This is a genomic window from Microcoleus sp. FACHB-672 (assembly GCF_014695725.1).
Classification (GTDB): Bacteria; Cyanobacteriota; Cyanobacteriia; order Cyanobacteriales; family Oscillatoriaceae; genus FACHB-68.
Genome location: NZ_JACJOU010000016.1, coordinates 1 through 115,343 on the forward strand (window position 1 = coordinate 1; position 115,343 = coordinate 115,343).

A 115,343-nucleotide genomic window follows, 5' to 3' on the forward strand; every position below is an offset into this window, starting at 1 on the left:
CCGACTAAGGCTGGGTAGTTGTTGTTGCCCTCTGCGTTAAACTCGCCCCCATTAAAGCCGATGCGGTTAGCGGTTGTGGCGGTGAACGCTGCGGGCACGTTTAATGATGCGTTTGGGCCAAATACGATGCCGGCTGGGTTGATTAAAAATAAGTTTGAGTGGCCGCCGGTTATTTGTATTAATCCGTTAATGATTGATGCATCTCCGCCAGTAACTCTACCTAAAATATTTAGAATGGCTGGGTTTGATTGAAAGTTGGCAATTTGACCGGCACTGAGGCCAAATTGGGTAAAGCTGTGGAAAAGATTAGTTCCATCTTTAGATAGATTGCCACCAGTGATATTAAACCCATTGCCTTGGGGCGTTACCACCGTACCTGTGCCATCGGATGCCGGCACAACCTGTTGTGCAGCTATAGGGTATGGGAAAAATAAAAAGTAAGAACTAAGAACTAAGAAAAGTTTATCTTTTGCCTGTTGACAGGTTTTTTTTAAAATAACTGATTTCATAAGATGTTACCTCCCAGATGTCGCTAGCTGCGGTATATGCAACCCTACTCTGTCTGCTTTCCCTCACATTGCTAGCTCTCTCACCAAGATTAACCTTGTCAGCAAGCAATGTGATTTTTTTTACAGCTTTTTTCTACACCCGTCGGCTTTTCAGCTCATTTTAGTTTAACTAACGAAGACCCTAAAGTTCCCTCTTCCGAAGGAGTGATATCAAGGTTGTTCGGCAAAAGTTTACAATCAAGAATTCTGAGCTTTTTCTACAAAATTATTAAAAATATACAACAATTATTCTTGTTATAATCTAAAATTTGTTTTTTGAAATATTTCATGGGTTAAAATTTCAATCAAAAAGCTATGCACTAAAATAAGGTTTAGTATGTTTTGAAAGAAATTTTTAATTAAAAACTTGATAAATTTTTAATATAATTAACAAATAAAGTTTACACCTGTTAAAATAGATAAATTGAGGAATTTTCAGGTAATATAAGTAGCTGCAATTAGTCAAAATATTTAAGAGTGAAAACCTAAGCAATAAAATGAAATGAAAGCAGAAAGTTGAATAAAATTTGTAATTTTAATGTTTAAAGTTATCCCAGAACAGCTTAAATGACTCTCTCTTCAGGAAGAGTGATTTGTGACAAAAGAACACCGGACAACGTTCCCCTCGAAGTGGTAAACACATGACCCAGGGTAGATGCACTAAACAATAGAGGTGTTACGCTTACCTAAGCCTCAGGACTTAATTTCAAGGTGAGTGAAAATTTTAGGGTGCTTTTGATCGTCCGGCTGAGGTGAAACCGGCCTGAAGTCAAATGGATAGGTTAAGACTGGATGTGCGACCCTAGGTACGTTACTCTAAAACCTAGGACTTCTGCGGCGCTTGCTAACCGTAGCCTTAGGTTGATCGCCCAATCTACCTAAAGGTAGGAGCTTTCCTGCGCTGCTTCTATCCCATTCTCGATAACCCGACTCATGTCATCAACTTCTCCGCCGGATTCAGCAGTAGCTTGGCACACCCTGGAAATTGATAAATCTCTGGAAAGACTCCAGAGCAATCGAGACGCTGGCTTAACGTCACAAGAAGCGTCACAACGATTGCAGCGCTATGGACCCAACGAACTACAAGAAACTGCCGGTCGCAGCCCGCTGGCCATCTTTATAGATCAGTTCAAAAACATCATGCTGTTGATGCTGATCGCTGTGGCAATCGTCTCTGCAATTCTGGATGTGCGTGCACAGCGGTTTCCCAAAGATGCGGTCGCGATTGTTGCAATTGTTGTTCTCAACGGCATCCTAGGCTATCTCCAAGAAAGCCGCGCCGAAAAAGCCTTGGCAGCCCTAAAACGTCTCGCTTCGCCCCTAGTACGCGTGATGCGCGACGGCAAGGTATTTGAAGTCGCAGCCAAGGAGTTGGTGCCTGGGGATGTGATGTTGCTAGAAGCCGGCGTGCAGATAGCAGCGGACGGACGCCTGATCGAAGAGTCTAACTTGCAAGTGCGTGAGTCGGCTCTCACCGGCGAAGCTCATGCAGTGCAAAAGGATGCGCCACTCCATCTGTCGCAAGAGACGGCCTTGGGAGATCGGCTCAATCTAGTATTTCAGGGAACAGAAGTTGTTCAAGGACGGGCTAAGGTGCTCGTCACTAATACTGGAATGCAGACAGAACTCGGTCGAATTGCGGCCCTGTTGCAGTCTGTAGAAAGCGAACCGACACCGTTGCAGCAGCGGATGACGCAACTGGGCAACGTTCTCGTCTCCGGCTCACTGATCCTCGTCCTCCTCGTAGTCGTAGGAGGTTTGCTTGATTTCACCGGCGATGGCGTTCGCTTGGTATGGAGCCGGTTTGAAGAACTGTTAGAAGTCTCTCTGAGTATGGCCGTTGCCGTCGTTCCAGAAGGCTTGCCGGCAGTCATTACCGTAACCCTGGCGTTGGGAACTCAGCGCATGGTTAAGCGCAACGCCTTAATTCGCAAACTGCCGGCTGTGGAAACCTTGGGTTCAGTCACCACCATCTGTTCAGATAAAACCGGCACCCTGACTCAAAACAAAATGGTCGTGCAGTTGGCCCACACTGCCAGCCAAAGTTTCAATATCACCGGCGAAGGTTATGCGCCCATCGGCGACTTTAAAATAGACAACCACACCGCCGAGCCAGAAAAATATCCAGAACTGCAAATTTTGCTAATTGCCTGTGTCGTTTGCAATGACGCCTTTTTGCAGCATGAAAAAGAGCAGTGGTCAATCCTAGGAGATCCAACCGAAGGTGCATTGCTCTCCTTTGCAGGGAAAGCCGGCATCAATAAAGACAGGTGGTCGCAAAAAATCCCTCGCGTTGCCGAGTTTCCCTTTTCCTCAGAACGCAAGCGCATGAGCGTGATCTGTCAGAAACAAGGGACAGGAGAGTGGGGGCTGCAGCTTCAGGCGTTTTCCCAATCCCCCTTCTTGATGTTCACCAAAGGCTCTCCAGAATTAGCCTTGGAGCGTTGCAATCATATTTTGGTGGGCGATACCATCAAACCGATCTCGGCTGAGCAGCGCAGCACAATCCTGGAACAGAATAACCAAATGGCCGCTCAAGGGCTGCGCGTGTTGGGTTTTGCCTACAAGCCATTAGAAACCTTGCCGGCACAAAACTCCGAAGAAAGAGCTGAGCAAGACTTAATCTGGTTAGGGTTAGTCACGATGCTCGATGCACCCCGACCAGAAGTGCGTGATGCAGTGGCCAAGAGCCGGCTGGCGGGAATTCGACCGATCATGATCACCGGCGATCACCAGTTAACCGCCCAAGCAATTGCTCAAGACTTAGGCATTGCCAAAGCAGGAGATCGCGTCCTCACCGGCCTAGAGTTAGAAAGATTTACCCAAGACGAACTCAAGGAACAAGTGAGCGACGTTAGCGTTTACGCACGCGTCTCCCCAGAACACAAACTTCGCATTGTCCAAGCGCTGCAAAGTCAAGGGAAATTTGTAGCGATGACCGGCGATGGAGTGAACGACGCCCCCGCTCTTAAACAAGCCGATATCGGCATTGCAATGGGCATTACCGGCACCGACGTCAGCAAAGAAGCCAGCGACATGGTGCTGCTAGACGATAACTTCGCCACCATTGTCGCCGCCACCGAGGAAGGCCGAACCGTTTACACCAATATTCGCCGGTTTATTAAGTACATCCTGGGCAGTAACATCGGTGAAGTTCTCACCATTGCCGCCGCCCCGATCATGGGTTTACCAGGGGTTCCCTTGTCGCCACTGCAAATTTTGTGGATGAACTTAGTTACAGACGGCGTGCCGGCACTCGCACTCGCAGTCGAGCCGGCGGAACCCAATGTCATGCAGCGCCCTCCCTTTAACCCCCGCGAAAGCATTTTTGCCCGGGGTTTGGGTGCTTACATGATTCGCATTGGCATTGTTTTTGCCATTATCAGCATTACCCTGATGTGGTGGGCTTACAACCATTCTCTCGCAATGGGTCCAGCCTACAAAGACCACTGGAAAACGATGGTGTTCACCACCCTCTGTCTTGCTCAAATGGGCCACGCGATTGCGATTCGCTCCAATACTCAGCTAACGATCGAGCTAAATCCCTTCTCCAATCTCTTTATTTGGGCAGCGGTGATCGTAACCACTGCGTTGCAGCTGATGCTGGTTTACGTTCCGCCTCTGCAACAGTTCTTCGGCACCACATGGCTTGACCCAATCGAACTGGCCATCTGTTTTGGCTTCAGTGCCTTAATGTTTGTTTGGATTGAGTTGGAAAAGCTGTTTATACGCTGGTACTATTCCAAGGGGCATGGACACACATCAGCCCAGGAAAAACTCAATTGGCTAATCCCGGTATTGCTCTTCCTCCTATTAGGAATCGCCACGGCTTATGCCGCCGGCAGCATTACCTGCGCTGGGTTCCACAAATGCTCTCTGGTGTTAGGAAATAGCGCTCTATTCCCACGCAACATCCCCATAAACTCCGGGATGGCTCAAGTCATTAAGTCATTACCCTCCGCCTTTTTTGGCCTATCAGCGGCTTTCTTAATCGGGTGGGCAATCAAATCAAATCAAAACCAAAAAACTTAGTACCGCTAACCAGAATTTAATTTAAGAGTCTAGGAGTCAGGATGAAGGTTGAATGCACAATTCACCACTCCTGACTTCTAACTGTTTGGGCTATGTATCTTAAAACATTACATCTGCGACAGTTTCGCAACTACTTTGATCAGCAGGTTGAATTTGGTGCCCCTAAAACAATTTTGGTGGGCGACAACGCTCAGGGAAAATCTAACCTGCTGGAGGCAGTCGGGTTACTGTCAACGCTCAAAAGTTATCGAGCGGGACGCGATCGTGATTTGATCCGGGAGGGGGAAGCAGCCGGCCAAATTAATGCCACCCTCCACCGGCAAAACGGGCCGGTAGATTTAGCTTTAACTCTGCGTCACGCCGGCAGTCGCACTTGTGCGATAAACGGTTCATTTTTGCGTCGCAAAGTAGACTTTTTGGGCGTACTAAATTCCGTGCAGTTTTCCAGTCTCGATCTCGATCTGGTGCGCGGTGGGCCAGAACATCGCCGACACTGGTTGGATGGTTTACTGGTGCAGCTCGAACCCATCTACGCCCATATTTTGCAGCAATACAATCAAGTTTTGCGACAGCGCAACGCGCTTTTAAAGAAAATACACAATTCAGAATTTGGCAACCACACTGAAGAATTGGCCCTTTGGGACGCTCAGTTAGCGACCGCCGGCTCTCGTGTGACGCGACGCCGCGCACGGGCGCTTGAGCGATTAACTCCGTTGGCGCAAGCGTGGCATTCGGCAATCAGTGGCAGAGTTGAAAGACTGGAGATTCGATACGCACCCAATATTGGGGCGGTTGATGAGTTGTCAATCCGCGATGATCCCGAACGCGTGCGACAGGCTTTTTTAGAGCAAATTCAGCATAAAGCGATTGCAGAACAGCACCAAAGCACTAGCCTCGTGGGGCCACACCGGGACGAAATAGAGTTTACGATTGATCGAACGCCGGCCCGGATTTATGGCTCTCAAGGTCAGCAACGAACGCTTGTTTTGGCGCTGAAGTTGGCAGAACTAAAACTGATTGAAGAAGTGGTGGGAGAACCGCCGCTGCTGCTGCTGGATGACGTTTTAGCTGAGTTAGACCCTCATCGGCAAAACCAACTCCTCGACGCCATCCAGGAACGCTTTCAAACCCTAATCACCACCACCCATTTAGGTGCTTTTGAACGAGCATGGTTGAAGGAATCTCAAATTCTCTCTGTTCAAGCGGGGCAAATATCTGTTGCTTAGAATTTATCGGATTCTGGTGCCGTCACGCCTGCACCCGGTTGATTGATGAAGAAGTTCTTGGCGGCCTCATTTTGATAAATACAACTAATATCTGGTGAACCTTCTAACGCGCCGGTGAAGCCAAATGTATTCATGCGATTCTTACAATCCCGTACTTGCTCGGATTTGAGTAATCCTCTTTGCTCCAAAATCGACCAGTTATTCGTCCGCAGCACGCATCCAGGTCTCATGCTGGGCTGAGAAATATAAACATTAAAGGGATTGAGGGTCATAAAAATCCGGGCGTCCATGACGACAGCGCTAGCTCCATACTGAACGCAAATCTCAGGGTTTGGTGCACTGCGGTCAATCACTTCACGGGATGCGACGTTTTCCGGGCTGAGGTTGGCTGTTGAGCTAACGCCAATGCCGATCCCAATACCCAAAACAAAAACACCGCCAAACAGTGCTAGGGATGTGTAATTAAAAGCGGAGGAGCTAGATTTACGGTTCATGCTTTCAGTAGACTCCAGAGTCTTGGGGAAATGAGGATCGAGGTAATACTATTTTAGATTTTAGATTTTCGACTGGGAGAGAACTGGATGCAACCCAAGAAAGTGAGGATTTTTCAGACGGGATTGGTTTCCCGATTTCGGGCAAATTTACCGCAAGTTAGCCGGGGGAATTTTGCCGGCGCTTTTATATCAATGCCTCAGGAGTCAGACTAGCGCAGCCGTAAGTCATGAATCTTTCGGTTAGAATAAAGTTTTTTTGCTAATTTCTTAATCAAGAATGATATAATGCTATGCCCTGTATATACCTATATTCAGCTTTCAATTTCAAGAAATAGCGTTTAAATACACCGGCTGTTATGAAAAAATCACAAATAGTAAAAGCCCAAACTTTGGGCGACTGGGCTTACCTGGCGATTGAGCAACATTCCGAGAAAACATTTGAATATGAATCTGATGTCCTCAAAGACCGCGATCCGGAAGCTTTGCATCAAATGCGAGTGGGGATGCGTCGGCTGCGTTCAGCGGTAACCGGCTTTGCAGTAGCTTTGGATTTACCCAAGGCAGCAGAAGAGGAAAAAATTGCTAAAATCGCCCGCCAGCTCGGAATGCTGCGAGATTTAGACGTTCTGCTAGAAACGCTTGAACGTGACTGCAAACCGGCTTTACCTACCGCAGAACAAGATGCGCTCGACACCGCAGTGAAATACTTACGCAAAGATCGGCGTAAGGTTCTGCAAGTTGTACAAACAACCCTAAAACATAACCGCTACAAAAAACTGAAGCAAGCTTTTAAAGACTGGCTGAAACAGCCGGCTTATCAAGAAATTGCTCAGATGCAAATTCAGGATGTTTTACCCGATTTACTAATGCCGCAAGTGAGCCGGTTGTTTCTTCATGCCGGTTGGATGGTGGGAGATAAATTAGAAGAAACAGAAGTTCCTGTGCCTGAAGAGTTTCAGTATAAAGTTTTGAATCGAGAATTATCCGCTCACGGGCCGGCTCTACACAGCCTGCGGAAGCAAGTGAAGCGCGTGCGATACCAGATGAATTTGTTTAGCGATCTCTATGGTTCTACCTATGACGCTTATGTGAAAGATATGAAAGAGATCCAGGAAGTTTTGGGTGAAATTCAAGACAGCCAGGTTTTAGAAGAAGTGTTGAAAGAGACTTTGGAATCAGAAATTGAAAGTTCGCTGCCGGCATTGGCTGAGCACATTGGAAAAACTCGCCAAAAGGCGTGGCAGCGGTGGAAACCCCTACAGGAGAGGTATTTGAACCCAGCCGTGCGGCAAGCATTTCACTTGCAATTACTCCAGCCATTACCGCAGGGAGCCAATGGTCAAGTTGGTACTCAGAGCGAGTCTGCTGATAAGGCGATGGATATCTAAACTGCAATAGAGCCGGCTTTGGAGAGAAGAAATATTTTCTCTAAACGCTATCGTTTAGATTTGTCAAATTGCAAGGCGTTTCAGTAAAATCATAACGAGTATGGTTAATTGCCGGCCATCAATTTCTTTGCCGGCAAGCTGTTTCCCTCAAAATCACAGGCGTTGACAATAAACCTAAAATAGTCGCTCTGTTTGGCGTAATCAAAAATTGCAGGTCAATGCCAGAAAATTTAGTGTTTCACTAAACTTTTGATTACCTAAATTTTACCTTAACCCTTTACACTGAAGCGGAGTTCTTGCAACCAGTGTTTCTTTACTGGGGTTTACAATGTTTTCAACTTCCCATAGCCTTCTCGAAACAGACCGGCACGACGCCAGCGAGGAGCGTCGTTTGCATTTTTATGCCAAAGGGGAACTGATTCCTTCAATGCCTGAAGGCGTTTGGCAGGTCTGCAAAGGTATAGTACAGCTGAGTACGTTGTATCCTAGTGGCGAAGAAGGACTCCTGGGATGGGTTGGGCCTTCGATGTGCTTTGGCCCTTGGTTGAGTTTTTTAGAAACCTATCAGGCTAAGGCACTCTCAGATGTTTATGTGATGTGGTTTTCTCAAAGTGAGATAGACGCATCACCGTGTCTGTGTCAGCAATTGTTACCGCAACTCAACCGCCGGCTGCGGCAAATGGAGGCTTTGTTAGCAATTGCCGGCTTGCGTCGAGTTGAGGAGCGCTTGCAGCAACTGTTGCTGCTATTAAAGCAGGAAATTGGTCAACCTGTGCCACAAGGAACTCGCCTGAGCATTCGCCTCACCCACCAGGATCTTGCCGGTGCCATTGGCACCAGTCGCGTGACTGTAACGCGAATTTTAGGCCAGTTAAAGCAACAGGGGAGGATCACTCTAGATCCTAAGCGCTACATCATTATCAAAGACACCAGTTGTGTGAGTTCTGCTGATCCTGCGGTTCTGCGTGTATGAGCCGGCGATCGGCAGTTAGAAATAGGCCGGGATAGGGAATGGAAACTTGCTTTTTCCCCTACTCTTCTGGCTTTAAGAGCTAGATAAATTTTTCCTCATTTTAATATGGGGAATTTCACCTTCTAAAAAAGTTTCTCCCTCTTCCACAAATCCTAGCTTTAGATGCAGACCTTTGACATATTCTTGAGCGTGAATCACCACGTCTTGAATGTTTCTGTGAGCGGCTGCATCTAAAGCTTTTTCCATAATCTTCTTGCCAATTCCCCGCCCTCTGGCTGCCGGTAAGAGCGCCAGCCTTTCAATCTTGGCAGTTTTACTATCTAAATATCTAATTCTGGCAGTTCCCACCGGCACGTTATCTAAATAAGCAACAATCTGCTCAGCCGTTTCATCTTGCCCATCAAAATCTAATGTGGGATCGACGCCTTGTTCTGCTTGAAAAACTGAGCGCCTAATTGCTTGAATGACAGGGCTTTCTTCAGAGTAGGTAACAGTTTTAATTATGAGATCGCTCATTTTTAAACTTACTTTATTAATTACAGAAATCTTTATGAGATAAAAATTTTTATTAAAAGGTAAAATGATTGTCTAATTTGTGAGGGCAGTTTCATCAACTTCCCCACCCTCACTTCTAAATCAACCGCGAATTAAGATTGCCGCAGAAAATCCAACAGCTCTCGATTTACTGTTTGGGGAGCTTCTTGCTGAATCCAGTGACCACAATTAGGCACTAATTTCAGTTTGAAAGGAGCCGAAATCAGATGTTCCAAACCTTCTGTAAGTTTATGGCTTAAGAAAGAATCTTCTTCACCCCACAACACTAAAGTTGGCACCGTCACCGGCACAGGCGGTTGCCCCCAATGGGAGAACCAGTGTTGAGGTGCCAGCATTTGCCGGTAGTAATTAAGCGCTGCCGCCAACACTCCAGGCTTTTCGAGTGCTTGCTGGTATATATTCGTTTCGTCAGTCGTAAAAGCAGCTTGGCGAACTGCTGTTTGGCGAAATAAGTTTTTGACCCAATCCTTTAAGTTTTGCTGAATGACCCATTCTGGCAATCCAGGGATCTGAAACGCAAACACATACCAGCTACGGCGCAGTTGATCAACATTACTGGCAAGTTCTTGCAAAAACCTTTGCGGGTGCGGTGCGTTTAATATTGCCAGCCGGTTTAAATACTGGGGAAATTTTTGAGCCAAATGCCACGCGATCGCCCCGCCCCAATCGTGACCTACAATGTGGGCTTTGACATATCCTAAACTTTCAATCAAACCCCGAATATCTGCGCTCAGGGTATCAAGATCATAACCACTTGCCGGTTTATCAGAGTCGTTATAGCCGCGCAGATCCGGAACCACAACTTTAAAATGTCGAGCCAATGCTGGGATTTGATACCGCCAGGAATACCAAAACTCTGGAAACCCGTGCAGAAGGACAACCAGCTCTCCTTCTCCTTGGGTTACACAGTGCAAACGAATCCGGTTCGTTTCAACAAAATGGTGTTGCCATCCAATTTCTTCTAGGGCACTCATTAACACTCCCGCAATCTCCTGCGCTTTCAGCGCCTCACACAGAGTTAATCATCAAGTACATGGTTAAGAGGCTTGACGACGCGGGTTGGTTAAAATTGCGGCTACACTTGCGCTGCTTTCGCCCCAAAAGCCTGGTGATGGTTTACGCTGGCGTCTCAAGCCCCCATCATTCAGACTAACATTTTGGGGATCAAATCTGATCCCTTGTCTCCTAGAGCTTGCTGGTGTCCCCTCAATGCACAGGACACCAGTCACGGCAAGCTACCTGAGACAAGAAGAGTTTTCTCAACGTCTTATGCCCCTTGGGCAACGGTTGAACGAGATTCAGAGGGGATAATTTGGTATTTCACCAAATTGGCCAATTCCTGTAACTGCGAGATGGCTTCAGCACCTTCTAATTTCATTAGTTCGCGGTCATCCCGCATTTCAGTCCAGGTAATGCCGTAGTCCGACACCAGAAACCGGATGAGATGGTTGTCACCAAGGCTCACCATAAAAGAGGCGCTGTTCATTTGACCGCCACAGGTATAGCAGGAAGCTAAATATCCTCGCCGCTCTAGCACGATGGCGAGGGCTTGGAGATTCATGACTAAATCCTGGACGAATTGACGATGTTGGGCTGCAAGTCTGAGAAACACGATTGTCCTCCTATCACCACACTTAAGATTTTAGTGTGTTTTTTATATTTTTTTAACAATTCTACGCTTTGTGGCAGCATCTGCGCTCCTAATGCCCGGAGATTTGAAACTTTGAGTGCGAACGCTTCCCCTGCCAGTGTGGGTTTGTAAGTTATTCGGGTCAGCAAGCGGGGTTCAGGAAGGCGATGAGCCGACGTTGAGCGTTTATCGAGCACCCTTCATCCTTTATTTTTCGCGCTCAGCCTTCGTGTGACAGATGATAGAACAATTTCCAGGGGAAATATGTCGTGAACCTTGGGGACAAACTAGGGAGAGAAGCGCAAAGCCATACACCCTAAAAAAAGTCTGAATTTGGACTTCGGACTTTTAACTCCGGACTTTGGTTTTTTACTTCCAGTAATACCCGCCCTCCCGAAAGACTTACACCTAACTATTTAGCTACCTTACTCTTAACGAGCCTTGTGGCTAGAGAAATCCCTCTCAGGATATATCTATTCACCAGCTTAACTTATTAGCAGAGTCTGCATTAAATTAACTGACTCTCTTTGAGAGCAAAGTATCACCAAGCACACTTATTCAATTCATTAGTTTTCCTGACTTAAGTAGGTAAAATAGGGTTCCCTCTCTAAGATGTTTTGAATGTAACGCAGTTAACCCATAAAAAAATAGGCTCAGCCGTAGCTGTACCCAAAAGTTGCCGGATTTCGCCGGCTTTATTTGTTCGCAATTTGTTATGAAAGGTATTGGAAATTTGTATAGATTTTCCGCTAGCTCAGTTAACAAATTAGCAAGCGTTAGTTAACTTGCCACCAGCCTAGCAACGGGCCAATGAATAGTACCGTCAGCCAGATAGCAACTAGGGTTCCAATACCGATCCAAGTAACGCGGTTGCTCAGTTTCATAAACTGCCCAGCCTGGCTTTTAGTAATCGGCAGCCAGGGTAAAATATTAGACTCTTTGCCGTAGTCTTCACCGAGTGCGGCTTTGCGACGTTTAGATTCGCCCATAACTTTAGAGAAGTAATCTGTTTAGTTCAGATTGATGATAGCGCTTACATTTGCGTGAAAAGCGAGTTGCTTAACAAAATTACAGTTACGAGGCCGGCTGTGAGGTTTCCCTGTATTCTTGATGGGGTCAAGATGGCTGTGAACCGTTATCGCTATGGACGCAAAGCGCAAGACAGCCGCTCGCTCCAAAACTTAATAATCCGGTTGAGCAAATAAACTGGGATCAAGATAGTCAATTCTGGCCAAGGGACTCAGGGCAGCAAGGACTTGATGGCCATAGCTGCGGTGGAGGACACGAGTATCGAGGAGGGCGACAACCCCCTGACGTTCGCGCACCGGCATGATCGCGCGTTGCAACTCACTTAAGGCTACTGGCAACAGGTATAAGCGAAACCAGTCTAAGCGCTGTTGCTTGTAGTAAGCCACCCGACCGGCAACCAGAGGGTTTTCTAGGGAGGGAATGGGTAAAGTCGCAATAGCGAGTAATTGGGGGGCCGGCAGCACTCCCTGATGCTGACGCCAGAATTCCCAGCCGGTGACTAAAATGCCATTGCCGTCGAGACAAGTTTTTTCCACCTGAACCCGCGAACCAAACTCAGCGGCTAGGACAGCACCGACCTGAGCTTTAAGAGGGACATCACCCACTAAAACCACTGTAAGTCCGCCCGCCAAAGCGCTGGCATTCAATAAGGTGCGGATTTCTTGGATTAAAGCGTCTTGAAATTGGGGTGTGTTGGGCAGAGGTAGCCGGTCTGGTAAATACAGATGAATTAATTCATTTTGCCGGTCTGGGGAGAACTTCAGGCAAGTCATTTCTGGCAACCCAACCCGCTGCCGATAAACGGTCGCCTCGGTTTCTAAATCTACATTTCCGCCAATTAACACCACCGGCTGCTGTGGCCAAATTTTGCTTAAAGCTGAAGCAACCTCAACCGGGCCGCAGTACAACGTGAATTGACCCTGCCGGCGCTCAATTTCCGCCCAGCTCAAATGTCCCTCCGTTTGCCAGCGTTGCCAAAAGTTGCGCCACGCAGTCGGCAAACTTGAAAAATCCGTGATAGAGGGCGAAGGCTCAACAGTTTGGGCGTTCCCGTACCCCGCAGGAGTTGCCGATTTCTGTAGCGATAGGAAAAGACGCCTCAAAATTTCTTGTTCTGGAGCGTCGAGCAGATTACATTCGTAGGGATTGACAGGATGCTGAAAGAAAGCCCGTGTCAGCCGCACGCGGGCGTTGCGGATAGCATCTGCGCGATGTGGACACGCCAGCATCAGTTCGTTCCAATCAGCCGGTTGAATGCCGGCAGTTAACTGCTGGTGCGCCCATGTTTCCAGATCATCAACGCCATCAATGACGGTCGGAACGCCATTTTGAAAGCGGTTTCCTTGTTCCAGCCGGTCTGCTAGCCAAGCTTCAGGAGAGGTGATTAGCAGCCCTTGGAAGCCGTCATAAGGCCAGTGATCTCCGGTGCGGATTGCTTTTGGCGTTTTAATCCACTGTTGCAGTTGGGGGATTTCTACCATAAGCAAACGCTGCCGCACATCCTCTCGTGCGACTAAGATGGCCGGCTCATGCCACATTAAAGCCGGCATCAAATAGCTCAATCGATATCGTCCGTGAGAGCCACCAGGAGCGATGCCAGTCTGCATCAGGGCGCTGCGTCCCAAGCGCAACGCCCGCGCCACCAACCGCGCCATCGTCAAATGATGAGGCCAGTAAGGTTCGCCTGACGAGCGCAGAAAGGTACGGAGTGAGTTATGGACTTCTACCTCGATCACGAGTCTGCCGCGCTTGAACTACTGCGACTTTATTCTGACACAGCTAACAAAAGGGGTATTGGGAAATGGGGCCAGGGACATTGAGAATTAAGAATTAAAAATTTTCTACATTTTCACGCCTTCTTCCCCTCTCTTCTCCCTAGCCCCTAGCCCCTAAGAATGTGACGCTCTAGCGGCGTCGGCGACCGCTCGATCTTGCCGGACGGGAGGAACGTCCGCTGCCAAAACTACCGGAACCGGGTTGGACTCGGCTGGGACGGGATTGGCCAGATGATTTCAAGTTACTAGATCCAAAACCAGAACCACTTGGCCTGTTGGAAGTGGATGGTCTGGTAGATGGGCGATTGGAGGTTGCAGGCCGGTTCGAGTTAATACGCCCTGTGGTGCGTAATTGATTTCGGCGATTTTGCACGGCTGGCGGTGGAGCTTGGTAGCGGCTTTGGTATCCCTGAACCGCTTGATTGTATGTACTGCCATGTCCGCCATAGCCAGTTAAAATGACACCAGGCTGATAGACCGGCGGTACATAGTACCGAGGTGCAAACAACATATTACCTACGACTTGGCCGGCTAAGGCACCGGCAAAGGGAGTCCAAAAACTAGATTCCCGACGCACAACAACTGTTTGTTGTTGGCCGGATTGGGGGTCGGTTTGTGTCTCGGTGACGGCGTGGACGTACTCAATCTTGAAATCTTCGCTCATGTGCAGGTTAGCTTCACCGCCATTAACCTGTAAATAACTCTTTTGGCCATTGGCGATTTCGGCCTCTGTCAGCTGAGCCATCTTTAAATCAGTGGTGTTAAAGACTGCCGGTGAGGCGTTAAGCAAAAACAGGCTATATTCCCCATTAGCATCGTTATAGCTAGCTTGCTGCACTGGATACAGGCCATCAGCCAGCCTTGTTTGAGGGGCTGAAGTGCTGGCGTTTCGGGTTGCAGGAGATTGACTAACGGAAGAAGAACTGCCGCAGGCAACGGTTGTCCACGAGAGGGACAAGACCATAAACAAGGTTATAAATTTACGCAACATGGAGCCGGTGAATGACTGCAAAAACAACTGTTAAGCGTGCCGGTGTCGCAGGCGCTGGTCACTGGCACTCTCTCTCATCTTAGAAGAGAAAAGCAATCGCCATCTGAGTATGACCCACGGCTATGATTTTCCCGATAATGTTCAGAGTGTAATAGTTTGAGTAATTTTTGATAGGCTAAATGAAGTGAATGTCCAGCCGTTTGCAGAGCCTCTGTCAAATCTGGAGTCACGCAAACAGCCAGAGTTCGGAAAAAACATTGTCCGGATCTCTTCAAGTTTTGCTCGGTTAAAAATATTTTTTTTCAGCAGGAAGTTTTGCAATACTTGACAGTGAGCGAAATGCTAGTGAGCCTTTCTAAAGCATGGAAGAGATTCTCAAGATCCTCGTAGTTGATGACGATGAGGTAGACCGCATAGCGGTGCGACGTGCACTGAAGGCTGCCGGCGTACAAATGCAACTGTTGGAGGCCGGCGACTGTGCGACAGCGCTGGCTACGATCCAACAGCACACCTTTGACTGTGTCTTTCTAGATTATCTTCTGCCCGATGGCGACGGCTTGACGCTGGTACAACAAATGCGGCAGGCTGGGGTCAAGGTGCCTTTAGTAGTCTTAACAGGTCAGGGAGATGAGCAAATCGCTGTTGAGCTAATGAAAGCCGGAGCCTCAGATTATCTTTCTAAAGCAAAAGTTTCACCAGAAAATCTCTCGAAAAGTCTCCGGAGTGTGATTCGCCTCTATCAAGCTGAAAAGGAGGCAGCCTTGGCTAACCAACGCCGGCAAGAAAGCGAAGAACGCTATCGGCTGGTGCTAGAAGGAGCCAACGACGGGATTTGGGACTGGTATATACCTGATAACAAAATTTATTGGAACGACCGGCTATTTGAAATTACAGGTTTGTCCCTTGAGCAATTTGAGGGAACTTATGAAGCGTTTTGCTCCCTAATGCATCCAGAAGACAAACCAGGAGTTATGGATGCTGTCCATGTTCACCTAGAGCATAACGTGGCATTTAACGTCGAGTTACGACTGCGTCATGTTTCTGGAGAATACCGTTACTGTATCGCCCGCGCCAAAGCTCAGCGAGATGCTTGGGGAGTGCCTTTCCGGATGTCCGGCACCATTACCGACATTACTGAGCGCAAGCAGGCTGAAGAAGCGCTGCGATTTTTAGCTGAAGCCAGTTCTGTGTTGGCAGCTTCTCTCGATTACAAAACCACACTCGCCAGTATTGCTCAGTTAGTGGTGCCAACTCTGGCAGACTGCTGTTTTTTTGATGTCTTGACTGCCGATGAAAAAAGTCAGCGCGTGGCGTGGCAGCACGTCGATCCCAAGAAACGGGAATGGTTTGATCGGGTGCAACGTTACGTGCCGGCCTATCCTTTTAAGCACCATCCTGCTGCTAATGTCTTGTTAACCGGCAAAGCAACTTTTGTGCCAGAAGTCTCTCATGCCTGGATGCAAGAAGCGGCAACCAGTGAGGAGCATTTTCAGTTTATGCGCGATCTCGAGTTGCGCTCTTTGATGACAGTGCCGCTGATTGCTCATGATCACAAGCTGGGAACTCTGACTTTCTGCTTAGTTGCCGAATCGGGCCGCAATTACACTAAAGCGGATCTCGCTTTGGCTGAAGACTTGGGGCGACGGGCTGCGATTGCGATTGAGAATGCAAGGCTTTACCGCGAAGCCCAAGAGGCTAATCGCATGAAGGATGAGTTTTTGGCCACGCTCTCTCACGAGTTGCGAACGCCGTTGAATGCAATGCTAGGTTGGGCGCAACTGCTGAAAAGCCGCAAGCTTGACGAAGAAAAGACGGTTCGCGCTTTGGATACGATTGAGCGCAATGCCCGATCCCAGACGCAGATGGTCGAAGATTTGCTGGATGTGTCTCGAATTATTACCGGCAAGCTACGCCTGAATTTCCGCGCCTGTGAACTGTTGCCGGTGATTGAGACGTCACTCGATAGTGTGCGTCCGGCGGCTGCAGTCAAGTCAATTGAGATTCAATCTTGTCTTGACCCAAAAGTGAGCGTAGTTGCCGGCGATTCTAACCGCTTGCAGCAAATTATCTGGAATCTGCTCTCGAATGCAGTCAAGTTTACGCCAAATGGAGGGCGAATAGAGGTTCGCCTAGAACAGTTTACAGATGAATTTTTGGGTCGCTCTTATGTCCAGATCCAAGTGAAGGATACCGGCATTGGCATCAGTCCTGACTTTCTACCGTATGTGTTTGAGCGCTTCCGCCAGGCGGATAGCACGACATCAAGGGCTTACAGCGGATTAGGGCTGGGACTAGCAATTGTGCGCCATTTGGTGGAACTGCATGGGGGGACTGTCTATGCAGCAAGTCCAGGCGAAGGCCACGGCTCGACGTTTACTGTGCAGATGCCAACCACTTTTCAGCCTTCTACGGCTCCCCCGCAGCCGGCTGTGGTTTCTATTCCACCCTCGGTGGTGAATACTCAACCGTATTCTTTAGACGGCTTGCGGGTGCTTGTCGTTGACGATGAAGCGGATACGAGGGAGTTGCTGAGCGTGATGCTCAAGCAATATGGGGCTGATGTGAAAGCGGTTAGCTCAGCCGGCGAGGCGCTTTTATCGCTGGAACAGTTAAAACCGGATGTTTTGGTGAGCGATATCGGGATGCCCTTTGAAGACGGCTACTCCCTGATTCGCCGGATTAGAGCGCTGGAAGCCCAGGATGGTGGGCAGGTGCCGGCTGTGGCTTTGACGGCTTATGCCAGAGAGTCAGACCGCTCTCTGGCTTTGAAAGCCGGTTTCCAACTTCATGTGTCTAAGCCGGTGGAGCCAACTGATTTAGCGGCAGCGGTCGCTAAATTGGTCGGACGAAGTGCTAGTTGATTAATGCATCTACTTTGCATTTTAAGATGCTTGTTCTAACACAAAAAACTTGATGCTTAAGATTTTCATCTACTGACACACTTTCAGTTTATGAAATTTAAATGCTTAAAACAAGTTAAAGTGGGATTAATTCGGGGAAATGTTCGATGAGCTGATCGTCGGTGAGTTCATCTCCCAACTGAGCCGGCGAGAAATGCACTTGAATGGCGCGGAAGCTGCCTCGATACTGTAGATCGATGAGGGCTTTCAGACCAGCTCTTAGGGTCTCATCTTGGGAGAGGTCGGTTTCGAGTGCCGGCACTTCTCCCTCGCACGCCACTGTAATCATGACCACTAAGTTATGAGTGATCGGCAAAGATAAGGGTCCATCCGCTATTGGTGCCGCTCCGGTTTCATAGGGTTCGCTCAAATAGCGTTCCGCCGAATCGGTAAACAGTTCGCTGACATAGTCGCCGGCTTCTGCCTCGTCCCAAAAAACATCCCCTTCATTAGCCGCTGAGCGCCAATAGGCATCAGATTGCAGCAGACTGTGACAAATTTTAACGAGTTCTTCACCCATCACTTTGAGGTCTCCCTCAGATTCAATCGCCTCTCTAGCTGCGTGATTGAGGACTCCTAATAAAGGAGCCACTTCATCGCCGGCCAAATGAATAAACAGCCGGCTGACCACAAACCGAGTGCGGCCTCTCATCTGGTTAAAGCGATTGCCCAAAGTGTTCATTCTGATTTCTCCCCTTTGCACGAAATTAAGTATATCACGCGTATATTTTGAAATCTTCGCCCTTGGCTAATCTTATAAATTTATCAGCCGTCAAGAGTTTATTAAATAATGTCAGTAATGAAGTATTTTTTAGACATTTTTTTTAGCGAGTATAAAATTGCAATTTTTAGAATTTCATTATTTGATTTAATGCCTAATTATTCCTTTAAGTTCTACTGAACGTCGATAGAATAAAAGCCTCTGATGAAATCAACAACGACATTAATTGGTGGGATAGCAAACAGTTGAGAATTTCCCTGGCCGGCACTCATTTTCGGATTTGTAGCGCTCGCTGAGTTCATAAACCGTTTTCCAAAACTGGGATCGTGATAAACACTCAAACTTTGATCGCTGGAATTGAGCAAAATTGTGTGAGTGGGAGCGTTGAAAAAACTAGCTCTGCGCTCCATCGCCGGAAAAATTTTTGACAGCTCAATCGCATTAACTTGGTTCAGTGTTTGACTCAGTGCTGTGCTTAACTGCTGGATGCGCCTGAGTTCTGGGATGCTGAGGTGGCTAGTTGCGTGCGCCCGGATCTGCTTGATCAGTGTGATGATATTTCGTTGAGTCGCAGCAGCGTTTTCAAAGGGAAGAATGGCGATATAAGCGGTGGGAAATAATTGCTCATCGTTGTCTACCCGAAATGTCAGTACAGTTCTGCGGTAGCCAACTGTAATACTCGGAGGTTGGCTCAAGCCGGCATATTGCAGAGCAATTTGATAGTAAGCATTTGCTAAAGCAAAATTCGCCTCTTGATCCAGGGGTGCATCGATGACAATTCGTACAGTCGGGGGCGTTTGATTAAAAAACTTTTTAGAGTCTTCTGGCTCGAAGCGGTGGAGTTGGGTGTGATCGCCATGCGGACTCACGTCAACCCACTCACAAATCATCGCGTCTGTTTTTAAGCCAAATCGTGAAACTCCATAAAGTTTTGCGCCGGTTAAGGTAGCACCGCTGAGATCGGCTCCCACCCATTCCGCTCGGATCAAATTGGCTTGGGTGAGATCGGCATGAACTAAACTGGCATTTAATAAATTGCTGTTGCTCAAGTCTGCGCCAATTAAATTTGCCCCACTCAATTTGGCATCACTGAGGTTGGCCCATTGGAGATTAGCCCCGCTGAGAGCGGCCCATCTTAGGTTCGCGCCACTGAGGTCGGCTCCACTGAGGTTAGCCCGATTAAAGTTAACGTGTCTGAGTTCAGTGTTGCTCAGATTTGCCCCGCTAAGATCGGCCCCACTGAGGTCGGTTTGGTTCAGTTTGGCTTGCTCTAAGTTGGCACCGGCAAGAGATGCGCCCCTAAGATCGGCTTCACTTAAGTTTGCTCCACTCAAATTGGCTTGTCTAAGTTTGGATTCTCTTAAGTCTGCTGCGTTTAGGTTCGCCTCGATCAGGTTGGCTCGGCTCAGCTCGGCACGGATTAGCTCAGCTCGAATGAGGGACGCTTGAATGAGTTCGGCGTCGCTGAGGTTCGCCCGCACGAGGTTGGCTACATTGAGAATCGCCCCGTTTAATTTAGCTTTGCTGAGATTGGCTCCACTCAATCGGGTGACATTGAGTTTGGTGCCGGAGAGGTTGGCACCGCTCAAATTCGCTCCACTCAGATTGGCGATACTCATGTTCGCCTGACTAAAGTTGGCTCCACTCAGGTTGACTCTGCTTAGGTTAGCTTCACAGAGGTTGACGCCGGTAAACTCTCTTTCACCGGCTGCATATCTTTTTAGGAGTTCCTCAACTTCCATCAGGGTTACCATTCCAATATTTCTTACAGTTAAAACTCTGTTCTCAAGGGGGTTTAGTTCATTACTGGCTCGGTAAAAAATGCAAGCCTTGTATAAAACTCATCACGACACTTATCGGGGGGAGGGAAAATTGCTGACCGTCCTTTAAAGTGCCGGCAGCAAGCTCGACTACTTCAGCGCTGTTCATCCAGCGTTTGCCGAACCCCGCGTTATGGTGGACATCTAATGTGCGATTCCCAGAGTTGGTAACGATCGTCAGTGTAGGCGCTTGGAAAAACTTTTCTCGCTTGATCAGCCGTGAAAATGTTTCTACTTTTTTAATTTCTTGCAGCTTTCCCATCGCTTGATTGAGGAGATTACTCATTTCTGGGGAGTCGATCATTTGCACTAAATGAACAATTTTTTCTTGATTGATTAGCGCATCCTTAAAGGGAAGGATAGCGACATAAGCGGTAGAAAATAATCGTGTATCGTTACTTATCCTAAATGTTAATGTTGTTCGGCGACCGCTCACTTCTATATTGGGAGGGTGGATCATGGCCGGATATTGGTGAGCGATTTGATGGTAGGCAACCGCTAAGGCTAGATGAGCGTCCGGGTTGAGAGGCGCATCAATGATGATTTTGACGGTTGGCAGTGTTTGGTTGAAAAACTTTTTAGATTCTTCTGGGCTGAGCCGGTATATCTGAGAACGATCACCGTTCTCGCTCATGTCCACCCATTCACAGATCAAGCCTTCAGTTTTTAGTCCATAACGTAAGACTTCATACAGCTTTGCGCCGGTTAAGGTGGCTCCCGATAAATCGGCTCCCATCCAATCAACTTCTATTAAATTTGATTGGCTTAGATCCGAGTAAACTAAGCTGGCATTGAGTAAGTTGGCGCTGCTTAAATCTGCCCCTCTTAAGTTCGCTCCGCTCAATTTTGCTTCACTTAAATCTGCCCATCTCAGGCTTGCCCCGCTTAAATCTGCCCATCTCAAATTGGCTCCGCTGAGATCGGCTCCAACGAGTTTGGCTTGAGAAAGATTGGCGCGTCTGAATTCTGCGTTTCTGAGGTTGGCTCCGCTTAAATCCGCACCTCTTAAATCGGTTTCTCTAAGGGTTGCTCGCTCTAAGTTGGCTGATTTTAGGGAAGCATTCGTGAGATCTGCTTCGCTCAAGTTGGCACCGGCAAGGTTTGCTTGCCTGAGTTTGGCTTCTCTTAAGCTGGCACCGTTGAGGTTCGCTTCGCTAAGGTTGGCGCGACTTAGTTCCACTCGAATCAGTTCAGCCCGAATTAAGGCAGCTTGAACGAGCGTAGCATCGCTGAGATCGGCGCGGATCAGGTTTGCAACGTTGAGATCTGCCCCGTTTAGGTTCGCGCCGCTGAGATTGGCACCATTGAGTTTGGCAACGTTGAGTTTGGCATGACTTAAATTTGCTCCACTTAGATTTGCACCCCCTAAATTGGCGATACTCAGGTTCGCCTGACTCAAATTGGCTTCACTTAGATTGACTCGACTCAGGTTGGCTTCACAGAGGTTAACAGCAGTAAAGTCCCTGACTCCAGATGCGTATTTTTGTAGGAGTTCCTCGGTTTCCATCGGGGTTCCCTGTTCAACATCCCGACTTTACAGTCATAGGACTGGGCATTACCATGCTAGCGTTAAGGCTCAACATAAAGCTCACTCGCTTGCCGCAGGTAATAAATGAATATAGGTATTGTCGGGCTAGGGCTGATCGGTGGCAAGGAGGCGGTTTAAAGAAGTAGGCGTGCGCTACCCTATTTTGGGGAACTTTGGTTGCCAAAAACCTGCCTGCCGGCGATAAGACATGAAATTGTAGATGACGCTGACCTTGAGCTGACCCTAATGACAGCAGATAGAATGTGTATTGGTTTACACGGCGCTATCTGCGATTGTACCAATGGTTGTACCACTGATCCCCTATGTTTCCCCGCAGTTGTTTTCACTCCTGTGCTACCAGCTGCTAGCCACTGTGTAACAGAACCGCCCGAAGAACTGTAACTGAGATGTGGCTTGGCTTTTTTGCTGGCCAGCGATTGGGGCTGCTAGTTTGTTTGCTGCTGTGATGGGTCAGACCAATCGGGCTTGGCTAATATAGCATACATTTATTTTGCTTTCTCTATGCCGCCGGCATTTGGGAAGCTAAAAGGTAATATGTAAATTTTTTGCTTAAGCTTTTATTTGCTTATCGCCATTTTTCATGAATTTTATCAAGTGCCGGCTCCTCTATCGTCAACAGACATAATTTTATTTTTTGATTTGCTCCAATCACGCAGTAAATATAAAAAGATCGCTACATTCACAAGAAACACGGTGAGCTTGAGTGTGGAAAAGCCTTGGCTTAACTCAAAAATTTCTGGCGGGATACTAATGCCAACTAATCCCATCACTAATATACTTGCCCAAGCTTTATGCTGCCACAACCCAATTGCTTCAATTACTGTTACACCTGAATAAATTGCTGCCGCCATTCCACTAAATTTTAAGGTCTGTGGCGTGAGATTTAAAATTTTATTTAAAAATAATTTAATAATTTCTTGTTTGCCGATTAAAATATAACAATTAGAATATTCTGCTAACTGTTGATAATTTTTTACTGCTAGCAATAAAGCAATAGCAGTCACAGCCAGCAAGGAAGCGCTGAAAGCTTTATAACAAACTATCGCAATTAAACCTGCTGAGCGCTTGTGATCTTGGTTCACGGGATTCGTTGCCGGCCTCATCAATAAATTAATACTATCAATGATATTTTAGTTCAAAAAGATGCTTCCTTGAAAAGAGCCGGTAAACTTTGTACTACTGCGGAAATTGAGAGAGTACCCAAGCAATAACTTGACTTTGATTCATCTGACGAGTCCGCTGTAAAGCTTCTTTTAACAGAGAAATACCCAATCCTGGCAATACTTGAGACCCAGTAATGCGTTTACTTCCACCATCAGCAATGGAAACCGCAATTATTTGGATATTTTGCACATCAACAATCCAGGATTCAGCAACTTTTAAATCTTCATATAAAAGACGTTTTTCTCCTTTGTCATCTGTGGCTGAAGAATTTATCAAGCACTGTAGGGACGGCTTAGCAGATAACCTTTGATACTTACAGATGTGTTAACAACAAAACCCGCCCCAGCTTGGGGAGAATGGGAAGTAAACAACCTAAAAATTTATGCAGTAGAAAAAAGTTTATAGTGGTTAATTGTTACAATCTCAAGTTTGCCAGTCTGCTTTTTAGACCGGACTGATGCCAGTGCTATGTATTGCAAAGCCAGAACAGGCAAGGCTTGATGAGATCTGACCGGAATACAAATCTTGAGAATCTTCTAAAAGCCTTATATGTTACACTTCACAAGTCTCGACGCGAGAGAAGAACAGCCTCGGCCCCAACCCCGAAAACCCAATCAAAAAACGGAAGGTGGCCCTCTGGTGCTTTGAGAGAGAAAGTTAGCTCATTGTAGTATTTCTTCGCACCATTCACACGCCATCCCACTAAGTCGCCCAGGTGAGATTCATTTCTATAATCGATTTTACCACCAGCCTCGAGCCAAAAGCGCTTTTGTACAGAAAAACCAAAATGCCCGTTGCTGTATTTTACCCAAAGTTGATCGATGGTGCGGAGGTCAGTGCAGGGAAAATTATGAATGTCTTCGCCTCTCAGCCAGCCTTCCTTTTCTCGGTTGCCAGCTTTTAGCATCAGTTGCGCTGTTTCTTTATCTGCTTCTTTCCAACTTCCCGCTTTTAAGTAATCCCGCAATTGGCGATAATCTATGCCTTTTTCTGAACGTAGATCATCCGTGTCTAATTTAAATAATTTCAACCAGTCCTGCACTGATTGAGGGCGATTTTCTGCGTGTAGCGCCATGCCTGCCAGAATTGCATCATTCATCGGCCCACTAATTCTCTGATTGAAATGTGCCGGTGGCTGTAATGAATCTCTGATACTTCTCTTCCAAGCAGGAAGCGGCACCTGCCCCGTCAGCAAGTAATAAAGCGTTGCTGCTAAGGCATAAACATCGGTAAACTCTCCCCGCCTTTCTCGCTTCTCATACTGCTCAATAGGTGCATAACCTTGAGTACCACCTACAGTATGAGTCTGAGTCAAATCTGGGATAAACTCCCGGGCAATGCCAAAATCAATCAGAACGGCTTCCGAAAGATGAGAGCGCACCATGATATTTTTTGGGTTCAAATCCCGATGCAGCAAACCTTTATCGTGGACAATTGTTAGTGCTTCACCAATTTGCTGGATATATTGCAAGGCTTCCATTTCCGACAAAACACCACAAGTTTTGACGCGCCGAGATAAATCTTCCCCCTCGATATATTCCATTGCAATACAGGGAAGCGACTCGTGATGGAAGACATTTTCAATCTGGACAATGTGAGGGTGCCGACATACAGCTAGCCGTAGTGCCTCATCCCGAAAGTCGTGTTTATATTTGTCTCGGAAATCAGCGAAATCTGGGTTGTCCATCACCTCATCTTTTAACGTTTTGATGACAACCGGCTTACCCTGTCTGTCTTTGGCGAGATAGGTGATGCCAAAACCGCCCTGGCCTAATTTCTTTTCAATAACGTAGCGATTGCCATATAACTGGTGCCCAGGATGCCAAACCATAAGAGAAGATCTCTCGACAACTGCATTAATTTTCGCACATTGGTTTAAAGGGCATCACTTACGCATCAAAAACCTTATTGGCTTGCAGAGACTGCCTCAAAAAGCCCAAGCAATTAAAAAAGAAGCCGCAATATAAGCAAACGCTTCAATTAAACCGGCTCCTAAATTTGGTACTTCCTGATTCACAATCTCATCAGATATTTTTACCCCTGGAACTAATATCAAATCAGCCAGCCAGCGAATGGCAATCAGGGAAAGTAAGCAAAATACTAAAATTAATCCATACTGACTAAAACTGACAACCCAGCCTTCAAACTCTGGAGAAAATGCTACTCGAACAATATTACCGGTGGCAATTAATAAGCCGGCAAGGGCGACTCCTGCGGCGGGGTTATTGCGTTTTTCAATTTCTCCGAATACATCGTATTTTGTGACAATAGGGTAAACAACACTCACTAAAACCAGTACCGCTAAACCGATTAACCAGCAAACAAACCCAACCAGCCAACTGCCGCTATCTCCTGCCAGCGCAGCGTTAAGAATTAGCCCATTTGCAATATGACTGCCGGCTTCTACAGCAGCAGCCCCAACATTACGTTCTTGGATAATTTCACGCACACAATCAAACCGACGCAAAATTAAGCGATCAGCCACCCAAGCGCCAGCCAGCATCAACAAAATAACCGTTGCACCATAGGATGCTAAATTCAATAATTTGTCTTGCCAAGTCCCTAAATTTTTGTCTAAAGCACCCCCCAAGGCGAGAACAATACCGAGATAGTAACCCACTAATGCAATGGCAACGGCTGGATTATCTTTAACAAACAGTTCCAGATTTAATTGGATTCGCCGAAATAGCTTTTGGTAAGCAAATTGTCCTAACCAAAACACAGTAAAGCCCACAGCTAATTCTAGAATAATTAGTCCTGATTGATTGAGTTTATCCAGCATCCATTGGTTCATTTGCTATCTCCTTCGAGGTTGCGTAATAGGCTAATTAGTGTATCGGCTAGACGATCATAAAAAAAGTAATCATGAGCGCCAATTGTCGTTACCGACACTCCGCCAAATTGACTTTTAAACTTAGAAAAATTCGCATAAGCATGATTAGGTTCGCGGCTAAACCCATAAAAATCATAAACAGTGCAACCCCGTGCTTTTGCCCGTTGCATCGCCGCCCAATGTAGGGCGTAAGTTGCCATCACTTGCCGGTGTTCAAAACTACGCCCACCATAGAGATATGTTGCGCGATTTCCCCAATATACAACTAAGATTGCTGCTAAAACTTTTCCTCGCCAAGTGGCTAAGCCAATCTCTGCCATATTAGCGGCAAATAAACTTTGACAAAGGTTAATAAAAAATCCGTAAGGTTCGCCAAAAAATTGCTGGCGCTGCACTGTTTCCCAAAAAATATCGTAAAATAGTGGAATTGCTTGTGAGTTATCGGTGAATTCAGTTTCCACACCATGCCGTTTACTTAGCCGCAAATTGTATCGGCCTTTTGGTTTCATCGCTGCTAAAATTTCTGCCTCATTTGGGCGCAAATCAATGAGGAGAGTTTCAGAGGGTAATAAATCTGCCGGTGCCCTCACAAACTCTTCAAGGCAATCTGGTTTTTCAGTCCATACTGGTTCAATCCGCAGGGCGATTGCACCTACTTCTTTTGCTAAAATAGCGGCTGTTTCTTTGAGTAGTTGCATTCCTTCATCCGCATAAGCCGGTGGAAGTAGAGGACCACCTTGGGCAATTAATAAATTCGCTTGGCCTGAATGGGGATAGTAATAGAAAATGCACCCACCTACTAAGCTTTGTTCTAAAAATAAACCGTAACGAAAGGTTTTGTACCCTTCTAGTTCCTTGAAATTCGCCCATGCCCAGGATTGCATAAAACAGCCTACCGGCAGAGCTTTAGCGAGAGTATCCCACAAATTGCGTTCTGCTAAACTTAGTTGCCTGATTGTTAACGTTATCTCTTTTTTAGGAATAAGATTTTGTTCAGGTGAACCTGTTAGCTCATTCATCATTGTTGCTATCCGATGGATTGAAAATGTTAGAAAGCCAACTTCCTCCAATTCCTATAAGAACTAAACCTAAAATCTTAAGTTCCCAGTTAATGTAGCCGTCTGCATAATAGATGCTACTGCCCGAAGAATATCCACTGCTTGTTCCTGAAGAATACCCACTGCTTGTTCCTGAAGAATACCCTTTAGCAAACACTGCATCTGGCGTCAGTAGGTTTGCCATTAACAGCGTTACTGATAACATCATTAAAAATTCAGCGGTTTTGGGAGGAAGGTTGACAATTGGCTGGCCGGCACGAATTTTTTCAGCTAATTGTTTGAGTTCACCGGCAATCTTTGGCGGAAGTTCCTGAGAACGCTCTAACAAAGTGTTCAATAAACGCGAAAGGTCGATTTCTCCTAACAGATGCCTGAGATATGCTAACCCTTCCCTTGTCATTTTAGGGCTGTGATAGCGATGCTGCACCGGCAGCAATTTACTAATATTTGGTTGAGCATCAGGTGAAGCAGAAGATTCATACATTTGCTCTAGCCATGCCTGTGCCATTGATTCCAGCTTGAGCAAATCACGAGAACCTAATATCGCTGTCCCAGATTCCTGAATATCTAAAAAATTTATTGTCTTGCCGGCATTCTCTTTCTCTGTCAATTCAAACGAAGGATTGAGCAAATAATAAAATAGCTGGGGACACTCCAGTGTGTGAATCGTCACATCATGACGGCTGTTGGCAATTTCCTCTGAAAATACAAAAGTTTGAAATAGCTTTTCGTGAGTTAGCGTCTCTAAATCTTCAGGAAAGACGATAGCTTCTATCTCAGAAGCAATAATTTGTGCCTGAGAACCCAAAAAAAAGCCCCAATTTCCATAGCCATGACTGTGAAAAGAAGGAATCTCTAATTGTAATGGCTTGGCTTTCAATCCAGCCGATAATAAAGTTTGATACAAACACCAAAAACCGTTTGAGCGATTTTCAGGAGAAACCCCGTTGGTGCTAATAGTTCCGCCTGAGATGAGAACCCGATTGATTTGTTGAAACCATTCCCTACTGTAGATAGTTGTATCTTCTGGACAAGTCGGATAAGTAAAATCGCAAATGATAGCGTGATAGGAATTATCTGCAACCGTCGAGACAAACTCTAAGGCTTCTTGAGGGTAAACTGTTACCCGATCATTTTCTAAGCTGCCGGTATTATAAGGCTTAAAAGCTGTATTTGCGAGTTCTAAAACTTCCGGGTTACAGTCCACTAAATCTATATGACTGACTTGCGAAAACCTTAAGACATCTCGTGCGGCTAATCCATCCCCACCGCCACAGATGAGAACACGTAGATCGTTTTCTGGAAATCTTTGAACGGCTAAAGCAATCGTTGGAATAACCAAATATTCATGATAAAGTGCCTCATCAGCAGTATCAAACTGCAAATCGCCATTGATATAGAAAGCGAGGCCGTTCGCGTGATGTTCAATAAATAGGGAAGTTGCCATCTGTTGATTATCCGAATATTAGCAGATAAAGTCCCACAAGTAGGAACAAAGATGCTGCCACCACTTGCGCCACGGAGATTGAACGCGAATCTTGTGTTTGAGTGGGAGTAAAAACTCCTTTTTCAATATCAGAAAACTCTTCGGGTTTTACGACTTTAGACGTGTAAACGTGCAATTCCCTATCCGGCCACGCTTCAATTGCTAAATTCCACTGGTGCGAACGATCCCAGTAATCCCAAGTGATGCGAGACGTGTTTTCCTCTTCTCCCTCATAACTACCTTGAGTTTGAGACTCAAAGTAGTAGTTTTTACCAAAGCATCGCAATTCTGGGTAAGGTGTTTTTTGCCCCTGCATATCCCCCCAAAGATTGAGCAGCACGTTATCTTCAGAGTTTGGCTGGAAAAGAGCGGGATGAGCAATTTCTGAAGCGAGATACCAGTGGACGAGTGTTTCTGGATTTTGAGGATCGACTTCTCGAAGCAAGTAATATTCTGTACCGCCTCCAGATCGCAGCAACCACTCGGCTGTTTCATAGCCATTGGCGTCTTGGTAGGTACTGTAATCTGTAACCTGCCATTGAAGGCCATGACACTTTACGCGATCACCGGCACGTAGCTGTTCGAGTTGATCTTGAATAGAAACAGAAACCATAGAAGCGCAGTGAATGTTCTAAGGGTTTTCATTCCGGGATTCGTACAGCGAGCGTTATGCAGCCTGGGATTATCTCAATAGGGCATAGGGCTGTGCTGTATGAATCCCGAGAAGAGAGTGAAACGATATTATTGTGTCATAGAGGTGGGTTTGTGTACCGGCAGTCGCAAACATTCGCAAACATTACTGCCAAACAAGCCACACTTCAACTGCCAATAAAAAAAGCCCGCCTAAGCGGACTTAATGGGTAAAGTTAAGGTCTCAATCGCCCGAACTATCTAGCCGCAATTTGATTCCAGACTAGAATAATCTCTTGCAAATTTTTAGGTAGCTGGTCTTGAATGCTATCTGCATAACGCGTAGTGCCGGCAGATCCAGTCAACGTCACTGTGATAAAATCAGCAGAGCCTTGGGCGGCTGGATAATTCAAACCCTTAAATTGAGAAAAACGCTGCTGCTCTAAAAATTTCTGAAACTGTTTCACTTGTTGGGTAGAAAGTCGGCGAATCTCGGTTTCATTGGTTGCGCCACTGTTATTAATCTCAACCTGAACGACTCGCCCATTCCGCTTGAGAATTGTTTCATAGGTACGACCGGCAAAACCACCAGTTGAGATCGCCCGAAAAATCTCATCTTTCCCCAAAGCCGGCGGCATTTCACCGCTAGGGATCTGGGTTGCTTTGATGGATTTGCTGCCGCCGGCATCACCAATGTTGCTAGCAGACTCATCCAACACAACGACAGAACCCGTGTCATTGGTGCGATAAACCCACTTTTCTTGTCCGCTTGTCGCTTCTCCATCGTCCCTGACAACCGTCACTTCCCAACCGGGGACAATCGCTTCGGTGCACATCATATCAGGCTTATCGATACCGAGACAGCCATTGGGCCAATCCCGGCGTTCCGCCTTCACAATTAGCAACACATCAGCGGGCACCCCCAACCGCTTGGATAAATCGCGCTTCACCGCATCGCCAACCGCTCCGGGCACATTCACCCCAGTCCCAGGCGGGGTATTGGGCATCCGTACAGTCTTGCCGGTGCTATCGGTGCGGTAAATCCACTCTCTGGCACCGTCAGAGACAACAACTTGCCAACCTTCTGTCTGCACTTGAGCGCATAATTCGTCAGGACGAGACACTCCCAAGCACGGATCTGGCCACGTTTTGCGTTCTGCCTTGACAATGCGAAGCCTGCCCACAGGAATGTTCTGTTGGCGAGACAAGTCTTGGCGCACAGCGTTAGCAATCTTAGCCGGCAACCTGTTGTTGCGATCTGGGCGACCATTCAGGTTTCCCGGTGTGGGTTGGGCTTGTTTAGGGGCAGAGGTCGCCGCATCCATTAATATGATGCCGGCACCAAGAGACAAGATGCCGGTTAGCACCAGAGAAGAGACAAATTGAGAGTGCCGGTGAGAATTCTTAATTAATTTCATAACTGAAAAAGGATATTGAGAATTGCGTTGCCTAGCAAATTTGAAGCAGTGGTTAAACGTAAATGATTTTCCGAACATTTCACCAGACGTTACAGACACATTGACGGCTTTTTTGTTCCATCTAAGCTACTGGATTCAGGTTGACGAATTCCCGACCGGGACAAAACATAAAAAAATTCTGTCAGCTAAAGATCCCAAGTAGAATTATTTTCAGTATAAAATCGGCTAATTGAATTCTACATCACCTTTTAGATTCACCCATTCAGGTGAGTTTGAAAACTTGGAGGAACAAACCCCTGCTTTTAAAAGTCGTGCGAATGCTGTTGGCAACCGACCACACCTCTAAGTAGGTTGGGTTAATCACCCTCCGTTTCACTTCACTCAACGTCCCAAATTCCTGTATCTGTTGAATTTCAGGCTGCTTTACCCAACCAACCCATCTGTTGAATTCTATTCTAAAATTAGTATTATCAACACCAACAAAAACTGCTATAGCAATTTTCAATCCGTTTTTCTAACACAAACGATTAAAATGCCGATACAACATTCTTTGCTTACAAGTATTAACAGATTAGAGAAAATCAGTAGAATTAAAACACTGTAATCGTAAAATTTAAGTGAAATAGAAAATTTTCAGAACAATATAAATTATTTGATTGCCTAAATAGATAAAGTTAGCAGCTAGAAAAATTTACTTACATAAGTTAAACAAAAAACTCAAAAAAAAGCCCCCTAAAGGGGACTTAGTTGGTCTAGCCCAAAACTATGTAAGTGCCTTCATTTAGCCGATCACGCTCTCTTACTGGTGAGGCAATGAAGGCAATCCACTCACAATTTCTGTGAAAACCGGCATAACTGTTCCTTGATGTAGCTTGACTAGAGAGCCGGTTGCATTCGTGCGATACACCCACCGGCGAGGCCCACCGGCAACAATGACTTGCCATCCAGATACCCGCAATTGCGTGCAATCAGCACGATGACCTTGCCGTTCCAGACACTCATTTCCCCAAGTATGGGGTTCTGCATGGACGATCCGCAGTGCCGAGGCCGGCATCTGTGCTCGTTCCGAGACATCTTCTAATACAGCGTTGGCAACGGAAGCAGAAACGCTAGCGCTCACCTGAGAAGCCCTCGAAAAAGGGCCGGCGGTACGCGGCAAGGTGGAACCAACGCTGAAGTATAAAATTGCAGTTAGCGCAACCGCCAAAACAAATGGACGAGGCTGGGTAGCAATTGGCTCGGAGGTGGCTTCGGCAGAACCATTGGTAATAATAGATTTCATAGTCAGCATCTTGAATCAGAGATATCAACTAAAAGTTCAATAATTAAAATTCAGTTGCACCCTGACTCACACCGTCTCCGGAACACCCTAAAACTTTTTTCCAGGGGGTTGCGCTGTTATAAGTTTTGGTAGAATATATACTTATTACTTATTGCGCTTAAGCAAGCGCACGGAGTTCTCTATCAGAAATTTGACGCTTGCCTACAGGGCATGGGTTCCACAAACCGTCTTATGCTTATAAGACTTGAGTAACCCCCTATTTCTTATTCTGCCGCTCTCGCTTCAATTTTTACACCCAGAAAATACTGAATCATCGTCAGTTACAAACCCAGGCGTATTACAACTTGTTAAGCGCTTGCTCATTAAGCAAACGCTTTCATTGATCATCTGGCGCTAAACATCCCCTCTAACTGAGGGTAAAAACAATCACACCACGCCCCAATGCTTCACCGGCATCGTCTTAGCCCAGCCGGCGCTCATTGCGTAGGTAAATCCGCTCAATCCCCAGCAAAATCAGCAACAACAACAGTTGCAACTGCCAGGGTGCCAGAGCGAATCCCCAGATCAGGCAAATAATTGCCGTGCCGGCTGAAAGAATTGTATAAACATCTTCAGAAGTTTTAGAAAATACCCAGCTTGCTCCCAGAGCCACTGCCAGTGGTATCAAATAAATCGGGAACATAATTATCACTGCTCTCATTTGGAGCGCAAATTATGGGAGTAAATCGACGCTTTTAGCCTAACATCGAACTCGGTAGTAACTCGGTAGCATAGAAGACATTGGATGCAGCAATTTACTTTTTCTCTAGCAAACGCACGCTCATCGTTTGCAAATAACACGACGTTCTCAATTTTGCTATGAGGGGTCACACACTTCTTAATGCTTCAATTTCGACCATACAGCTATGGCATTGATAGGTGAGGGCGCAACACCACCGTCAAGCGCTTATTCGGGAGAGTAACGCAAACCTCTCACCGTTGCTACCGTCAAAGCCAGTAAAACTACCGTCCAAGTCCACTCAGGAATATACTTCAAGAACATCAAGCAGCCACTCACTGCCAGAGCCAGAAGAGTCGTTATATATGTGATCGCTACGATGGCAATCACCAAAATAAAAATAAAAAGAACTTCCCGCATAACGCCGCTATCGTTTACCTTAGCTTGCTTCGCAACTTCAGCTTGTCATACCCAAACCCAAAACGTCACTTAATTGAGAGCAAAGTTAATGAATATATAACTACGGCAAGCGGCGCACTTATCCCCACCAGCGCTGATTCGGCAAAGCAACGTTGCGAGTGCTAAACAAAACCAGCATCAAGATCAACATCTGGATAGGCCAAGGTGCCAAGACCAAATCTAAAACAAAGCAGATCGCAACAATGGTTAAAGCCATGATGCGGGGAATTTCTCCTGATGTGTTCAGGTAGACGAAAGCAGCCCCTAGAGCAGTAAACAGCGAAATGAAAAACAAAGACGACATATGGCATCCTCTCCTAGATAGGGAGCATAAGCACGCTGATTTAATCGTTAAAAAGTATTCTTAGTACAACCTAATAATATAACTCATTTTTGCTGATGAGCGCCATTCCTAAATTCAGTGATCGTGATCACCTTCCTAAAGAAGCCGGTGATTTTGCGCTTTAAATCTTGACGGTTCTGGGAAAAACTTAAGTTGCGTTACGAATCGGCTAAAGTGCTTTGAGCAATCCTTTTACAGAAATCTTAAAAGTCCATTGTGAAGGGTACTGAACTGTCGATTTTATCTGCGTTTATCGGTGCTATGAAAACCCAAAACTCAATTGATGTTATAGACACTTATGAACGATGGCTCACAACCGGCAATGAAAGGAGACTTTTAAGAAAGGTAGGGTAAGCGGGTGAAATCGTCTATTTATCAAGCGTCCTAATCTACAATCTTAAGCCATCCTCTTCTGACCGCGTAAAGCAGCCGGTCAATAGCAGCGCGATCTTCTTCAGTCAGCCAATCCTCTAATAAAGCTGACATCAGTGTAGAGCGCTGTTTACGAGTGATGAGGCCAGAAGAGGAGCTGTGACTTAAAATTTCTGAGATCGTGATGGGTTGAAACAGTAGTTTTAGTTGCATGATGACGCCTGAATAGTCTGTCAAATAAGTTGGCAAGACAGTCACATTCTTGCCGGCACCCAACTTGGATGTCACTGGCAATCAGAGGAATTCATGAAATCTTTAAGAAAGACCAAAATAAATATAAAGTTTTTGTAAGCTTCTTGGGTCTTGGCAGGGAAAAATGTTGGCTCAATCCTTAAAAACGCCCGAATAATATGAACTTTCTGCCAACACTCACGTTTGAGCCGGCTGTTTCAACGGATATGATTCTTCCTTCCTTACCAATCTAAAGTTACTGCAGTTTCAGTATTTTTTTTCGCAAAAGCTATAAGACAACAATTAAATTGCCTAACTATTGCCTTTGCCAATAGATAAAATCGCGCTAAATCGCCTCGTAATTATGTAACTTATATGCCGGGGGAGTTACTTAATTCCCAATTGTTGCCGCATCTGGCTGGGGATAGCCGGCACAACTTTTTGCTGCCACACCGGCATCACCTGTTTTTGCCAAAACACGTTGAAACTTGCCGGTTGGGCCAATTGCCAGATGATTCCCGCCGCCACCACCAGTGCAACCAGCGCGATCACCCCAGAAATTAACGAAACGAATAAATTCGGTTTAAAAGAGCGAACGTGAGCCACACTACGCGGACGTTGGCGGATAAAAACCGACTCAGACTTGTCCTTCTTTACCGCCGTTGCATCGGCTGTTCGTGATTTAGTTGTTGAGGCCGGTTTTGGGGCACGCAGCCGGCTAGAACTGCCTGAAGATCCTGAAGAGACGGGTCCAGACGAGCGAGTTGATGAGGTTTGGGAACTGCTGCGTTGGTTTTTCCCGAATGTGGAATGGGTATTACCGTTGGAACTGGTGCCTGGGTTCTTCCCGAATGAGGAATGAGTATTACCACTGGAACTACTGCGTTGGTTTTTCCCGAATGAGGAATGCGTATTTCCACTGGAACTGCTGCGTTGGTTTTTCCCGAATGAGGAATGCGTATTTCCACTAGATGAGAATCCGGATGCTGAGGAAGTTGCTAACGCCTGATTTAAAACTTGCATCTGCTGCGTAACTGCTGGCGGGCGCTGGCCGGTTCGCGCCCACTGCAACAGCGCAGTCGAGGTAATGCAACAAAGATTTGGAGCATTTAAAGATTGCATCCGTTTCAAGAGCGATAGACTCGTAGAAACAAAAACCACCAGCTTGCCTGGTTGCTCTTGCGACACACCGTAGGCGGATTGAGCCACTGCAACCACCAGTCGCGCTTGCCCGCTCAACTCTGCACTGGCTGCGGGTTGTAGGGATGGATGGCTAGTATGAGCATTCGTCAGATGCCACCCACTCTTTGGCCAAAACCGCATAAATTCCCGCGCCACTTGCTCTTGGGCCGGTTCTGGGGCACTATCGCACAGCAATTCAATTTGCTCGTAAACCACTTGGGGCACATAGCAGGTGCCCGCCCGGGAATAGGTTTCCCAATCCCGCGCTCTGCCGGCCATCAAGGCGAAGATATCTAAAACCACCACAACCGGAGGAAGTGCACCTGATTTCATATCATTAACGTTTAAATTAATCCACTTTTATAATAATCCCGAACTCAGTCTCGCTTCTGTAACAGGTTTTTCATCATTTTCACAATAAATTTTTCTCCTCAGGCTGTTTATTTATAAAATTGTCCAGGTTTATTGACGGTCGTCGTAGGGCACGGCAGTGCAGTGCCCTGGAGATCGTCCCCAACATTAAAACCGAAGTAGATGGATCTGAGCGATCAGCCGCCGATGCCCAGACGACCGGCAAAGCTCGGAGCGAAGGGAATCAGAGTTGCTAGCATCAGAAATAAAGCCAGCAAACCCAAAGCCGCACGGGCATCATCAGGTTCTGTTAGCTCATTTAGACTAGGGCGTTCTAAATTCCGTTGCAGAAACACGATTGCAAGTGCCCAATATAGGGCTAAAGGATTTACGAAAGATGTGAGTGCTAGCACAATTAAAGTTGCGACAGTCGTGCGACCGGCAATTTTGCGACCGTAGATCGCTTGCACAACACGACCCCCATCCAACTGGCCGGCGGGCATTAAGTTAATTGCGGTCAGCAACAACCCCAACCACCCAATGATTGTCAGTGGGTGAACATCAACGAGGGGCTGTTGCAAGGCGGAACCCAAAACAACTCTTGCCAAACTACCCACTAGAATAGAGCCTTTGAAAAACTCAGAAGGAACTTGAAATAAACTTCCTTGATGAGAAAGTACCAACCCGACGAGCAGCATCCCCAAAGAAATAACTCCACCAGCAGCCGGCCCTGCAAAGGCAACGTCAAACAGCACCTGCCGGTTGGGTAACAGCGACTCAAATCGGTTCAAAGCCCCAAACGAGCCAAGTTGCCAAGCTGGAATGAAGAAAGGCCAACTAAAGCGAACGTTGTGACGTTTGGCTAGCACTTGGTGGCCAATTTCGTGCGCTAATAAAACTGCCCAGATGCCGAGGCTGAAGGGGAGAATTTCCCCAAAACGACTCGTGTTATTAAAAAAATCAAAATTGAGAAACAATCCGCCCATCTCAAACGTGGTGGCTATTGTGGCCAGCAGTAGGACAAGCGCCAAAACTTTTTGACTTAAAGTCAACGGTTGCGGATCATTGCTGCTGGGTAAAACAATCACAACCGGCTTATCTTCTTGATTGGGAACCATAAACAGCCGATAGCGCTCACCCAATCGCTGCTGCAACTCAGCAGCTAAGCGGGCGTAAACTTTACCTGGTTCTCCGCGCAGATTGCCCTTGAAAATTGCTCCATTTTGATAGGAGATCGTTTCAGTTGCAAAAAACGTATCAATCCCAAAAATTCCTTGGATCATTTTGAGATCCTCGGATGGGATGGGAAGTACATCTGCTGGACGGTTTGCCGGCAGCGGTACTGAGATAGAGGGTTCACTGTTGGTGAAATTCTCAGCCGGCTTCTCGCCGGTGGCATCCAAATCTTCACTCGACTTCAACATGGACTCAATCCGCTCTCGCAGCGCCTCATCCTGGCCGGCTGCTCGCAACTGATTGCCTAAGAAGATGTACAGTCCAGCTGAGGCGACCAACAAAAATAGGATGCTGACGAGGTTAAGGTACAGGCCGGCAGCGAACAAACCAAAAAATATCAACCAGGGAGCCATTAATGATACCGACTGCAACCAGGCTATAATTCCCAGTTTGCCGAATGGCTTGGCCCGATAATACCCCCAGCCCAATATGCCTACAGCAATTAGTAAAATTGCAATCGTTGCGGCATTCTCTGTTGCAATACCCATTTCCAAACCTTTGCTCCTGAGACAAGGCCCGACGCAGTCAGGCATTAAAATCGCTGCTCCTACCACAGAGGGAGTTGCGACAATTACATCTAATCTTACCTAGTGGCAACCACTAAGACGACATCGAATATGGCAAAGACAATGGAAAGGGGGAGAATGAGAGAGTGGGAGATGGGGAAATCAGTGCTATATGATGTTGGTTAGGTTGAGAAACCTAACACCTCAAATGCTTATCTGTGTTGAGTTTCGCCTTGCTCTACCCAACCGCCCCATCTGTTCCATTCTTTGCTGAAATAGGTCTGAGGGGGCAACCCGCGTCTCACAACCTTTGATCTATCGAGGTTTAAGCGAATTTTGGTGAAAAAAGATAGGTCAGCCATTGTCAAGAAAACCTATCTATTAAAAATTATTCTTCAATTTGTTCAAACTTAGTTAGAAAATCAACTGTGCCGATATTAATTATTGTTTTTGAACAAAATACTCTACGTCCAACATGATATTAAATAAATTAGCCTAGAAAAAATTGCAAGTGCCTTGCCTTACTCATTATGTTTGAAAACAGACGCAAAAAAGTCCACCAATTTTCATTATTACCAAGCCTAAATATCAAAAAATTTTAGGTTCTTGACCCAAAATATTGGCTATATCAGACTTTTCAAAATTAGCAAAATATAAAGAAATTAAACTTTAATCATTTTGATAGAACGACTAATCTTTGTAAAATTCAAAAGATAAAATATCACAAATATGTTTATCAAAATCTAACAATCATAAATTCTTTCATTTGAATTTCATTAACAATTTGGGAGCAAGATTAAAAGAATATTTGTTTTTAGTTGAGAGCAGTAGCCGCAAAACCTTATAAGTTGAAGACTGAGAATAGATTCCATTTTATCAATCTCAAAAACATTAGAGTCTGCTTTATTTTTTGCTATTATTGTACCTAATTCAGCCGGCAACGGATATCAATGAAATTAGAGATTCCTAAACCGCCCAAATTTGATCGCATCGAGGATGAACGCCGGCACCGGCAGGAACGCTTGGCGGCAGCCTTCCGCTTATTTGCCTGATATGGATTCGATGAAGGAGTAGCCGGCCACATCACTGTGCGCGATCCCGAATTTGAAGATCACTTTTGGGTAAATCCATTCGGAATGTACTTCGGGCATATCCGAGTTTCTGACCTCCTGCTAGTTAACCATCACGGCGAAGTGGTTAAGGGTAGCCGGCCTGTAAACGCAGCAGCTTTTGCGATTCACTCGCAAGTTCATGCAGCGCGGCCTGATGTCGTGGCAGCCGCTCATGCCCATTCAATTTATGGCAAAACCTGGTCAACTCTTGGTCGTCTCCTCGATCCTCTCACGCAGGATGCCTGCGGTTTTTACGAAGATCACGCTTTGTTCGATGACTACACCGACGTTGTTCTTGAGTTAGAAGAAGGCAAACGCATCGCAGAAGTTTTGGGCGAAAACAAAGCTTTGATTCTGCGTAACCACGGGTTATTGACAGTCGGGCATACAGTGGATGAAGCTGCCTGGTGGTTTATTAAGATGGAACGGTCATGTCAAGCGCAGTTAATGGCGGAAGCAGCAGGAAAGCCGGTGTTAATTCAACCCGATAGCGCCCGTCTTGCCCAAACTCAAGTGGGTTCCCACCAGATAGGGTGGTTTAGTTTTCAACCATTGTATGAAATGATTGTGCGCCAGCAACCGGATCTGTTGAGCTAAGGAACATAAATTTCTGCTAAGTAGAACTCTGTTTATTTACCTTGCTAGTAAGCATAAAAATTTCTATTTTCTAAATAAAAGACCTACCCTTTACGCCATCCTCAGTAACCAGATGGGCGTTGAAGACCCCCATGAATTTCAGTAAGTTGTTGGGCGATGGCTAGCAATTCCATTTCTTGCCATCGCTTACCAATAATTTGCACCCCAATGGGTAATCCAGTTTGTGTCTGTGCGATGGGAACCACCACAACTGGATGTCCGGTGAGATTAAACGGCATGGTATAAGCACCAGAAGCTAGCAAATAAGGTACTTTTCGACCATCTACCTCAACGGCTATACCTTTAGCGCGATGCGTAAATGCAGCCGTCATCGCAACAGGACACAACCACACATCCCACGGTTTCAAAGCTTCATCCATTTGAGAAATTAAGCGATCACGCTCTGTTAAAGCCTCAAAATATCCCTTCAGGGTTGGATTCAACATAGGAAGTAACAGCTGACTCGCGTTGCTCAAATTTCTGAGTATTTTATCGCCTTGAGTCGCTTCACGAAATATGAAGGACAAAGTTTTGCGAACGGCATCCAGATCAATCGGTTGAGCGCAGAAACTATTAAAAGCAACAACTTGATTGTAGAGTTGAAGCGTTTCTTTCAAATCAAAGTGTTTTGGAATCCAGCGTTCTAGATGAACACCGGCTTGATCAAGATCCTTCACAAATGATTGAATCGCCGCTTGAATTTCTAAGGCAACCGGCACTTCATCCCAGCCATCCATCCAAGCAATCCGCAGGTTTTTTAAAGGCTTTTGAGAGGGTGTATCCAAGGGAACCGGCGGAACGTCTGGCTGTAGTGGATCGGCACCGGCAATCAGCGCAAAACATAACCGCAAATCTTCAATCGAACGGGCAAAACATCCCACCGTCAAGATTTGACGAATACACTTAGGCTGCCCTGGAACTTCAGGAATATGACCCCGCGTTGATATGCGGCGATCTGTTGGTTTTAAGCCAAAAACACCACAGAAGTGAGCGGGTTGACGAATTGAACCGGCAATATCATTGCCTAAATCCAACGGCGAAAAACCGGCAGCAACAGCAGCAGCACTGCCGCCCGAACTCCCTCCTGCCGTGTAATCTAAATTCCAAGGATTGTTGACGCGGGGAAAAAGGTCATTTGTAGTTTGGAAATCTGCGGCGAGTTCAGCCGCATTCGTCTTACCCAAAATAATCGCCCCAGCCCCACGAAGCCGTGCAACCACCGTTGCATCTTGCTGGGGAATGTAATTTTTGAGCGGTTTATAGCCGGCAGTGGTGCGAAGTCCCGCTGTTTCAAAAATGTCTTTGATGGTGATCGGTACACCGTGAAGCACTCCCCAGTTTTCACCTTTAGCGAGGGCTTCATCCGCTTGTTTTGCCCGTTGACAAGCGTGTTCTTCATCAAGTGTACAAATCGCGTTCAGCTTGGCGTTATGCTTGGAAATTTGGGTTAAGTGTGCATCTAGAACCTCGACAGCAGAGACAGTGCGCTCTCTGATCATCTGCGCGATTTGGTGTGCGGGGCGAAAAACTAGATCGCTCATCTTCTTATTTGTTGAAGCAACCACTCAGTATGCCACTTTAAACGTAAAGCAATCTAAATCCATCATTGCCGGCTCTTGCTAAGAAAGCTACGCCTACAAGAATGCTTGCTTTAATCGTTAACAGAGGAACTTTCAAAAGCATAAAAATGCGATGCCGGCAAAGGACATCGCAAATGACTAACCATAAATAATCAGAAGTCAAAAGACTAGGGGCACAGACTCCACATCTTAATCGTGTCGTCAAAACTACCACTAATCAGGGTTTGACCTTGGGGGCTGAAAGCCAGTTTCACCCAGGATGAATGCCCTTTTAAGGTGCCAACCAGACCGCCGGTGCCCAACTGCCACAGCTTGATCGTGCCGTCCATATCGCCACTGGCGAGGGTTCGGCCATCGGGGCTGAAAGCAACTGATTGAATTTGGTCGGAATGACCGATAAAGGTATTTACTAACAGTCCACTGTCTAAATCCCACAGCTTGATTGTGTTGTCCCAGCTGCCAGTGGCGAGGGTTGCACCATCTGGGCTGATGGCAACTGACCAAACGGCGTCTGAATGACCTTTGAGGGTGTGACGCAGTTGTCCTGTGCGCCAATTCCATAGCTTAACCGTGTCATCAGAACTGCCACTGGCTAAAGTTTGGCCGTCTGGGCTGAAGGCAACTGATTGAACTTCTTCAGAGTGTCCCTGCAGGGTTCGCTGCTGGTTGCCGGCCCGCCAGTTCCACAATTTAATCGTGTTATCTTCGCTGGCGCTGGCTAGGGTCTGGCCATCTGGGCTAAAAGCGAGGGAAAAAATGGCTTCTGAGTGACCGTTCAAGGTGTCCCGCAGTTCGCCGGTGCGAAGATCCCAGATTTTGATGGTTTTGTCTTCACTGCCGGTAGCCAGGGTTTGCCCATCTGGGCTAATGGCAACTGTCCAAACTGCACCGAAGTGGCCGGCTAAAATGGTTTTCAGTTGGCCGGTGCCCAAATCCCACAATTGAACGGTGCCGTCATAACTGCCGGTGGCCAAGGTTCGGCCATCGCCACTGACGGCGACTGACCAAAATGGGCCGCTATCAACGGCAAAAGTTCGCAGGGGTTGAATGTTGCTGTCCAGACGCGGGGCTGAGTAGCTAAGGTCTGGCAGGGTAATGGGCATTTCTTGGGGGTTGTAAGCGGTGTGTGGCACAGGAGCCGGCACACGAGCGCTGAGTGTGGCCATCAAAATTGCGATCGCTGCACCACCGATGGCACCTGCGGCTAACCGCGTTTTTTGAGGGGTTGCCGGCGACACCAGTATCCAAGAATTCAGGTCTTTGAGGACTTGGGCGGCTGATTGGTAGCGCTTTTTGGGGCTACGTTCCAGCAGTTTGTCGAGGATCACGCCCAGGTGGGGATTCACCGGCGCACTCAAATAATCCCGCCACACCCAAGTTTCTGTTTTAATATCGAACAGATCAAAGGGAGATAGCTGAGTCAGCAGGTGAATGCAAGTGACGCCTAAGCTGTAAAGGTCGGTGCTGGGAGTGGCTTTGCCTTGGGTTTGTTCTGGGGCAATGTACTCAGCAGAACCGCTAACGCGTTTTTCTGCCGGCAGACTGGTGCCGGTCAGTGTCACATCCCCATAATCAACTAAAATCAGCTTGCCATCAGGGCGGCGAATGATATTTTCTGGTTTAATATCACCGTGAACGATTTGGTGGTTGTGCGCGAAGCTGAGAACCGGCAGCACATCTTTCAATAATTCGCGGATTTGGGGTTCGCTGAACGTGCCGATATCTGCGACTTCTAGGGCTAAGTTTTCCCCTTCTATATACTTTTTCACCAAATATTGGTGGCCATCTTGCTCAAAAGATGCCCACAACTCAGGAATCAAAGGATGCTTGCCTAATTCATCTAGCTGTTTTGCGGTTTGGGAAAACGTTTTTGAATGTCGGTGTTTTATCCCTTGTGTTGAAGGTGAGGAAACAGCGGCGTCTGTGACGTTTTCACCGAAAAACTGCTTAATTACGCAGCGCGGTTGAGAAGGTTGATCTTCGTCAACTGCGAGAAAGGTTCGCCCTGTAGCGCCTTGACCTAGGAGTTGTATGACCTGGTAGCGATCTTTGAGCAGCAATTTTGCTCCGCAGCTCTGGCAAAAACCTGTACCATTATGATTCTGGGGATTCTGGCAATCGGGATTGAGACAATAACTCATATCACAAAGGAATCATAGGACTGATATCTATAGTAAGTCTTCCACAGAATTTTCCGGGTTCCGGGAGTGAGGAGTCTGAGAAAAATGATTGAGGGTTGAGCCACTAATATCGCTGCTAGTGGCCTGCCGGCATCATTTTAAGAATAGAAAGTCAAAAAAATGTTAGGAAAGTAACAAAAACGTTCTTAACTATTATTTTTTCTTCTTCATTATTCTTTATTTTCTTTTTTCGCCTCAAAGTCGTGCCGGTTAAGTTAGCTAAGTGTCAATCATTTTAGATTTTAAATTTAATATTTCCTGAGAGACTTGACGTTTGGGTAGGAGTTAAGTTATTAGAAAATCACCTTAGAATCAGTCGGATTTAATGCCGGTGATCAGCCAGAGTTTACATCGTTCCAGAATTTAATGTTGCTATCCGTCGTGCCGGCAGCCTAGCGACACAGTTCAATTGCGACAGAAGGGTTGAGCAGATGGGCAAATGTAGGTTGGGTTGATCACCTTCCGTTTCACTTCGCCCAAAGTTTTTAATACGTGCCGGTGTTTAGTTTGACGTAGTCCCACCCAAACTACCCATCTGTCGCCTTCTTTTTTGCAGTTGGTATCAAATTGCTCACTTCGCCTACCCTAAAAAATTGGATATAAGTGAGAGTGCCGATGGGAGCGTTCATTATCCTAAAAAGCCACTAAACCCAGCTTGCCCCACCGTTAAACATCAAAAAAATTCTTCCTAAGCTACGCTATATTTTTGGCTGATTTGTCGAAGCAATCTAGTCAATTCAACCTTGTCATTTTCATGGTATAAAGTATTGACTATTTCTTGCATTTCAGACAAATCCTGCTTGTACTTCTCATCAGATAGCATGGAAACTATTTCTGCCGGCAAAAATTTTGCCAACTCAGGTTCATACGATAATATGTTGACTGCTTCTGTCAACTTAGACACATCTGTTTGATGAGTTTCGTTAGATAAAACATCCACAACCTTTTTCAACTTAGACAATTTACTTTTGTACTTGTCATTAGATAACAGTTCAGACAACTCAGCTTTATCAGATACAATTGTCAGTAAATCTTTCAATTTAGATAAATCTGTCTTGTAGTTTTCGTCAGATAAAATATCGATAATTTTTTTCACCTTAGACAATTTATCTTTTTGCGTCTCCTGAGATAGCAACGACGCTAAATTTGTTTCTTCCTTGAAGTATTTCGGTAGATAGTCATAGCTGATAGAGTTACTTTTCCAGCATAACCTGGAATTGGTAAACACAAGACCATTTTTCCCATCATCGTTAATACTGGTATCTATCAAAGCCATAACTTTTTCGTCACGGCTAGGCGACAGCCATGTAGACAAAGCATTTGACAGTTTATCTAAAGGAATATGAGGAGCAGAAAAACCTTCATCAAAGTTATATTTTTGATGTACGTTCTTTTGAAGGAATTCTCCCAAAGAGTCTGGGATTGGATCTTCAGTCAAGGTGTAAGTTCGAGTTTCTAACTGGCTCAGGATCGACTGATCACGTTTCTCTCCACCTTTCAGAAATGACCAAATCAAAAATGCTGTCGCTGATGCCACAAGGGCAGCGCCACCAGTCATCACAGTCAGTCCACCAAGAGCCGACATTGTAGCAGTGATCGCAGCAGCACCTGACAATGTACCCGTCACTCCCAAGGCACTTGCAGCAGTCCAAGCCGCTAAAACAGTGACAGCACCGGCTATCGTTCCCGTACCTACCGCAATTCCCAGATTTGTTTTGTCTTCACTGTCCATTTGCGAGACTAAAGCAATGGATAGCAGTCCTGCGGCTCCAATTAGCGCCGCTCCTCCTGTTGCGACGGCTAACCCACCCAGCATTCCTAAACCACCGGATGCTACGGAACCACCGCCTAAAACGGCTAAAGTCGCGTTTGTTGCCGCTGCTCCAGACAAACTGCTAATGCTGACACCCGTTGCTGTTTCCACTCCAATATGAGTCAGCACTCTGGTAGCTTTGGGGACAACGGCAGCCCCTCTGCTTTGAGCCTTCTCTAGTTGTTTTTTGAGTTCTCTTGCATCCTGTACAACACCATCTACTGTTTCGGCAAAATTTTCTGCATTGTCCAAATCTTGCTGCCTTGCTAGCGCGTAAACAAACTTGACGTTTTCTAAAACGTCCGCATTGCTGATGAATGAGTCTAGGGACTTCAAGGTTGCTTGATACTCGACTGTCTCGCCATCGCGCACCTGCTGATAAACTGACAAGTAATTTGCCTTTTGTTGAGCAGTTAACTTCTGGGTTTCATTAATCAGTTTTACCAGAATAAAGTCAACCGTTAATGCTCTTGAGTTAGCACTTGCTATAGAGTAAGTCTGCTTGAGTTCTAAAGGTAATGCTGAGCTTGCCACAATCGTGTCAAGATCCGTGAGTGCCTTAAAATCAGGCACAGGTTCGCCGGCACGGACGTATGCGTAAGTTCCCTGGATCAGTTTTTTTTCTATATCAGTCAGTTCAGATTGCGCTAAGGCTGATTCAACTTCTCGGTGAATTGCGAGAAGACGCGAGTTTGTACTAGCGATTTTGTAACGCTCTTGAATTTGAGTCTCTAGCTTTGAGGAGTATATAATATAATCCAGAAAATCTAAGGTGGTTAGGTCGTCAATGTAGTCTGCATTCTCAACTTTATTGCACACAGCTATACATTTGGCTTTGCTAGCTTCTTCAATAAATTGTGTATTATAGTAAATTTCTCTATGAATTTGCTCATCTATTCTTAATTGGGGGTCGTATAAGGTATGCAAAGTAACAATAATATCTTGCTGATTTTGACCTTGTCCTTGAATAATAATTTCTTGGTTGTCTTTAGATCGAGGGATAATTCGTACTAGGCAAGTGTTGCCTGAGCGCAATATAAATGTTTGTGTCCCTCCCACCCTTGCTATTTTAGAAGGAACAAAAATATGATATTCTTCTACTACCAAGGAATTATTTTGTGATAGCAGGTTATCAGCCCTCGCAATAGCTGGATTAATTAAGTCTTTTGTCAACAAACTTAAAGTCCCTAAAGCCAGACCACTGAGAAAATTACGCCGACTTAAGGTGAAAATACTTACTTTAGACATGAATGCTCTCTTGAATATTTGGGTCGTGAATGAAAGGCTGAAGCGGAAGAAGGAAATCCGAGTTCCACTCTATCAACGTTGATCAGGTTCGTCAATTCCCGAGCAAATTTAAACCCAATCTAGGTAAGAAATCTTTACCTGATAGCGTTGCATAGTTATCTAATATTTCGACTCCCGGTTATTTTCGATAAAGTTATAAATTTTTATTTTTCGATGAAGCAACCAAGCTCAACAATTGTTGTTTCCCAAGTATTCTTTCATCTTGGCTTGCAAGCAAGAATCTTGAATTTTGATATAAAAATTTACATTGAAGAATAGAAGAATCTAGAAGCAAAGAACAGCGGATGACGTGTTAATCACGGATCAATAGGTAAAACCGGCTTCTGCTTGCGTTTAAAACTGTACAGACACGCCGGCGGAAACGTGAATGCCGGCAAGTCAGTTTATCCCATTGCTAAATATCTGCCATTCTCAAAGGCGTCTAGCAGCGCTTCCTCAAGATAAAACTTTAAGCTGGGGTTGTCTTGCAATAACCGTAAACTCTGGCGGCGTTGTCCGCGAATTGTTGCTAGCCAACTACAGCTTGCATTTGGAGAAAGTGACTTATGTCAATCAAAGTTTATAAAAAATTACATAACTAAAAAGCTTTCACCGGCACTGAAATCAAGTACACCGGCTTGCTTCTTGAATGCTGCGATCTCCTAATGGCTAACCTCCTACGCTTACAGGGCGGGGGCCACTTCTTGGCAAGGCCGGTGTGATCCGCTTAATTCGCGAGACAGTTGCTTCACACGTCCAGAGATGACAGCGTGCTGTAACAGCATAAAAGCGTTGAGGTCTTCTAAATCGTATTTACTAGCTAACAGATGCCGCAGCTCATCTTCTGCTTCCATAGTCAGATAACCAGTTTTCAAAGCTTGTTGGACAACTTCACGAATCAGTATCATAATTGCGTCTCACCATTTGCTCGCTTGCTATTGGTAGTATCTGACCTTTCCTGAGGCCGCTTGGTGACGCAAATTGCTTGATCTCGTGATGTTGCAAGAACTTTTGGGTGACGCCTCAATCCAGCTTGTAGTGACGCCTTAGAGGACTTTTTGTGATCGGCTAAGGAGTTGGGTATGACGCAGATCACTAAACTGACAGCAATTGATTTCAATTTGAGCGAGAACGATTGATATCAAACCTGAAGACACGTACAGATTGTCGGCTTAAATGACAAAGCTGGCTTCTTCTCCTTGGGCTGCTTGCCAACTGCGAGCATCATAATAAAGGTCTTCTAGGGAAATGCTGTAGAGTGCTTCTTTGAGTTTTTGGTGCAGCCGGTTCCACACCGTATAAGTCACCCAATCTTCGGCTTGTTCTGTGTCGGGAGAGTGGTGCGGTAGCGGTTCGATGGTTTCTCCGACGGCTTCAAGAATTTGTCCCAGACTGATGTGCGCCGGCGGTTTGGCAAGCTGATAGCCACCTTGAACACCGCGCACAGATTCAACCAAGCCGGCTTTTCGCATCTCTATTAACAGTTTCTCTAAATAAGGTGCCGGTAAATCTTGTCGCTGTGAGATGGCTTTTACTGAGGCAGGGCCAAAGTTGGGTTGCAGACTTAAATCCAACAGTGCTTTGACGCTGTAGTGTCCGCGAGTGGTTAGTTTCATTGCCGGTAGTTATTCATCGACCGCTTCAAACTTCCCCTAAAGCATACGTGAGTTCAACAAAAGTGTAGCAACAGGAATCAGTTTGGGGTGACGCGTAATTCTGCCAAGGGTGAGTAGCTGGTAACGGTTCTTTACTTATCCCTCAGCATTTCTTCTGTGTCACTTCTAATATATAGAGTGATGTCAGTCGATCTCTATCCCCGGCTCTCTGTTCAGCCATAGAAGTCGAAGCTATTCCTTTGCACTTTTATCAATTAAATGTCACTAAGGCTATCCCCCTTTGGAGGTAACTATTTGCTTTAGTGGCGGTAAATTTTCTGTAACATTGAGTTTTTTAGAAGCGATAAGTCAGTGTGGAAAACCAGCTCGTTGTCCGCACTGAAAGACTCCTAGGCTTTTTTGTTACTACTATAGACACTTTAATCTTCCTGTTGCCGGCAGCCAACTCAATGGTTGTCGATTCTAGATTTATTCCCGATGAGCTGTTAAGCATCTTTTCTTATCTTTAGTTTTTTTTAAATACACCGCTTAGAGAACGCTAGCTATACCGGCATACCGCTTAGTCACTCAGAGGAGAGATAGTTTAGGCTTTGCCCGTACTCAGCCGTAAAGATTGCCTCCCAACCGCTTCCGGGTAGCGGATGAACCCCTGACTCATGAATTTGTAATATAGTGTCACAAGCTGATATAAAGCTCTAGTTTATTTTTCTACCAAATGTCAGCTAATATAGAATTCTGTACACCTCTCGTTTATGATTTAGAGAAAAGTAAGATGAGCAAAAAGAAAAAAATAGAACCCCTAACCGGCGAAGGGCTTCTCCAGAGAGTTAAAGACCTGGAAAACCTAAGTAAGGAAGAAAAAGCCAAGGCGTGCGGCTACTACACCGTTACAAAAAATGGTGTAGAACGTGTCAATATGATGAAATTCCTAAATGCTCTGATTGATGCTGAGGGAATCGAATTAGATGGCAAGCAAAACGGCAATGGACGTGGCGGACGCAGCGCTAGCTACCGGATTAGTGTGCAGTCTAATGGGAACTTGCTGATTGGTGCCGCTTACACCAAACAGATGGAACTCCATCCGGGAGATGAATTTGAAATTTCTTTGGGACGCAAACATATTCATCTGAAACAACTTGACTCGGAGCAAGAGGAAGCAGCCTGAGCTGCCTAGGTTGCTAAGCGCGAACAGGTGTACTATACCTAACCCTTAAGTGCCTCAGCTAAGCGTTAAGTTAATGATTGATGGCAGTGGTCTTTGATTTACCATTGCCAGCTTTCTTTGGCCGGCTGTTTAAGCCAAGCTGTATTCTTGAACACAGTGATGTCTTTGATCTTTTTCTGGGTGCCGGCTAAATTGGAAAAAACCTGTAGCCAGAAACAAGCGAAAACCGGCTCAGGCACAACTCATTTTTCGTGCCGGCATCAACTGATTTGTCTGCTGTCTCCGAGTCCAATGTCGCACCAAGCGCACTGATGACAAATTTGCTACTAATAGTAAACCCCCATCCAACCGGCGGCGGTGTCGATGGGGGTTTAATAATATGAACTGCTGAAAGAAATGCAAGTAGACTTGGCATCTGTCGCCGTCTGGATCTTTTAACGGTGAGTGACTTTAAACAAGACCCAGCGAGTATTTAGCGGAACACCACCAAGGTATCAGGGGCGAGGAAGTGGGCAAGATGGTAAGCCCGTTCTTCGGTTTTGAGCAAGATTGTTTCATACAAATAGCGGGTGGCGCGATCGCCCAAACTTTCTGCTTGGCCGGCTTGACGGCGGATCAGCCCGATCATGGCTTGCTCAGCTTCTAAGTCATGTTCAACCATCTGGCGGCAGGTGTACACGCCATCCGGTTCTGGAGTGAAGCAGCATAACTCCGCTAATTTGCTAAAGCTGGCTGCCGGTATTCCACCCAAGCCGTTCAAGCGTTCACCTAGCTCATGAACGTGCTCTTGAACTTCCTCATAGCTTTCTTGGAAGAAGTTGTGCAGGGAATAAAACTCCGCACCCTCTACGACAAAATGATGCTTTTGATATTGCAAGTAAAGCGCTTGAAAACTCGCCAAGACGGCGTTCATCCCTTCACAGACTGGCGCTGTTACAGAATGTTCAAGCAAAACCACATTTTCTGCCATGTGGCCGAAGGGACGCAATGCACTCTGAGTTTCAGCCATTGTTGTGTTCTCCTCTCATTAAGCAGTGCTTTTTGCTAATGGACACAGTCTAACACCCTCAATCCGGGATTCCAATGTCATTTGAGGGGGTACAGTTGCAATAAGCTGCTGTAGCTGACAGCTCTTGCCAGGATGGAAAATTTTTTGAGAAAACTATTGAGAATTATTCGCACTTGTTTTATGCTGGTAACAACGCCAGAGCCTCTGGGGATCTCCCGGAATGGGTGGAGAAGTGCCAGAGAGAATAAGTGCAAATAAGTTTCATTTGAAAAAATGATGAATCAATCCGAGCTAGAACCACAGATTGGCGAAATTGTTGAGATCAGTTGGCCAGACCGCTGGCAAGTGTATCAGCGCCTACAGGAGCTGGGTATTCCTTGTTACTGTGCCATTGACCAGCCATTACGAGTTCAGGTCAACAATGCAACCACTGCCGTTCAACTCCAGAGTGTTTTAAAACAGTTAACAACGCCGCGTGTTGAGCTAGCAAGCTGGTTAGATGGCTGCTGGCTGCTCAGCTGTAAAAAGCTTTGAGTGTTATTAAGCCTGTGCCGGGTAAAAGACCGGCTGAAAACTTTCCCCGCTTGGATGGTGCTATCTAGGGGTGCCGGTTCTCAAACACTGACCACTTAATAATAGAGTTTGCATAACAATGGGAAAATCTAATAAACAAATCTCCGATTTCAGCATTGAGGGACGCTTCCTCAGTTTTGTTTTAGAAGATGGTTATAAAATTAAGTACCTGCGACTGGGGACTGGAGAGGGTGAATTGTGGATTAAACTCTCCAAACCGTTAAGGGGTTCTGTGGAGCAATCTTTGATACCGGGTAGCTGGGTGCGGGTTGCCGGCGAGAAGAAACTCGAGTACGACACCGGCAAACTCAAGTTGAAGGCGCATCTGGTTGAGCCGGCATATCCCGCTACTCAATTTCAAACTTCTGTCCCCAAGCCGGCACCGGCTGCTAAACCCAAAGCCACTATTTTGGTCTGTCAAAAATCAGATTGTTGCAAGCGTGGTGCTCAGCAAGTCTGCCAAGCTTTAGAAAAAACGATATGCGATCGCGGGTTAGAAGGCGAAGTGACGGTTAAAGGCACCGGCTGCATGAAACTGTGTAAAGCAGGGCCAGCCGTTATGGTGTTGCCAGATAAGACTCGCTACACGCGGCTTCACCCTTCAGAAGTTCCGGCACTTGTAGATAAACATTTTTCTGGTAATTTAACGCCAGAAGTTGCCAGCAAATTTCACTAAATGTCTTCTTTTTGCGAGGTTTGGCGATAAGAGTTTGGGTTTTGTTTTAATAACCGCAGATAAAGGCAAATAAATATAAGTTGCTCAGTAAAAGTCAACTGTTGCTCTTATGATTTTTGCTAGGAAACTTCTGCAAATCAGTCCTCATTTCTGCGTATTGAGGTTCTTATCGCAATATTAGAATGTTTTGCCGACACGGGTGCGGGACATTTGATCGATAATTTTTAATTGACGCTGCTCTAGAACGGGAAGGTTGTTCTAAGCGTTTCTATTACAATATCGTTGTTGCTACTGTTATGACCGGGTGCTGCGAGCCAGATCGCCCCAGATGTAGTGGAAATATTATTTGAGAGTGGGTATCTGTAGAGAGCTTCAAAACGAGGATTTCGCAAATTTGGCCGGCTGTAGAATTTCTGAGAAAACGATGCCGGTGGCGAGAGTCTAACTTCAGACGCCCAGAAAATCATGGAAAATTAGGACACAATGCCAAATTCGATTCATTTCTTCGTTTTTCTACCTGTGTTTTAGATGTTTAAGCAGGGCCAACTTTTCATAGAATCGGTAAGTTTACCCAATCACATTGAGAAGACTGCACACCTTTAAAATAAAGCTTCGCGCAAATAAGACAGCGTCGTTACAGCCTCAAAATTCAAGTCATGCCATAATGCAGACAAGTGTGCCGATAATCATCCATAAGGGCGATAGGCAAAAAATCAAAATAGCATCCAAGATAGAAATTACAGCCCTCACCGGCTCCTCATATCCTGGGAAATTTTAGGTTAGAGGTTTAGTGATAAACCGCTCGATAGAAAATAATGCACTGTGCCAGTGATCGCATTTTTGCCGTGTTTGCAGCAAAATATTATCTGAAACCCCTACAGAAGGTTATTTGTTTGAATTTGGCCCATTAAAGCCCCAGGCCGGCCACAACATTGTTTTAATGGATGTGTCAATCTAAAAAAAGATAAGCAAGCCTCCTGACAAGAGACTGTTTGAGCGCATCCTATATTGTGGGTTTATCCATCCCGTAGCCATCCATGAGCTATTGCCTGAATCCTAACTGTCCCAAGCCGGCAGATCCGTTGCACAACACAAATCGCATTTGCCGGCACTGCGGCTCTCAGTTAGTGCTGCAAAATCGCTATCGGGTCACTCGTCTGTTAGGGGAAGGTGGGTTTGCCAAAACGTATGAAGTGGATGACCGAGGTCAGCCGAAGGTGCTGAAAGTTCTCTTCCTCAATGAACCCAAAGCCGTTTCCCTATTTAAGAACGAAGCAGCCGTCTTGATGCGGCTGAAGCATCCAGGGATTCCCAAAGTAGAGCCAGATGCCTACTTTAACTTTTTGCCCAAGCATAGCAAAGCGGTTTTGCACTGCCTGGTGATGGAAAAAATTAATGGCCCAAACCTGGAGCAGTGGCTCTACAGCCGCAACAACAAACCCATTCCCCAAGAAATAGCCCTCGACTGGTTGCTACAGCTGGTTGATATCTTGCACAGAGTTCATCAGCAGCAATTTTTTCACCGAGATATTAAGCCGGCTAACATCATGGTGCGGCCTAATGGCCAAATGGTGTTGATTGACTTCGGCAGTGCGCGGCAAGTCACCGGCACCTATTTGGCAAAAATGGGCGTCGGGCAAAAAGGCACGGTAATTGCTTCTAAAGGCTACACCCCACCGGAACAAGACAGTGGCCATCCGGTGCCGCAATCAGATTTCTTTGCTTTAGGGCGCACATTTGTGCATTTGCTCACCGGCAAGCATCCCCTAGATTTTTACAACGCTCTCACGGATGAGCTGCACTGGCGATCTAATGCGCCGCAAATCAGTAAGCCCTTTGCAGATTTTATCGATCACTTAATGGCCCGTCTGCCCGGTCAGCGCCCCCCCAGCACCGAGGTCATGTTGCAACGCTTGGCAGAAATTAAGCAACTTAGGCAGCAGCCATCTCAGCGCCAGCGCCGCAGGTTGCAGTTTGACCCGTTGGTGAAGTTTAGACAGAAATGGTTGACGGGTAGTGTTTTTGTGCTGGTGGCAGGCGTGGGAGTGGCTCAAGCTGTGTTCTATGGTTATTTTGCCCCTCGCCTAATGAGTAATCGGAGTGTGCCGGTACCGCAGCAATTAGCGATTCAAACTCCCGCCCTGGCTGAATCTTTGGATGCCGTCACTGAAGCAGAACGCCCGAAGCTGATGGCCGGTTCTACCCCTGAAAAAAGTGCCGAGGTAGCGAAAAACAGTTCCTTTGAAAAGATGTCTTTAGCAGAGACACTTTCGGGGCATTCTCTAGACGTTCGTTCTGTCGCCATCAGTCCGGATAGCCGGACGCTGGTGAGTGGCAGTTTGGATGGAACGATTCAAATTTGGGATTTGTCCACCGGCGCACGCAAAGCCACACTGAACGAGCATTTAAAAGCACAAGAATTGGTTTCCTCTGTTGCCATCACTCCAGATGGTCAAACGCTCGTCAGTGGCAGTAACAGTTATGGTGGCACGATTAAGATTTGGAATTTAGCCACCGGCGAACTTTTGCAAACGCTACCCAAGCAAATAGAAGGCGTTTCTGTCGTGGCGATCAGCACAGATGGCAAAACGCTCGCCAGTGGTAGTGAGGATATGACTGTCAAGTTGTGGGATTTAGCCAGTGGGGTTCAGATGGGCACCTTGGTCGGGCATTCCGGGCCAATTCGCGCCGTCGCTTTTAGCACAGATGGTAAGACGGTGGCGAGTGGCAGTGAGGACACGACGATCAGGCTGTGGAATCGCAATACGGGTGAATTAATCAGCACCCTATCTGGCAATTCGGGGAATGTGTATTCAGTTGCCTTCAGTCCAGATGGGCAGACAGTTGCCAGCGGCAGTGGTGACAACATGATTAAGCTATGGGATCTGCAGGCCGGCTGTGCGGCAGGAAAGCGGTGTTATGCGACGCGCAGTTTATCTGGCCATTCAGGGACGATGTATTCGATTGCCTTCAGTTCGGATGGGAAAAAGCTTGCCGGTGGCGGTTTGTCTGGCAGAATTAATATTTGGGATGCCGGCACGGGTGAAATACTGCAGACGCTAGCCGGTCATTCCCGGTGGGTTGAAGCGGTTACATTTAGCCCGGATGGTAAAACCCTTGCTAGTGGCAGTGGAGATGCGACTGTCAAGATTTGGCAAGTGGGAGAATAATATTATTTATCAGTTTCTATTCCAGGTGAATGACTGAAGTATTGACTAATTTACTCAAACAATTTGCCACATCTGTGCGGTGGCATCGATGGTGATCCATTTCTGCACATAGCAATAAAAGTGTGCCGGTTTGAGCTATTTCTGCTACTTCACGCAGAGCAACCTCAGCATTGTCTCGATCTGGAGGTATCCAGTTTTCTTTTCCAGATGTATTTCCTAAAGGAGGTTTAGAGATATATTCAATATTATTTGACGAACAGAATTCTTTGATTTTATCTGCATACCATTTACGACTCCAAGCACGAGGGCTTATCCGCACATCAACAACACACTTAACCTCAAAATTTTGCAAATAGTGTAGCAATTCATCATAATTTTTACGATTGCCATAGCCAAACGTAAGAATATATTTGCATTGCTCTATATATGAAGAATTCATTGAGTACAACAACTAAAACAAGCTAAGCTGGACAGATGGGATAAAAGGTGGGTAAAACAGACCAATAATCATAAAGTTTTGTCTATGATTTTTGAGATTACCCACTATAAAGTATAAATCTTTATGGGCTAAAAATTCTATTTCTAGCTTTCTTTTAACTTGTTCGATAGCTTCTTGTTCTCTATGTTCTAGAGCTGCTCCCTGAGATTTTTCCCTACAATTTCTATAAAGCTGCGAGATTTCTCAATCACTGATGGAATAGCGACGTTCAAATCCATCTTCTTCAATAAACTTATAACCAAATTTATAAGGAATTTTTTCTAGCTCCACAGAAGGTTCAAAGAGATCCATCTGATCTAATATTCCTTGCTGTTGTGGATTCCACTCACGCTCAGTTGGCTCGTAATAGTATTTAGTGATAGCTTTAGGTTTAATGAGGCCAAGAGATTTACCTTGATCTTTTATATCTTGAGTAGAGGAAAATTGAAGTGGGAAAACAAATTGTTTTCGTTCAGCCCAGTGATTCTCTGTTCCTATTTTTCTAATAACTTCTATGGAAGAATCATCTATGCGATAGCTTTCAGGCCGAGAATCTTTAGGATTTTTTTCTATATTAGCATTGATGATAGATCATCTTGGATAGCGCCGGTCAAAATCTAAGGATCGAAATCTGATAGGATAAATGCGAACCCACTCAACTGGTTGCTCGTCATCATCCAGTAAAATGCCGGCTGTACAAACGGTTTCTCTATATTTGGTGCTAATAGAAGGATATGTTTTAGTTGCAATCAAGATTTTGCGTTTTACCATACCTAACCGTCCTGATAGCTGAATATAAGTATGCTTTTTAATATAACATCATCAAATAAAATGATTAGCAAGCTATTTTACTGGCTTTTAGTATAGTAGTAGCTACAGATAAAGCAGGATAATGGCGATGAATTATAAGAGCTTTAGCGAAACGCTCGAAGTGTAGCTCTTTGATCGGCAGTTTTACTTTGTTTGATAAATTCAGGAATTTTAGATGCCGGTGCGTCATAAGCAATTCTCCAAGCTCTATCATCACCGGCATCTGCAAGCAAAGCTTTAAAAGTTTCCCAGCTAATCCGGCTTAAAATAAATCTGGAGTTGGCCGGCACTTGCTGCGGTGGAGGAGGAGTTGCCGGCACTGTTTGCATATTCATGATTTTTGTTACCCCTAATTGCCCGAAATTTTGCACAATAGATAAAGCTGAATATCCAAAGCTTAACCTAAAACTTATTTGCCAACCTTTTCGTCTGATATCACCTATGAATAGCCCCTTCCTCGAACGCCTTCATCACCCTGATCGCCCTGTCATCGTCTTTGATGGGGCGATGGGAACGAATATCCAAAGCCAGAACTTGACAGCCGAAGACTTTGGGGGTGCGGAATACGAAGGCTGTAACGAATATCTGGTGTTCACCAAACCCGAAGCGATCGAGAAAGTGCATCGAGACTTCCTTGCTGCCGGCGCAGATGTGGTTGAAACCGATACCTTTGGCGCGTCCTCGTTTGTCTTGGCAGAGTATAATCTCGCAGACCAAGCTTACGCACTGAACAAGACAGCCGCAGAACTCGCTAAGCGCGTTGCAGCAGAGTTTTCCACCCCAGAAAAGCCGAGATTTGTAGCCGGCTCAATTGGCCCAGGCACCAAACTGCCGACGCTGGGACATATCGACTTTGACACCCTCACTGCCGCCTTTGCAGAGCAAGCTGAGGGGCTGTATGATGGCGGCGTTGACCTGCTAATTGTCGAAACTTGTCAGGATGTACTGCAAATTAAAGCCGCATTGAATGGTATTGAACAAGTTTTCCAGAAAAAGGGAGAACGCCGGCCTTTAATGGTGTCGGTGACGATGGAAAATTTTGGCACAATGCTGGTGGGGTCAGAAATTAATGCGGCGCTAACGATTTTGCAGCCTTATCCGATTGATATTCTCGGACTTAATTGTGCCACCGGCCCGGATTTGATGAAGGATCACATTCGCTATTTGTCTGAGCATTCGCCGTTTGTGGTTTCTTGTGTTCCGAATGCCGGTTTGCCAGAAAATGTTGGCGGACAAGCGCATTACAAGTTGACACCGATGGAACTGCGGATGGCGCTGATGCACTTCATTGAAGACTTGGGAGTGCAAATTATTGGCGGGTGTTGCGGAACCCGACCGGCACATATCGAACAACTAGCAGAACTGTCTAAAACGTTAAAACCAAAACAGCGAAATTTCTATTTTGAACCGGCAGCATCATCGATTTACAGCGCTCAACCTTACGACCAAGATAACTCGTTTTTAATTGTTGGTGAGCGGCTGAATGCTAGCGGTTCTAAAAAGTGCCGCGACTTGCTGAATGCTGAAGATTGGGATGGGTTGGTGGCGCTGGCGCGGGAACAGGTGCGCGAAGGTGCCCACATTCTTGATGTCAACGTGGATTATGTGGGACGCGACGGCGTGCGAGATATGCACGAGGTAGTGTCTCGTGTGGTGACAAATGCCAAGCTGCCATTGATGCTGGACTCTACGGAATGGGAGAAAATGGAGGCCGGTTTAAAGGTTGCCGGCGGCAAATGTCTGCTGAATTCCACTAACTATGAAGATGGGGAACCGCGTTTTTATCAAGTGTTGGAATTGGCGAAAAAATACGGTGCCGGTGTTGTCGTTGGCACGATTGATGAAGAGGGAATGGCGCGAACTGCTGAGAGAAAATTTGAGATTGCCCGTCGTGCTTATAATGATGCGCTCGCTTATGGTCTCCCCCCCTATGAAATCTTTTTTGATCCCCTCGCGTTGCCAATTTCCACCGGCATTGAAGAAGATCGCGCAAATGGGAAAGCAACCATTGAAGCGATTCGCCAAATTAGGCAAGAATTACCGGGATGTCACATTATTTTAGGAGTTTCTAATATTTCCTTTGGCTTAAACCCGGCGGCGCGACAAGTGTTGAATTCGATGTTCTTGCATGAAACGATGCAAGTGGGGTTAGATTCGGCGATTGTCAGTCCGAATAAGATTTTACCGCTATCGAAAATCGAACCGGAACATCAAGATATCTGCCGCAAATTGATTTATGATGAGCGCAAATTTGAGGGGGATGTGTGTGTTTATGATCCCTTGGGCGAACTGACAACGCTGTTTGAAGGGAAAACAACGAAACGGGATCGCTCTCAAGATGAAAACAAGCCGGTGGAAGAACGGCTGAAACAGCATATCATTGACGGCGAACGCATTGGACTTGAAGAACAACTCACTAAAGCATTAGAAAAATATCCTCCCCTCGATATTATTAATATTTTCTTGCTGGATGGCATGAAAGTTGTGGGTGAGTTGTTTGGTTCGGGTCAAATGCAATTGCCGTTTGTGCTGCAATCAGCGGAAACAATGAAGGCGGCTGTGGCTTATTTACAACCTTTCATGGAAAAGGAAGAAGCGGGGGAGAGTAATGCCAAAGGAACGGTGATCATTGCAACTGTTAAAGGGGATGTTCACGACATTGGGAAAAATTTGGTTGATATCATCCTTTCTAATAATGGATATCGGGTGATTAACTTAGGAATTAAGCAGCCGGTGGATACCATTATTGAGGCTTACGAAAAGTATAAGGCTGATTGTATTGCCATGAGTGGACTGCTGGTGAAGTCTACGGCGTTTATGAAGGACAATCTGGAGACGTTTAATGAGCGGGGAATTACGGTGCCGGTGATTTTGGGCGGTGCGGCGCTAACTCCTAAATTTGTCTATGAGGATTGCCAAAATGCTTACAGAGGTAAGGTGATTTATGGCAAAGATGCGTTTTCTGATTTGCATTTCATGGATAAATTGATGCCGGCTAAGGTTGGAGGAAAATGGGATAATTTCCAGGGCTTTTTGGATGAGCTTGCAACCGCAGATGACAGCAAATTAACGCAGATAGAAGAGAAAAATCTGGGTTCATCTGAGACTGCCGGCAATTCTGAAGCCGATCAAGTGCCGGTGGAAATAGATACACGCAGATCTGAAGCAGTGGCAGTAGATATTGAGCGCCCAACTCCACCTTTTTGGGGAACGCAAATATTGCAGCCGGCAGATATTTCTTTGGAAGAAATCTTCGGCTATTTAGATCTGCAGGCGCTGATTGCAGGGCAATGGCAATTCCGCAAACCAAAAGAACAATCGCGCGAAGAGTATGATGCTTTCCTAGCTGAAAAAGTTTATCCGGTTTTGGCGGAATGGAAGCAGCGCGTGATTGCTGAAAATCTTTTGCATCCGACAGTGGTTTACGGATATTTTCCCTGTCAGTCTGAGGGCAACTCCCTTCATCTTTATGATCCAGAAGTCATGAAAAATGGGCAAGCTGCTGACAATCTGACACCTGTTGCAACTTTCAATTTCCCCCGACAAAAATCGATGCGTCGGCAGTGTATTGCTGACTTTTTTGCTTCAAAAGAATCGGGGAAAATAGATGTTTTCCCAATGCAGGCGGTGACGGTTGGCAATATTGCAACGGAGTACGCACAAAAGCTATTTGGCAATAACCAATACACCGATTATCTCTATTTTCACGGGTTAGCGGTGCAGACGGCGGAAGCGGTAGCAGAATGGACTCATGCGCGAATTCGTCGGGAGTTGGGATTTGGTAGTGAAGAACCGGCAAATATTCGGGATATGTTAGCCCAGCGATATCGCGGTTCGCGCTATAGTTTTGGCTATCCCGCTTGCCCGAATATGTCTGATCAATACAAGCAGTTAGAATTGTTGGGTTCTGATCGCATCAATCTCTTGATGGATGAAAGTGAGCAGCTTTATCCTGAACAATCTACGACTGCAATCATAACTTATCACCCTGCTGCGAAATACTTCAGCGCTTAATTTTTAGGGTGGGCATTTGCTCACCCTATTATTTTGGCAAAAAATCATAAAGGACAAATAACATGAAAAGTTTTGATGTCGTTGTTGTGGGTGCCGGCCCCTCTGGAGGTCAGTGTGCTAGACTCTTAGCAAAATCGGGTAAAAAAGTTTTACTCGTCGAGCAATATGAGAATTTTTATAAAAATAATTTTTCCAGCGCCGGCACACCCATAGAAACGCTGAATCAATTCGATTTACCTGAAGACGTTGTCGGTAGTTTTTGGGACAAAATTGTAATTGTTACAACTAAAGCCAGTCAAACTTGGCAATCTGAAAAGCGCTTAGGTGCTGTTTTGAATTTTGCTAAACTTCGAGAATTCTTAGCGCGTGAAGTTGAATCTCAGGGTGGCGAAGTTTGGATGGGCTATCGTTATATTAGAAATGAACAAAACGACGGTAAAACAATTGTTGAGTTCAAGCAGCGTACCGGCGATGAAATTCTCCAAGTTAGTACTCAAGTTCTGGTTGATGCCACCGGCCCCGTAAGAGCGCTTATGTACGAAAAGGAAAGTGATAAGCCTGATTTCTTGAGTGGAACCGGAATTGAGTATTTAATCGAAGTCTCCGAAGAAGATTATAACAAATATTCGCAATCTTTAATCTTTTTCTTGGGGCATAAGTGGATGCCTAAAGGATATTCTTGGATTTTTCCAATGGAAAATAATTTACTCAAAGTCGGTGCAGGCCGGTTAAATGAAACGCATAAAATTGTTACAGAGAAAGCAACCTTTAAACACTATATTGAACTAATAATTAAAGAGTATATTCAAGCCAAGGAATACAAAATTGTCGAAATACACGGGGCAACGCTGCAATATTCAAAGGGGTTGCAAGATATCTATTACAAAAATAATATAATCGCGATTGGAGATGCGGTCTCAACGGTTAATTTTTTAGGAGGTGAAGGCATCCGACACGGGATGTACAGTGCGGAGATCGCTTGTGATTATATTAGTAAGTATTTAGATAATCAAATTCCCGACTTTGCCGATTATCAAAAACAGATGCAGCAGCACTTTGCAACCAAGTGGAATCTGTCGGAAAGGCTGGGAATGAAGAAATATTTAGAAGATAGCGACGAACTCATCGATAAAGGTGTCAGTTATTTGAGTTCCTTGACAGCGGAGGATTTGATGGAAATTCTGTTTCACTATAATTTTAGCAAACTGTATAAAGGGTTTAGCCGGCTCTTGAAGCGCAAAATTTATTCATTATTTCAAGGCGTTCGCAAAGCAGTTAACTGGAAATTCAAGATACAATGACAAGAAGGAAATTAATGTTTTCCTTGTCCTTTTACTCTTGAACCGTTGAGATGTCTAATACAAACCAGGTGTATCCCGTTATTTGGCAAGAAGATCGCGTTGTACTGATCGATCAAACTCGCTTGCCGGCTGAGTATACGGTTGTCGAAATTAGCCGCTATGAAGACATGGCAGAGGCTATTGTAACGATGATTGTGCGAGGTGCACCGGCAATTGGTGTCGCGGCTGCTTATGGGGTGTATCTGGGTGCGCGAGAAATTCAAACAGAGGATCGTAGCGAATTTTTAAATCAGCTGGAAAAAATCGCTGAAATATTGCGTTCAACTCGTCCGACAGCCGTTAATTTGTTTTGGGCGATCAGCCGGATGTTAAATACGGCGCGTCAAACGCTGGGTCCGGTTGATTACCTCAAACAAGTCTTGCTAGAAATGGCACAAACCATTCAAGCGGAAGATTTGCAAACTTGTAAAGATATTGGTGATCGCGGTTTAGAAGTTTTGCCTCGAACCCCGGAAAAATTGCGAATTTTGACCCATTGCAATGCCGGCGCTTTGGCAACTGCCGGCTACGGAACTGCTTTAGGTGTGGTGCGATCTGCATGGAGTGCAGGACGTTTAGAAAGGGTTTATGCAGATGAAACTCGCCCCCGTTTGCAAGGCGCAAAATTAACAGCTTGGGAATGTGTACATGAAGGAATTCCTGTTACGCTAATCACCGATAATATGGCGGCGCACTGCATGAACCAAGGGCTAATTGATGCCGTTGTTGTAGGCGCAGATCGCATTGCTGCGAATGGTGATGCGGCGAATAAAATTGGCACATACAGTTTAGCAATTGTTGCCAAAGCTCATAAAATTCCCTTCTTTGTGGCTGCACCGCTTTCAACGATTGATTTTCAGTTGACTGACGGCAGTTTGATTCCGATTGAAGAACGTGATCCCTCTGAAGTTTACCAAGTGGGTGAAACGCGGCTGACGCCAGTGGGAGTTGAATTTTACAATCCTGCCTTTGATGTGACGCCGGCAGAATATATTACGGCAATTGTGACCGAATATGGCGCAGTCGCTCCTAGTGAGTTACAACAGTTTCAGACTAAACAAGCGGTTTAACTGGAACTAATACCAACTCCGGTTTACCTAGGCTTTTTTGATCCTGAAACAACTATCAGCCTTTGATTAGAACTTGATTTGGTATTAGTCCTCTTTAGAGGACTTTCGCAGTCAGCCAGGGATTTAAATCCCTGGCGGGTAAGCGGTATAGCTAATTAAAATTGACTAAAAAAGAATATTTTTTCTCGCAGTCAGCCAGGGATTTAAATCCCTGGCGGGTAAGCGGTATAGCTAATTAAAATTGACTAAAAAAGAATATTTTTTCTCGCAAAAATTTTTTATAAAAGTTCTGCCGACCGCGAATCTATCCCGCAATGTTTGGAGTCTAAAATTTTAGAGATAGGGTGGATTTCAATTGAGGTAATGGGATTTTTTTGAGTGCTTTTCTACACCGGGTAAAGCAGATCACCGGCAGACGGATCGAATACAAAAAGTTGGGTGAGATCGAGTTGCACAGAAATTCGATCATCCGGACGTCCACGCCAATTTGCTGGGGCTTGAATATTTAAGAAACTACTTGACCCGGCCAACCCAGCACGAATTAAAGTTTCCCGTCCCAAGGGTTCTACGACCTTCACTTCAACGGTTAATCGTGCTGAGTGAAGTGTTTCATCTTTTTTTAGGTAATTATCAGTTAAGTTGGAATTTTCAATTTGGATGTGTTCTGGGCGAATTCCTAAATCAAAAGCTTGCCCTTCAGTTGGTCGGATTTTGTCTCGAATTGCCGGCACACAAGGGATAAATTGCTCATTTACCTGAAACCCGCTTTCAGTATAGATTGCCGGCAAAATATTCATCGGGGGATTGCCTAAAAATGCCGCTACCATGCGGTTAGCCGGTCGGGCATAAATTGTTTGGGGGTCGCCAATCTGCTGAATTCTTCCCCGGTTAAGCACCACAATTTTATCAGCCAGCGTCATTGCCTCTACTTGATCGTGGGTGACATAAATTGTTGTAATGCCAAGCCGGTGGTGCAACTGTTTTAATTCTGCCCGTGTATCATCCCGTAATTGCGCGTCTAAATTTGACAACGGTTCATCTAACAAAAATACCTTGGGTTCCCGTGCGATTGCCCGTCCTAATGCAACCCGCTGTTGTTGTCCGCCTGATAGTTGTTTTGGTTTGCGGTTCAGGAGGTGATCAAGGTTGAGTGACCGCGCCACAGTCTCAACTCGTTCCCGAATTTTTGTGGAGTCAGTTTTTCGCATTTTTAAGCCAAATGCGAGGTTGTCTGCTACCGTCATGTGGGGATAAAGTGCGTAATTTTGGAACACCATTGCCACATCTCTCGCCCTCGCCGGCACTCCATTTACCAGCGTATCACCGATATAAAGATTGCCGGTTGTTGCAGATTCTAAGCCGGCAATTGTCCGCATAATTGTAGACTTGCCGCACCCAGAGGGACCCACTAACACCCAGAATTCACCATCAGGGACTTCAAAGGTAATCTCTTCAATTGCAGTGACGCCACCAAAGCGGCGAGTGATTTCTTCTAAACGAACGTTTGCCATTTTTAGTTTTGCAGCGCAGCAACCCCAATATCTATGATAAATCTTCTTGATAAATTTGCTTTAGCTTCACCGCTCACTGATAAAATTTTCTTGTATTTTTTTAGCCAATTAACTTGAATAAATAATAACTTAAATTTTATTCACGAGCTGTTCTATCTGGGAAACCACCCGGTCTAATTCTTCAACTAAAGGCGTTGAGCCGGCTTTGCGGAATGCCTCTACTAAAGATCGATAATACCAAAGAGAGCCATCTTTTCCTCCTTTAAAGCGCTCCCAAAGTGATTCTCCCACGACGCGATAATCTTTAAGAATTGAGCCGGCATTGTATAGTTTATCAGCTGATGAGACAAGTCGCACCGAAGCCGAAGCTGTGGCAATGTGGGCAATATAAGCTTCTTTACGCTGCCGCCACGGGGGTTTGGGAGTCATGTCGCTGTCTGTGCAGCCGTCTACAATTTCTGTCACGTTATCTCCAAACCGGCGGCGAATTTCTTCCCGCGTCGCAGCACCCCCTTGATCTTCAATTGCATCATGAAGCAATGCGGCGATTGCTTCATCTTCATTCGCTCCATATTCAAGCGCGATACTTGCTACGCCTAATAAATGAGCAATGTAAGGAATACCACTACCCTTGCGAGTTTGGGTAGCGTGCAACTGGGTTGCAAAGGTTAAGGCTTCGGTAAATCGTTTTGAGAGTATCATTTTCAGGGTGTTTCTCCGGCAATTACACTTTAGCTTAGAACTTTAAAATGCGCTTAATGGATTTTTTTGCTATTGTCAATTAGTTTGTTTTATAGTCAATTTAGCAAAATGCGTTGATTACAGGTTTAAAGTAGTTAATCTCTATTTTTTATTAAATTTATATTGGCTTCTTAAGCCCTATTCTATTATCTACTAATAGATGTAAAAAAAATACTCAGCACTGCTTTGACTTCCTTAGAGTTGCAGAAAATCAATAGAGTGCTGAGACAAGGGGATTGTTAGTAATGACCCATGAGTTTATTGACATTCTATGCCGCCAATCGTTGTTGCCGGCATAAATTTGTCAATAAAGGTGTCAATTAAGTACAACGACCACTGCCGCGATGGGGCGACAGATCGGGTGCAGTTTGTACTTGAACCTTTCTGATCGAACTGGCTTGAGAAAAATTTTCTGAGAGATTTTCACCCCCTTTAAATTGAGTCGCTAGCCCGATAGATAACAGGCTTGATAAGAAGATAGAGGTGTAGAGCCGCATAAGCGATTTCCGTATCAGAGCTTCCAATTCTGTATACGGACTTTTTGCTATGTTCTCCGGGTAAAGAGAAATTCCACCTCAAAATTTCTTTGTGTCGGTTGCTGGAACTAAAAACAGAAATTTCTGTCTGGTGAGAATTTTATGTGGATTGTAAACTGACAAATTATCTAATTGACTAAGGTTTCCGCTTTAGGTATTTCTCTGGAAAAGCTGCTTTGATTAAGCGGAGAAGAGTTTAAGGCTGATGATAGGGAGTTTTATTTATAGAAGTGGAAGGTAACAGCTTTTCGTCCCTACAGCTGCTTGGGATGAGTCGAAGAAGGCGGTTACAGGCTGACTGTGCATCGGCATAGAAGTGGAAGGTAACAGCTTTTCGTCCCTACAGCTGCTTGGGATGAGTCGAAGAAGGCGGTTACAGGCTGACTGTGCGCCGGCAGGGAAGTTTCGTTGAATTTTGAGCTGGCTAAGTAGGTAGCCATCATTAAATACACCCCCTGTAGTCCCCCTTACTAAGGGGAACCGCGACAGCCGGGGGTTGATGAGGACAATTTTTATGTCCGACTACTTAGAATACAAAGATGTTGAGTTGCGGCAGGAGATCTTGCCGGCGCAAAAAAAAACCAGGTTCCTGAAAAACAGGCACCCTGGTTAAGCAAAAACCGTGTAAAAGCAGTAAAAAAAGTTAGGAAAGGGGTTTATTATTTAGCTGACATTCGAGACAGAGAAGGCGACAAACATCAATCCACCAATAAGCGCGGTTGCTACAGCGCCTAAAACAAGATAGTTCCGCTGTTGAGCCTGGCTGGGGGCTTCAGCTTTATAAATTTTTGGCTCAATCGCGAAATTGTTTAGCCGTCCGCCTTCTTCGTTGATATATGGCATGAATGATATCCTCAGTTTTTACTTAATATAACTTTAACAGCAATTTGCCTTTGTAACAACCCATTTACATTTCGTTACATTTCTTTACAATTAATCCTGGCTTATTAATCTGACTTGGGTGAACCAAATCATCACCGGCACCAAACTAAAATCTAGCCTCTATAAGGCTTTCAGCGATTGCGCGGAGCGTCTAGTTGAACGATGCCATCCGCGCAGTCATCTTCAGCAAAGCCTGTGTGATATCCCTTTCTAAAGCTCAATCGGCAATCGTACCCGTCTGGGGGGAACTCGCACTCGCACCGGCTTTAACCGGCATTCGTCCCGCCAGATAAGCCAAACGCCCAGCCTCGGCTGCCATTCCCATCGCCTTTGCCATCGCTGCCGGATGTTTCGCCATCGCAATTGCGGAATTAATTAACAGCGCATCCGCCCCCATTTCCATTGCTTGCGCCGCCTCGGAAGGTGTTCCAATGCCGGCATCCACCACCACCGGCACCTTGGCATTCTCAATAATAATTTGAATATTTGCAGCGGTTGTAATGCCCTGTCCCGAACCGATGGGCGAACCCAAGGGCATTACCGTCGCGCAACCGGCATCCTCCAACCGCTTTGCCAGCATCGGATCGGCATTAATATACGGCAGGACAGCAAACCCTTCCTTCACCAACTGTTCCGCCGCTTGCAACGTCCCAATCGGATCAGGCAGCAGATATTTCGAGTCCGGAATCACTTCTAACTTGACAAAATTATTATCCTCTTGCCCCAAAAGTTTTGCCATTTCCCGTCCCAGACGCGCCACCCGAATGGCTTCTTCCGCCGTTTGACAGCCGGCAGTATTCGGCAGCATCCAGATTTTCGTCCAATCCAACGCCTCTGCTAATCCTTCATGCCCTGGTGCCTTGGTTTGCACGCGCCGCACCGCAACCGTTACAATCTGGCAACCACTTGCTACGACACTTTGCTGCATCTGTTCAATGCTGCGATACTTGCCGGTGCCGGTCATTAAGCGAGAGTGAAAGGTTTTACCGGCAATGGTTAGGGCAGAATCCTGAACGGTTAGGGCAGAATTTGCTTGAATTGGGGTGGGATAAGTGAGCATGGAATTAGAATTCTTGGGGGAAGTTTGCAGTGAAGCGGTTGCCGGCTGGGGGTTAAAAAACCGTGCGGCGTGGAAATGCTTTAATAACGGATCAGATTTTTGATTCAGGATGAAATCTGCAATTAGCGCAGCCGTTGCCGGCGCTAATAAAATGCCATTGCGATAGTGCCCCGTCGCCAGGGTTAAATTTTCACATAAACTAGGGCCAAGAATCGGTAATTCATCCGGGGTTGCCGGCCTATATCCCCACCAGAAATCCTCAATGGGATAATGTTGCAAAGCCGGGTATAAACGAATTGCTCGTTCTAACAATGTTTGAACACCGGCAGGCGTATTACCTGGAGTAAAGCCAACCTCTTCAGTGGTTGCACCTATCACCAGTCGGCCATCTTGACGCGGGACAATGTATATATCTTTGCCATACAAAACTCGCTGCAAATTTCCTGAATAATGACTTTGCCCATCAGGAGTTGCCGGCATCCGTAGTGACAACATTTGCCCTTTTTTTGGATACACCGGCACTGGCAGCAATTGATGAGACCAAGCGCCGGTTGCTAAAACATAGTGCTGGGCGTGAAAATCGCCGCTATTAGTTCTGACGCTGCTGACTTGCCCGTGACGCTGAGCGATAAACTCAACCGTAACACCCTCGCGCACTTCGATTCCCAATGCTTCCGCCGTCGCCCACAGCGCCCGCGCCAAAGCGCGATTGTCTACTTGGCCATCTTCTGGAAACCACCAACCGCCGGTTACGTCTGTCCCCAATCCGGGCTGGTGCACATTAATTGCAGTTTTGTCAAGCCATAAAGCTGGGGAAGGTGAGGGGGTGACGGGTTGAGGGGGAGAATTGCTGACATCCTCGTAAGCCGGTGCGAGAATCCCACAAGGCCAATAACCGACGGATAAGCCAGAGAGTTCTTCGAGTTTGCTTGTCCAGTCTGGATACAGATCCCGCGAACGCAAGCATATATCTAGCATGGGGCCGGCTGGGAGGGCTTCCGCTTGGGGTGCGATCATGCCGGCGGCGGCGTGGGTTGCGGCTTCGCTGAAGTTGCGGCAAAGAACGAGGGGTGATGCGCCTCGCAATTTGAGTTCGATGGCAATTGAAAGGCCGGTGATGCCACCGCCAATAATCAGAATTTCAGTAGATGGGATCATGGAGATTCCCGGCGATTAAAAATCGGGGCGAAACAAGCAAAACCCAAAGGGGCGAGTTTGATAACAACTTTAGTCTAACTTGGTGTGGGGCAATGCCCATGCCCAATGCCCATACCTTTAGGTTGGCGAAGCCTTGCCCCATGCCCCCTTGGCATTAAGTTTTATAACTTCACTAAAGCGGTTCCTTAAAATAGTTTTGTGCCTTCTTTTTCTATTTCCCCCATGACCTCACTTACTGATAACCAAATTTGGATCTACGATACGACGCTGCGCGATGGTGCTCAGCGCGAAGGGCTATCGCTATCGATTGAGGATAAGTTGCGGATTGCCCGAAAGTTAGACCAAATGGGGATTCCGTTTATTGAGGGAGGTTGGCCGGGGGCGAATCCGAAGGATGTGCAGTTTTTTTGGCAATTGAAGGAAGAACCGCTGCAGCAGGCGGAAGTGGTGGCGTTTTGTTCGACGCGACGACCGGGCACAACGGCGGCGGAAGATACGATGCTGCAACCGATTTTAGCCGCCGGCACGCGTTGGGTGACGATTTTCGGCAAGTCTTGGGATTTACAGGTGACGGAAGGGCTGAAAACCAGTCTGGATGAGAATTTGGCAATGATCCGGGATACGATTGAGTTTTTGAAATCATCAGGTCGGCGCGTGATTTATGACGCGGAACACTGGTTTGATGGCTATAAGCAAAATCGGGAGTATGCACTGCAAACCCTAGAAGCGGCGATGGCTGCCGGCGCAGAATGGCTGGTTTTGTGCGATACCAATGGCGGAACCTTGCCCCATGAAATTGCCGACATTGTCCGGGATGTAGTAGCCGCAATCTCCCCCATGCCCAATGCCCCATGCCCAATGCCCCAATTAGGCATTCACACCCACAATGATTCGGAAACGGCGGTGGCAAATGCTTTGGCGGCGGTGATGGCCGGCGCGAAAATGGTGCAGGGAACGATGAATGGCTATGGGGAACGCTGCGGCAATGCGAATTTGTGTTCGGTGATTCCGAATTTGCAGTTGAAGTTGGGGTTTTCCTGTATTGAGGCGGAACGGCTAGCACAATTAGCAGATACGAGCCGGTTTATTAGTGAAGTGGTAAATTTAGCTCCGGATGAACACGCGGCGTTTGTTGGGCGATCAGCGTTTGCCCATAAGGGTGGGATTCATGTGTCTGCGGTGGAGCGAAATCCCTTAACATACGAGCATATTCAGCCGGAGTTGGTGGGAAATCAGCGCCGAATTGTGATTTCTGAGCAATCTGGGTTGAGCAATGTGTTGGCGAAGGCGCGGACGTTTGGGATTGATTTGGATAAGCAAGATCCCCAATGTCGGCAAATTTTACACCGGCTGAAGGAGTTGGAAAGTGAGGGATATCAGTTTGAAGGCGCTGAGGCGAGTTTTGATCTGCTGATGCGGGCGGCGTTGGGATGCCGGCGGCAGTTTTTTGAGTTGAAGGGATTTCGGGTGCATTGCGATATCGCTGCCGGGGTTGAGTCTTATGCGCTGGCAACAATTAAGGTGGCGGTGAATGGGAAGGATTTGCTGGAGGCAGCGGAAGGAAACGGGCCGGTTTCTGCCCTGGATGCGGCGTTGCGAAAGGCGCTGGTGAATTTTTACCCAGAGATTGCTCAGTTTCAGCTAACGGATTATAAGGTGCGGATTCTCGATGGGGCTGCCGGCACGTCTGCGAAGACGCGGGTGTTGATTGAGTCTGCGGATGGGTTGCAGCGTTGGACAACAGTGGGGGTTTCAGGGAATATTCTTGACGCTTCCTACCAAGCTGTGGTGGAGGGGTTGGAGTATGGCTTGCTGTTGCGAAATCAGGTGAAAGAGTCGGTATCTGTTGCCGGTTAAGGGGAATTGTTGCGATCTGATCGGCGGCTTATCTATTTTGTGGGGATAAAGCTGCCGGTTATTGTGTGCCGGTGTGGGGAATATTTTTAATTGATCCGGGATTTGGAGATTGTGAGTTAGGGGGAAACCCAGAAATTAAAATCATCCAATCGGGTGAATCAATTAGAGGAAGTCTGCGTCAAGAAATAAAGACTATTCTAAAACGGTATAAGCGCCGCCACCCTACCCATGCTTCAGCCAAAACAAACACGTTCTTATATTTTATCAATTCTCGCAATCAGCTTAACCGGCGGATTGAATTTCGGATGCGCGAAACAAGACACAAATCCCCCTGTCACCGCCCAAACTCCGCCGCCACCAAGCTATCAAGAAATCGTGCAAGCGGGCGACGTGCGACCTTTACCGGGTCAGTTAGACACCGTCCCTATGTTTAACAGTAATAGCCCAGAATGGGTGAAAACACCCGGTATTTTACTCTCAACTTTTCCCGGTAATGGCAAAAAAGTTCCTTCTGCTCATTTAAACTTCCCTTTCCAAGGAAGATTTGACGTATTTATTCACCATCAAACCCACACGCCAAAAGATTTACAAACCTTTTATTTAGGCGTAATTCTACACAACCCAACTTCAACGCCTGTCACCGTCAATGTCTTACAAGCAGCTTCTTATTTAACCCAAGATGCACCCTATATTAAATTACCCACTTATGTAGAAAATCCTAATAATACTGCCTACGCCGGCCCTGGAGATCGTGCCGGCACAGATGTGTTGCAAGGCAAAAGACAGGCTAATTTTCCAGACAAAATAATCATTCCCGCAAATTCCAGCCGAATGCTGATGAATCTTCCTACGCCGGTGCGGAATTTAGAAAAACCGATTAATGGCCGGTCTGCAATTATTCGACTCCAAAGTAGTGGTAAAGTTTATGCTGCAAGCTTAACGATGTTTGCCCCGAAAGATGCACAGGGAAAAGATCGCGCCCCAACGTTGGAAGAATGGCAAAATCTTTTAAATACCAGCGGCTTAGCAATGCCACGCGATAAAGCACCCACTCCCCCGGAACAAAAAGGCGGTCAATTGATTTATGGACGCGTTGCCGGTGTAGCGTCTGGTTCCTTATGGAAAGCGCAAATAACGGATAGTGCCGGCAGCAAAGATTTAACGCTTCCTCAGCTAGACAAACCCATTTCTTATCCGATCAGTAGCCTACGTGGCGGACAGTTAGGCACCGGCCAAAATCAGACGGCAAAAATGCTGGTTCGCTATCCTGATACTGCCTATGAAGCCCACGGAAATTATGCGGTAGAATATAACCTAACTTTACCCCTCTACAATCCCACGAATCAACAAAAAACCGTTGCTTTAACCTTAGAAACGCCCTTAAAAGAAGACCGCCTCTCAAAAGCCGGTTTGCGTTTCCGTAAACCTTCCCAGGATTTCCCCTTTTTCCGAGGAACGGTACGCTTGAGTTATACGAATGAGGCAGGGAAGCCGGTGACTCGTTACGTGCATTTGTGGCACAAAACAGGGCAAGTTTTAGAACCTCTATTAACTTTGGCAATGCCAGCGAATAGCCGCAATAATGTGCGGGTGGATTTAATTTATCCACCGGATTCTACGCCGCCGCAGGTGTTAACGCTGAAGACCTTAAAATAGGAGAAAGCCGGTTTTTAAGGAGTATGGATTAATGATCTTATGTGATAAATCTTATAAGATCATTAACCACAGATGGACACAGATTCCGCAGGTGGAACTTGAATGACAAGCGCAGCACATTCGGGTTTCACCTGCGTCCACAGATGATAGCGCAGCGTGCCGTTAGGCATAGAGAGATGAAGAGGAATGATATTTTAGGATACCGGCGGCATCAAAGTCAGGTGAGCGGAAGTGTTAGATTTTACCACTTTTTTCCCTGAAAGCATGGGGTGGTACTCGGTTTTGCGCCACAGGTTAATCATATCATCATAATGGGGATGAAAAGCATGACCAGACTGGCCGGTGCTGTTGATACTAAGCGAATTATCTAAGTCTTTCAAATCCATAATCATTCGCATTGAAGGCAACCACCTCACTTCGTAAGAATCTGTAGACGCATCCCATTGTGTCGCATTCACAATCGCGCTGCCGCCTGAACTAGAAAAAGGGCCGCGATTAAACAGTGCTTCAAGTGTAGAAATTCCTGATTTACCTAACGTGAGGTTGCGGAACGTAATGGTGTGTAAATTTCCCCAACGCCAGCGAGTTAGATCTTTATCAATACGTTCCAGTTCATCAACTGCATCTGTAAACGCTTTACGGAAGATTTGATCACGGTTTTCTACAGAAGACGTATTCTTATTATCCCACCAAGAACTATTGGGTTGCTTGATCAACTGCTTGACAACTTCAATCCAGCGATCCCCCCCATGAGGCAAATAATTTTTAGGCAAGTTGTCGTGAAAGGTGCCGGCTAAAAGGTGTTTCCAAAACACTTCAAAAAGTGCGGCTGCCGGCTCATCCATTGATTCTTGAAAATTCCAATTTTCCAATAACTTGCGTGCCTGTTGTAAGCGCTTATCTTGGAAATCAATTCGTTGTAAGATGGGCACCAGTTCTATGGCGTTAAGACTTTTATTATCTCCTTGCATTTGCTGAACATCAGCCAAAGTGAAGGGGTCTTTTTTCCCTTCAATCATCTCAACAATTCGCTTCGCCCGTTGGCCATAATTCCAATCTTTGGTAATGAGATAGGGATAATCTACACCCGTCACAGCATTATTCGCCGTTGCAATATAGCCTTGGGGAGGATTAAAAATAGAAGGTAACTTTTCAAAAGGAATGTATCCTTTCCACTCAAACTCGTCTGTCCAACCCGGAACAGGATAGCGCCCATCGCCCTGATTGCGAATTGGAATTTTACCCGGCATCTGATAGCCGATGTTTCCTTCAATATCTGCATAAACAAAATTTTGAGCCGGCCCGTCAAAATTAAAAACAGCCGTGCGAAACTCCTGCCAATTTTTAGCTCGATTGATTTGAGGAATTGCATATAATAAATTTGAAGGTTCGAGCGCTGTCCAACGCAAAGAAATTGCATAATTTTTAGGTAAATTAATATTGCCTGTTTTCGGAAAATCCTTAAGAGGTTTATAAGTGTCAGAAATCACCGGCCCATGACGAGTGTAGCGGACGGTTTGAGAAATCGGCTTACTCCCTGCTACCTGAATGGTTTCAGTCAGCAGTTGCATATCCACCCATTTACCATTCACTTCGTATTGATTAGGATTCTTTGGATTAACCTTCTCAATATACAAATCCATCACATCCGGGCCAACATTAGTAGTCCCCCAAGCAATACGGTCATTGTGACCGATAATGATGCCAAGCATACCGGCAAAAGAAAAGCCGGTGACATCATAGGGACAATCTGAACTTTTGGAAGTGCAATGCAAACCAACTTCATACCAAATAGAAGGCATCTGTACGCCTAAATGAGGGTCATTTGCTAACATCGGCTTCTTGGTAGCCGTGCGCTGACCTGAAATTACCCAGCTATTTGAACCTAGACCACTTCCTGCCGGCCCTAAGAGCCGGTGCATTGCATCTAATGGTTGATTAAGAAACTGTAACGCTGGAGAAATATCCGCCATTAAAGCATCATTAATTGGCTCATCCGCATTCGCTTTGTTCAGTGTAGAATTCGGCTTAGAAACAATGACAGGATGCTCTGCTGGGTAAGGGGGAAACAACTCACTTACTTGCGTTGAACTTAGGGTTTTTCGCAAAATCGAGCGCTCAATTTCATGCTCCATATTGTATCCCAAATCCCAAGCCATTGCTTTTCCCCAAGTGAGGCTGTGTAGGGGTTTCCAGGGTTCAGGCTGGTAATTAGGATTGAGCAGTTTCAGCACGGCATATTCTAAGCTAAGCCTACTACCTTTGCGTTCATTTAAATAGGCATTTACGCCGCCGGCATACGCTTGCAAAATATCTTTCATCTCTGTCGAGAGTTGATCGATCTCTTGTTGCGCGACTCGCGCCCATCCGAGGGTGCGAAGGAATCGATCTGTTTCAAGCTGAGATTGACCGAACATTTCAGCTAAACGAGCCGATCCAATATGTCGCCAAAAATCCATTTGCCAGAAGCGATCTTGCGCGTGAATATAACCTTGCGCCATGAAGAGATCGTGCTGATTATCAGCATAAATATGTGGAATTCCCCACTTGTCACGCGCGACTTCGACGCGATTTTTTAAACCGGCTAATTGAATAATCCCAGTTTCTTGCGGCCATGACTGCCGAATTAGGTAGGTTGTCGCCCCTGTTGATAGGAGAACAACTAATAACAGCGCAATGCTAATAATTTTGAGTGCTTTGAAAAAACTACGTTTCACAAGCTACAGCCTTAGATGAGATAACCCAATGACATCCGTGCCCTCAATGACTCGCTCTGCTGCCGGCATTACAAACCTTCAATATAGCAATGGAGTGTTCAGTGTTGGGCATTGCACATTAAACTTTACCATCATTTTCCAGGGCAATTTTATTTTTTAAGTAACTGTTGATAATTTTTTATTAAAATTTATGATGTTAGTAATTACTATAAAAAAGTGAATACTTGTATTAACCCGCTTTTTTCGGATAGCTCTTATTCTATAAAATAATTATTAGGTAGTTTACTTTAGATAGAAACACGAATTTTCCAGAGCGATGAAAACAGCAAACTAACATAAGTGATTAAAAATCTTCTTCAATCCATCCTAGCTATTGCGATTTTATGGAAGCTACCAATCTAGCAAGTTTGATGAAGTGCTGGACTTCACTTTCTGCGGTGATAGCAGTTGACTGATTTTTAAAAAAGGTAATTTTAATACAAGTCACTAGCCTGTTCTATGAAGCTTTCAACAATCGCATTGCGAATTTTGAGCAGAACATCAAAATAAAAATATATCGCCATAACACCTTAAAAAAGTAATTTATTATATATCCGAAAAACCTATGACTATAAGGTTACGAATTTAATTGTTAATAATATTTATGAAATAATAGAGAGATTTTTAATAAAATTAATTAAAAATTAAGCTTTGCCATGTATGCCTAGAGCTAAACTGAATCAAACTTCCTCAAATATTTTATCATTTCCCGATAGAAATATAAATTGATGAGAAATTTGGCGAAATTTGCTAGATTTTTAAACTGAGTTGCAGGGAGCATCAAGTATGTCAGTGTTTAATGGGTCAGTTGGTAGTGATGTCATTCAAGGAACGCCACAAAAAGACATCTTACTTTCACAGAGTGGAGATGACTTCGTTTTTGGGATGGAAGAAGACGATGATATTCAAGGTAACGCTGGAGAAGATCACCTTAATGGCAACACCGGCAATGATACAGTGCAAGGCGGCCAAGGCAGAGATCTGCTCCACGGAGGAAAAGGAAATGACCATTTGTGGGGAGATTTGGGAAGCGACACAGTATGGGGAGACGAAGGGAATGACAGTGTCATCGGTGGCACTAGTGACCCAGTAAAGTCACAAAATGATGGTGCAGACTTATTATGTGGCAACACCGGCAGCGACTATATCAACGGCAATGCCGGGGATGACTGGGTCAACGGCAATGAAAACCAAGATACAGTTCAAGGCGGTAAAGACAACGATACCGTTCATGGCGGCAAAGACAATGATTACTTATATGGAGATATTGGCAACGACCGGCTGTGTGGGGATTTAGGTGCAGATACAATCACAGGGGGAGAAGGAAAAGATAGCTTTGTCATCGGTCTTCGTCAAGACGTAGCCGGATATAAATCAACCGGCGGCGCAAAAATCAGCGATGCCGATTGGATTTTAGACTTCAACAAACAAATCGATGAAATCGAATTAATTGGCGGGATAAAATTTGCAGACTTGAATATTTTTGCAGGAATTGGAGAATATGCCGACCATACAATTATTCAAGATAAAGGAACCAGTGAATATTTAGCCATTTTAAAAGGGATAGACACCTTAAATCCCTCTGAAATCCCAATTGTTATTGAAGTGCCGGCACCAACACCAACACCAGGCTCTACTCCCACACCAGAACCAACACCAACACCAGGCTCTACTCCTACACCCACACCGGAACCTACACCGGAACCGACACCAACACCAGGCTCTACTCCCACACCGACACCGGAACCTACCCCAACACCGGAACCGACACCAACACCAGGCTCTACCCCCGCACCTACCCCAGCACCGGAACCGACACCAACACCAGGCTCTACTCCCACACCAACACCGGCACCCACCCCGACTAACAACCCACCGACTGATATCGCTCTATCAGATAACAATGTTAATGAAAATAGCGCAGCCGGCACCCTGATTGGGACTTTCTCGACAACAGATGCAGATGTAGGAGATTCCCAGACTTACACCCTTGCTGAGGATGCCGGTGGACGCTTTAGCGTTGACAATGACCAGATAAAAGTTGCAGATGGCACATTATTAGACTTTGAAACCAATCGCAATCACAGCATTCGGGTACGCGTCACAGATAGTGCCAGCAATACTTTTGAAAAAGATATTGTCATTAATGTCAATGATCTCGATGAAATCCCCCCGAATAATCTGCCGACGGCTGAAGCCGATAAACCTTTCACCGTTGCCGAAGATACAGCCGGCATCTCTTTAGCGATTTCTCAACCGACTGATGCGGATGGAGATCCCCTCACCGTTACGATTAATACGATTCCTGATGCCACAAAAGCCGTAGTGCGGGTGGCAGGAACCCTGACTTCTGTTGCAGTTAATCAGACTTTAACATTAGCTGAATTAACGGCTTTAGAATTGGTGCCGGTGGCGGATGCTTGGGGAAGCGCCGGCACGTTTAGTTATACGGTAACTGATGGCAAAGGTGGCACGGATACTCAAACGGTGACACTGGAAATTACACCAATTAATGATGCGCCACCTGTTGCAGTGGATGACACAACATCGGCTGTACTGTTGAGCAATCTCTTAAAAATTTCGGTGGCTGATTTACTAGCCAATGATACGGATGTGGAAGGAAATCTGCTCTCAATTACAGCCGTATCAAATCCAGTGAATGGCACGGTGGTTCTAGAAAATGAAGTGGTGACTTTTCGAGCCAATGCGGGGGTGGCAACAACAAATTCGTTTTCCTTTGAATATACGGTATCCGATGGCAAGGGTGGCACGGATACAGCAACGGTGAATGTGTCGGTCGTCTCGGCAGTGGAGTTGAGTGCAGTGGAGACGCAGACTGATTTACCTGCCGGTGCCGGGGGTTTTGTTATGTATGGCACTGATCCGGGTGATTTAACTGGCTACTCAGTCAGTGATGCAGGCGATGTCAATGGCGATGGACTCGCTGATGTGATAATGACTTCTCCTGGGGCAGGTTTCGGTGGACAATCTTATGTGGTATTTGGGAAAGCTGATGGCGCTGCGATTAATCTCAGTAATGTCGTTGCCGGTAATGGTGGCTTCTTTATCAATCTCAATAATTCTTTAGATATTAGTTCCACCTTTTCAGTCAGTGGAGCAGGAGATGTTAACGGTGATGGATTTGTTGACCTGATTGTTGGTGTTGCCTCTGCCGATTTTAATGGGAATGAAAATGCTGGAAAGTCTTATGTAGTTTTTGGCAAGTCTAATACCAATGCCGTGAATTTGTCCACCATTGTTCTTGGAAATAGTGGCTTTGTTATTAACGGCATTGAGCGTAATGATCGAGTCGGCTCGTCAGTCAGTGGGGCAGGAGATGTCAATGGCGATGGACTTGCTGACTTCATTATTGGCGCAACTGAGCGGGAGGGGGCGCCGTTTAACCCTGCTGATCCGGGAAAAGCATACTTGGTATTTGGTAAGACTGATACCAATGCAATTGATTTGAATAATTTGGGGAGTGGTGGCTTTACCATTAATGGCATTAACCTTGATGACTCTACCGGCCATTCTGTTAGTGGTTTGGGTGACATTAATGGGGACGGATTGGATGATTTTATTATGGGTGTACCTGAAGATTGGGGACTGCCAGACACTCGTCCTTTTACTCGCTCAGGAAAAGCTTATGTTGTGTTCGGCAAACGAAATAATGTCCCAGTCAATCTAAGTGATGTGGCTGCTGGGAATGGCGGTTTTGTCCTTAATGGTATTGATCCAGGAGATAGTGCCGGCGTTTCAGTTAGTGGAGCCGGAGATGTCAATGGGGATGGTCTGCCTGATTTAATTGTTGGTGCGTCTAATAGCGATCCAGGAGGAGTTGAGCAAGCTGGAGAATCTTATGTGATATTCGGCAAGTCAAATACAACTGCGGTGAATCTGAGCGACGTGAGTGCAGGAAATGGTGGCTTTGCCATCAATGGTATCGATCCATTAGACTTTTCTGCACACAGGGTCAGTGGAGCTGGGGATGTCAATGGTGATGGATTGGATGATCTGATTATCGGTGCTCCTTTAGCCGATCCTGGAGGAACTGGAGAGTCCTATGTTGTGTTTGGCAAAATAGATAGTTCGGTGGTGAGTTTAAGTGATGTAGCTGCCGGCAATGGTGGCTTTGTTATTAATGCCAGTGGTATTGAGGATCATGCCGGCGGTTCAGTCAGTGGGGGAGGGGATGTCAACGGGGATGGCTTTGCTGACTTAGTTATCGGCGCTCCTTATGGGGCCGAACGAAGGATCAATCTTAACCTTCCTGGCAAATCCTATGTGATATTTGGAGGGGATTTCACCGGCAGTGTCACCCAGCAAGGCACAACGGGCAACGACAACCTCACCGGCACCATTGCCGCTGATGTCCTGATTGGCGCTCAAGGCAATGATACGATAGCCGGCAATGGGGGCACTGATGTCCTCTATGGCGGTGCTGGAGATGATCTTCTCGGCATCAGTGATCTCACCTTTAAACGCCTTGATGGGGGTTTAGGAACTGATACCCTCCGTCTTGATGGCACATTTAATCTCGATTTAACGACTGTTGCAGATATCAAAATTGCCGGGGTTGAAATTATCGATATCACCGGCACCGGCAATAACATTCTTACCCTCAATGTCAGCGACTTACGAAATCTTTCTGAAACGATAAGCGCCTTGCGAGTTTTAGGAAATGCCGGTGATGTTGTCTCTGGTAATTTTGCCGGCTTTACCAGTAGCAGTGCCAATGGTTTTACAACTTACACCGATGGAATTATTTCACTGATAGTGCAAGAGACGATTAATCATGCCGGTGTTATTGTCTAATCCAGTGAGTGGCTGTATTCGCCGGTTCGACTATTTGTGAGTAATCGGCCTCTTTTTTTAACCGCAGATAAACGCAGATAAACGCATATGAATCGGGTTTTCATCTGCGTTTATTTGGGGTTTTATAGGGTGTGCAAGGGATAGGGTTTGTAGAGACGTTTAGCTAAACGTCTCTACTTGAGGATCAAAGGGATTAACGAGTTAAGGCTAATTGCGGTAACTGTTCGTGGGAGTCAGCCGGCACCACCTTAACTTGACCGTTTTCGTCAACATCAACGATGGCACTATCGCCTTCTTTAATGTGGCCGGCAAGGAGTTCTTCGGCGAGAACATCCTCTAACAGGCGCATAATCGCACGGCGCAAGGGTCGGGCACCGTAGTTGGGGTCGTAACCTTCTTCAACTAAGCGGTCTTTGAAGCGCTCGGTTACGTCCAAGATAATGCCTTGCTCAGATAGCCGGCTGAAGACATCGCGCAGCAAGATATCTGCGATTTGTTTGACTTCATCCTTGGTTAACTGACGGAAGACGATAATTTCGTCGAGCCGATTAATAAACTCAGGCCGGAAATACTGCTTGAGTTCTTCATTTACCAGAGTACGAATGCGGTTGTACTGTGCGTCTGTTTGGCTTTCTGCAAACTCGAAACCTAAACCGCCACCGCCTTTGGAAATCACCTTAGACCCGATATTAGAGGTCATGATCAGCAGGGTATTTTTGAAGTCTACTGTCCGACCTTTAGCATCAGTTAAGCGTCCGTCTTCAAGAATTTGCAGCATCATATTGAAGACATCGGGGTGAGCTTTTTCGATTTCGTCGAATAGCACCACCGTGTAAGGACGCCGGCGCACGGCTTCGGTTAGCTGGCCACCTTCGTCATAACCCACGTATCCGGGAGGGGAACCGATGAGTTTGGAGACGGTGTGACGTTCCATAAATTCCGACATATCGAGGCGGATCATTGCCTCTTCTGAGCCGAAGAAATAGGCAGCTAAGGCTTTGGTTAGCTCGGTTTTACCCACGCCGGTTGGCCCGGAGAAGATAAAGCTGGCGATAGGCCGGTCAGGGTTCTTCAAGCCAACTCGTGCGCGACGAATGGCGCGAGAAACGGCTGAAACCGCTTCTTCTTGACCGATGAGACGCTGGTGCAGGGTATCTTCCATCTGCAGCAACTTTTCAGATTCAGACTCGGTAAGTTTGCTCACCGGCACACCTGTCCAACTGGCAACAATGTGGGCAATGTCTTCTTCAGTAACGATTGGCTTTTCTGTGGCTTCGGGTTTGCTATTGCCAGCAGCTTTAATTTCAGCTTGCAGTTCTAGTTCGCGATCGCGCAACTGTCCTGCTTTATCAAAGTCTTGATCCCGCACCGCCGCTTCTTTTTCTTTCGTCACTTTCGGCAGTTCTTGCTTGAGTGCCTTCATTGCCGGTGATACCTGAGCGTTCATCAGATGAACTCTTGAACCGGCTTCATCAATCAAGTCGATGGCTTTATCCGGCAAGAAGCGATCGCTGATGTAGCGATCTGAAAGCTTAGCAGCAGCATCTATCGCTTCATCAGAGATGGTCAGTTTGTGGTGTTCTTCATAAGTTGAGCGCAACCCGAAGAGAATTTCAATCGTTTCCTCAACGCTGGGTTCGCCAACTTTCACCGGCTGGAACCGGCGTTCTAAGGCGGCATCGCGCTCAATATGCTTGCGGTACTCATCCAGGGTGGTTGCGCCAATGCACTGCAATTCACCTCTGGCTAATGCCGGCTTGAGGATGTTTGCAGCATCCATACCGCCTTCTGTACCACCGGCACCGATCAGCGTGTGAACTTCATCAATCACTAAGATAATGTTGCCGGCAGCGCGAACCTCTTCCATAATCGTCTTGAGGCGTTCTTCAAACTCACCCCGGAACCGAGTGCCGGCTAGCAGAGAACCCATATCCAGCATGATTACTTGCTTGTCTTCCAGGATATCTGGGACATTATTGCTGACAATGCGCTGGGCCATACCTTCAGCAATTGCCGTTTTCCCAACTCCAGGTTCGCCAATTAAGACGGGATTATTCTTCGTGCGACGACCAAGAATTTGAATCACCCGCTCAATTTCCGCCTCGCGTCCCACAACCGGGTCGAGTTTGCCTTCGGCTGCCCGTTTGGTGAGGTTAGTGCCAAACTCTTCCAGAGTAGGGATTTTGTTGCGGCTGCTGCTATTCTGGCTGCCGGCGGCGGTGGGGACGGATGCCGGCACGTCAGAGAGTTCTTCAATTAATTGCGCTTGCAGTTGCGTCATGTCAACGCCCAAGTTTTCCAGGACTTTTCCTGCCACCCCTTTAGACTCTTGAAGCAGCGCCAGCAGAATATGTTCAGGGGCGATGTGGTTATGCCCCAACAAATTCGCTTCTTTCAAAGATGTGTCAAAAATGCTCTTAGCGCGAGGAGTCAGCGGAATTTCTGAGGGCACAAAGCCGGCACCCCGACCAATAATTCTTTCCACCTCAACTCGTGCATCTTTGAGGTTAACCCCCTGCTCTTTCAGCACTTTTACGGCATTACTGGTTCCTTCACCAATGATACCCAAGAGGATTTGCTCTGTTCCGACAAAGTTGTGTTTTAGGCGACGTGCTTCCTCTTGGGCCAGCAAAATCACCCGAATAGCTTTTTCTGTGAAGCGTTCAAACATGGCTAATTCCTCTCAAATTTTTGGAGCTACGGCCCAAATTCGCTGTTTGGAGCAGGCGGGAGACTCTCAAATCAAAACCTTGTAACATTTTGTTTACTTCTTGATTTAATGTACCGCTCTAGAGGGACTGCCGGCAGTGAGGAGAGCCGTATTAGGCAATGGGGTATAAGCCGCCTCAGAAGACTGGATGAGTGGATGAGGGGCAAGACAGATCCCCTCAATGCCGCCTGTGCTGCCCCTGGAGTTCTGATTAGTCGTGAATCTGGGGAAGTTTAGCTACCCTCTGACACCGGCTCATACCGGCTGCCAAACTTTAACCGAGACGAGTTACCGATTGGTTGACGCGGGGTCTGCCGAAGCGATTCCAGGCACTACCGCCTCGCAAAAACAGCTCCATCCAGCGAATCGGCTGTCCTCCATCGGCAGCGTCCCAACCAGAACTGCCGGGTGCGAAAGCCAGAGTCCCTTCCGGCACATCAAAGGTGCCATCAGTATAAATGGCATCACTCACCACATCTCCGACGCGAATCACGACCTTGGTTTCGGGTTTCAGGTCGAGAGTGTCGGCGGGAATGGTGGTTTTGATGTTGCCGTAGCCATCAATCCAGGCGATGCGATCATTGGGTGCGGAGACGATTTGGTCGGGTTTTAAACGCTCTCCCAAAAGGCTAGTACCACCTTTCGCAATATCGGTCGCTGCGTTAGGAAATACATCTCGTGAACGAAACTGAGAACCGCCTCTAGAAACCTTGACGGTGTGAATTTCTTTCGCGTGGTCTTTGATGAAGGAAAACGTGTAGCCGGCAAAGACGCCCACAACTTTCACGCCATTGGGCAGCAAGGCGTAGGTCAAACCCTCTCCTTCATTATTCTGCCGTGCTTCTGGATCGTCTTTGCGAGGGGCGCAGTTGTGATAAACCAAACGTTCTTCTGGGCCGGGGTTAAGGCCAAGTTGGGCCACCCAAAAGCCGGTTGCCAGGGTACTGAAAGCCGGCACTGAGAGGCAGTGGACTTGTGATGCCGGCAGTGCCATTAAAAGACGCTGTGTAACCTCTGCAAATGCGGGATCGCCGATGCCGTAGTCTGCAATTAAGGTGATGAACATATTGCCTCACGGGTTGGATTCCACTGTCAGGTTATCCCAACTTCGGAGGGTCGGTGCCGGCTCATCCTGTAGTTCTGCCGGCAGTCGCAGAGGCATTTCATTCATGGGGTAGAGACGCAATCCCACCCAAATCTGAGAACTTAGAAGCAATCAGGAAAAAAATCTTAACAATTACAAACGAAAAATTATGCGTGGGATCAATCAAATCAAAACAGCGGCGCTGCTGGGACTGCTGAGCGGTCTTTTGGTTCTGGGTGGTTATTATTTAGTGGGTAATGAGCAGGGACTTTACCTCGGTTTGGCTTTTGCAGCCTTCAGCAGTATTAGCTCTTGGTATTATTCGGATCAAGCTGTGTTAATGGCCTATCGCGCTCAGCCACTAGAGCGTCAAGAAGCACCGGAACTGTACGATATGGTCGCTTCTTTGAGTGAACGTGCCGAGATTCCGATGCCAAAATTATTTATCGTCCCCACAAAATCCCCGAATGCCTTTGCCACCGGCAGAGATCCGGAACACGCGGCAGTAGCCGTTACACAAGGGATTTTAGAATTACTTACCCGTGAGGAACTTGAAGCGGTTTTAGCACACGAACTGACCCACATCCGCAACCGCGACACCCTGACTGGGGCAGTTGCCGGCACGATCGCCGGTGCACTGACATTTGCTGGGCGGATTCTAACGTTTGGGGCGCTTTACGGGCCGGTAACGCGGGATGATCGGCGGGGTGGAAACGCACTCGGTACGCTGTTTTTAATTGTTTTAGCGCCGGTTGCTGCCGGTTTAATTCAAATGGCGATTTCTCGGACGCGAGAGTATGCGGCTGACTTGGGTGCCGCTGAAATCACCGGCAACCCCCTAGGTCTCGTCAGTGCGCTACAGAAGCTAGAAGAAATGGGCCACCAGATCCCCATGAACGGCAACCCTACGATGTCCTCGCTGCTAATTGTCAATCCCACATCTAAAAAAGGGCTGCAGTCCCTCTTCCTGACTCACCCACCAACAGAAGAACGCATTCGCCGGCTTCTAGAATTGGCCCAGCAAAAACAAGGGACGCCGGTGATGGCTTAGAAAAGGATGAAACCCTTTCTCTGCTGAGAGTATAGGGGCGAGTGTCTAGGAAACTCACCCCCATGCCCCATGCCCCACGCCTTAACCCCTACCCGGCAGCGTCAGAATCTCGACTCCGTCAGCCGTAACGGTCACAGTATGCTCAAACTGGGCAGAAAGCTTGCGATCTTGCGTCACAGCAGTCCAACCATCCTCAAGCACATCAACTTCCCAAGTGCCTTCGTTAATCATCGGCTCGATTGTGAAAACCATGCCGGCTCTCATACGCTTGCCGGTTCCCCGTTTGCCGTAGTGGGGAATCTCAGGGGCAGTATGAAAAACGCGGTGAACCCCATGCCCCACAAAGTTTCGTACGACCGAAAAGCCCTGTGCCTCAGCATACTCTTGAATTGCGGCACCAATATCCCCGATGCGAGCGTCTGGCTTAACTTCAGCAATTCCTCTTTTCAGGCACTCATGCGTTACTTCGACAAGCTTTTTCGCCAAAGGGGAAGGCGTTCCAACGAAGAATGTTTTCGAGGTGTCGCCGTAATAGCCATCAACAATTGGAGTGACATCGATATTAATAATGTCACCGTCTTGAAGAATTTGCTTGGCGTTGGGAATGCCGTGACAAACCACTTCGTTAATGCTGGTGCAAATAGACTTAGGAAACCCCTTATAGCCAAGCGGAGCGCTTTTAGCTCCCTGTGCTTTTGTCCAGCGTTCGGCTTCGTCATTGAGTTCTAGGGTGCTGACTCCAGGTTTTACCAGCGGTTCAAGATAGCAGAGGAGTTCGGCAGCCAAACGCCCAGCCGTCCGCATTTTGTCTAACTCCCGACTGGATAAAAGCTCGATGGTTTCACTTTTCATAGTTTTTGTTCCTTTATTTCTCGCCGCTCTGGTAGCTTATATTTAAGTGGTGCGGTTTAGATTTAGCGTTTTAAATATTACCGGCAGCTTTTGATGATTGTTTTAGAAAATATAGCACAGTTTTTAGACAGTTTTTTTGCTGTTAATCGTTTTGAAGAGAAAGAAAGAGGGGGAATCTATCACCACTCCTCAAAGCCGATTCGCCGGTTTGGGTTAGCATTAGAGCCGGGAATGCAATTAACAAAATGGGTGAATGAACAACAATTAGATGCATTGTTTTTACACCGTCCCTGGAAACTTGAACCGGGACAACTCGCACCTGATATCGGCATTGTCGCCTATCACTTGGCTTTTGATGAACGCCTAACGCTTGGGTTTAATCCCCGTCTAGCTGAAGTTTTTGGGATGTCAGAATTGGAAGTATTGGGTGAAAAAGAAGGGCGGCCGATTGGGATGATCGGGAATACTCCTGTTGAGAATTTTTCGGTTTTTTGCGAACATTTAAATGAAGTTTTTGGAGGTTCTGAGGAAATTTATGCCGGCACCCAATCTAACCTATGTCGGGTAGCTGTGGTTGGCGCAATGACTGATGCGCTGGTGCGCGAAGCGGCGTTGCGGGGTGCTGATCTTTACATCACCGGCCAGTTACGGAAGCCGGCTTTATCTGCTGTGCAGGAAGCCGGCATTGCGGTGGTTGCAGTTGGTCATCGCCGGTGTGAGGAATGGGGATTAAAGGCGCTTGCCGGTGTGTTACGCGAACGCTGGTTTGAGTTAGAAGTCATACTTAATCCTGAATCCTGAAGTAATGACATGGCGAAAATAATTCAGATCGAAGGGACTCTGCGCTTAGTTTTCTGCACACCTGCACTTTTAAACCCAATTACTAACTCTTCCGATATCCATAGATTTTGTTGTTTTCCTCTAGCGTTGTTACAAAATCACTTGGAAAAGCAGAGATATTTCTAGCGGTATGATTGACTACAACATTAGATGAGAGCGTTGCATTAATCTGACTTACTGCTTTTTCCATCGTTGCCCGATAATGATCGTAGTTACCCTCTAAAAGATACTGCATCCAAAGATTGCCAATTCTGACATGAACTGCTTCGTCTGCGTTAATGCAGTCCATGTAGTAAGTCATTTCATGATGGCTGCTGGTACTAAATGCCTCCGTTAGCAAGAAATTAGACTCCAGGGCATTGCCTTCCTGAAACACTTGCTGAATTGCGAGACGTTCAGCCAAATTTGAACCTTTTTCGCATTTCTTCCAAACTTTAGCGCTGTAAGTGTAATCTCCTTCTTTTCCACCAATAGATTCTAACAAGCGACGCATAATTATTGCGTGCCGTGCCTCATCCCAAATTTGCCGTGCCATGTCAAGTTTAAAATCAAGAGGCATCCATCGATAAGCCACAAGGTTTTTTGCACACACTTCCATTGCGGCAATTTCCACATCCACGTAGACATAGTGACTGAATCGCCGCAATTTCTCATTGTCTGTCATCAAGTCTGCGTAGGATTGGTGAATGACGATAGAAGTTTCGCTAAACTGAAGGTGAGGTGATCGTCTCGGAAAGCTGGGGATTGCCGGCATCTCTTCCCTGCCTGAGTAGCACGCCACAGTCTCACAAGGTTGACTGAGGCTATAAATCTTGACATCTTGATCGATCCAAGAATGCAACTGATTCAATATATCTGTTAAATCGGTGAGCAGATGCCTTAAAGTTAGGCAGGTTGGAGCATCAGCAATCATGTCTGAGTGATTAAGATAATTTTGAATATGGCTGTAGTAATCTTGGGATAATGCGTATAAGAAAGCAGCAATTTCTGATTCAGTTTGTAGGAATTTTGCATAATCAAAATTTTGGCTATAGTCGCTGCCCACTTTAGGAATATACGCCAGAGTCAGCTTTTCAAACATCCGAGTATGCAAAGCTTCGATGAAACGGGCATCCCATCCCATTTTTTCGCCTAATAAAATTTTGAAATCGCTATTTTTGCAGGAAATTAACCAGCAAGCTTCAAACTCTAAACTTCTCAGCAAGGAATAAATATATGCAGAAATATAATTTCTCAATTCCCTGGCTCTTTGACTTTTGATTAACTCGCCATCTTCTTCCCAAGGCATAGAAGCGATATCTGATGGTGTCAAGGCTTTGGAATTTAGACAGTCTATCTTTTGATTTAGATTCCAAAAATCACCGAATTCAATTGCTGGTTTCATTTTCTATCTCCTTACAACAACTCTACAAAACCTAGTGAAAATAGCTCTACAAATTAGCATCCAAGCATAGCTTCTCTAGTTCATTAGTTTCTTCGGGAAAGAGATAGCTAAGAGCATTCATATTAAAATTTTTAATTGGTTCTTTTACGGAATTTTTCCAAGGAGCTTGCTGGGCAAGTGATGGCAAAACTTCCGGATATCTAACTAAGATATTTGGTTCAAATTCTAAAGCCAGATACTGACAAATATTCAGCAAAATAGCGCTAGGTTTTTCAGATAGATCTTCATACTGCACCAGCTTATGATTTGGCTGATTCGAGTAAGCCTGACTAAGTTGATAATCGTGTTGCCATCGTTGGAAACATTCTCTAATAGTTTTCGGTTGGTAGCCCCAAGATGCGCCATAATGACGTTCAATTCCATAGAGAGATGCAACATTAGCTCTTGCATCTCGGAGACAGTGAATAAATTTTGCAGAAGGACATAAAGCCTGAATTTGTTCGATAAAATGTAAATGTCTGGGCGTTTTTTCAATCCAACCCGCAAGTTGTTTTTGTTGAGCAATCTGATCAAATTCGTTTAGCTGATCGCCGGCTTTGCTAAAGTCATAATGCAAGTGGCTTTCTGGAAACGATATCATTTGAGAATGGGCAGCTAATAAACACTGCAAGAGAGTGGTTCCTGAACGCGGACACCCAACAATGAAGAGCCTAATCATTCAAATTATTTATCTCCACAGTAAGCGAGGACAGCAATTTTGGAAGCAGCCACTTTGCTGCATATAGAAACTTGCAAAAGTAGCACTTAGCATCTATAGCTTAAAAGCTTTTTCGGAAAAACGGGGTGAGTTAGATCACAAGATACATCTATCCTCGGTCTATAATTAGAATAGAACTTTTAGGATTAAATAATACTGGATTACGGAGTAATTAGTGAGAATACTCATCGTTGATTCGTTAGGTAATTCTGACGAGAATCAGCAGACAATTCAATTAATTCAGACTCTGCCATTTTGCAAACCTGTTGACTTCATCTTCGACTATGCTAATTTGAGGCTGGCTCTTGCTCTAGATTTTGAAAGTCATCCTCAACTTGTAGAATCCTTACAAGTATTGACCAATCCAAAAGAACTGGAAATTGTTGGTGGACGCTTTGGCAGAACCGCGTCAGGACAGTTGGCTACATCCGAATGGAGTGGTCGCTACGGTGAAGCTTGGAATGAATTAAATCGGCAATGCTTCACTAAGTTTATGTCAGCTTTAGGTATGCCCATTATTCATCGGGCTTGGCATAAACAGCAAACTGCTAATGAGGTCGGTTAGAAAGCCGGTAATGACACAGCCGGCAGTGATAAATTAATTGATGTAATTGATTTTGGAATAACTTAGTGTGCATTAATCTACGACATATTGGATTAATTGGCTTGGGACCCCATGCCAGACGAATTTATTATCCGGTTATTGAAAAATACGCTCAATTAAACGGTTTTAATCTTGTTTTTGTTATTGAAGTAGAAGGCAAACAAGAAAGTGTGCAGGCTTTTATAAAAACTCGTAGAATTCAACCATTATCAACTTTTTTTATTAATTCGCTTTTTTCTCAAAACGATATCTTATCTTCGGATTTGCGGGAATTTCTAGACAATTCTATCGAGCAATATAAGCTTGATGGAGTTATTATTGCTAGTGAACCCAAAAGTCACAAAGCTTATTTGAAGTGGGCTTTAGAAAAAAACATTGATATTTTAACTGATAAGCCAATTACTTGTCCTAAGAATGCAGCCAATGATCGAAATGATGCCCTAACAATTATTCAAGATTTTAATGAGTTGAAGGGGCTATATCAAGCTTCTCGCTCTAACTTGATCGTTCAGGCACAGAGGCGAGCGCACCTTGGTTATTGCTATCTTTATAATTATCTTAGCGATTTTTTAAACGAATTTCAAGTTCCCATTACTCACATTGAGGTTTCCCATGCAGATGGAATGTGGGTTATGCCAAACGAATGGGAACGTGAACATCATTCTTATAAATATGGAACCGGCAAGTTGATGCACTCTGGATATCATTTTGTCGATCTTTTAGCATGGTTTATCCAACTTAATCAGTTAGTCAAAGATAGAGAAGCTGATGAATTAGAGCTGTTTGTGAAGCACTCTAGCCCCTCCGATTTTATGCAGAATCTTACAGCAGAACATTACCAAAAATTCTTTCAAAAAGATTACTCAAAATATTTTTCAGATGACCAAATCGAGCGGGTTAAAGAATACGGGGAGCAAGATGTTTTTGTCCTGGCTCAGTTAAAGCGACAGCAATCTATCGTCACGACGGCTACATTGAATCTTCAGCAAAACTCGCTTTCTTCTCGTGCTTGGTCAAATACACCAGTTGATGTTTATAAGGGAAATGGTCGAATTCGCCATGAACAGGTAAATATTCATGTTTCAGTATTGTTGAACATCCAGGTTCATTCCTATCAGTCTTATCAGGTCAATAATCCGATTGATATGGAATATGGCCCGGGACATATTGACCATTTTGACATTCTGGTTTTTCGCAATAACGGAGTAGTAGGAGGAAAACGGTTTGAACAAATAGAGATTGGGAAAAATCTGGCAAACTCTCTGCCAGCAACTTCTCAGTTTAGCCATAATGAAACTGCTAGAGAGAACCTGTTTTTGGATTTTATAAAACGCTCAGATTCCAAATCTGACTTGCTGCATCACAGCTTTACTAATGAGCTTCTCAGTAGGATTTATGAGTGTATTGCCCTAGAACGAAATGGGAAGTTTCCTCACCTATCGTGTTCTCTCACTTAGGAATTACGAAGACTCATTAACCGGCTAAAGGAAAACCGGCTGCTAAAATCCAGCCAAAATAAAGCGCACTTCCAATTCCATAACTCCAGGCTTCATTAACTTGGGCAGCAGCCAGTGAAAGAATGGCAATGATAATTGGAAAAACCGGCAGCAATAAAAACATAAAACCAAGTTGAGGCACGAGGTAAACGGTTAAAAAGAAACCTCCCACCAGCGCCACACTTTGCCCCAGCCACCACAAAATTCGTTTTCCAACTCCAGAATCTTGTTGCGATAAACCGGCAGCCAAAAACCAAGGTAAACAAGCCAAGGATAAAACCGGCCATAGTTTTAATCGTGCGGGAATGAGCCACCACTGCAACCAAACCACCTGTGCCATTGCTCCAAATGCCACCCAAAGCAGCGCAAACAGCGCCACACCTAAAAGGGCATTTCGCAGGGTAGGGCGCGGCAAACGACCGAGGAGTACCAGCCAAACGACGCCGCCAACCAGAAACCACAGGGCGACAGCACCGCCTACCAACAAGCCTCCTAGGTTCTCAATGCTGTCGGTTCGACTGGCTAATGTTAGTACACCGATTGCTGCAACAGGGGCTAAAAGCAATCCTCCCCAGCTTTGGAGAGGACGCACCTTTGCCCTCGCGGCAATGGTGGGATCTGCTAATCTTGGCGAAATTGCGCTCAGCAAAAGCAACCATGCCCCTAAGTGCAAGGCATACCAAATCATGCGCCGATCTGTATAGTTGCCGGTGTTTTGCAGATTGAACGTGGCATTGAGCCATGTTTTGGCAGCTTGATGACTGGCGTTGCTGAAGAGAATTGTGATGTGCTCTACATTCGGGATGATTTGAAGCGATCGCGCCCTTCCTTGGGCAAAATTTGGATTTTCGCCACCGGCATCTCTCAACATCCGCTGTGCATTCTCAACAAACCGGCCTTCGCCGCTGCCGGCTTGCAGTTGCAGGTTGCGCGGCGCTGCCGGCGTGACATTTGCGCCGGTGGGCGAAACTGCAATGGTTGCGGCAAAGCGGTTGACATTTGCGATGCCGGCACTCATGACTGCACCGCTACCCATTGAATGCCCCAGCAGCGCCAGACGTGCGGGATCGACTTCTGGCTGTTCCACAAGCGCGGCGGTTGCGATATCAAGATCCCGTTGCAGCGAACCGCGTTCTAAGGATGCTGGGTTGGCTGCATGACCCCCAAAATCCCATAGCATTACAGCATAGCCGCTGTGGGCCAAAACGTGCGCGTAGCCCAGCATCAACTGCTTTGAGCCGGCATACCCATGCGCCACTAACACTGCCGGTGCTTTCTGCGCCTCTTGGGGTGCCATGTAAAGCAGGGGCACTCCCTCGCGTTCGAGCGATCGCACGATCAGCCCATTCCGCGCTGCCGCAATTCCCCACCAGGAAAGCACGATCAACACAAGGCTTACAAGTAGCAAAAACCAGCGCCGGCGATTCATATTATTAGGGGAGGGCATGGGGCATGGGGCACTTGTACTGAGCGAAGTCGAAGTATTGGGCACTTACGCTTTATTTTCACTGAGTTATGTTAATCATCTACGCTTAAGTACTGATTGGTTGCATTACTCCTCCCCTTGCGGGGACCAAAACAGTGGTAGACATAGCCGTTTATTGTTACTTTCGGCTATTAGGAACACTCCTTTTTATCGACTAACCCACCATAATCTTCAGAGAACCAATATTCTCCCCGTTCTAATGCCTCTGCAAAGGTCTCTAGATAAACTCGAAGATTAGGTGCAATAAGCAATCTATCAGGCTCTCGCCACTCGACAATAATAACCTGACCAACATTTCCATCAGCAGACGGGTCTAAATCTATGCATTCGCAGGCACCATTGGATTCCATCGTCAATGGAATCCAATTTGGATTCCACCAACCATTCCAAATCTCTTTAGAAATATCTTCAGGATCGCACTTAAAATTATCGTCTGAACAATCTTGCCATTTTTTGGATATTTCGATGGCCCTTTCGAGGGAAAGGAAGTCTAAGTGAGGGAACAGGCAATAAGATTCTTCTTCCTGACCATTATGCACGCAGTAGGATAATTTGAAATCTTCAGGAAACTTTACATTAAAGAATACTTCAGCCTGGTAAATTTCTTCATCAGTAGCACCAGATCTAAGACTCTCTAGCACTTGAGGCGCATTAGCTTTTAGCCAATTATGAATTCTTTCCCAAACTATTTCCACAAAAAACCTCAGAAAGCTGGATCTCTTTTTCAATAAGTTATCTAAGATTATATCTCTTGATGTCAGGTTTCTCTTTGCGGGTTTTTCACATCGCGGAGTCAGTACAAGATCAGCTCTCATATAGCCGATTGCATAGATTTCTCTTATGTAAACGGCTGAAAGCTTGATTTCTGGTTGCAGTCATTTTGCTCAATTCATAAGCTTAGCTGATTACTTGGCATCTACAGAGGTAAGCGCTTATGGTTAGGCAGTTCTGCTATTACTCTATTATCAAAAGAGCAACACTGGTGTTATTTCGTGAAGAACAACCGCAGCGGCCAATCTGCAATTTTATCGAGTGACCAGTTCGAGGAGCTGCTTGCCAGTTCGCAGCCCAAGTACAAATTGCTTTGGGCTATTTGCTACTACACGTCACTGCCTGACAGCGGTTATTTATTTCCCGGTAGCTAGGTTTAAGAAAACCTGATTTTAAGGTGACGACGTTAAATAAATTATGAAACAAAAATTTGTACTTTTTGAGCAAAAATACTGTTAGTAAATAAAGAGCTAGAGAAACAAAAAACTATCTTCTGTAACTCTTCCCCCTTTATCTAACTATCAGTTTAGGCGTGAACCGTTCCATCAGGGAGAATTGCTCCGGTTAACTTTGCTCCGGTTAATTTTACCAAAATTCGGTCTCTCGATCCGACTTTTGCGCCTCTGAGATCGGCTCCGCTGAGATCAGCTCCACTGAAATCGGCTCCCACTAAATTAGCGTCTCGTAAATTTGCGTTTTTGAGAGAAGCTTGCAGCAAATTTGCTCGAAATAAATTCGCTCTTTCCAAATTTGCTCCATTCAAATTTACTTTGTGCATAAAAGCATCACTCAAATTTGCATCACTTAAATTTGCATCACTCAAATTTCTTCCGGATAGATCCCTTTCTTGCAAATTTGCCCCCTTAAAATCTCGTCCACTCAAATCAGAACTCGGTTTCTTTTCTTGAGATTGAGATTGAGGGGAATAGTGAGATGAATATTGAGAGGATTTTTGCGTTTCTCTTTGATAGTAAGAACGTGAGGGTTCTCGCTCTTTATTTGAATTTGACTGCGACTGACTTTTTTGGGTTTTACCTTGCCGTCTGGCTGAGCGCAATTTATCCCGCGCATGGTTAATTTCTTTTAATTTTTCTTCAGCTTTTTGTTGCAGCCTGGGATTATCTTTAGGAATGCGATCAGGATGCCAAACAAACACTAAGTCCTTATAGGCTTGATTCACTTCTTCGGTAGAAGCACCAGGTTCTAGGCCGAGAATTCTATACGATTGCTCCAACTCATCCATTACATCACCATCACTTCATAATAAATGCGATATTTTTTACTTTTTAATTCTTTAATACCGACAATTCTAAAAATTAATTATTCAACCCAGGATTTCGATCTTTTAACTGCTTCACACCACTTGCTGAAATTTTCTTGCGCCGGCATCATTCCTGCACCTGGATAAAACGTTTTGTCAATTTGACGAGAATCTGTTAGCGCTGTATAGTTTTCCCAAAAACCAACGGCTAAACCGGCAGCAAAAGCAGCGCCTTGGGCGGAAGCATCGAGGAGGACGGGACGTTCGACGGGGATGCCTAAAACATCGGCTTGAAATTGCATTAAAAAGTTATTTTGACACGCGCCTCCGTCTACTTTTAAAGTGGTGATATCTGTGCCGCTATCTTGATTAATTGCCTGGACAACTTCTTTAACCTGGAAAGCGATTGCCTCGACGACGGAACGCACGAGATGTTCTCGCTGTACGCCGCCGGTGATGCCAAAAAATGCGCCTCTGGCATTCATATCCCAGTGGGGTGCGCCTAAACCGCTGAGTGCCGGCACAAAGTAAACGCCTCCGTTATCCGTGACTCGCTGCGCCATCATTTCAGTATCAGCCGCCGCTGTAATCAGTTTAATGCCATCTCGCAACCACTGCACGCAAGCGCCGGTGGTGAACATACTGCCTTCTAAAGCATAGCCGGTTTGAATTTTTTGATCGGTTCCTATCTGTGTCCAGGCAACTGTTGAGAGAAGTTGGTAATGAGAACGCGTGACTTTGTTGCCGGTATGGGCGACTAAAAAGCTGCCGGTTCCGTAGGTGCATTTTGACAAACCCGGACGATCACAACCGTGAGCGAAGAGTGAAGCTTGCTGATCTCCTAAAATAGCTGTGATGGGAATTTCTGCCCCTAATAATTCGGCTTTAGTGTGCCCGAATACTCCTAGGGATGGTTGAATTTTTGGCATTAAATGTAGAGGAATTTCAAATAATTCCAGTAACTTTTTATCCCACTGGTTCTCTGCTAAATTCATTAGCATTGTGCGACTGGCATTGCTGTGATCGGTGGCGTGGGTTTTGCCGCCGGTGAGATTCCAGAGAATCCAGGTATCAATGGTGCCGGCGATGATTGTATTCAGATCAACAGGCGGATATTCTTGTTTAATATGTTCAAGCAACCAAGCTATTTTTGTGGCGGAAAAATAGGCGTCAATAAATAAGCCGGTGCGCTCGTAAATCTCTGCTGCATGACCTTGCTCAGTTAATTGTTGACACAGGGGTGCAGTACGTCGGTCTTGCCAAACGATGGCATTATACAGCGGTCGTCCTGTTATTTTATCCCACAAAAGACAGGTTTCTCGCTGCACACTTAACCCAATTGCTGCGACATCTTTTGCAGTGACTCCCGCTTTCTGCAAAGCTGTTTGCATTGCCCAACAGGTATCTAGCCAAATTTCTCTCGGATCGTGTTCTAGCCAACCGGGCTGTGGGTAATATTGTGTTAACTCTTTGTAAGCAGAACTAACCACGCTTCCTTCCCGATTAAATAGGATGGCGCGGTTGCCGGTGGTTCCGAGGTCTAGGGCAAGAACGTAAGCGGGAGCAAATGCACTCATCTTGAGCTATGTTCACTGTGGGTTTTTCTACTATAACTTTTCTGCCGGCACTCGATTGCAGAAGTCCTGACTATTTATGTTAAAATTAGTAATTAAGGCTAAATATTTTAACATATCTCTCCAAATAAATTACGATTGATTACCCTTGTTTATTAAAAACTATCAATTTTTCGAACTAAGTTTTTTAAATTAGATTTTTTGTTAACTAAAGATGTTGAGAATAGTCTGCCGGCAGGTAGACACAGATAAACTTGATTTGAGTCATAATTTAAAGTTGGCTTTGAAGATTTTTGTCAATTTGATCCATGTTTTTCAAAAAACTAAGCTTTAAAAACGTTAAGTTTATGTCAAAAGTCTTAGCCGAAGCTAAAGCTTGTCTGTTACTGGCGATTTCTTTAGCGGCGGCACAACTCGCACAAGCCGGCACTAACTTTTTTGACACAGTGATGATGGGTTTACTGGGAAGTCAAAGTTTAGCTGCCGGTGCTTTGGGCGCAGTCACTTTTTCTGCATTGATGCTAATTAGCACCGGCATTGTTTCTTCTGTTGGTATTCTCGCAGCAGTTGCGGATGGTGCCGGCGAATCAAAGCGAGTGAGTTGTGTTGCGATACAGGGACTTTGGCTATCAATTGCCCTATCTATTCCTTTTATGTTGTTAATTTGGAATATGGGGCCAATTCTGCGGCAGTTTGGTCAAGAACCGAACAATGTTATTTTAGCAGAAAGTTATCTCCGCGCGATTGTTTGGGGGTTTCCTCCAAGCATGGGATTTGCTGTTTTAAAAAATGTGGTTTCTGCGCTTAACCGTCCTAGAGTTGTGATGGTGATTATGGTAGGCGGGGTATTTTTAAATATTGCCGCAAATTATGTTCTCATGTTCGGTTTATTCGGTTTACCGGCTCTTGGTTTAGCGGGCATTGGATGGGGAAGCACCCTGACTTATTGGGTGATGTTTGCTACGGCAGCCGGGTTTGTGAGTTTTAATGAACATTTTAAAAAATACCAGATTTTCCCTTATTTTCATGAGTTTAATCGTCAAACATTTTTGGAAATCTTTCAAATCGGCTGGCCCATTGGACTGCTATTTACATTTGAGGCGGGATTGTTTGCGGCGACGACTTTTCTGATGGGATATTTAGGAACGGTTACTCTAGCTGCACATCAAATCGCTTTGCAGACTGCTGCCATGACATTTATGGTGCCGGTTGGGATTTCCTATGCCACGACGATTAGGGTTGGGCAAAGCATTGGGAAAAATGATCCGAAGGGTGCTCAACAAGCGGGATATGTCGGCATTGCTATCGGTGCAATTTTTATGGGAATGATGGCTTTGATTTTCTGGATGTTTCCAGAGAGAATTGTGGCGATTTATCTGGATGTTAAAGATCCAGATAATTTAAAGGTTGTTCAACTTGCGGTTTCTCTTTTAGGAGTTGCCGCGATGTTTCAAATCTTTGACGGTATTCAAGTGATTGCTGCCGGCGCTTTGCGGGGATTAAAGGATACGAGGGTTCCTATGTTGATTGGGGTTTTTGCTTACTGGATTGTGGGCTTTGTTTGTGGCTATGTAATGGGTATTTATCTGGGTTGGGGAGGGGTGGGTTTGTGGGGTGGTTTGGCTTTGGGGTTGGCTTTTGCGAGTGGTATTTTAAGTTGGCGTTTTCGTCATTTGGTTTTGCGGATGAGTAAGGAAGATTTTTTAACGACAGATGCACACAGATAAACACAGATGGAGAGGATAGTTTGTTTGTGGATGCCGGCAGATAAGATTTTTTAACCGCAGATGAACGCAGATAAACACAGATGAAACGGATAGTTTGTTTGTGGATGCCGGCAGATCAATGTAGATAAGGTTAGCGTTGTGAGGTTGTGTAGTTGTAATTGTTTAAGTTATTGTTATCCCAAGAATGGGATTGATTGAAGAAGGCGAGGTTTAATGTGCTGGTTTCGGGTACGTTTATTGTTGCTGTCCAGTAATCACCGACTTCTTTTTTCATGGCTATGTCTGTGGGGGTTTCAAATCCGTTATGACCCCAGTGTAGGGTGATTGCTGTTGCAGAACCGGCAAGAGAACCTTTGTAATAAATTTTAAGCGGTTGTCCGGATATGACGGGATTTGGCAAAATATCAATGGGTGTGTTGATTGCTTGAAAGGTGCCGGCTGCAATCGTTTGATTCCAGTTTTTTCCGGTATTATTATCCCAGGTTTTGCCGTCCGTAAAGGCAAAGTTTAAGGCGGTTGCTGTGACGGGGAGTGAAATGGTTGTTTCCCAAAATCCATCGGTTCGCTTGATCATGGGTTTATCTGTAATGAATTGCCAATTGTTGTAACCCCAATGCAATCTAACTTGGGATGCGTTGGCTAAGGAACCTTTGTAATAAATGGTTAAGGCTTTACCTTGCTGGGCAGCAGTTTTATTATAATCAACTGGAGAATTTTGTTGGGGTTTGTAAGCGTTGGTAACATAACGTTGATAAACAATGGCGGGCATATCGATTACTTTGCCGACGTGATTTGAGGCTAGCAGGGTGATGTATTCTCCCATTGACCAGGAAAGAGGTGTCATGGATTTTGTGGGGGTTCCTGGGGTAAATTGGGAGGGGGCGTTGAGATCCCAAACTTGTTCGGGAATCATATAGGAATCGTTGGCAAATGCTCGTAGGGTGGCTAAATAAGTGCCGGCTTTTTTGCCGCCGGCAATCGCAAAATGACCGCGTTCGCCGGTGAAAATTGGCCACAAACGCCCGATGCCGGTACCTGTATAATCTGCGCCGGCTGCTGTTTCTCCGTAGCCGTCGTGATTGTAGCGAAACCAGGCTTCGCCTTTGTTGGGAAGGGTTTGTTTAATGGTGGAATCGATGGCGGGTATGGATGATAAAATATAGGGATTATTCCAAGCTTTAACGCCGTGACGGACTAATTCTAAAAAGCTGGTGTCAACGATGCTGCGTTCGTCGTAGGAACCGCCGCCGTTACTGATGTTTAAAGGATGTCCGTCGTTAGGGTTGCCGTTATCATCAATTCGTTGATAATAGTTGCCGTTGCCGATTGAACCTGTGGTGGTAAATGTCCAGGTTTCTATCAGGCTTTGCCAGTAATCTGCGGTGGCTAAATAGTGTTGCTGGGTGGGGGTATCTCCGTTGAGTTTAGCGATGTCTGCGGCACACACTAAACCGGCTATTTCGGCGGCGATGGTGGCGGGAGAGTAGCCGGCATTTTCTTCCCAGCGTTCTTGTTGTGTCCAAGGGCCGTTTTTTACGATAAAATCAGCGGCGGGTTTGATATGTTTGAGATAAGTTTGGGGATCGTTTCGGCCTAATTTCCAAGCGAGAATGATGGGAAAGGCGGTTTCATCCATTTGGATGCTATTCCAATAAGGGGTGCCATCGGCAAAGGCATTTTGCAGGAAATGTCCGTCTGGTTGTTGACTTTTATTGAATAACCAATTTAGGGCGCAGTTGGCAGTTTCTCTGTCACCGGCAGCGATTAAGGCGCTGGCAAATTTGTATAAATCTCGCGGCCAAATTAAATGATATCCCCCTTGCATTTCCACGCCAAAAGGTGTGCAAATCGAGTAATTTGATTCTCCCCAAGGATTCCCTAAACCGGCAACCATTGCGCCGGAGGATTTGTCTTGGGAGGCTTTTAATACCATTGCCGCAAGGTAATACTGTTGATCGGCTGTGTTGTCAAAGGTGTTGAGATGATCGGTGTAGTGATTCCATTGGCTGTTGTAGGTGGAGAGGAGGGTGGAAATGTTATCGCCTAGGGTGCCGCCGGCTGCGGCTTTGGCGCTAGTTTCACTGTTACCAAAGCCGAGAACTAAGTGAAAGGTGATGGATTTTTGATTGGGATAATCGCTGAGATCGAATTGGGCGATTTGAGCGATATTTCCATTCGTGGCGGTGTCAAATTTCCAGTTGAGGGTGTTGTCGATTTTGCCACCTTTTAAGTCTTGCCAGCCGTCACTGTAGCCGACGAAGCCGGCAGAAATTGTTTGGGTTTGGAAGTTTAAGGAAGTGACTAAGGCTGAGGTTTCACCGCTGTTGGCGTTTTGAGCGATTAATATGTTTTTGCCGTTGTCGGTTGTGTGGGAACCTGTGGTGGCTTTGCCATTATTGGATATGGCGGGATGATATAAGGTGTAAAGGTTGTAATCTTTTAAAGTGCCGGTTAAAGCGGTGAAGGTGATTTGCTGAATTAAGGTGTTGCGGGTGGGATCGGTGAAGATGGTTTTTTGAATTTGATAGTGGTTATTTTTGGCGGTGTTGGTGAGATTCCACGCGAGGGAATGGGGGTGATTTAAGGTGACTTGATGGGTGGTGTCTTGCTTTTCTTCATCCACCCAAGTTTTATCCGCATCGCCGATTAAAAATTGCCAGTCTACGGTTGCGGGTTTGTCGGCGGAGGGATAGAATATTTCTCCCAGAATTCCATTGAAGCCGGTGAACCAAACTTTTGAGGTGGGGTTGGCGGCGGTTCCTAGGAAGGTGAGGGTAGAAGCCGGCCAATTTGGGCAAGTTCCGGGATAACCAAAGGCTTCTTTGGGGGTGAAGGGGTGGGTGAAGGCGAGGCTGCCGGTGATCAGGCAGAGGGTTAGGAAGAGGGTGATTTGGATGTCGGTGAATCGATAATTTTTTTTGAAGCGCATTGGCTTATTCAAAGGAAGAATTATAAACTTTAGTTTTCCCAAATTTTATCTTTGAATAACGGCTTAAAAGGTTGGTTTTGAAACGTTCAAGCTTTATTCAAATTAAAAGTAATTTGCCTTAATATTTTTTTTGGAATACTAAATTAATCTGGATATTTTGACTACAGATTCCGCAGGTGGAACTTGAATAGCGAGCAAAGCACATTCAAGTTCCACCTGCGTCCACAGATAAATACAGATGTCGCTTGAAAATTTTTAGTGGTGGTTGAGGAATGAGTGATTAAGCTGAGGTGGTGCATCTGTAGCAAAGATTCGCCGGCATTTTAAACTCTGTAGGCAACCGACACCGGATCTTATTGATTTTTTACAGAATTGTCGGCAGAATTTGTGTGAACGAGATAAGTACACTGTCGCTTTCCCAGACGTTCCTTCACAAACCGACTTCAACAATATGTGATTCCACTGATACAATTTCCCGTAAATTTCGGTAGTATTTTAAACAACTGGTAAAGTACGGAGTTCAAGGAGTATAATTGTGTTCCTTCTGCAAGCCGAAGAATTAGGGCTTCTGGGAATTGTGTTCCAGGCAGCCTCTCAACTCGCTTATCAAAACACACGATTTACTAAAGGCCCATCCTTCCCGACCGATGAGCGTCAAGCTGCGATCACGAGCTGTAATAAGTATCTCAGAGCAGATATTGTGTGTTTGATCATAGAAAATCAGGGATTTTTGACGCTGTGGTCAGAAAATAAAAATATCAATCTGCCGGCGCAACAACCCGCAATTCCTAGCAGAGAACTCTCTAAGTATAAAAACACCTTTACCGAGCCTCAATGCTCGCTTAAAGCTGAGAATTCCCAGCAAAGCAGTGTAGAACCCCCCCTTCGCCGGCTGGTTGCCAAAAATCAGAAATTCCCGGCAGCTTCTTAGTCCCCTCATTCCCCAATTTTGACACTGCATCTAAAATTCTTTACGTGGAATTACGGATAGGCTTCCTCTTTTAAAAAATCTTTACAAAAGCGACAGAGAGAGAAAGAAGCCCCTAAACTTCGCTGCTAGGATTTGCGCCGGCACTATAGCTCATTATTCTGTGTACGCGAAGCGAGTAACTGGGCAATCTCACCGGCTAAAAAAGTAGGTTCCACCGGCTTGGTAATATGTTTTTGAAATCCCGCATTCAGGATCTGTTGCTGGTCTATTTCTCCCGCATAAGCAGTTAGCGCGATCGCTGGAATCTGCCCGCCTTTATCTGCCGGCATCGCTCTAATTTCACGAATCAGCATATAGCCATCCATGTGCGCCATCCCGATATCACTCACTAGGATATCAGGTTGCTCTTGGGCGTTAGCAAACTCTCCCTTTTGGGAAATCACCTCTAGTGCCTCAAACGCAGAACTCACAGCCTGCACAGAAGCGCCATACTCTTCAAGTAAAAACACTAACAACGACCGGCTATCCGCATCATCCTCCACAACCAATACCCGAATCCCTGCTAAATTCAACGCGTCTGGGGGTAAAATATCGGCTTCAGGAAGGGCCGGCTCAACTCTAATTAAAGGTAGCTGAATCGTAAAAGTTGCCCCTTGATTTTCTCCAAAACTGGTTACTTGCACCGTCCCACCGTGCAGTTCTACTAAATGACGCACAATCGCCAACCCTAACCCTAACCCCCCAAAACTTCGGGTCGTCGTGCTATCCTCTTGGCGGAAGTAATCAAACACAAATGGCAGAAACTCCGGGTTAATTCCTTGCCCTGTATCGCTGACTTGGATTTGAGCATGAATACCGGCACTTTGCAATTGCACCTGCACTCGACCGCCTGCCGGTGTAAACTTAACCGCATTTGATAGCAAATTCCAAATCACTTGCTGTAAACGATTGGGATCGCCAGAAACTTTTCCCACATTCGCATCAAATACTGTTTTGATCTTAATAGATTTCGCTTCAGCCGCCAAGCGCACTGTTTCCAAAGCAGCCTCAATTACACTCGCCAAGTCAACGGGGTAAATATTTAAACTCAGCTTGCCCCGGAGAATGCGAGAAACATCTAACAGATCCTCAATCAGTTGCGACTGCAAAAGTGCATTTCGCTCAATCGTTTCAATCGCATAAGTAACTTTTGCCGGCGGTAAATTGCGGCTGCGAAGAAGCTTTGACCAGCCCAAAATCGGGTTTAGCGGAGATCGCAATTCATGAGAAAGTACCGCCAGAAATTCATCTTTAATCCGGTTCGCTGCTTCCGCCTGGGTGCGAGCACGCTGTTCGGCTTCATAAAGTCGGGTGTTTTCCACTGCAACAGAAGCCATCTGCGCCAATTGCACAATAATTGCTTCATCTTCTTCTGTAAATTCACCTTCGTATTTATCCGATAACTGAATCAAGCCGATATTGCGCCCATCTGATCCGACAAGCGGTGCCGCTAACCAACCGCGCATGGGTGGGTGGTTTTGGGCTTCCTTGCTAAATCCCCGCCACTTGGGATGTGCTTCCAGTTCTGTCTGAGTCAGGCGCATGGGCCGGTTCAGATGGCAAACACAGGTGTAAATGCCCGAACCATCGGTCACAGCATCATAATCTCGCCATGCCGCATACTTGTCTGAGAGCGAAACACTGTTGATCGCTTGCGCCCAGTTTTGGTCAACACTCATGCTCGTCACAGACTGGTGTGCCCCAATGATCCCCCGTGCCTGTTGCGTGATCGTTTCCAGCACTTCTTCTATCGAAACTGCCGAATTAATTGTCAATGCTGCCTTTGTTAACCCGTGCAACTGGCCGGCGTGCTGCTGCGATCGCCTCAATGCTTCTGTGGTTGCGCGATTGAGTCGGGCATTTTCAACCATTAACCAAATGCGTTCAGTCACTTTCTGCAAAACTGATACTTCTTCGGATGTCCACATACGCGGAGCACCGGAAGTCTGGACAGCCAAATGGCAGACACATTGTTCGTCTTTGACTAACGGAACGAACACATAGGCGCGAACGCCAACCGACTCGCAGATTGCTTGATAAATTGTGCCGGCAGTACGGGGATCGGTTTTCACATCTCGATTGACAATGATCTGCTCAGCTTTGAGATCGTCAATGATGTCAGCGCCAAATTCTCTGAGGGGATAGGTGCCGGCAAGACTGGAAACGCCCCGACAGTAATCGCTATAGACACACACGATATTGTTCTCGGTATCCCACTCGCCGTAAGTACAGCGGGCGACCTGAAGAAATTCCCCAACCGCATTCACCACAGTGGAAATTATTTCTTCTGGATCTGAGAGGCGACGCATTCGTTCATCAAGTTCTGTCAAAAAGCGGAAAGATTTCTCTGCCTGCTTTTGGTCATCAATATCTGTAATGGTTCCATACCATTTGATAATTCGCCCTTCCGAGTCTCGCTGGGGTAAGGCTCGACCCAAGTGCCAGCGATAGGTGCCATCACTTGCACGTCTTAATCGGTACTCGATCGTGTAGGATTCACCGGCTTTCCAGGCGGCTTTCCAAACTTCAAGACACCGGGGCAAGTCTTCAGGATGCAGCACCTGCTCAGATGCCCATCCTTGACTTGGTTCCAGTCCTGTGTATTCAAACCAGCATTGGTTAAAGTATTCTGCCTTGCCGTTGGGGTGAGCCATCCAGACAATTTGCGGGATCGATTCGGCGAGTAGGCGAAATCGCTCGTCGGTGGTTCGCAGCACCTCTTCTGCGCGCTTGCGTTCTGTGATATCTCGGTAATAAATACCGAGACCATCAGCGGATGGGTAAGCGTGGATATCTAGCCACTGATCTTGGGGTCCGCAAAGAACCTCAAAATGAACAGCGACTTGATCGGCAAGGGCGCGGCGGTATTCTCGCTCTAAAAGGGTGCCGGCTGACCAGGGCCACACTTGCCAAAGAATTTTACCCATTAATTCTTCTGGCTGTTGGCTGGTAAGTTTTGCGGCTTCTTTGTTGAGGTAAGTGATTCGCCACTGGCTATCTAAGGCGATAAAGGCATCGGTGAGACTTTCGAGGATATTAACGATCTGGTTAGGTGTAGACTCTGCTTGAGCCTGTCGAGTTAGCTCAGACAATTTGCGATTTTCTTCCCAGTTGATGCCACTGCTAACGGCGGTTGCCACTTCGCCGGCAACTAACTCTAAAAAACGTCGGTAGCTGCTGTCAGGGGAAAGCCTAGGGCTAATTCCGGCAACAAGGAGGCCGGCTGGATGTTCGGATGCCGGTGATGCAATGGGCAAAATCAGTGCTGTGCGCGTTGATTCGGGCCAAATTCCTCCCGGCAGCGAGCCAAATTGTGTTTCTAAGTTATCGACTTGTTGGCTGTGAGCCGTCCGCGCCACGGCGGCTAAAGGCCAGGTTTCAGATGGTTCTGCTGCCGTCAAGTTAACAAATTGGGGACTTGCCGGTGTGCCGGCTTCTAGTCCTGCGGTTGCAACCAGACGCGCACTTGTCCCCTGAGTGTCTAGCAGGTAGAACAGAGCAAAGGGGATATCTGCGGGGTTGCCGGCTAGACTGCGTGCTGCTAAATTACAGGCTTCGCCGGCACTTCTCGCCTCGGCGCTGTGGGATGCTAATTCCTGTAGGGTCTGCAAACGTCGTTGATCGATGACAGAGCCGGTGGTTTCTAAAAATGTGATTAAAATGCCGCCAACGCCGCCGCTTTCGTCGCGGATCGGGCTATAGCAGAGTGTGAAATAGCTTTCTTGTAAATAGCCGGTGCGTTCAATGAGAAACTGTTGGTTTTCTAAGTACGTTACTTGTGCGGAGGAAAATACGGCTTCATAAATCGGGGCGTGAATCTGCCACTCTTGGGCGCTGCATTCCCGTGCCGGCTGGCCCATTGCTGTTGGCTGCTGTGTACCGAGAATCGTTGCGTAGCTGTCGTTATAGAGTTGCACGAGTTCTGCCCCCCAAAGGATCATCATGGGGAAGCGGGAAGCCAAGCAGATACTCACCGCTGTGCGTAAACTTTGCGGCCAATGCTCACTTGAACCAATGGCAGTCTCTGACCAGTTTACAGAGCGCATTACAGATGCGATTTCTCTGCCATCGCTAAATATATCTTCAGACTGAGTTGCTTTCACTTCTGTCGTCACAACCCCAGCTCCTTTTCTGCAAAGTATTTGGATAGCAATGCTTTGCCCCGATCACCTAGGGTGTGTAGCGTGGCCAGAATCTTCTCCATTGCCAGGGGCGAAGGTTTGGCTCGCCCGTTCTCCCAGCGGTTAATGGTGGGAAATGTCACACCTATTTTGGCTGCAAACTTCTCCTGCGTCAGCCCCATTTCCTGCCGTAGTTCCCGAACTAGCTTACCAATCAATGGTTGTTCTACCACGAGCTTTTTTCCCCTTACATTACCCACTGATTAGGTAGTATAAGTCATGCCCTATAAAGAGCTTTATACCGTGAGATACAGTTGCGCTCTGCCGGTAGAGGGGATATTTTAAGATTTGGGTTTGTAAATTGTAGATTCTGGGTTGAATCTATCGGCTTTCTTGACTTTATGGAAAGTGGGAAACTTCATGAGTGCTATGAGGGTAAGCGATACACTGAGCGAGATAGGCTGGAATTTTATTCAACATTTTTAACTTGCTTTCAAGGATTCCCAAGCTTCTTTCTAAAGATAGTTGTGGGCTGAAAAAGCTCAGCGAGTTTCTGCCAATGGTATGACTGAGAGGGCAGCCGGTTTGCAAAAACTTGAGCGCAAATATCAAGGCTGAAGCTGTGAAACTAATTATCATCGGCGGCACGACTGCCGGTGATCACCGAGGTATTTTCATCAGGCGTAACCACAGAATTAACCGGCAGCGTACCATCGAGAATGATTTGTGCCGTTATGTAAGTATTTGTATAACAGGACAGTGCTAGACTGCTCACAAGTGAGAACAGATAACCACTTAGTTTTCATAAAATACCTGCAAATAATGAGCAGTTAATCGATGTTATCTGTCTCAGGAACCGCAAAAGACAGGGAAAGGGTGTTTTGAGTTTTGAGCGCCCATGCCCAATCCCCCATGCCCACAGATATTTTTGCAACGTCTGAGCTACGCGGTTTAAATGTGTTTTAAACTCTATCCGGTAGAATAGTTGTCACCGGCATCTGCCCTTAAGCCACCTGAATTGTCATGCGTTTACCCATACCCCTTGGGACTGTCTTGCAAAATCGCTACTACTTAATCGACCTTCTCGGTCATAGGGGATTTGGCCGCACGTATTTGGCCAAAGACTTAGAACGCGACAGCCAGTTGTGTGCGCTCAAAGAATTGATTCCCGAAGGGGTTGCCGATAAATCCGAATTCTACGAACGCTTCCGAGAGCAAGTTTTTGCCTTATTTCGCATTCGCCACCCGCAAATCCCCCAGTTCCGTACTACCTTTGAGCAAGACAACCGCCTATTTCTCGTTCAAGACTACATAGAGGGGAAAAGCTACGCAACCCTACTAAAAGAGCGCAAAGCACCCCGGTCTTCTGCGCTTGCCGACACCACAAATGAGGAGACGCTGCCCTTTGGGGGTGCCTTTTCTGAAGAGGAAGTCTTGCAACTACTGCTGCAACTGCTGCCGGCCTTAGAATATCTGCACGGCATGGGAATCACCCACGGGCGAATTTCTCCAGAAAATATTATTTTGCCGGCAACCGATAGCCCCGCCATTTTGCCAGCCGACAACGACACATCGACACCGGCAACTCCGCTGCCGGTACTCATCGATCTTGGGGTGGTACATGAAGTGATGAGCCGATTGAAACAGCTAGCCACAGCGGGAGGACAACCGGCAGCCGCAGAAACTCCACCAGCCGGCAAAAACGTGACCAGTAGCGACCTGTACGCTTTGGCAGTGACAGCCGTTGTACTGCTCACCGGGCGAAAACCGCAAGAATTATTTGATAACACCAAACTGATTGAAGATTGGCAGTCTTTCGTGCCGGCAAGTCCCCAGTTCGCCCGCATCTTAAATCGGATGTTGAGTGACAGCCCAGAAAATCGCTACCAGTCGGCGCGTGAAGTTGCAGGTGCTCTTTTATTGCTGAGTTTCCCCGCTCCCAATACGCGACTGCCAACCACGACTCTACCCAAGCGTCCAACTCCTAAGCCCTCGATTTGGGGCAATCCTTGGGCGTATGTGATCAGCGCCGGTCTGGTTTTAACAGCCGGCATCGGTTCTTGGGCGGCGATCCGATCCTTGATGGAGCGTCCCCTGATGCCGGCAACCCTCACCCAAACACCCGCAACTTCTACCAGCGCACCCTCCTCCCCACAACTGAACGCAACGCCTCAACCGCTCAACGTGGTGCCCGACAAAACAACCACAGTTGAAGGCACCCTCAGCCCCAATCAAACCGTCACCTACCTCATTCCTGCCCAACAATGGCAACTCTTAAGCACCTCCCTCACCGGCACAAGCGTCTTGGTGAGCGCACTTAACCCAGGAGGGCAACCGATGAATCAGCCTGTGAAGCCGGTGGAACGCTGGGAAGCCTTGCTTTTCTCGGCTGGAGACTATTACCTTCAGCTCAACCCTGTCCCAGGCAGTGAACCCAAACCGTACAAGCTAGACATTAATTTAACCGGCTATTTTCCCAGAAAATTATGTCAACAGCCTGACGCTGAGGGTGTTCAGAGTTGGTATCCAGTTTTTATTGAATACAGCCCCGAAACACTGCAACGGGTGCAATCTGATTTCTGCCGGGATACCTTTATCACACCCAAAGGATCAGCCGGCAACCCCTCAATTCTGGTTGCTTCTTTTGGGGATCAAGCCAAAGCTCAAGCGTTTGCCGACTTGATGAAGCGCGAAGTTGGCAGTGGAACCGTTGGGGAACCGGCAGCCGGTAGTCCGAAAAGTTCTTGTAGCGATCCCGATCCCGGTAGCAGTCAGACTTGGTATCCAGTTTTAGTGGAATATACCAAGGAGCATTACATTCAAATTCTGTCCTACTGTCCCAATGCCTCTGTGGCACAGAAATCCCCTGGCGAAGGAGCGTATATTGAGGTTGCTGCATTTCGGGATAAATCAAAGGCAGCCGAGATGGCCGGTTTCATCACCAGAGAAGTTGCCAGCGCTGAAGTTGGGGCTGCTTCCACCCGTCCAGTTCCTAAGCCCGCCGGGGTGAAGTAAGCTGTCTTCAATCGCGCTTGCCGGCTGTCTGGTTGAAAAAAGGTTAAACTTGTCCGGGTACTTGACGAAATGGATGCAGTCTTAAACGTCAGAGTGCCGAGCCGGCAGTACATCTTTTATTTGATGCAGAATTCGTTTAATCACTCATTATTTAATCCCGGTTTTTTTCTGAAGTTTTAATTCCTGCTTGAACTATAGTAAAAAGCAATCAATCGGAAGTGGTAAGAATGTGTGGAAATTGACCCATTGACTCACAGACTGTCAAAAAATCAGAAATATATTTTTTGGTGGCTGCTTAAGGTTAAATTGATGAAAGTTAGAGTGCATCAGCTGGATGTGGTTTCGTCGTGATTCAAAGGTAAGGGCGATGAGTGATAGTATGGCATTTCTGGCAGGGACAGCCTTCGCTGGGATTGCGGCTTTGCTCTTGCTGAAAGGAGGAGGAACGCCAGCCCAAATTTACCCAGTCAATTCTCTTCCGCCGCCGCCCCCTGCCGTGTCTTCGAGCAATACGCCTCTACCGCCGCCACCGCTGTTGCCGGCACCGACAAGCTCCAATACGGAACAGCAGCGCTACGACATGGAACGGCTGAAGGCTCAGATAGATCAGCAAAAGACTGACATCGAACAGCTCAAAGCTCAAATCCAGAATCAGCAAATGCTGATCCAAACGCTATCGGCGCAGGCAAAAGTCAATGCCTTGAGTTCCCAAAATTACCAAACTCAGGGGATGGTTTCCACTCAGCAGCCGGCAAATCCCATGCTTTCTGGCATCCTTTGGGCGTTAGGTGGCGCAATCGTGACGGTGATGGGTGGCATTGTGCTAGCAGCGACGTTAACGTTGCTCTCACAACAGCAGCGTTCTTCTCGTACCGTGCAACTAATTCACCCCGTTCATGATCGAGCGACTTACTTGCCGCCTAAGCGACGCAAGCGAGCTGAACCTACTGAATATTACGAAGAATAATTGTAGAGTCGGTTTTCTAGGAGTCTGTTTTATCCAATTTTCCAGCATTGTTTAACCAATGCGCCGCAGCAAACTTTTGATTTTAGATCGCTCGTGCTGGCTGAGTCAGTTTATGTTGCTCATCCTCATATAACGTAATAGCCGTTACCGTTTCCTTTGCTACATATCTGCGATTCAGCCGGAGAGTTTTTGGCGAATATTCGCAGCCGGCTTATCGGGAAATGGTATAAGCCGGTGTAGAGATTTTATTATTTTTATCGATAACCTTAAAGATTTGACTTAAACCTGTTCTAGGGGATGCCATCTTAACCAATTTTTTATAAACTGGGAAACTATAGCCCAGAGCAACAGCGATAGAATATCTTTAGGGTTGCAAGAAAAATGGCAACACATTCATTTGGGCAGAAATTTTAAAAACTAAAGACCAAATAATAAATGCCCACTTTTATCAAAGACAGCAAATTTTAGAAATTATTTTTTTCACGATCTGAAATAGATGAAAGATTCTCAAGATCAACCTTCTTTCAAACTTCCAAACCAAGATTTAAATTTAGAGTTGTCTGAGTCAGAAGAAGTGTGCCGGTTAAAAGCAGAATTACAGCGATACCGAACCCTAAGCGAAAATCTTCCTGTCGGGTACTTTACCCTAAGCTCAGAAGGAATTATTCTGACGGTTAATTCGTTTGCGGCAACTCATTTAGGCTACGGTGTGGAGGAACTAACGGAACAATCGATTTTTAATCTTACTCATCCTGAAGATCGAGAGCAACTGCAAGCAAACTTAAAAGCTATCTTTGAAAATCCTATAGAAAGTTGCGATTTGGAAGGGCGTCAAATCTCCAAAGACGGCAACATCTTGTGGATGAGAACAATTGCCCATGCGCTGCCAGAAAATGAGCTAATCCTCATCTGCGAAGATGTCACACAGCGCAAGCAAGTAGAAAATGAACTCCGCTCAACCAAATCCGTATTGGAATACGCCGTGGAAGGCATTTCGCGGCTAGACGAGCAAGGACGTTACATTGCTGTTAATAGAGCTTATGCCGGCACTCTTGGTTACACGCCTGAAGAAATGATCGGCAGGGAATGGTATCCGACTGTACATCCTGAAGATCAAGAAAAGATGATGCTTGCCTACCAACAAATGTTGATTGAGGGCAAGGTAAAAGTTGAAGCCAAGGGTGTGCGGAAAGATGGCTCAGTTTTTTACAAACAGTTAGTGATGGTTACTGCTTTTGACAGTCAGAATCAATTCATCGGCCATCACCGCTTCATGAAAGATATTACAGAGCGTAAACAGGCAGAAGCAGCGCTGCAAAAAGCTCACGACGAATTAGAAAGACGGGTTGAGGAGCGCACAGCCGAACTAACACAAGCCAATGCACTTTTAAAAGAAGAAATCGCAGAACGCCGACGGGCCGAAGAGGAACGGCAAAAGCTGGCTTCACTGGTGGAAAACAGCACGGATTTTATTGCGATGTCTTCCCTAGAAGGAAAAATTATTTTCCTTAATGAAGCCGGGCAAAAACTGGTTGGTTTAGACAGTTTAGAAGCAGCGCTTGCTAAACAAATGTCTGACTACTTTTCTGAGGAAGGCTGGGCGCAGTTTTGTGAAGTTACGTTGCCGGCAATCCTGACAACCGGCCATTGGGAAGGAGAGGGCCAACTTCGTCACTTCAAAACCGGCAAACTCATTGATGTGCAGAGAAGTTGTTTTGTCGTCAAGCATCCGCAAACCGGCAAAAGCCTATGTCTAGCAACAGTTCAATGCGACATTACCGAACGCAAACAGGCAGAAATCGCCCTGAGACAACAAACTGAACGAGAGAAACTCCTCGGACTGATTTCCCCGCGCATCCGGCACTCTTTAAACTTAAATGAAATTCTTAATACCACCGTAGGGGAGGTGCGAGAATTTCTGGAGACTGACCGAGTGTTCATCTACCGATTTGAGTCAGACTGGAGTGGGGTCATTGTTGTAGAATCTGTCGGTTCTGGCTGGACGCCGATTTTAGGCACAAAAATCAAAGACTGCTATTTTGCAGAAACTTATGTTGAACCATACCGGAACGGTCGGATTCAAGCAACCGATGATATTTACGCAGCCGGTTTTTCCGAATGCCACATCGATTTACTGGCAAAGCTTCAAGTAAGAGCAACCTTAGTCGTCCCCGTCTTGCAAGGAGATCAGTTGTGGGGACTACTGGTTGTCAATCATTGTTGTGCACCCCGGCAATGGCAGACGCTGGAAATCGATTTGATCAAGCGACTCGCAACCCAGGTGGGGATCGCCATTCAGCAATCAGAACTCTACCAGCAAGTGCAGTTGCTCAACGTTGATTTGGAAAGTCAAGTGCAGGAACGCACCCGCCAACTGCAACAGGCGCTGAATTTTGAATCGATGCTCAAACGAGTCACAGATCATGTCCGCGACAGTCTGGATGAAAGCCAGATTTTACAAACAGCGGTGGAAGATTTAACCGAAGTGCTGGGCATTGACGGCTGCGATACGGCTTTGTATGACCCCACCCTCGCCACAGCGATGATTAGCTATGAGTACACCCCCCGCCTGTCCCCCGCTAAAGGACGCATCATCCGAATGGCGGACTTTCCAGAAGGCTACCGCCAGCTGCTGCAAGGTCAATATTTCCAGTTTTGCGAACTCTCACCCAGCCTCCGCGAACCGCTTTCGATTCTGGCGTGTCCTATTTTCGATAACAAAGTGGTGCTGGGTGATATGTGGTTATTCAAGCAGCAGGATGATGGTTTTAATGAGCTGGAAATTCGGTTGGTGCAGCAAGTAGCAAATCAATGCGCGATAGCGATTCGTCAAGCACGACTTTTCCAAGCTGCTCAAGCACAAGTGGAAGAACTGGAAAAACTCAATCGCCTCAAGGATGACTTTTTAAATACTATTTCTCACGAATTGCGAACGCCGATGTCTAACATAAAAATGGCCATGCAGATGTTGGAAATTTCCATAAATCAGCAAAAAATGCTGGAGGGAGAAACGAGTAAAGCCCAGGCAGCAACTCCCCCTACGTTCCGCTATTTCAAGATATTACAAGATGAATCGGAAAGAGAAATTAGTTTAATTAACGATCTGCTGGATTTGCAGCAACTTGATGCCGGCACTCAGCCTTTGATGCTGACGACGATTCACTTACAAAATTGGATTTCTCATGTCATCGAGCCTTTTGAACAGCGGTTTTGCAAGCAGCAGCAAATCTTGCACGTTGAAATTGCTTCCGATTTGCCTCCCCTTGTTTCCGATATGTCAGCTTTGGGGCGTATCCTGTCAGAACTATTAAATAATGCTTGTAAATACACTCCACCCCAGGGAGAAATTACCGTTACAGCCAGGGTTGAATCAGGAATGCTTCAGTTAGGGGTAAGTAACACCGGCATCGAGATTCCTGCGAGTGAGTTTACCCATATTTTTGATAAATTTTATCGAATTCCTAGTGCTGATCCCTGGAAGCAGGGCGGGACTGGATTGGGATTAGCGCTAGCACATAAACTGGCAGAACATCTAGGGGGTAGACTTTGGGTTGAAAGCGGTAAAGATCGAACTTGTTTTACTCTCGAGTTACCTGTCACTGGAGAAACTTTGTAGAGGCTAGAGGGAAAGTCTATTTTTCTTAATGTTAACAGAGTCATTTAGATTGAGTTAATTTCCAACATTCTTGGGCAATTGCCCAGTCTTCTTACGCCGGCACACTGAAAACACATATTGATGAATCTGCCGTTGCAACATCTTCATCCGGTGGCAACTAGGCGTTTTTTCGATAAATTTTTAAACCCAAAAATCCCAAGTCTTCACAGGCAAATTCCCGCAGATGTGCGTGATGTTCTCCAATGTTGCCGGTGAATATAAGGGCGTCTAATCTACCCAAAGAAACAAGCATTGCAGGTAGATATTTCAGTCGTAGGATGCGTGACTCACGCACCCTACAAACAAGCCGGGTTTGATTCACGCTAAGCTCACCGGCAGAATACTACGCAACCAGTAAAAGCAGTATAAGAGGGAGAGAAACCTCTCCCTCTTTTCTCCTCAATCCTGTTCAGAATTGAAATGCGTAAATCCTCAGATCCCTAGGCTTCGTCTAGCGCTGCGATTCCGGGCAATTCCTTGCCTTCGAGAAGCTCTAAGCTAGCGCCGCCGCCGGTGGAGATATGGCTCATTTGATCAGCCAAACCGGCTTTTTCTACAGCCGCCACAGAGTCGCCGCCACCGATAATGGTGCTCGTGCCTTTCGGGGTGAGTCCCGCCAAAGTCTGGGCGATCGCTTCAGTACCAACCGCAAATTTGTCGAACTCAAACACACCCATTGGGCCATTCCAAATCACCGCTTTGCAATCTGCAAGCGCATCTTGGAACACTTTGACGGAATCCGGGCCAATATCCAAACCCATCCAGCCATCGGGGATGCTTTCAACGCTGACGGTTTGAGCATTTGCATCCTTATCGAATTTATCTGCCACCACGACATCAGTAGGCAAGAGAAACTCAACGCCTCTTTCTTTGGCTTTCGCTTCCAAAGACTTAGCCAGTTCTAGCTTGTCTTCTTCAACGAGAGATTTGCCAACACTCAAGCCACGCGCTTTGTAGAAGGTGAAAACCATGCCGCCGCCAATCAGCAGCTTGTCGCACTTTTCCAGCAAAGTTTCAATGACGCCGATTTTGCTGGAAACCTTGGAACCGCCGATGATCGCAGCTAAGGGACGCTGGGGATTTTCAATGGTCGCTTGCAGGTATTGCAGCTCTTTTTCAATCAGATAGCCGGCAACAGAAGGACTCAGGTAGTGAGTCACCCCCTCTGTGGAAGCGTGGGCGCGGTGGGCTGTGCCAAACGCATCATTGACGTACAAATCGGCATTTGAGGCCAGCTTTTTGGCAAATTCAGGGTCGTTTTTTTCTTCTTCTGGGTAGAAGCGGACGTTTTCCAGCAGCGCCACATCCCCGTTTTGCATTTGAGAAATTGCCTGAGTGACTTCGTCACCAATGCAGTCATTGCATTTGACAACAGATTTGCCCAGCAATTCAGAGAGGCGATTGGCCACCGGCGTTAGGCGCAGCTTGTCATCAACGCCCTTGGGACGACCAAAGTGGGAACAGAGGATCACCTTAGCACCGTTGCCGGCTAAGTATTGGATGGTCGGTAAGGCGGCGCGGATACGGGTATCATCTGTGATGTTGCCGGCGTCATCCAGGGGGACGTTAAAATCGGCCCGCACTAATACACGCTTACCCGCTAAGTCTGACTCCGATAAATTTGCTACAGTTTTCTTGGGCACAGATAAAACCTCCAATTGCGTTACTTTTGTTGAATTTCCATCGCATCCGTGCGAAGATCGATAGCTCACTCTGCTGCCCTGAATCAAGGCCCAAATAACTAGCACGGATGCATCGAAATCTACCGGGTGGTTCGCCGTAAACATTTTATCTGAGAGTGTGTCCTGGAGAGGGGTGTATGTTTAAGACTGTTTTATTTCCCATTGATCAAACCAGAGAGTCCCGCGAAGCGGCTGATACGGTTGTTAATATTGTGAAAACCTACGGCAGTCGCTTGGTGATCGTGTCGGTGCTTGAAGTGCCGGCAGAAGGGGAGGAATCGCCCCCTGCACCGGCAGATCGGATGACATCGCCAGAGACGATTGCGGAACTGCTCAAGACTGCCCAAGCAATGTTTTCTCAGCAAGGCATCGAAGCTCAAACCGTTGAGCGCGAAGGCCGGCCTGCTTTTATGATCTGTGATGTCGCTGATGAAATTGGCGCTGATCTGATTATTATGGGCTGCCGTGGTATTGGTCTGACTGAGGAAGGGGCTGCTGACAGTGTTAGTAACCGAGTGATCAATTTATCTCCCTGCCCGGTGCTGATTGTTCCCTAGTCAATTGTCATTTGTCCTGGGTTTTTGGCAAATGACAGTTCACCCATCGCAGTTGACCAGTGACAAGGGACAGAGGATAAAGGACAAATGAGCAGCAGCATTCAGTGGTATCCCGGTCACATTGCCAAAGCCGAACGGGCACTCAAGGAACAGCTAAAGCGTGTGGATGTGGTACTAGAGGTGCGCGATGCCCGCATCCCTCTGGCAACGCATCATCCCCAGACGGCGCAATGGGTGGGCGCGAAGGGGAGGGTTTTGGTAATCAATCGCCTGGATATGATTACACCGGCAGCGCGGCAACGGTGGGAAGAATGGTTCCGGATGCAGGGTGAGAAGCCTTATTACACGGATGCACAACATGGCAAAGGTGTCAAGGCAATCTCTCAAGCAGCGCAGGATGCCGGTGCACAGATGAATGCAAGAAGACGCGAACGCGGGATGTTACCGCGTCCTGTCCGTGCAGTCGTGATTGGGTTTCCCAATGTGGGTAAATCAGCGCTGATTAACCGGCTGCTAAACCGGCGCGTGGTGGAAAGTGCGGCACGTGCCGGAGTCACACGCCAGCTACGTTGGGTGCGGATTTCTGAGGAAATTGAGTTGCTAGATGCGCCTGGGGTGATCCCCGCCAGAATTGAGGATGACGAAAATGCCTTCAAGTTGGCGATTTGTGACGATATTGGTGAAGCATCTTACGACAATTATTTAGTGGCAGCGAAGCTTGTAGATTTACTCACTTATCTGGAAGCAACGAGTGAGGGGATTGTCTCGTTAAATTTATTGCAGTCGCGTTATGAATTAAACCCGATTTCGACAGAGGGGGACGAGTATCTACAAGCGCTGGCAAAGTTGCGATATAAAGGCGATGTAGAGCGAACGGCGCGTCAGTTACTGACGGATTTTCGCAAAGGGTTGTTAGGACAGATTCCGTTGGAGTTGCCGCCGCAGGTGTAACCCAGAGGGGGAGAGGGGGAGAAAAAACAACGGGTATGGGAAATCTGATGCCGGCAAGAAGCTACGGAATCTCAAACCTTCCCCGATCTAACTTTGGCAATCGAGTAAGAGAATTCTCACAAGTATTTTGCGTTAAAGTTGCTGGAAACTTATCTGCGCTATGCCACCCGAACGCTTTATCTGTAATAGCTTTAAGCTATTTAAACCTCAATTTAAAATCACAAATTTAAGATCGTTGACTGCGGCAAGTCTGAGAAGAGCAAAAGTGCCGGCAATCGGCTCTAAGCTTCAAAAGTAGATTCCATGCAACAGCGTAGCAGCGATAAAATAATGTTCACAAGGGTATATTGGGTGCACGATCCGTAGAGTTGCTGAAAATATAAACTCAGCCGATCCTTTACTAAAGGATTTTCGTCAGCGTTAATATAGTCCCAGGAATTGCCGGCAGAACGCCATAGCCTTGGGGGGTGAGATTCTACCCTTCGATCGTCCCAGGAG

At 46.2% G+C, this 115,343-nt stretch carries 87 protein-coding genes and 3 pseudogenes; 30 read left to right on the forward strand and 60 right to left on the reverse strand.

The features are described 5' to 3' along the window. Window positions 1–509, reverse strand: a 509-nt coding sequence (locus H6F56_RS11925) for a filamentous hemagglutinin N-terminal domain-containing protein (RefSeq protein WP_190668235.1), incomplete at its 3' end; no start/stop codon positions are given. A gap of 972 nt (window positions 510–1,481) precedes the next feature. Here H6F56_RS11925 and H6F56_RS11930 point away from each other — a divergent pair. Next, on the forward strand, window positions 1,482–4,580 hold the full coding sequence (locus tag H6F56_RS11930) for a cation-translocating P-type ATPase (protein WP_190668238.1): 3,099 nt from the start codon (window positions 1,482–1,484) through the stop codon (window positions 4,578–4,580). A 92-nt stretch (window positions 4,581–4,672) separates the two neighbouring features. Further along, complete coding sequence (gene recF / locus H6F56_RS11935) at window positions 4,673–5,806, forward strand: DNA replication/repair protein RecF (RefSeq protein WP_190668240.1); 1,134 nt, start codon at window positions 4,673–4,675, stop codon at window positions 5,804–5,806. Here the strand turns inward: recF and H6F56_RS11940 are convergent. Then, window positions 5,803–6,300 (reverse strand): DUF3172 domain-containing protein, encoded by a 498-nt coding sequence (locus H6F56_RS11940; protein WP_190668244.1) that lies wholly within the window; start codon window positions 6,298–6,300, stop codon window positions 5,803–5,805. The two genes, recF and H6F56_RS11940, sit on opposite strands and share 4 nt — an antisense overlap. A gap of 87 nt (window positions 6,301–6,387) precedes the next feature. Between H6F56_RS11940 and H6F56_RS26850 the strand changes: the two genes are divergently transcribed. From H6F56_RS26850 to H6F56_RS11950, 3 genes are all read left to right on the forward strand, one after another. After that, window positions 6,388–6,513: a hypothetical protein gene (locus H6F56_RS26850; RefSeq protein WP_255513711.1), complete on the forward strand. Its 126-nt coding sequence runs from the start codon at window positions 6,388–6,390 to the stop codon at window positions 6,511–6,513. Window positions 6,514–6,656: 143 nt separating this feature from the next. After that, complete coding sequence (locus H6F56_RS11945) at window positions 6,657–7,688, forward strand: CHAD domain-containing protein (RefSeq protein WP_190668248.1); 1,032 nt, start codon at window positions 6,657–6,659, stop codon at window positions 7,686–7,688. A 328-nt stretch (window positions 7,689–8,016) separates the two neighbouring features. Next, window positions 8,017–8,661, forward strand: a complete 645-nt coding sequence (locus H6F56_RS11950) for a Crp/Fnr family transcriptional regulator (RefSeq protein ID WP_190668251.1) — start codon at window positions 8,017–8,019, stop codon at window positions 8,659–8,661. 72 nt (window positions 8,662–8,733) lie between these two features. Here the strand turns inward: H6F56_RS11950 and H6F56_RS11955 are convergent, their stop codons facing one another. From H6F56_RS11955 to H6F56_RS11980, 6 genes are all read right to left on the reverse strand, one after another. Then, window positions 8,734–9,177: a GNAT family N-acetyltransferase gene (locus H6F56_RS11955; protein WP_190668253.1), complete on the reverse strand. Its 444-nt coding sequence runs from the start codon at window positions 9,175–9,177 to the stop codon at window positions 8,734–8,736. Window positions 9,178–9,308: 131 nt separating this feature from the next. Continuing rightward, window positions 9,309–10,190: an alpha/beta fold hydrolase gene (locus H6F56_RS11960; RefSeq protein ID WP_190668256.1), complete on the reverse strand. Its 882-nt coding sequence runs from the start codon at window positions 10,188–10,190 to the stop codon at window positions 9,309–9,311. Window positions 10,191–10,483: 293 nt separating this feature from the next. Further along, window positions 10,484–10,828 carry a DUF1815 family protein gene (locus tag H6F56_RS11965; RefSeq protein ID WP_190668260.1) on the reverse strand — a complete coding sequence of 115 codons (345 nt, stop codon included), beginning with the start codon at window positions 10,826–10,828 and terminating at the stop codon, window positions 10,484–10,486. Window positions 10,829–11,622: 794 nt separating this feature from the next. After that, entirely contained in the window at window positions 11,623–11,835 is a 213-nt protein-coding gene (locus H6F56_RS11970; RefSeq protein WP_190668262.1) for a DUF2839 domain-containing protein, read from the reverse strand. A 192-nt stretch (window positions 11,836–12,027) separates the two neighbouring features. Further along, window positions 12,028–13,611 carry an ATP-dependent DNA helicase gene (locus tag H6F56_RS11975; RefSeq protein WP_190668264.1) on the reverse strand — a complete coding sequence of 528 codons (1,584 nt, stop codon included), beginning with the start codon at window positions 13,609–13,611 and terminating at the stop codon, window positions 12,028–12,030. A gap of 169 nt (window positions 13,612–13,780) precedes the next feature. Then, window positions 13,781–14,614, reverse strand: a complete 834-nt coding sequence (locus H6F56_RS11980; protein ID WP_416360992.1) for a hypothetical protein — start codon at window positions 14,612–14,614, stop codon at window positions 13,781–13,783. A 389-nt stretch (window positions 14,615–15,003) separates the two neighbouring features. Here H6F56_RS11980 and H6F56_RS11985 point away from each other — a divergent pair, with 389 nt between their 5' ends. Then, entirely contained in the window at window positions 15,004–17,502 is a 2,499-nt protein-coding gene (locus tag H6F56_RS11985) for a response regulator (RefSeq protein ID WP_190668270.1), read from the forward strand. Between the two features lie 115 nt (window positions 17,503–17,617). Here H6F56_RS11985 and H6F56_RS11990 read toward each other — a convergent pair whose 3' ends face one another. The 18 genes from H6F56_RS11990 to H6F56_RS12075 all read right to left on the reverse strand — a co-directional run bounded on the left by H6F56_RS11990 (window position 17,618) and on the right by H6F56_RS12075 (window position 36,882). Next, window positions 17,618–18,223, reverse strand: coding sequence for a DUF1517 domain-containing protein (locus H6F56_RS11990; protein WP_190668273.1), 606 nt, complete (start codon window positions 18,221–18,223; stop codon window positions 17,618–17,620). 212 nt (window positions 18,224–18,435) lie between these two features. Continuing rightward, window positions 18,436–20,004, reverse strand: coding sequence for a pentapeptide repeat-containing protein (locus tag H6F56_RS11995; RefSeq protein ID WP_190668702.1), 1,569 nt, complete (start codon window positions 20,002–20,004; stop codon window positions 18,436–18,438). Between the two features lie 61 nt (window positions 20,005–20,065). Next, on the reverse strand, window positions 20,066–21,589 hold the full coding sequence (locus tag H6F56_RS12000) for a pentapeptide repeat-containing protein (RefSeq protein WP_190668276.1): 1,524 nt from the start codon (window positions 21,587–21,589) through the stop codon (window positions 20,066–20,068). A 632-nt stretch (window positions 21,590–22,221) separates the two neighbouring features. Beyond that, the gene (locus H6F56_RS12005; protein WP_190668279.1) at window positions 22,222–22,734 is read right to left on the reverse strand and encodes a DUF2127 domain-containing protein; all 513 of its coding nucleotides are present in this window, start codon (window positions 22,732–22,734) and stop codon (window positions 22,222–22,224) included. A gap of 73 nt (window positions 22,735–22,807) precedes the next feature. Next, complete coding sequence (locus tag H6F56_RS12010) at window positions 22,808–23,071, reverse strand: Uma2 family endonuclease (protein WP_199312776.1); 264 nt, start codon at window positions 23,069–23,071, stop codon at window positions 22,808–22,810. A gap of 283 nt (window positions 23,072–23,354) precedes the next feature. Further along, the gene (locus tag H6F56_RS12015; RefSeq protein WP_190668282.1) at window positions 23,355–24,626 is read right to left on the reverse strand and encodes a serine/threonine-protein kinase; all 1,272 of its coding nucleotides are present in this window, start codon (window positions 24,624–24,626) and stop codon (window positions 23,355–23,357) included. Between the two features lie 96 nt (window positions 24,627–24,722). Further along, window positions 24,723–25,589 (reverse strand): DUF350 domain-containing protein, encoded by an 867-nt coding sequence (locus H6F56_RS12020; protein ID WP_190668285.1) that lies wholly within the window; start codon window positions 25,587–25,589, stop codon window positions 24,723–24,725. Further along, window positions 25,586–26,650 carry a lipid II:glycine glycyltransferase FemX gene (locus H6F56_RS12025; RefSeq protein WP_190668288.1) on the reverse strand — a complete coding sequence of 355 codons (1,065 nt, stop codon included), beginning with the start codon at window positions 26,648–26,650 and terminating at the stop codon, window positions 25,586–25,588. The genes H6F56_RS12020 and H6F56_RS12025 overlap by 4 nt, the downstream gene beginning before the upstream one ends. Next, the gene (locus H6F56_RS12030; RefSeq protein WP_190668291.1) at window positions 26,640–28,133 is read right to left on the reverse strand and encodes a spermine synthase; all 1,494 of its coding nucleotides are present in this window, start codon (window positions 28,131–28,133) and stop codon (window positions 26,640–26,642) included. Before H6F56_RS12030 ends, H6F56_RS12025 begins: the two co-directional genes overlap by 11 nt. Window positions 28,134–28,140: 7 nt before the next feature. Continuing rightward, the gene (locus H6F56_RS12035) at window positions 28,141–28,785 is read right to left on the reverse strand and encodes a DUF4178 domain-containing protein (RefSeq protein WP_190668296.1); all 645 of its coding nucleotides are present in this window, start codon (window positions 28,783–28,785) and stop codon (window positions 28,141–28,143) included. Window positions 28,786–29,059: 274 nt separating this feature from the next. Then, entirely contained in the window at window positions 29,060–30,220 is a 1,161-nt protein-coding gene (locus H6F56_RS12040; protein ID WP_190668299.1) for a hypothetical protein, read from the reverse strand. A gap of 799 nt (window positions 30,221–31,019) precedes the next feature. Next, window positions 31,020–31,502, reverse strand: coding sequence for a hypothetical protein (locus H6F56_RS12045; RefSeq protein ID WP_190668301.1), 483 nt, complete (start codon window positions 31,500–31,502; stop codon window positions 31,020–31,022). Window positions 31,503–31,962: 460 nt separating this feature from the next. Further along, complete coding sequence (locus H6F56_RS12050) at window positions 31,963–32,184, reverse strand: hypothetical protein (RefSeq protein WP_190668305.1); 222 nt, start codon at window positions 32,182–32,184, stop codon at window positions 31,963–31,965. 264 nt (window positions 32,185–32,448) lie between these two features. Next, complete coding sequence (locus tag H6F56_RS12055) at window positions 32,449–32,640, reverse strand: hypothetical protein (RefSeq protein ID WP_190668307.1); 192 nt, start codon at window positions 32,638–32,640, stop codon at window positions 32,449–32,451. 118 nt (window positions 32,641–32,758) lie between these two features. Beyond that, entirely contained in the window at window positions 32,759–32,983 is a 225-nt protein-coding gene (locus H6F56_RS12060) for a hypothetical protein (protein ID WP_190668310.1), read from the reverse strand. 423 nt (window positions 32,984–33,406) lie between these two features. Then, a complete protein-coding gene (locus tag H6F56_RS12065; RefSeq protein WP_309236505.1) occupies window positions 33,407–33,682 on the reverse strand; it encodes a hypothetical protein in 276 nt (91 codons plus the stop codon). A 330-nt stretch (window positions 33,683–34,012) separates the two neighbouring features. Then, window positions 34,013–35,140, reverse strand: coding sequence for a PIN domain-containing protein (locus tag H6F56_RS12070; protein WP_190668313.1), 1,128 nt, complete (start codon window positions 35,138–35,140; stop codon window positions 34,013–34,015). Between the two features lie 215 nt (window positions 35,141–35,355). Continuing rightward, window positions 35,356–36,882: a site-2 protease family protein gene (locus H6F56_RS12075; RefSeq protein ID WP_190668316.1), complete on the reverse strand. Its 1,527-nt coding sequence runs from the start codon at window positions 36,880–36,882 to the stop codon at window positions 35,356–35,358. 1,082 nt (window positions 36,883–37,964) lie between these two features. Here H6F56_RS12075 and H6F56_RS12080 point away from each other — a divergent pair. Continuing rightward, window positions 37,965–38,609: pseudogene (locus H6F56_RS12080) on the forward strand (class II aldolase/adducin family protein); the annotation flags it as partial. Window positions 38,610–38,710: 101 nt separating this feature from the next. Here the strand turns inward: H6F56_RS12080 and H6F56_RS12085 are convergent. From H6F56_RS12085 to H6F56_RS12110, 6 genes are all read right to left on the reverse strand, one after another. Further along, entirely contained in the window at window positions 38,711–40,189 is a 1,479-nt protein-coding gene (locus tag H6F56_RS12085) for an amidase (RefSeq protein ID WP_190668320.1), read from the reverse strand. Between the two features lie 206 nt (window positions 40,190–40,395). After that, on the reverse strand, window positions 40,396–42,369 hold the full coding sequence (locus H6F56_RS12090) for a protein kinase domain-containing protein (protein ID WP_190668324.1): 1,974 nt from the start codon (window positions 42,367–42,369) through the stop codon (window positions 40,396–40,398). Window positions 42,370–43,096: 727 nt separating this feature from the next. Continuing rightward, complete coding sequence (locus H6F56_RS12095; RefSeq protein ID WP_190668734.1) at window positions 43,097–45,469, reverse strand: hypothetical protein; 2,373 nt, start codon at window positions 45,467–45,469, stop codon at window positions 43,097–43,099. Window positions 45,470–45,912: 443 nt separating this feature from the next. Continuing rightward, window positions 45,913–45,999: a DUF29 domain-containing protein gene (locus H6F56_RS26300; protein WP_242031976.1), complete on the reverse strand. Its 87-nt coding sequence runs from the start codon at window positions 45,997–45,999 to the stop codon at window positions 45,913–45,915. A gap of 192 nt (window positions 46,000–46,191) precedes the next feature. Beyond that, complete coding sequence (locus H6F56_RS12105; RefSeq protein ID WP_190668327.1) at window positions 46,192–46,416, reverse strand: hypothetical protein; 225 nt, start codon at window positions 46,414–46,416, stop codon at window positions 46,192–46,194. A 264-nt stretch (window positions 46,417–46,680) separates the two neighbouring features. After that, window positions 46,681–47,124 (reverse strand): Rrf2 family transcriptional regulator, encoded by a 444-nt coding sequence (locus H6F56_RS12110; RefSeq protein WP_190668331.1) that lies wholly within the window; start codon window positions 47,122–47,124, stop codon window positions 46,681–46,683. A gap of 353 nt (window positions 47,125–47,477) precedes the next feature. Here H6F56_RS12110 and H6F56_RS26010 point away from each other — a divergent pair, with 353 nt between their 5' ends. Next, window positions 47,478–47,633 (forward strand): hypothetical protein, encoded by a 156-nt coding sequence (locus H6F56_RS26010; RefSeq protein WP_206753399.1) that lies wholly within the window; start codon window positions 47,478–47,480, stop codon window positions 47,631–47,633. Window positions 47,634–47,896: 263 nt separating this feature from the next. Further along, complete coding sequence (locus tag H6F56_RS12115; protein ID WP_190668335.1) at window positions 47,897–48,289, forward strand: AbrB family transcriptional regulator; 393 nt, start codon at window positions 47,897–47,899, stop codon at window positions 48,287–48,289. Between the two features lie 187 nt (window positions 48,290–48,476). Here the strand turns inward: H6F56_RS12115 and H6F56_RS12120 are convergent, their stop codons facing one another. Both H6F56_RS12120 and H6F56_RS12125 read right to left on the reverse strand, forming a co-directional pair. Continuing rightward, on the reverse strand, window positions 48,477–48,704 hold the full coding sequence (locus H6F56_RS12120; protein WP_190668338.1) for a hypothetical protein: 228 nt from the start codon (window positions 48,702–48,704) through the stop codon (window positions 48,477–48,479). A gap of 57 nt (window positions 48,705–48,761) precedes the next feature. Further along, the gene (locus H6F56_RS12125) at window positions 48,762–49,298 is read right to left on the reverse strand and encodes a Dps family protein (protein WP_190668341.1); all 537 of its coding nucleotides are present in this window, start codon (window positions 49,296–49,298) and stop codon (window positions 48,762–48,764) included. Between the two features lie 273 nt (window positions 49,299–49,571). On the opposite strand from H6F56_RS12125, the gene H6F56_RS12130 reads away from it, so the two are divergent. Together H6F56_RS12130 and H6F56_RS12135 are read left to right on the forward strand one after the other, a co-directional pair. Further along, the gene (locus H6F56_RS12130; protein ID WP_323798426.1) at window positions 49,572–49,832 is read left to right on the forward strand and encodes an Asr1405/Asl0597 family protein; all 261 of its coding nucleotides are present in this window, start codon (window positions 49,572–49,574) and stop codon (window positions 49,830–49,832) included. Between the two features lie 118 nt (window positions 49,833–49,950). Further along, window positions 49,951–50,547 (forward strand): (2Fe-2S) ferredoxin domain-containing protein, encoded by a 597-nt coding sequence (locus H6F56_RS12135; protein WP_190668344.1) that lies wholly within the window; start codon window positions 49,951–49,953, stop codon window positions 50,545–50,547. 239 nt (window positions 50,548–50,786) lie between these two features. On the opposite strand, the gene H6F56_RS27095 is transcribed toward H6F56_RS12135, so the two are convergent. Beyond that, window positions 50,787–51,014 (reverse strand): carbohydrate porin, encoded by a 228-nt coding sequence (locus H6F56_RS27095; protein WP_190668346.1) that lies wholly within the window; start codon window positions 51,012–51,014, stop codon window positions 50,787–50,789. 570 nt (window positions 51,015–51,584) lie between these two features. Between H6F56_RS27095 and H6F56_RS12145 the strand changes: the two genes are divergently transcribed. After that, window positions 51,585–53,717, forward strand: a complete 2,133-nt coding sequence (locus H6F56_RS12145; protein ID WP_190668349.1) for a serine/threonine-protein kinase — start codon at window positions 51,585–51,587, stop codon at window positions 53,715–53,717. A 16-nt stretch (window positions 53,718–53,733) separates the two neighbouring features. Here the strand turns inward: H6F56_RS12145 and H6F56_RS12150 are convergent, their stop codons facing one another. From H6F56_RS12150 to H6F56_RS12160, 3 genes are all read right to left on the reverse strand, one after another. After that, window positions 53,734–54,156: a DUF488 domain-containing protein gene (locus H6F56_RS12150; RefSeq protein WP_190668352.1), complete on the reverse strand. Its 423-nt coding sequence runs from the start codon at window positions 54,154–54,156 to the stop codon at window positions 53,734–53,736. Window positions 54,157–54,786: 630 nt separating this feature from the next. Further along, window positions 54,787–54,966: a hypothetical protein gene (locus H6F56_RS25790; RefSeq protein ID WP_199312778.1), complete on the reverse strand. Its 180-nt coding sequence runs from the start codon at window positions 54,964–54,966 to the stop codon at window positions 54,787–54,789. 143 nt (window positions 54,967–55,109) lie between these two features. Then, window positions 55,110–55,340 (reverse strand): hypothetical protein, encoded by a 231-nt coding sequence (locus tag H6F56_RS12160; RefSeq protein WP_190668354.1) that lies wholly within the window; start codon window positions 55,338–55,340, stop codon window positions 55,110–55,112. A gap of 106 nt (window positions 55,341–55,446) precedes the next feature. Between H6F56_RS12160 and metH the strand changes: the two genes are divergently transcribed. The 3 genes from metH (at window position 55,447) to mtnA (ending at window position 61,429) form a co-directional block, all read left to right on the forward strand. Continuing rightward, the gene (gene metH / locus H6F56_RS12165; protein ID WP_190668357.1) at window positions 55,447–59,019 is read left to right on the forward strand and encodes a methionine synthase; all 3,573 of its coding nucleotides are present in this window, start codon (window positions 55,447–55,449) and stop codon (window positions 59,017–59,019) included. A 62-nt stretch (window positions 59,020–59,081) separates the two neighbouring features. Next, window positions 59,082–60,320, forward strand: coding sequence for an NAD(P)/FAD-dependent oxidoreductase (locus tag H6F56_RS12170; RefSeq protein WP_190668361.1), 1,239 nt, complete (start codon window positions 59,082–59,084; stop codon window positions 60,318–60,320). A gap of 50 nt (window positions 60,321–60,370) precedes the next feature. Next, window positions 60,371–61,429: an S-methyl-5-thioribose-1-phosphate isomerase gene (gene mtnA, locus H6F56_RS12175; protein ID WP_190668363.1), complete on the forward strand. Its 1,059-nt coding sequence runs from the start codon at window positions 60,371–60,373 to the stop codon at window positions 61,427–61,429. Between the two features lie 386 nt (window positions 61,430–61,815). Here the strand turns inward: mtnA and H6F56_RS12180 are convergent, their stop codons facing one another. From H6F56_RS12180 to thiO, 6 genes and pseudogenes are all read right to left on the reverse strand, one after another. Further along, window positions 61,816–62,940 carry an ABC transporter ATP-binding protein gene (locus H6F56_RS12180; RefSeq protein ID WP_190668366.1) on the reverse strand — a complete coding sequence of 375 codons (1,125 nt, stop codon included), beginning with the start codon at window positions 62,938–62,940 and terminating at the stop codon, window positions 61,816–61,818. Window positions 62,941–63,069: 129 nt separating this feature from the next. Further along, on the reverse strand, window positions 63,070–63,642 hold the full coding sequence (locus H6F56_RS12185; protein ID WP_199312780.1) for an HD domain-containing protein: 573 nt from the start codon (window positions 63,640–63,642) through the stop codon (window positions 63,070–63,072). A gap of 428 nt (window positions 63,643–64,070) precedes the next feature. Beyond that, window positions 64,071–64,178, reverse strand: a pseudogene (locus tag H6F56_RS27315) (hypothetical protein); the annotation flags it as partial. A 702-nt stretch (window positions 64,179–64,880) separates the two neighbouring features. Then, window positions 64,881–65,060 (reverse strand): photosystem II assembly protein Psb34, encoded by a 180-nt coding sequence (psb34, locus tag H6F56_RS12190; RefSeq protein ID WP_190668369.1) that lies wholly within the window; start codon window positions 65,058–65,060, stop codon window positions 64,881–64,883. Between the two features lie 256 nt (window positions 65,061–65,316). Beyond that, entirely contained in the window at window positions 65,317–66,159 is an 843-nt protein-coding gene (locus H6F56_RS27195; RefSeq protein ID WP_242031977.1) for a thiazole synthase, read from the reverse strand. Between the two features lie 111 nt (window positions 66,160–66,270). Next, window positions 66,271–67,317 (reverse strand): annotated as a pseudogene (thiO, locus tag H6F56_RS27200) (glycine oxidase ThiO); the annotation flags it as partial. 222 nt (window positions 67,318–67,539) lie between these two features. On the opposite strand from thiO, the gene cimA reads away from it, so the two are divergent. After that, window positions 67,540–69,174 carry a citramalate synthase gene (gene cimA / locus H6F56_RS12200; protein ID WP_190668375.1) on the forward strand — a complete coding sequence of 545 codons (1,635 nt, stop codon included), beginning with the start codon at window positions 67,540–67,542 and terminating at the stop codon, window positions 69,172–69,174. Window positions 69,175–69,402: 228 nt separating this feature from the next. Continuing rightward, window positions 69,403–70,830 (forward strand): DUF3370 domain-containing protein, encoded by a 1,428-nt coding sequence (locus H6F56_RS12205; protein ID WP_190668378.1) that lies wholly within the window; start codon window positions 69,403–69,405, stop codon window positions 70,828–70,830. A gap of 194 nt (window positions 70,831–71,024) precedes the next feature. Here the strand turns inward: H6F56_RS12205 and H6F56_RS12210 are convergent, their stop codons facing one another. Beyond that, window positions 71,025–73,547: a penicillin acylase family protein gene (locus tag H6F56_RS12210; RefSeq protein WP_190668381.1), complete on the reverse strand. Its 2,523-nt coding sequence runs from the start codon at window positions 73,545–73,547 to the stop codon at window positions 71,025–71,027. 825 nt (window positions 73,548–74,372) lie between these two features. Here H6F56_RS12210 and H6F56_RS12215 point away from each other — a divergent pair. Next, window positions 74,373–78,401, forward strand: coding sequence for an Ig-like domain-containing protein (locus H6F56_RS12215; RefSeq protein WP_190668384.1), 4,029 nt, complete (start codon window positions 74,373–74,375; stop codon window positions 78,399–78,401). A 193-nt stretch (window positions 78,402–78,594) separates the two neighbouring features. On the opposite strand, the gene H6F56_RS12220 is transcribed toward H6F56_RS12215, so the two are convergent. Continuing rightward, a complete protein-coding gene (locus tag H6F56_RS12220; RefSeq protein ID WP_190668387.1) occupies window positions 78,595–81,072 on the reverse strand; it encodes an ATP-dependent Clp protease ATP-binding subunit in 2,478 nt (825 codons plus the stop codon). 108 nt (window positions 81,073–81,180) lie between these two features. Between H6F56_RS12220 and H6F56_RS12225 the strand changes: the two genes are divergently transcribed. Then, window positions 81,181–81,348 carry a hypothetical protein gene (locus H6F56_RS12225; RefSeq protein ID WP_190668390.1) on the forward strand — a complete coding sequence of 56 codons (168 nt, stop codon included), beginning with the start codon at window positions 81,181–81,183 and terminating at the stop codon, window positions 81,346–81,348. Window positions 81,349–81,385: 37 nt separating this feature from the next. Here the strand turns inward: H6F56_RS12225 and H6F56_RS12230 are convergent, their stop codons facing one another. Continuing rightward, entirely contained in the window at window positions 81,386–82,177 is a 792-nt protein-coding gene (locus tag H6F56_RS12230; RefSeq protein WP_190668393.1) for an SAM hydrolase/SAM-dependent halogenase family protein, read from the reverse strand. Between the two features lie 187 nt (window positions 82,178–82,364). On the opposite strand from H6F56_RS12230, the gene H6F56_RS12240 reads away from it, so the two are divergent. After that, window positions 82,365–83,246, forward strand: a complete 882-nt coding sequence (locus tag H6F56_RS12240) for a M48 family metalloprotease (RefSeq protein ID WP_190668399.1) — start codon at window positions 82,365–82,367, stop codon at window positions 83,244–83,246. 81 nt (window positions 83,247–83,327) lie between these two features. Here H6F56_RS12240 and map read toward each other — a convergent pair whose 3' ends face one another. Next, entirely contained in the window at window positions 83,328–84,098 is a 771-nt protein-coding gene (gene map, locus H6F56_RS12245) for a type I methionyl aminopeptidase (protein ID WP_190668402.1), read from the reverse strand. A 93-nt stretch (window positions 84,099–84,191) separates the two neighbouring features. Here map and H6F56_RS12250 point away from each other — a divergent pair, with 93 nt between their 5' ends. Continuing rightward, window positions 84,192–84,899 (forward strand): Nif3-like dinuclear metal center hexameric protein, encoded by a 708-nt coding sequence (locus tag H6F56_RS12250; protein WP_190668404.1) that lies wholly within the window; start codon window positions 84,192–84,194, stop codon window positions 84,897–84,899. An 82-nt stretch (window positions 84,900–84,981) separates the two neighbouring features. On the opposite strand, the gene H6F56_RS12255 is transcribed toward H6F56_RS12250, so the two are convergent. After that, window positions 84,982–86,322 (reverse strand): ferritin-like domain-containing protein, encoded by a 1,341-nt coding sequence (locus H6F56_RS12255; RefSeq protein WP_190668407.1) that lies wholly within the window; start codon window positions 86,320–86,322, stop codon window positions 84,982–84,984. Between the two features lie 46 nt (window positions 86,323–86,368). Next, window positions 86,369–87,040, reverse strand: coding sequence for a sulfotransferase family protein (locus tag H6F56_RS12260; RefSeq protein ID WP_190668410.1), 672 nt, complete (start codon window positions 87,038–87,040; stop codon window positions 86,369–86,371). A gap of 214 nt (window positions 87,041–87,254) precedes the next feature. Here H6F56_RS12260 and H6F56_RS12265 point away from each other — a divergent pair, with 214 nt between their 5' ends. Together H6F56_RS12265 and H6F56_RS12270 are read left to right on the forward strand one after the other, a co-directional pair. Further along, the gene (locus H6F56_RS12265; RefSeq protein ID WP_190668413.1) at window positions 87,255–87,644 is read left to right on the forward strand and encodes a polymorphic toxin type 43 domain-containing protein; all 390 of its coding nucleotides are present in this window, start codon (window positions 87,255–87,257) and stop codon (window positions 87,642–87,644) included. 65 nt (window positions 87,645–87,709) lie between these two features. Next, a complete protein-coding gene (locus H6F56_RS12270; RefSeq protein WP_309236507.1) occupies window positions 87,710–89,140 on the forward strand; it encodes a Gfo/Idh/MocA family oxidoreductase in 1,431 nt (476 codons plus the stop codon). A gap of 16 nt (window positions 89,141–89,156) precedes the next feature. Here H6F56_RS12270 and H6F56_RS12275 read toward each other — a convergent pair whose 3' ends face one another. The 4 genes from H6F56_RS12275 to glpK all read right to left on the reverse strand — a co-directional run bounded on the left by H6F56_RS12275 (window position 89,157) and on the right by glpK (window position 94,274). Beyond that, entirely contained in the window at window positions 89,157–90,626 is a 1,470-nt protein-coding gene (locus H6F56_RS12275; RefSeq protein WP_199312782.1) for an alpha/beta fold hydrolase, read from the reverse strand. A gap of 170 nt (window positions 90,627–90,796) precedes the next feature. After that, on the reverse strand, window positions 90,797–91,360 hold the full coding sequence (locus tag H6F56_RS12280) for an SMI1/KNR4 family protein (RefSeq protein WP_190668419.1): 564 nt from the start codon (window positions 91,358–91,360) through the stop codon (window positions 90,797–90,799). A 602-nt stretch (window positions 91,361–91,962) separates the two neighbouring features. Further along, window positions 91,963–92,679, reverse strand: a complete 717-nt coding sequence (locus tag H6F56_RS12285) for a pentapeptide repeat-containing protein (protein ID WP_190668422.1) — start codon at window positions 92,677–92,679, stop codon at window positions 91,963–91,965. Window positions 92,680–92,756: 77 nt separating this feature from the next. Beyond that, a complete protein-coding gene (gene glpK, locus H6F56_RS12290; RefSeq protein WP_190668425.1) occupies window positions 92,757–94,274 on the reverse strand; it encodes a glycerol kinase GlpK in 1,518 nt (505 codons plus the stop codon). Window positions 94,275–94,618: 344 nt separating this feature from the next. Here glpK and H6F56_RS12295 point away from each other — a divergent pair, with 344 nt between their 5' ends. Next, a complete protein-coding gene (locus tag H6F56_RS12295; RefSeq protein ID WP_190668428.1) occupies window positions 94,619–95,998 on the forward strand; it encodes an MATE family efflux transporter in 1,380 nt (459 codons plus the stop codon). 130 nt (window positions 95,999–96,128) lie between these two features. Here the strand turns inward: H6F56_RS12295 and H6F56_RS12300 are convergent, their stop codons facing one another. Beyond that, window positions 96,129–98,927, reverse strand: coding sequence for a glycoside hydrolase family 15 protein (locus tag H6F56_RS12300; RefSeq protein ID WP_190668431.1), 2,799 nt, complete (start codon window positions 98,925–98,927; stop codon window positions 96,129–96,131). Window positions 98,928–99,462: 535 nt separating this feature from the next. Here H6F56_RS12300 and H6F56_RS12305 point away from each other — a divergent pair. After that, window positions 99,463–99,858: a hypothetical protein gene (locus tag H6F56_RS12305; RefSeq protein WP_190668434.1), complete on the forward strand. Its 396-nt coding sequence runs from the start codon at window positions 99,463–99,465 to the stop codon at window positions 99,856–99,858. A gap of 143 nt (window positions 99,859–100,001) precedes the next feature. Here the strand turns inward: H6F56_RS12305 and H6F56_RS27205 are convergent, their stop codons facing one another. The 3 genes from H6F56_RS27205 to H6F56_RS12320 form a co-directional block, all read right to left on the reverse strand. Then, on the reverse strand, window positions 100,002–104,012 hold the full coding sequence (locus H6F56_RS27205; RefSeq protein WP_190668436.1) for a PAS domain-containing protein: 4,011 nt from the start codon (window positions 104,010–104,012) through the stop codon (window positions 100,002–100,004). After that, window positions 104,009–104,251, reverse strand: a complete 243-nt coding sequence (locus H6F56_RS12315; protein ID WP_309236508.1) for a helix-turn-helix transcriptional regulator — start codon at window positions 104,249–104,251, stop codon at window positions 104,009–104,011. The genes H6F56_RS27205 and H6F56_RS12315 overlap by 4 nt, the downstream gene beginning before the upstream one ends. A 395-nt stretch (window positions 104,252–104,646) precedes the next feature. Then, window positions 104,647–104,793 (reverse strand): hypothetical protein, encoded by a 147-nt coding sequence (locus H6F56_RS12320; RefSeq protein ID WP_190668439.1) that lies wholly within the window; start codon window positions 104,791–104,793, stop codon window positions 104,647–104,649. A gap of 248 nt (window positions 104,794–105,041) precedes the next feature. On the opposite strand from H6F56_RS12320, the gene H6F56_RS12325 reads away from it, so the two are divergent. The 3 genes from H6F56_RS12325 (at window position 105,042) to H6F56_RS12335 (ending at window position 111,616) form a co-directional block, all read left to right on the forward strand. After that, the gene (locus H6F56_RS12325) at window positions 105,042–107,033 is read left to right on the forward strand and encodes a serine/threonine protein kinase (protein WP_190668442.1); all 1,992 of its coding nucleotides are present in this window, start codon (window positions 105,042–105,044) and stop codon (window positions 107,031–107,033) included. Between the two features lie 367 nt (window positions 107,034–107,400). Further along, on the forward strand, window positions 107,401–108,000 hold the full coding sequence (locus H6F56_RS12330) for a heterocyst differentiation related protein (protein WP_190668445.1): 600 nt from the start codon (window positions 107,401–107,403) through the stop codon (window positions 107,998–108,000). 496 nt (window positions 108,001–108,496) lie between these two features. After that, entirely contained in the window at window positions 108,497–111,616 is a 3,120-nt protein-coding gene (locus H6F56_RS12335) for a PAS domain S-box protein (RefSeq protein WP_190668448.1), read from the forward strand. Window positions 111,617–111,773: 157 nt separating this feature from the next. Here the strand turns inward: H6F56_RS12335 and H6F56_RS12340 are convergent, their stop codons facing one another. Then, complete coding sequence (locus H6F56_RS12340) at window positions 111,774–111,977, reverse strand: hypothetical protein (protein WP_309236510.1); 204 nt, start codon at window positions 111,975–111,977, stop codon at window positions 111,774–111,776. Between the two features lie 118 nt (window positions 111,978–112,095). Next, window positions 112,096–113,298, reverse strand: coding sequence for a phosphoglycerate kinase (locus H6F56_RS12345; protein WP_190668451.1), 1,203 nt, complete (start codon window positions 113,296–113,298; stop codon window positions 112,096–112,098). A 176-nt stretch (window positions 113,299–113,474) separates the two neighbouring features. Between H6F56_RS12345 and H6F56_RS12350 the strand changes: the two genes are divergently transcribed. Both H6F56_RS12350 and ylqF read left to right on the forward strand, forming a co-directional pair. Beyond that, window positions 113,475–113,894 (forward strand): universal stress protein, encoded by a 420-nt coding sequence (locus H6F56_RS12350; RefSeq protein WP_190668454.1) that lies wholly within the window; start codon window positions 113,475–113,477, stop codon window positions 113,892–113,894. A gap of 87 nt (window positions 113,895–113,981) precedes the next feature. After that, the gene (gene ylqF / locus H6F56_RS12355; RefSeq protein ID WP_190668457.1) at window positions 113,982–114,845 is read left to right on the forward strand and encodes a ribosome biogenesis GTPase YlqF; all 864 of its coding nucleotides are present in this window, start codon (window positions 113,982–113,984) and stop codon (window positions 114,843–114,845) included. Window positions 114,846–115,343: the final 498 nt, after the last annotated feature.

Coding starts and splice junctions, on each gene's coding strand:
- H6F56_RS11930 (WP_190668238.1), top strand. CDS start 1,482: ATGTCATCAACTTCTCCGCCGGATTCAGCAGTAGCTTGGCACACCCTG.
- recF (WP_190668240.1), top strand. CDS start 4,673: ATGTATCTTAAAACATTACATCTGCGACAGTTTCGCAACTACTTTGAT.
- H6F56_RS11940 (WP_190668244.1), bottom strand. CDS start 6,300: ATGAACCGTAAATCTAGCTCCTCCGCTTTTAATTACACATCCCTAGCA.
- H6F56_RS26850 (WP_255513711.1), top strand. CDS start 6,388: ATGCAACCCAAGAAAGTGAGGATTTTTCAGACGGGATTGGTTTCCCGA.
- H6F56_RS11945 (WP_190668248.1), top strand. CDS start 6,657: ATGAAAAAATCACAAATAGTAAAAGCCCAAACTTTGGGCGACTGGGCT.
- H6F56_RS11950 (WP_190668251.1), top strand. CDS start 8,017: ATGTTTTCAACTTCCCATAGCCTTCTCGAAACAGACCGGCACGACGCC.
- H6F56_RS11955 (WP_190668253.1), bottom strand. CDS start 9,177: ATGAGCGATCTCATAATTAAAACTGTTACCTACTCTGAAGAAAGCCCT.
- H6F56_RS11960 (WP_190668256.1), bottom strand. CDS start 10,190: ATGAGTGCCCTAGAAGAAATTGGATGGCAACACCATTTTGTTGAAACG.
- H6F56_RS11970 (WP_190668262.1), bottom strand. CDS start 11,835: ATGGGCGAATCTAAACGTCGCAAAGCCGCACTCGGTGAAGACTACGGC.
- H6F56_RS11980 (WP_416360992.1), bottom strand. CDS start 14,614: ATGGTCTTGTCCCTCTCGTGGACAACCGTTGCCTGCGGCAGTTCTTCT.
- H6F56_RS11985 (WP_190668270.1), top strand. CDS start 15,004: ATGGAAGAGATTCTCAAGATCCTCGTAGTTGATGACGATGAGGTAGAC.
- H6F56_RS11990 (WP_190668273.1), bottom strand. CDS start 18,223: ATGAACACTTTGGGCAATCGCTTTAACCAGATGAGAGGCCGCACTCGG.
- H6F56_RS11995 (WP_190668702.1), bottom strand. CDS start 20,004: ATGGAAGTTGAGGAACTCCTAAAAAGATATGCAGCCGGTGAAAGAGAG.
- H6F56_RS12000 (WP_190668276.1), bottom strand. CDS start 21,589: ATGGAAACCGAGGAACTCCTACAAAAATACGCATCTGGAGTCAGGGAC.
- H6F56_RS12005 (WP_190668279.1), bottom strand. CDS start 22,734: ATGAGGCCGGCAACGAATCCCGTGAACCAAGATCACAAGCGCTCAGCA.
- H6F56_RS12015 (WP_190668282.1), bottom strand. CDS start 24,626: ATGGTTTGGCATCCTGGGCACCAGTTATATGGCAATCGCTACGTTATT.
- H6F56_RS12020 (WP_190668285.1), bottom strand. CDS start 25,589: ATGAACCAATGGATGCTGGATAAACTCAATCAATCAGGACTAATTATT.
- H6F56_RS12025 (WP_190668288.1), bottom strand. CDS start 26,650: ATGATGAATGAGCTAACAGGTTCACCTGAACAAAATCTTATTCCTAAA.
- H6F56_RS12030 (WP_190668291.1), bottom strand. CDS start 28,133: ATGGCAACTTCCCTATTTATTGAACATCACGCGAACGGCCTCGCTTTC.
- H6F56_RS12035 (WP_190668296.1), bottom strand. CDS start 28,785: ATGGTTTCTGTTTCTATTCAAGATCAACTCGAACAGCTACGTGCCGGT.
- H6F56_RS12040 (WP_190668299.1), bottom strand. CDS start 30,220: ATGAAATTAATTAAGAATTCTCACCGGCACTCTCAATTTGTCTCTTCT.
- H6F56_RS12045 (WP_190668301.1), bottom strand. CDS start 31,502: ATGAAATCTATTATTACCAATGGTTCTGCCGAAGCCACCTCCGAGCCA.
- H6F56_RS12050 (WP_190668305.1), bottom strand. CDS start 32,184: ATGTTCCCGATTTATTTGATACCACTGGCAGTGGCTCTGGGAGCAAGC.
- H6F56_RS12055 (WP_190668307.1), bottom strand. CDS start 32,640: ATGCGGGAAGTTCTTTTTATTTTTATTTTGGTGATTGCCATCGTAGCG.
- H6F56_RS12060 (WP_190668310.1), bottom strand. CDS start 32,983: ATGTCGTCTTTGTTTTTCATTTCGCTGTTTACTGCTCTAGGGGCTGCT.
- H6F56_RS12070 (WP_190668313.1), bottom strand. CDS start 35,140: ATGAAATCAGGTGCACTTCCTCCGGTTGTGGTGGTTTTAGATATCTTC.
- H6F56_RS12075 (WP_190668316.1), bottom strand. CDS start 36,882: ATGGGTATTGCAACAGAGAATGCCGCAACGATTGCAATTTTACTAATT.
- H6F56_RS12085 (WP_190668320.1), bottom strand. CDS start 40,189: ATGAGCGATCTAGTTTTTCGCCCCGCACACCAAATCGCGCAGATGATC.
- H6F56_RS12090 (WP_190668324.1), bottom strand. CDS start 42,369: ATGAGTTATTGTCTCAATCCCGATTGCCAGAATCCCCAGAATCATAAT.
- H6F56_RS12095 (WP_190668734.1), bottom strand. CDS start 45,469: ATGTCTAAAGTAAGTATTTTCACCTTAAGTCGGCGTAATTTTCTCAGT.
- H6F56_RS12105 (WP_190668327.1), bottom strand. CDS start 46,416: ATGATACTGATTCGTGAAGTTGTCCAACAAGCTTTGAAAACTGGTTAT.
- H6F56_RS12110 (WP_190668331.1), bottom strand. CDS start 47,124: ATGAAACTAACCACTCGCGGACACTACAGCGTCAAAGCACTGTTGGAT.
- H6F56_RS12115 (WP_190668335.1), top strand. CDS start 47,897: ATGAGCAAAAAGAAAAAAATAGAACCCCTAACCGGCGAAGGGCTTCTC.
- H6F56_RS12120 (WP_190668338.1), bottom strand. CDS start 48,704: ATGCCAAGTCTACTTGCATTTCTTTCAGCAGTTCATATTATTAAACCC.
- H6F56_RS12125 (WP_190668341.1), bottom strand. CDS start 49,298: ATGGCTGAAACTCAGAGTGCATTGCGTCCCTTCGGCCACATGGCAGAA.
- H6F56_RS12130 (WP_323798426.1), top strand. CDS start 49,572: ATGATGAATCAATCCGAGCTAGAACCACAGATTGGCGAAATTGTTGAG.
- H6F56_RS12135 (WP_190668344.1), top strand. CDS start 49,951: ATGGGAAAATCTAATAAACAAATCTCCGATTTCAGCATTGAGGGACGC.
- H6F56_RS27095 (WP_190668346.1), bottom strand. CDS start 51,014: ATGATTTTCTGGGCGTCTGAAGTTAGACTCTCGCCACCGGCATCGTTT.
- H6F56_RS12145 (WP_190668349.1), top strand. CDS start 51,585: ATGAGCTATTGCCTGAATCCTAACTGTCCCAAGCCGGCAGATCCGTTG.
- H6F56_RS12150 (WP_190668352.1), bottom strand. CDS start 54,156: ATGAATTCTTCATATATAGAGCAATGCAAATATATTCTTACGTTTGGC.
- H6F56_RS25790 (WP_199312778.1), bottom strand. CDS start 54,966: ATGGTAAAACGCAAAATCTTGATTGCAACTAAAACATATCCTTCTATT.
- H6F56_RS12160 (WP_190668354.1), bottom strand. CDS start 55,340: ATGAATATGCAAACAGTGCCGGCAACTCCTCCTCCACCGCAGCAAGTG.
- metH (WP_190668357.1), top strand. CDS start 55,447: ATGAATAGCCCCTTCCTCGAACGCCTTCATCACCCTGATCGCCCTGTC.
- H6F56_RS12170 (WP_190668361.1), top strand. CDS start 59,082: ATGAAAAGTTTTGATGTCGTTGTTGTGGGTGCCGGCCCCTCTGGAGGT.
- mtnA (WP_190668363.1), top strand. CDS start 60,371: ATGTCTAATACAAACCAGGTGTATCCCGTTATTTGGCAAGAAGATCGC.
- H6F56_RS12180 (WP_190668366.1), bottom strand. CDS start 62,940: ATGGCAAACGTTCGTTTAGAAGAAATCACTCGCCGCTTTGGTGGCGTC.
- H6F56_RS12185 (WP_199312780.1), bottom strand. CDS start 63,642: ATGATACTCTCAAAACGATTTACCGAAGCCTTAACCTTTGCAACCCAG.
- psb34 (WP_190668369.1), bottom strand. CDS start 65,060: ATGCCATATATCAACGAAGAAGGCGGACGGCTAAACAATTTCGCGATT.
- H6F56_RS27195 (WP_242031977.1), bottom strand. CDS start 66,159: ATGCTCACTTATCCCACCCCAATTCAAGCAAATTCTGCCCTAACCGTT.
- cimA (WP_190668375.1), top strand. CDS start 67,540: ATGACCTCACTTACTGATAACCAAATTTGGATCTACGATACGACGCTG.
- H6F56_RS12205 (WP_190668378.1), top strand. CDS start 69,403: ATGCTTCAGCCAAAACAAACACGTTCTTATATTTTATCAATTCTCGCA.
- H6F56_RS12215 (WP_190668384.1), top strand. CDS start 74,373: ATGTCAGTGTTTAATGGGTCAGTTGGTAGTGATGTCATTCAAGGAACG.
- H6F56_RS12220 (WP_190668387.1), bottom strand. CDS start 81,072: ATGTTTGAACGCTTCACAGAAAAAGCTATTCGGGTGATTTTGCTGGCC.
- H6F56_RS12225 (WP_190668390.1), top strand. CDS start 81,181: ATGTACCGCTCTAGAGGGACTGCCGGCAGTGAGGAGAGCCGTATTAGG.
- H6F56_RS12230 (WP_190668393.1), bottom strand. CDS start 82,177: ATGTTCATCACCTTAATTGCAGACTACGGCATCGGCGATCCCGCATTT.
- H6F56_RS12240 (WP_190668399.1), top strand. CDS start 82,365: ATGCGTGGGATCAATCAAATCAAAACAGCGGCGCTGCTGGGACTGCTG.
- map (WP_190668402.1), bottom strand. CDS start 84,098: ATGAAAAGTGAAACCATCGAGCTTTTATCCAGTCGGGAGTTAGACAAA.
- H6F56_RS12250 (WP_190668404.1), top strand. CDS start 84,192: ATGATTGTTTTAGAAAATATAGCACAGTTTTTAGACAGTTTTTTTGCT.
- H6F56_RS12255 (WP_190668407.1), bottom strand. CDS start 86,322: ATGAAACCAGCAATTGAATTCGGTGATTTTTGGAATCTAAATCAAAAG.
- H6F56_RS12260 (WP_190668410.1), bottom strand. CDS start 87,040: ATGATTAGGCTCTTCATTGTTGGGTGTCCGCGTTCAGGAACCACTCTC.
- H6F56_RS12275 (WP_199312782.1), bottom strand. CDS start 90,626: ATGCCCTCCCCTAATAATATGAATCGCCGGCGCTGGTTTTTGCTACTT.
- H6F56_RS12285 (WP_190668422.1), bottom strand. CDS start 92,679: ATGGATGAGTTGGAGCAATCGTATAGAATTCTCGGCCTAGAACCTGGT.
- glpK (WP_190668425.1), bottom strand. CDS start 94,274: ATGAGTGCATTTGCTCCCGCTTACGTTCTTGCCCTAGACCTCGGAACC.
- H6F56_RS12295 (WP_190668428.1), top strand. CDS start 94,619: ATGTCAAAAGTCTTAGCCGAAGCTAAAGCTTGTCTGTTACTGGCGATT.
- H6F56_RS12300 (WP_190668431.1), bottom strand. CDS start 98,927: ATGCGCTTCAAAAAAAATTATCGATTCACCGACATCCAAATCACCCTC.
- H6F56_RS12325 (WP_190668442.1), top strand. CDS start 105,042: ATGCGTTTACCCATACCCCTTGGGACTGTCTTGCAAAATCGCTACTAC.
- H6F56_RS12330 (WP_190668445.1), top strand. CDS start 107,401: ATGAGTGATAGTATGGCATTTCTGGCAGGGACAGCCTTCGCTGGGATT.
- H6F56_RS12335 (WP_190668448.1), top strand. CDS start 108,497: ATGAAAGATTCTCAAGATCAACCTTCTTTCAAACTTCCAAACCAAGAT.
- H6F56_RS12350 (WP_190668454.1), top strand. CDS start 113,475: ATGTTTAAGACTGTTTTATTTCCCATTGATCAAACCAGAGAGTCCCGC.
- ylqF (WP_190668457.1), top strand. CDS start 113,982: ATGAGCAGCAGCATTCAGTGGTATCCCGGTCACATTGCCAAAGCCGAA.